This window comes from Streptomyces sp. NPDC000594, assembly GCF_040299965.1.
Classification (GTDB): Bacteria; Actinomycetota; Actinomycetes; order Streptomycetales; family Streptomycetaceae; genus Streptomyces.
Map to the genome: position 1 here is coordinate 1 of NZ_JBEPCY010000034.1, position 88,334 is coordinate 88,334.

The following is an 88,334-nucleotide window of genomic DNA, read 5'->3' on the forward strand; positions in this document are numbered from 1 at the left end:
GACGGTCTTCCACGGCCCGAAACGTTCGGGCAGGTCACGCCACTGCACCCCGGTCCGCACCCGGTGCAGAATCCCGTCGATCACCTGCCGGTGATTCCGCCACCTGCCACAACGCCCGTTACTGACCGGCAGGAACGGCCGCAGTCGTTCCCACTCGGCATCGCTCAGATCGCCCCGCCCCATGTCCACAGGAACGACTCGGGCACGGAGTAGTCACATGATTGGCCGGACAAGTCCTAGTTGATACGGCGGCCCCCGGGGTTCATCCCCTGGGGGCCGCGGCATAGATCACCGACCACCCCGGGCAGCACCTCACCTGTGCTGCGCCCGTATCGCCGAGCGCCACCGCGAGTACGTCCTCGGTAACGCGGTCCGTATCCGCCGAGCGCTGGACGAACTCACCGCCCCGTACGAGACGGCGGCCACGGACACCAGAACGACCACCGCGGACACAACGGCCGTCTGAGCAACACCATCTGACTCCCCCGGGCACAGGCCACCGCGGCCGGTGCCCGGTCCGACTCAAGACCCGTTACCACCCCGGCCCATGCGCTCGGGCACCTGTACCCGTCCCGGAGGGAAACCGTGAAAGCCACAGCTGACATCACCCCCACTACCGGTACCGATCTGGATGCGCGCCTGGCGGCGGCGATCCGCACGGTGATCGGGGAGATCAGCCGCACCGACGGGAAGGCCGCCGTCCTCCTGGCCTCCTTCTCGCTTCCTCTTGCGGTGCTCCTGGCCGCTGTTCCGGGGCGCAGCCTCCCGGCCTACGCCACCGTGCTGATCGGCATCGGCACCACGGGTCTGGTCGCGGCCATGCTCGTCGTCCTGTTCGTGGTCCGGCCGAACCTTTCCGGCATCCGGCGCGGGACCTTCCTCTACTGGGCGCGCTGCACGCCCCAGGAAGCCGCCGATGACGTTGGCGCGCTCGGCCCGGACGGCCAGGCCGAAGACCTCGTCCGGGTCTCCCGGATCGCACGCCGCAAGTTCCTCGGTATCCGGTGGGCCGGCGACATCACCGCCGCCTCGCTCACCGCCCTCGCCATCGGCTTACTCACCTCGATGTGACGGAGACCCCGTGACTTCTTCTTCCCTCACCGCAACCCGGGCCGGACTCGCCCGCCTCCGGCTGCCCCACCCGGCTTTGTACGTTCTCATCGGCGCGGCCGGCTCCGGGAAGACGGCCGTCGCCGCCGCCTTCCCGTCTGAGTGGCGGCTGTCCCTGGACGACTGCCGCGCGAGGGTGTCCGACGACGCCGGGGACCAGGGCGCGACGGCCCCCGCCCTGGCGGTCTTCCACGCCATCCTCGCGGGCCGCCTGGCCAATCGAATGCCGACGGTCGTGGACGCGACCAGCACGCACCACGCCCATCGGATCGCTCTGGTGGACCGGGCCCGCGCCCACAAGGTCCCGGCGGTCGCGCTCGTCGTCCGCACCTCGCTCGCACTTTGCCAGGCCCGCCAGCACACGCGGCCACCGGAACGGCAGGTGCCCCTGGACGTGGTCGCCCGCCAGCACCAGGGCGTCCCCTACACCGCGGAGCTGCTGCGGGAGGGCTTCGCCCAAGTCCACGACGTCACCGACCTCGACCTGCTGCGGATACTGCTGGAGCGCACGGCCGCCAGCCACGACCCGGCGGGTCTGCGGGCCGAGTTCCGGGCCGTCTTCGGCGACGACCTGGCCGCCGCTGCCGCTCCCCATCCCGTCCCCGGGCACCTGTTCCTCGCCGTCGCCGGACGCGAACTCCTAATTCGCCGCCAGGACGACGGCGACCCGTTCGACCACGGCTGGGAGGCCCGCCTCCACGAGCCCTGCCCCGACGGCTGCGACGGCGCCCTGTGGACCCCGGTCACCAGCCCGGCCGACCTCCTCTCGGTCCACCTCGGCGGCGATCCCGACGAAGCCCGCTGCGACACCTGCGACTCCCCCGCCCCCGGTCTTCTCCCGTTCCACCGCATGGAGGCATAGGCGTGTTCACCGACTTGGACGTCTCCCGGGAGGCACAGAGCCTCGACCTCACGGACACCACCGCGCAGCAGAAAGCCGCCGCTGCCCGCGTCGTCGCCCGCGCCGCCACCGGCCCCGACGACCTCCGCCACCTCCTCACCATCCTCGGCCTCCCCGCCGACACGACCCCCGCCTCCCCCAACACCTCTGACACCGCTGAAGGAGACACCATGAGCACCCCGGAAACCGAACCCACCGAGCAGCTCCTCGCGTGGGCCGACGACCACCCCGCCGCAACCATCCGCGCGCGGGCCGCCCGGGTCCGGGACGGGATCTCCGCCCTGCGTGAGCGCCGCGCCTCCGACGAGACCCAGCGTGCCGCCGAGGAGCGGGTCGCCAAGGCGCGTGCCGAGCTGAACCAGGCGCAGCGGGAGCTGAAGGCGGTCAGGAACCGGGCCGGCGCTGCGGGCGCCGGCGCGGAGGCGGAGCCTGTGCTGGTTGCGTCCGGGCGCCGGGACCGGGCGGCGATCCGTACCTGGGCCCGTGCGAACGGTCACGAGGTGGCAGATCGGGGCGTCATCCCGCAGCGCGTCGTCGATGCCTACGACGACGCCCACACCGCCCCGGACCGGCAGGCCGGCTGACCGCCGGTGATGGATTTCCGTGCCGCCCCCGCACCCCGAACGGGGTCTGCGGGGGCGGTCGCGGTGGTCCCTCACCACCCGCAGGGCGCCGGGAGCACCCGGCGCCCGCCGTTTCCCAGGAAGGACACCCCGATGGGCGTCACGATCACGAACACGTACGGCACCGCGCACCATGTCAGCGAGACCAACCCGGCCCGCGTCACCAGCTGCGACCGGTATCGGCTCCCCCTCGTCGGCGCCATCGCCCCGGGGAATCCCGGTTACGAGGACATGGTCGAGATGCTGAAGGACGACGGTCACGACACCCGTCCCGAGGGGTACGGGCTGATCTTCCTGGAGTCCGAGGAGTTCTCCGCCACGTACTTCGGGTCGATCGAGCAGATCGAGCAGTACCAGCGCGAGAACACCGACGGCAACGCGATCTTTGACGCCTCGCAGGGCGTCATGTACGCCCAGTGGCCCCACGGCAAGGGCTGGGACGACTTCCTCCCCCGCGTCTTCTGGAACCAGGCCCAGCGCGGCGGGATCGCGGACGGCGTCGGACTCGTCACCGCCTTCGCGCACACCGAGATCCCGGGTGCGGAGGTCATCGTCTTCGAGTTCGAGGGCGCGTGGCGCCCCGGCGGTGAGCCGCAGCAGCTGGTCACCTACCACTGCACCGCCTGCCACCTCGACACCTTCCACGACTGCGGGCACGTCCACGAGAACACCGGCCCCAGCAGCCGCCGCTGGGCCGCCCGCCAGGCCCGCCAGCACATCCTCAGCGCCCACCGGCACGGCGTCGGCGGCACGAACAGCGCCTGCCGTCCCAACAACGGCGAGATGCTGCGCGTCGTGAACCAGGTCGCCCGCGACATGTGGGGCACCACCGGCAACGCCCTCCCGGACACCGACGACGCCTACTGCGCCACCAAGGGCCCCTGCTCACTCATCCGCGAACTGCGCGCCGGAGTCCGCCCGCCCGTCTACCGCGCCTGACCGCCGACGTGCGCAGCCCGACCAACACCCGGTCACCGAACGGCTCCGGCCGCCAACACCCCTCCCCCGCCGCCGCTGTCTGACGGGCTCTCCGTGCCGCCCCGGCCCTCCGCGCCACGCGGGGCCGGGGCGGTCGCGCTGGCCCCTCAAGCACTGGCACGGAGAGGAGATGGGCGTCATGCCGCACACCGAGTTCTACGAGGTCGACGTCCCGATACGCAACACCAACCATCCCGCCCGGCAGGGTGTGCACGTCTTCACCGGCGTCGCCGACTCCCCCACCGCGGCCCTGCGCCGCGCCCACGAGGTCTACGACGCCGCGCTCACCGCACACGCGGCCGGACGGGAGATCCCCGGCAGGCAGCCGGACAGCTGGGGAGCGCGCGGGCTTCGGCCCGGCTGGGAGCTGGAGTGGCCCGCAGCGACGGCCGGCCCCTGGCACGAGACCCCCCGCAGCGACTTCGCGCTGTAGCTCCGCCCCGGGACAGGCACACATCGACGTCCAAACCAGTTCGCCTGTCCCGGGCCCATCCATCCCGCACAAGACGAAACGGAGAACCCCAGTATGTCGTCCCTCCCGCGCATTCAGAGCCGGTTCGGCCCACGCACCCTCCTACTGACCACCGCCGCCCTGCCACTGACCGGCTGGGCCGTCCACGCCCTCACCCTGCACAAGCGCCTCGCCGCCACCCGCCGCGACCCGCTCACCGGCCTGCTGCGCCGCGACGCCTACACCACCCGCGCCCGTCGGCTCCTCGCCCGCCACGGCGACGACACGACCGTGGTCATGGTCGACCAGGACCACTTCAAGGCCGTCAACGACGACTTCGGCCACGCGGTGGGCGACGCCGTCCTCGCCGAGATCGGGGCCCGGCTCACCGTGTGGGCGGGCCCGCGCGCGTCCGTCGGCCGCCTCGGGGGCGATGAGTTCGCCGCCGTCCTCCCGCTGCCTGCCGGCCGCCGCGTCCAGCGCCTGGAGCAGCTGGTGCGGATGCTGCGCACCCCGGTCGTCCTGGACGACGGCCGGACCGTCGACGTCGCCGCGTCGGTCGGCGCCGCGGCCCCGGCCTCGGTCGGCTCCCGCGACCTGACCGTGTTGCAGAGGGCCGCCGACGCCGCCCTGTACGACGGAAAGCACAGGGGCCGCGTCGTCCTCGCGACCGCCGCGCACGCCGCCGTGCCGTCTGTCAACGGCCGCCGCGCCGGGCGGCCGGGCACGGAGGTGTGGGGGCGGGCCGCATGAGCGCCACCGTGCTGCCCGAAGGGGACTGGATCCGGGGCATCAGCATCCGGCAGCCGTACGCGGCCTGCATCCTCACCGGGGCCAAGACGGTGGAGAACCGGCCCGTGAGGTGGCGGACCGGCTGGGTCCTGCTGCATACGAGCCAGACCGTCGACCGGCCCGCCCTGCGTGACCCGCTGATCAGCCGCACGATCCGCGACCGCCAGTTAATCACCGGCGCCGTCGACGGCGTCGCCCGGATCACCGACTGCCACCAGGACCCCGAGGGAACGGCGCCCTACTCCCAGTGGGCGTACCCGGGCGCCTGGCACCTCGTGCTCAGTGACGTCCAGGAGCTCCCCCTGCCCGTCCCCGCACGCGGGCAGGTCGTGCCGTGGAAGCCGACGCCGGACCTGCTGGAGCGCGTCCTTCAGCAGCTGTCCGGCTTCCGGCCGTGACCAGCACCCGTGGCAGGAACAAGAAGGAGCCGCCATTCGAGCCGGGACTGGTCCCGCCTCCCGGTGCGCTCCTCGAATGGCGCGACAGCCAGCACTACGACCGCTGGCAGGACCGCCCCTGCGCGCTGTGCGACAAGCCCACGCCGATGCGCTCCCACGCCTTGGAGCCCGTCCGCAAAGCGTGCGCCGAGAACTGGATCGCCGCGAACCCTGCTGAGGCCCGCCTCGGCCGGTTCGCCTCCGACACCCAGCCCAGGAGCACCCAGCGCGCCATCCACGCCTGAACCCTCCCTACCGGAGGCACCCATGAGCAGCACCGACCGCGCCGTCGACCACGCGCTCGCCTACCCCGAACCGCCCGCCTCGCACCTCTGGCACCGCCACGGCGCGAAGGCCCGGCCCCTCACCCCCGCCGAGCAGAAGCGCAACCGCCAGCTCCTGGTGCTCGCGCAGCACTCCCCCCGACCCCGCACTCCCCGCCCCACCGAGACCCTGGCGGAGGCCAGCTGATGGACACCAGGCACTGCGCCGTCGACGGCTGGGTCGACGCGATCCCCGTCCCCGGCCCGCGCGACACCGTCTCCTTCGACCTGGTCGTCCGGCCCGCCGACATCGACACCCTCGCCGACGACGCACCCGACACGATCGTCACCTGCACCAGCGGCGACCCCCGGATCACCCACGCGCTGCTGACCGGCATACAGCCCGGCGACCTGCTGCGCGTCACCGGCACCCTGGTCCCGCCCCAGGCACCCGGCGAGCCCGCCCGGCTCGCCGCCGACGCCCTGGAGATCCTGGACACCGCGCTCATCCCGACCCTCAGCGACATGGCCCTCGACCGGTACGCCGACTACGTCGTCATCTTCGACGGAGACCACGACCAGGTCCCCGTCTTCACCGCGAGCGGCCGGTGGGTCGGCCTGGCCGACAACCCCGACGCCATCACCACCCTCATCGACACCGACCAGCGCGTGAACGGCGGCGACGCCTGACAGCCACCGACACCACCACCCGCTGAACGACCCGACCGAGGCACACATGAGCGACACCGAGATGCTCCAGACGATCCGCTACACCGCCGACGTGGTGGCCCTGACGCCCGAGGGGAACGTCCTGCTGATCGAGCGCGGCTGGCCGCCGTGCGAGGGCACCTGGGCTCTGCCCGGCGGCCACGTCGACCCCGGCGAGACCAGCCGCGCGGCGGCTGCCCGCGAACTCGCCGAGGAGACTGGCGTCGATGTCACCGCCGACGCCCTGCGCCCGATCGGCGTCTGGGACACGCCCGACCGCGACCCGCGCGGCCGGTACATCACTGCCGCCTACGCGGCCGCCGTCCCCGCCGACACCACGCTCAGCGCCGGAGACGACGCCCGAACCGCCCGCTGGTGGCCCCTGGACGACCTCCCCGAACGACTCTCGTTCGACCACGCCGACATCCTCCGCGCAGCCACCGCCTCCACTCCCTGAGACACCACCACAAGACGCCAGAGCGCCGCCCCGACCTTCCCGGCCGGGGCGGCGCACTCCTGCATCTCCACCCGACTTCGAGCCCAGAGGCTCCATGACGACCGACGTGTTCATCAACTCCTTCGGCGCCCGCTGGCAGGACCCTCCGCCGCCCCGCACCGCCGAAGACGGCCTCGCTCTCCCCCGGACCCACCCCACCCGCGAACAGGAGCCCACCCGATGAAGTGCCTCTTCCGCTGTTGCGGCCACGTCCCCGGAGCCATCGCCCCGAAGGACCAGGCCGCCGTCGACGACTTGCCCGCGATGCTCACCGTCGTACGCTTCCCGGAGCCCTGGACGCCCGGCAGTGGCCGGGACGTCGCCGTGCGGGTCGGCCCGTTCATCGAACGCGCACACACAAGGCCCGGCGATGACCACGGCCTCGACATGATCGCCGTCACCCTGGTCCACCCCGACTCCCCACACGCTGGCGCCTGCCTCCACGGCCGCCAGCTCGGCTACAACTGCGACTGGCTCCGCTGCAAAACCACCTCCATCCTCGGCTTCTGGCAGCCCGGCTACACGATGCTCACCCACGCCGCCTCCGACCTGCCCCTGCCCGACGACATCGGCATGGACCCCGCCCACTACGCCCTCTACACCGAGGCCCGCAAGCGCGACGACACCCTCGACGCCCACACCCTGCTGTGCCTCGGCCCCTACACCCAGGTCCGGCATGCCCAGCAGGACCACGACCGGCTCACCGCCGCGCTGGACGGACGGGAGACCACCCTTGTGCCCGGGTTCCGCGTCTCCGCGAGGTTCGGGCCGTTCGACGTGAGCGACCACCAGCTGTTCACCGACCCGCACGAGGCCGACGCCGTCGCGGTCCTGGACACCGCCGTCGAGGGATGCGCGCACTCCGCAAGCTGACGCCGTACTCAACACCACCAGGCCCGTACGCCTTCTCACGAACCCGGGGGCGTACGGGCCTTTCTGTGATTCCGGGGCCGCACGGCGGATCGCACTTCTGCGGAGGCAGGAGCGAAGCTGCTGTCTCCATGGACCCGAGAAGCCGCAGCGAGTACCGAGAAGAACTGGCCTGCCTGATGCGGGAGCGATTCGGCCCGGTCAGAGAACGGCCGGTGCGGTACAGGGCAGCAGCGACTCTGACCTCGGGCAGCGGACTTTCCAGCGGCTCCAGCAGCCGGCCAAACCAGTTCAGGACGACCAGTGCGTCCGCCCGCACCGCCGGGACGGGATCAGTGGCGTACAACGGCTCGATCTGGCTCACGGCAGTGGTCCGGAACTCGGCCGACAGGAGATCGGCCACGGCCGCGACCACGCGGAGCGCGGCCCGGCGTACCGCGCGTTCGGGGTCCCTGAGGCAGGGCAGCAGCTCCGGGAGCACACGGCAGAGTTCGGCGCAGACAGCGGCCACCGGGCTGGTGGGCCAGTGAGGCGATTCGGCGTCCTCCGGATCGTGGTCGGCGAGGGTGGCGAGCAGCATCAGCAGTTCGACGCGCCTGTCCGGGACGTGGTGGACGGCGTGGGCGACGAAGGGGACGGCGGGTGCCGACGCCCGGTAGACCGTGCCCTGGTGGTGGATGGTGCCGAAAAGCTCGTCGATCGCCTCACCGGTCGCGTCCTCGTCGCCCTGGTAGAGCGCCCTGATCAGCTCGGGTACATCCCCGGCGGGGCCGTAGGCGTGGGTCAGGTCGTCCCACGGGACGCGGTCAAGCTCGGTGGGGGGTCTCATGGTCGTGCTCCTCTGTGTGCAGGAGCACGACCATAACGATCACCGCTGACAACGCCGTGCTGATGGAGAAGGGGCCTCCTCTGTGCCACCTATGTCCGTGTCGGCACCTGCTGCGGGGGCTGTGGGGCGGGCCGGGCGGGCGGGCCGGGGGGCGGGCGGTGAAATCGCGGTGACGCGGCGGGCGGCCGTCTGGGATAAATGCTGGACACGCATCCGACCCGTGAGGCTTCCCGTGACGATCACCTGGCGCAGACTCGACGTCTCCGACTTCCCGCAGCTGAGGGAGTGGCTCCTCCGGCCTCATGTCGCACGCTGGTGGAATCACGAGACCTCGCCCGAGGCGGTCGCGCGCGACTTCGGGCCGGCGGCCCGGGGCGAGGAGCCCTCGGAGGACTTCCTCGTCGCCGTCGACGGAACCCCGGTCGCCCTGGTGCAGCGGTGCTGGATCGCCGACTATCCGCAGTACATCGGCGACCTGGCGGCCCAGGCCGAGGTTCCCGAGAAGGCGATGACCGTCGACTATCTGATCGGTGACCCCGAGCTGACCGGCCGGGGGCTCGGCACCCGCATCATCCGGGCGATCGTCGCGGCCACCTGGACCGACCACCCGGAGGCGCGGAGCATCGTCGTCCCCGTCCACTCCGCCAACCGCGCCTCCTGGCGCGTGCTGGAGAAGGCGGGACTCCACCGCTACGCCGAGGCGTCCCTGGAGCCCGACAACCCCATCGACGACCGTGCGCACTTCGTCTACCGAATCGACCGCCCGGCCGACTGACCCGCCCCTGCTCCCCTCGATCGTGCCCCGGCCCGGTCCGGACGTCCCGGCCCGGTCCGGCCTCCGGATGCCACCGAGCCGGCCCACCGCAGAGCCTCCGTCGCCTGACCTGCGCACCAACGGTCGCGGACGCGGATCCATGGGGCCTAAGTCATGGTCAGGAGGTGGTCCGTGGGGCCGTAGTCGATCTTCCAGTCCGCGTAGACGCCCACCGCGCCGTCCTTCCGGCACCGCAGCCCGATCGTCACCCAGCGGACCGAACCGTCGCGGCCGAGCGAGAACGCGACCGCCGTCTCGAACTCCTCACCCCCGCACGGGCAGCCGGCCACGCCGGGATCCGCTTCCTCCCAGATCTCCTCGCTGTCCGCGAGGAACGCGCATCCGCCGCACCCCGTGCACACCCGCCCGGCTCCGCCCGCGACATCATCGACGAACACGGTGAACACGCGCCCGCCGCAGACGTCACAGACGGAAGGAACGATCTTCACCGGACGGTTCTCGTCAGCGCTCCGCAGAAACTCCGCGAGATCCACGGAGACACCCTCACCCACCTGATCATCAGCATGCACGGGCACATCGTTCCAGACACCCGAACCGGCACCCCGTCCACCGTGACCCGGGAGGTGCGGTGGCGGTGGCGGTGGCATCCCCCGGCACACGACCGGCTCAACGACCCCGCGCCGGGGTTGATCCCCGTACCGGAAAGAATCCGTGTTCGAGGCCCGGCCGGAGGGGACCCGCGGGCACGGCCGGAGAGCCCTGAGTCGTCGGTACGGTCGCCCTCGCCGCGATCCGGCTGTCGCCGCGAGGGTGACCCACCGGCCGGGGCGCGGACGCCGAGGAAGGTGAACGCGCCGGGGATACGGTCCAGGTAGAGGGCGCAGCGCTCGCCGTTGAGCGGGGGGAACGCGACGTGGAGGACGGTGACCGCGTCCCGGCCCTGTGTGCGGCGCGGACGGCGGGCGAGCGTGCGGGCCTCGTGTTCCGGGCAGGCCATGGCGGGGAACGGTTCGGTGGAAACCCACCTGGGCTCCCGCGTACCTCCGTATCACGCTCCTGCGGCCGGCAGCGATAGGACATGCTCACCCTGCTCTCCTGTGCTGCGGCCCGGATGGCGACGCAGGGGGCCGACGGCCCCTTGGGCGTCTGGGCGTCTGGGCAGCAGGCCGGTTCGTACAGTTTTCGGCCAACTCCCCTCTGGTGATCAACTGTTGTCCGGTGTGCGGAGGTCATCACGGGCGACAGTCTCCCCGGGACGCGTCGGGCCGGTCCCGAAGGCCCCTTCCCCTGGTGTGCCGGGGAGCCCGCTGGAGTGAGGAGCATCCGATGACGGAACGAACAGCGACGCGCGGCAGGGCGGGAGCACGGAGGCGGAAAATCCGTATGGCGCTGGTGGCGGCGCTCACGGCCGGTATCGCCGCGAGTGTCCTCACCGTCCCCGCCCAGGCCGGGCCGGGACACGCCCCCGGTCCGAATCCGCGCCACGAAGCGACCCAGCAGGCACTGGACGACCTCGTCCGGCAGGGCGCCCCCGGTGTCATCGCCCAGGTCCGTACCGGGGACCGGGTGTGGAACGGCACCGCGGGTGTCGCCGACCGCACCACCGGCAAGGCGAGGCAGGCGAATGAACGTTTCCGCATCGCCAGCATCACCAAGACCTTCGTGGCCGCCACCCTGCTCGACCAGGAGGCCGACGGGCTGCTCAGCCTCGACGACACCGTGGAGAAGTGGCTCCCCGGAGTCGTCCGGGGCAACGGCAACGACGGCCGGGCGATCACGGTGCGGCAGTTGCTGAACCACAGCAGCGGGCTGCGCGAGTACATGAGCGACCCGGAGTACCGGCGGAAATTCTTCACCAAGGAGTATCTGAAGAGCCGCTACGAGACCTGGCCCCCGCTGCGGACCGTAGGCGTGGGGCTGGGCCACCGGCCCGACTTCGCCCCCGGTGACCGTCACGCCTACTCCAACACCGGCTATGTCCTCGCCGGGATGATCATCGAGAAGGCCGGCGGGAACCCGTACGCCCATGAGATCCGCGAGCGCGTCCTCAAGCCCCTCGGGCTGCGCCGGACCACCATGCCCGGGAACAGCGTGACCATGCCGGGGCCGCACCCCCGGATGTACTCCTTCCTCAGCGCCGACCCCAACGCGACCGAGATCCACGACGTGACCGAGCAGAACGCCTCCCAGGCGTTCGGCGACGGCGACATGATCTCCACGACGGGCGATGTCAGCCGGTTCCTGCGAGGGCTGCTGGCCGGCCGGCTGCTGCCCCCGAAGCAGCTCGACGCGATGAAGCGGATGCTGCCCAACGCCGGTCAGGTCGAGGGGTACGAGGCGTACGGCCTCGGTCTCTACCGGTATCGCACCAGCTGCGGCACCACGGTCTACGGCCACAGCGGCGGAGCCGCGGGCGGTGGCAGCGAGGCCGTCGCCACGGAGGACGGCCACCGGTCCGTCGCGTTCAATGTCAACGCGGACTTCGCCTGGTCCCCGCAGATCGTGGAATCGGTGTTCTGCGGTGGGCCGACCCCCGCAAAGCGTCCGCCGACACCCTAGCCGCCGGGCGGGTGCGGACCGGTTCCGCAGGGCGTGATGGGCCGGAGCGGTACGGACGGCTCGTGGCGGACCCGGTACGCGCGTTTGTGCGGGTGGGCGCTGGACGGTGCCTCCTCCTGGATGCTCCCCCCGAGGGAGCATCCAGGAGCCACACAACCGCGGCCGCGAAATCCGCATCTTCGAGGGGATGACGATCGAGCGAATAACCGAGCGCGCCGCAAGATTTTTCGACAAAAGAGCGAAAAGGTAGCGGAAATTTCTCCCCGCTCAATGTTTGAACGGGGCTCCGGTGAAAATCATGCACACGATTTCATGGATTCATGAAAATTAAATGATGTGATTCAAGTCATTCTCTGGCTGTAGTTGAAGAGGGGCGGGCGGGCTATCGTTGGGACTCCGTGAGTGAACACGTCCAAACGGGGGCTTCGTGCGTTTCAGCATGTTGGGACCGCTGACAGCGGAATACAACGGAGAGGGCGTTCCTCTCGGAGGAATCCGCCAGCGGGCCTCTCTCGCTTTCCTGTTGATCTATCCGAACACTCCAGTGAGCACCCAGCGTCTTGTCGGCGCCCTGTGGGATACGGACGAGCCGACGACGGCCCGGAAGAGCGTCCAGAACTCGATATCAGGGCTGCGTAAGCTACTCCTCGCCCATGGTCGACCGGATGACTCGCCGGTCGAACTGCACAGGGAAAGGCAGGGATATGTGCTAAGGGTTCCGCCCGAGCACATCGACCTCGACCGCCACCGCCTGCTCCTCGACCGCAGCGCCAGGGAACTGGCGGCCCAGTCCTGGGGATCGGCCGCCCGCACGCTGCGCGAGGCCCTGGGCCTGTGGCGCGGCGAGGTCCTCGCCGACCTGGTCGAGGCCGGGATCGAGTGGCCCGAGCTGTCAGCGGTACGCGAGGCCAGATGGAAGGCGTTGGAGGACCGGGTCATCGCCGATCTGATGCTGGGCTGCCACCGCGAGGTGGTCGCCGAGCTGAGTCTGGCGGCGGACGCGGAACCCACCCGGGAGAGGCTGTGCCGGCTGCACATGGTGGCGCTGTACCGGACCGGACGACAGGCCGACGCCCTGGAGGTCTGCCGCCGCACCCGCTCGGTGCTGGCACAGCGGTTCGGGGCCGGTCCCGGCCATCAGCTGCGCGACCTGGAACAGCACATACTGTCCCACGACCCCGAGCTGACGACCCCCACCGCTGTCCTCCGGCTGGCCGCATGAGCACCGTCACGGCCGCGGGAGATCTCCGGTTCCATGTGCTGGGGCCACTGGAGGTGCTCAGGAACGGCACACCGCTCCCTCTCGGAGGCATCAAACAGCGCACGGCCCTGAGCTATCTGCTGCTGCATCCCAACCGGGTCGCCTCCACCAACCAGCTGGTCTCCGCGCTGTGGGACGGCCCCCCGCCCGCCTCGGCCCGCAAAATGGTCCAGAACGCGGTGTGGCGGCTGCGCAAGCTGCTGCACCTCGACGAGGAGCCCGCCGCTCCGGGCGGTATCTGCCTCCAGTCCCGCCCGCCCGGCTATCTGCTGCGGGTGGACCCCCGGGCCATCGACCTCTACCACTTCCATGAGCTGGTCGCGGAGGGACGGGCCCGGATGCGAGCCGGCGGGGCAGCGGAGGCGTCCCCGGTCTGGCGCCAGGCGCTCGCCCTGTGGCGCGGCCCCCTCCTCGCCGACCTGGCCGACGGCGGGGTGATCTGGCCGGAGATCAAGGCGGCCGCGGCCACGCGACTGGACGTCCTGGAGGAGTACTTCGACGCCGAGCTGGCCCTGGGACGGCACCACGCGGTGCTGCCCGAACTCCAGATGATCAGTCAGGCCGAACCCCGCCGCGAGCGGCTGACGGGACAGCTCATGCTGTCACTGCACCGCAGCGGGCGGCAATCCGACGCACTCGGCATCTATCGGGCCCACAGCACCAAGCTCGTCGCCGAGTTCGGCCTGGACCCGGGCCGAGAGCTCCAGGAACTCCACCAGGCCGTCCTCACCGACGACCCGGCCCTCCGATACGTACCGTCGAACGGCACCATCCAGGTGCGCCCGGAGCCCCGGACCCAGCCGCCGACCGCCACCGACGTCGCCGCGCCCGCACCCAACACGGCCGGCACCGTACCCTCCAAGGCCGGGTCCCCACCCCCCACGGCCGGGTCCGCACCCTCCGTGATCGGGTCCGTACCCTCCACGGCAAGGCCCGCGGCCACCGGCCGGCTGGTCCTTGAGCACAAGGAAGTCGGCGTCGCACTCATCAACGCGGTCTCCCCGGCGGCTCCCGACGGCTCCGACATGGAGCACATCGACGCCGAGCTGGAGGCTCTCCATGAGGTCGTCGTGGCCGAGGCAGACCGGTTCGGCGGCGCCGTCTCGGGAAAGCTCGGCTCCTACTGGCTCATCATCTTCGGCGCCCGGCGCAGCCACGACAACGATGCCATGCGGGCGGTGCTGACCGTACTCGCCATCCGGCACCGCCTCCGCTCACAGGGCACGAGCCCGTTCCGTCTCCGCGCGGCGGTCGATGTCGGTCATGCCCTGGTGCGCCACGGCGACGACGAAGCGGATCCACCGACCGTGACCGGCCCGGCACTGGAACGGCCGCTGGCCCTGCTCCCCCTCGTCCCCCTGGACGAGGTATGGGTCAGCGAGGGCACCCGGGAACAGACCACCAACCTGCTCGACTACCAGCGGGCCCGGACCCACTCGGCCATGTGGACGGTGAAGGGGGTCCGGCGCGCCACCGTGCGCGGCCCGCGACTGCCGCTGTTGGGCCGTGACGACTGTCTGCGGACCCTCACGGGCGTGCTCGACACCGGTGCGGCGGGCCAACGGGTCACCCTCGTGGTCGGCGGCAGCGGGATGGGCAAGAGCGCGGTACTGGAGGAGTTCGAGCGGGTGGTCGCCGAGCGCGACCCGGCGGCGCGGCCCCTGGTGGCCCATCTGCTGCCGTGCACGGTCGACGACAGTCCCCTGTGCGTCATCGCCGAGGAGCTGGCGGCCTGTTGCGGCATCGAGACCTGGGACCCCCCAGGGACCGCACGGGCGAAGCTGTGGACGACGATCGAGCGGGTGGCGGCGGACCCGGCCGAGGCGCAGCGGCTCTTCGAGCGGCTGCTGGTCCCTCTGGGGCAGGTGGCACACCACGAGCGGGGGGCCGTTCCCGAGGATGTGGTCGCGGCCTGGTGCACACTGTTGGAGCGGCTGGCCGCGGAACGGACCGTGGTGGTCGTGATCGACGATCTGCACGCGGCGGACGAGTCCGTTCTCCAGCTCATCGACCCTCTGGTGGGCCGGACGGGCTCCGCCCGGCTGAAGGTGGTGGCCGCGGCCCGGCCCGAGGTGTTTCTGCGGCGTCCGCTCTGGAGGACGGCGGGTGGCCCGCTGATGACCGTCGAGCTGCCGCGCCTGCCCGACACCGTCATTGCGGAGCTGGCGCGGACCGTCCTCGAAGCGGGCGGGGCACGGGGGCGGTCGGCCGGGCCGGTGCGCGAACTCGTCGAGACGACGACGGCGCTGGCCGACGGCAACCCGATGTTCGCGGGGGAGCTGGCCGGGATGGCGCTGCGGCGGATCCTGCAGGGCGACATGGCTCGGGAGGAACGCGGGGAGACGGAGGAGCGCGGGGAGACGGAGCGGGGCATGCTGCCGTCAGCGGTCGGACGGGTGCTCGCGGCACAGCTGGACGTCCTGCCCGCCGCCCTGAGGACGCTCGCGCAGGATGCCGCCATGCTGGGCGAGACGGTGCGCCCGGAAGGCGTCGCGGCGCTGCGCAGGCCACGGCGGGAGACCACGGCGGAGGTGGCCCGGGCCCTTGACGAGCTGGTCCACCTCGGCGTACTGACGACCGCCCCGGCAGGCGCCGACGGCACGCCCCGGTTCACCTTCCGGCAGCCGCTGTTGCGCGAAGTGGCCTACACCCGGCTCCCGCGGACCCAGCGAGCCGCCCGGCATGCCGCGATGGCACACAGGGAAGGCCGCTCCCGGGCACCGGGCGGGTCCCTCCGCCCGGTCGCGCCCGATCTGTTACGCCTGGCCTCGGTCATCCGGCGACTGCGCGACCCGGCCCGGGAGGAACCCGCCTCCCGGGCCGTGCCCGCCACGCTGTAGGCGTCCGCTTCACCGCTGCCCGGCGGTGATCACCCGGTTCGGGTCCGGGGTGTCGGCATGGAGCAGGGCCACCTCGGCCGCGCGGCGCTCGACGACGGCGTGCTGGTTGAGGTAGCCCTTGTCCGTGATCTCACCGCTGTCGATGCTCGGCGGTTCGGCGACGAGCACCAGCCGGGCGACGCGTGAGGCGGCACCGGCGCCCTCGTTGAGTGCGGCCAGGGCCGTGCCGAGGTGGCGGCGGAGACCGTCGTGCGCCAGCAGGTCGGCGACATCGGCGACCTGGGTGCCCAGCAGTTCGTTGACCCGGCCGAGCGCCGGCCAGGCGATGGCGGCGACGTCCGGCCGGTCGGCGCCGACGAGGACGGCATCGGAGAGCACCCCGGCGGCCGAGAGCAGCGCGTTGCGCAGCCGGCCAGCGGCGACCCAGGTGCCGGTGGCGAGCTTGAAGTCCTCGGCGATGCGACCGTCGAAGGCCAGTCCCCGGCGGGGGTCACCGTCCGCGTCGAGCAGGCGGGCCGCGTCCCCGGTGCGGTAGTAGCCCTCTTCGTCGAAGGCGTCGGACAGGTCGGCGCCCACATAGGCGGGGGTGACCGAGGGACTTCGTACCCGGAGTTCGGCCCGGCCGTCCACCGGGGCGAGCTTCAGTTCGACACCGGGCAGGGGGATGCCGATGCCGTCGTGCACACCACCCCAGGTGGAGCTGGCCGCGGGCCCGGTCTCGGTGGCGCCCCATGAGGACACCACGGGAATGTCACGGCCTGTCGCGGTACGGGCGACCGCCCGCAGCCGCTCCCGCAGCGCGTCCGGCAGATCGGCCCCGGCGTACAGGACGACCCTCGCGCGGGACAGCACCCGCTCGGCGAGGGCGGGGTCGCTCTCCAGCACCTGGGTGAGTTGGGTGTAGCCGGCCGGTACGTTGACGAGGACGGTGGGTGGCATCCGGCGCAGCGCGTCGATGGTACGGGGGAGCGCCTCGGGAAGGGGTGACCCGTCGTCGATGAACAGGCTGCCTCCGTTGCACAGCACCAGGTTCAGGTTGTGGTTGCCGCCGAAGGTGTGGCTCCAGGGCAGCCAGTCGGTGAGCACCGGCGGCTCGTCCACCAGGTGCGGCCAGATCTGCCGGAGCATCTGCTGGTTGGCGCAGAGCATCCGGTGGGTGTTGAGCACCCCTTTGGGGATGCCCGTGGAACCCGAGGTGAACAGGATCTTCGCCACGGTGTCGGGTCTCAGGCCGTTCCGGGCGCGCTCCACCGCGTCGGTGACGGGCGTGCGGCGCAGCGCTTCGACGGTCGTGTCCCCTTCGCCCGGCCGGCGGGAGACCACCGTCGCGGGCGAGGTGCCCGCGGCGTCGGCGGCGGCGGTCAGGGCCCGGCGGTACCGGTCGCCGTCGTCGGCGTACACCACCCCGGGCCGTACCAGGGTGGCGATGGCGCGCAGCCGTGCCAGGTCGGTGCTCCGTACCGAGTAGGCCACGCTGACGGGTGCGGCCGGCACTCCGGTGAGATAGCAGGCGAGGGTGAGCACCAGGTGGTCCAGGGAGTTGCCGGACAGCAGCAGGACCGGCTTCTCGGGGCCGCATCCCTGGTTCAGATATGCCTGGCCGAGGGCGGTGGCGGCCTCGGCCGCCGCGCCGTAGGTCAGGGTGCGCCACGCGTCTCCGTCCCGCTCGGCCGCGAGCACCCGGTCCGGGTGGGCGGCGGCCCCGTGGAGGAACGCGTCGGCGAGCGTGGACGGGTGGTCCCCCAGTTCTTCGGCGACGCGCAGGATCCGGCTGCCGTCGGGACGTTCCTCGCAGGTGACCTCGGCGTACGGGGCTACGGGTGCGCTCATTCCGCGACCTCGCCCATCTCCACCCGCAGGGTCTCCAGTGTGACGCGGGAGCGCAGCTCTCCGGAGGCGATCAGGAGGGCGACGCGTTCGATGTCGGTGTCCAGTGGCCGGTCGCGGTCGAGGAAGGTGCTGAGGCCGCGCACCGCGTCGTACGCGGCCCTGGTCGGCGGGCTCAGGACGTCCAGGCCGCGCAGGTCGGCCGCCTGGCACAGGGCGATGAGATGGACCGCGGCGACGCGCTGGACGAGTTCGACGACCGAGCGGGCGTCGCGGGCCGCGATGGTGCCCATGCTGACCTTGTCCTGGTTGTGTGCCTCGGTCGAGCGGGAGAACGAGGCGGCCGGCATGGTCCACTTCAGTGCCTCCGCGGCCAGCGCGGAGGCACTGATCTGCATGCCCTTGAAGCCGTGGAAGAGCCCGGCCTCGAACGCGCCGGGGTCCAGTCGCGGAATGAGGTTCGGGGTGAGGCCGTTGTTGAACTTCTCGTCGACGACCAGTTCCAGTTGCCGGTCCAGCAGGTCGCCGACGCTGGCGACGGCGGTCTTCAGCGCGTCCATGGCCTGGGCGACATGCCCGCCGTAGAAGTTGCCGCCGTTGCATACGGTGCCGGTGGCCACGTCGAACAGCGGATTGTCGTTGGCGGAGTTGATCTCGACGGTGATCCACCGCTGTGCCCACTCGGCGGTGTCGTGCAGGACGCCGGTGACATGGGGGGCGCAGCGCACGGAGTAGTGGTCCTGGATCGGGCGTTCCAGCTCCCCGAAGTCGCCGTCGGGGCGGCGGAGCAGCGGGTCGGGGCCGGTGTCGGCGGTGAGCATCGCCCGGATCGCCGCCGCGCTGGCCACCATGCCGTCGTGGGGCTTGGCCTTCTCGAAGAGGAAGGGGGTGAAGTGTGAGGGGTTGCCGAGCAGGACTTGGCTGGTCAGCGCGGTGCAGAGGTCGGCGGCGTAGGCCAGTTCGCGGGCGTCGTGCAGTGCCAGGACGGCGAAGCCGGACATGAAGGAGGTGCCGTTGACCAGGGCGAGGCCTTCCTTGGCCTCCAGGGTTATCGGGGTCAGGCCGCATTCCGCGAGGGCTTGCGCGGCGGGCTTCTCCTCCCCCGCGTGGGTGACCGTGCCGCGTCCGGTGAGGGCGGCGGCGAGGTAGCTCAGGGGTACCAGGTCGCCGCTGGCGCCGACCGAACCGCGCTCCGGGATGCGCGGCAGGATGTCCGCGTTGAGCATGTCGATCAGTGCGGTGACCAGTTCCGGCCGTACCCCGGACACGCCGCGGGCGAGGCAGTTGGCCCGTACGGTCATGGTGGCCCGTACGACGTCGTCCTTGGCCTGTGGTCCGGTGCCCGCGGACAGGAAGCTGATCAGGTTTTCCTGGAGGTGGTCGGTTTTGCGCTGGGATATCTGGCGGGCGCTGCTGTCGCCGAATCCGGAGGTCACTCCGTAGATGGGGGTGCCGCCGTCGATCAGGGTGTGCTTGAGCGCGTTGGAGGTCGCGATGCGCGCGGCGGTGTCGGGGGTCAGGGTGACGGCCCGGGTGCCGGGGTGCCGGGCGAGGGTGACGATGTCCTCGACCGCGAGGCCGTGTCCGTCGAGGGACACCTCGCGCAGGCCGGTTCGCCGTCCGATGGGTGTGAGCATGATCCTGTCATCTCCTACTGCGGGAAACAGCCGGGCGCGCCGGGGAACGGGAGGAAGAGCTGGAGGAGGAGGGGAAGGAGGAGTGGAAGGAGGGGGAGCAGGGGTCACCGGGGGAAGTAGCCGGTACGGGTGAAGAACTCGTCGTACCGGCGGAAGAGCTCGCGGGTGGGCTCGGGGCGGACGATTCCGGTGTCGGCGAGCGCCGCGTCGGTGGCGGAGCTGTCCATGGCGAGGTAGACATCGGTGGCGTCGGGGCCCGAGACGGCCTCGAACGATTCGAGCAGGGGGAGCAGCGCGTTGGCCCGGTCGGCGGTGACCTTGTCGCGCCAGGTGACCCGGTCCAGCTCGGGGAGTTCATGGCCGAACGACCGCAGGTGGGCCACGATGTCGGCGAAGCTGATCGACGACCGGCCGGAGAGGTGGAAGGTACGGCCCGCCGCGTCCGGGCGCCGGGCGAGGGCGAGCACGGCGGCGCTGACGTAGTCCACCGGCACGAGCTGGAAGCTGCCGCCGAGGCCGGCGGGGACGGCACGGGCCTGGATCATGCCCTTGACGCTCAGCCAGACGAAGTCACGTGTCTGACAGGCGCCGCGTCGCTGGTCGCCGGAGACCAGGTCGACCCGGTGGACGGTGACCGGCAGCCCGCGCTCGCGGGCCTGGTCGAGCAGTTGCTCGGCGACCCATTTGCTCTGGGTGTAGCCGGTCCGCAGTTCCTCGGGCGGCCCGATCGGGTCCTCGGGGCGCAGCGGGACGCCGGCCGTGACCGGCTGGGTGAACACACCGGTGGTGGAGATGTGGTGCAGGGGTACGGTGCGGCTGCGGGCGGCCAGCCGCAGCAGTTCGGCGGTGCCGCCGACGTTGGCGTCCTTCAGCGCCGCGTACGGCTGGAGCCAGTTGACGTGGGCGCCCGCGTGGAGGACCAGATCGACCGATCGGGCCAGCTCGTCGAAGTGCTCGTCCGTCAGGCCCAGTCGCGGTCGGGCGAGGTCTCCGACGATGATGTCGAGGCGGTCGGTGTCCACGTCGTCCCACGCCTCGTACCAGCGCATGTTCTCGGTCAGTCGACGCAGCGCGTCCGCGCGGTCGGTGCCCCGGACCAGGCAGCGGACGGTGGCGCGGGTGGTGCGCATCAGGTCGCGCAGCAGGAACGCGCCGATGAAGCCTGTGGCGCCGGTGAGCAGGACTTCGCGGGGGTCGGTGGCGGCCGGGACGGTGGTCGCGGTGGGCAGGATGTCGGCGGGGAGCAGGGTGTCGGCGGCGGGGATGTCCGTCCGCGGCTCGTCGTGGACGCGGTCCTCCGGTGCGGCGGGCCGCAGGTCGCGCAGCAGCCGGTCGGCGACGGACCGCGGGGTCGGGTGGTCGAAGACCAGGCTGGGGGGAAGCCGCTGCCCGGTCGCGGCGTCGAGCCGTTGGCGCAGCTGGACGGAGCCGAGCGAGTCGAACCCCAGCTCGGGGAAGGACGCGTCGGTGGGTACGGTGTCCGGGTCCGTCAGCCCCAGCAGGGCGGCGACGTGTGTCCGTACCAGGCTCAGGACGCGTGCGCCGCGCTCGGTGTCGGAGAGTGCGGCCAGCTCCTCGGCGAGCCCCATCGGGGAGCCGGCCCCGGCCGCCGGGTACCGGGCCCCGCGACGGGCCACTCCGCGCAGCAGGGGCGGGACCGGGGCCTGTGCCCGTACCGTCTCCCAGTCGATGGGGCAGGCCACCACCAGTGGGGCGGCACCGGCGACGGCGGCGTCCAGCAGGGCCGTCCCGTGCTCGGCGGAGAGGGCGGTGAAGCCCTCCCGGGCGACCCGGTGCAGATCGGCCGCCGCCGACATGCCTCCGCCCGTCACCGTCCACGGCCCCCAGGCCACCGAGACGGCGGGCAGCCCGGCTGCCGCTCTGCGGTGGGCCAGGGCGTCGAGTGCGGTGTTGGCGGCGGCGTAATTGGCCTGGCCGGGGCCGCCGAGGATGCCGGAGACGGAGGAGAAGAGCACGAACGCGGCGAGGTCGTGGCCGCGCGTCAGCTCGTCCAGGTGCCGGGCGGCGTCGGCCTTGGGGCGCATGGCTGTCTCCAGGCGCCGCGGGGTGAGCGCGGTGAACGTACCGTCGTCCAGGACTCCGGCCGTGTGGACGACCGCGCGCAGCGGTCGGTCGGCGGGTATCCGCTCCAGCACGGCGGCCAGGGCCGCGCGGTCCGCGACGTCGCAGGTCTCGACGGCGGCTCGGGTGCCCAGTTCGGCCAGCTCCTCGACGAGGGCGGTGGCGCCGGTGGCGCGGAGACCGCTGCGGCTGGTCAGCACCAGATGCCGTACGCCGTGGTGGGCCGCGAGGTGCCGGGCCACCAGGGCGCCCAGCGCGCCGGTGCCACCGGTGATCAGTACGGTTCCGTCGGTGGGCCAGCCCGGTGTCCCGGTGGGTGCGGGTGCGGGGGCGAGACGGGGCACCAGGACCCGGCCGTCGCGCACCGCCACCTGGGGCTCGCCGGAGGCGGCGATGGCGGCCAGGAGCGAGGGCGGGGCATCGGGGGCGTCCACGAGGACGAATCGGCCGGGGTGTTCGGACTGGGCCGAGCGCAGCAGGCCCCAGACGGGTGCCGTCTCCGACGGCGCCTCTCCGTCCACCGCCACCGCGCCCTGGGTGAGAACGACGAGGGGGGTGCCGCCGGACGGCTCCCCGGCGAGGTCCCGCTGGGCGATGTCGAGCACCCGGTGCAGGGGGTCCGTGGCGCTCACCCGTTCACACCGGGGTACGGGGCCCTCGGCCGGGGGCAGGACCACCGGTGTCCAGACGACGCGGTAGAGGCCGTCCGCCGGCAGTACCGGGGGCGGGTCGCCGTAGGTGACCTCGTCCACGGTGGCCAGCACGCGCCCGGCACGGTCGGTGAGCAGCAGTTCCGGGCCGCCGGGCGGAGCTGCCGCAACGTGCGCGGAGTCGGCGCCCGCGGCGTACGCGCGCACTCCCCGCCAGCGGAGTACGGCCCGGTGGCCGGTCGCGGCGGACAGCAGTCCGGGGTGGAGAACGTAGCGCTCGGTCTCCTCGCCGTCCACGGTGCACGCCTCGGCGACGGTCGACGGTGCGACGGCCGGAGGCGGTGGGGACGGTATCGGGCTGAGGGTGCCGTGGGCGTACCGGACCCACGCCGCACCGTCCGAGGGGCGCCCGTGAACGCGGAGGTCGCGGCGGCCGTGGGCATCCGGAGCCTCGACGGTGACCTGGAGCCGGAGCCCGCCGCGCGGTGGGGGAGCGGCGTCGACGGTGAGGGTGTCCACGGTGGTGCAGTCGACCTCGTCGGCGGCGCGCAGGGCGGCTTCGACCCAGACCGTGGCGGGTGTGCCGGCACCGGTCAGCTGCCCGGTCAGCGTGACGCGACCGCCCTCCGGGGCTTCGAGGGCCGAGGTGAGCAGCGGATGCCCGGTGGTGGAACGGTCGGCTCCGCTCCGGGCGGACTGCCAGTAGTGCCGGTGGTCGAAGGCGTAGGTGGGCAGGTCGGTCCGGCGCGCGCCCCTGCCCGCGAAGAAGCCCTCCCACTCCACCGGCACGCCCGCCGTGAACAGCTCGCACAGACCGGCCGCCGCTTCCGCCGCCTCGTCGCCGCCGCCACGGCCCAGTGCCACCGCGACCGGGGCGTCCGCGATCATCCCCGTCAGGACGGCGCCGGGGCCCACCTCGACAAAGATCTCCACGTCCGCTTCCGCCATGGTCGCGACGGCGTCGGCGAACCGCACGGGCTCGCGCACCTGCCGCACCCAGTACTCCGGGTCCGTCACCTCGCCCGGGCCCGCTGTACGGCCCGTCAGCCCGGAGACGAGGGGGATCGACGGTTCGGCGAGGCGCAGGCCCCGTACCACCGATCCGAACGTGTCGAGCATCGGGTCCATCAGCGGTGAGTGGAAGGCGTGCGAGACCCGCAACCGCCGGCTCCAGACCTCTCCCAGCGCCTCCACGACCGCGTCCACCGCCGCCGCCTCCCCGGAGACCACCACCGACTCCGGGCCGTTCACCGCGGCGATCGACACCCCGGCCGTCAGCAACGGACGCACCCGCTCCGACGACGCAGCCACCGCCACCATCACCCCACCGGCCGGCAACTCCCCCATCAACCGCGCACGCGCCCCCACCAGCGCCACCGCATCGTCCAGACCCAGCACACCCGCCACATGCGCCGCCGCGATCTCACCCACCGAATGCCCCGCCACCACCGACGGACGCACACCCCACGACTCCACCAACCGGAACAACGCCACCTGATAGGCGAACAGCGCCGGCTGTGCGAACGCGGTGCGGTCGAGTCCGTCGCCGGTGGCGATGGCCTCGGCCAGCTCCGCCGGGAATCGCCCGCACACATCCGCGAACACCTCGGCGAACAGCGGAAACGCCGCCGAGAGGCCACCGCCCATGCCCGCCCGCTGTGCGCCCTGGCCGGAGAACACCATGCCCACCTTGCGGCGGCGGGGTGTCGGCCCGGGGGCGGAGGTGGCCCCGTCGGCGGCGGCGGTCAGGCCCTGGAGCAGCTGTTCCCTCGTCCGGCCGCACACGACCGTGCGGTACGGGAGGACCGCGCGGGTGGTGGCGAGCGAGTACGCCACATCGGGCAGGGTGTCGTCGGGGGCGGCGGCGACATGGTCGCGGACCCGGTGGAGCTGCCCCCGCAGCGCGCCGGGGGTGGCGGCGGTGACGACGAGCGGCAGGACGGGGGTGCCGGTCCGTTCGGCCGCCGTCCCGGTGGTGGGCTCGGGCGGCTCCTCGATCTCCGTCCCGGGGGTGGGCGGCTCGGGCGGCTCTTCGATGATGACATGGGCGTTGGTGCCGCTGATGCCGAACGACGACACCCCTGCCCGCCGTACCCGTCCGGGAACCCTCGGCCAGGGCCGCTCGTGCACGGCGAGCCGTACGGCACCGGCGGACCAGTCCACGACGGTGGTGGGCTCGTCGGCGTGGAGGGTGGGCGGCACGATCCCGTACCGCAGGGCGAGCAGCGTCTTGATGACACCGCCGACCCCGGCGGCGGCGGAGGTGTGACCGATGTTGGACTTCAGCGACCCCAGCCAGACCGGGTCACCACCACCACGCTCCCGGCCGTACGTCGCCAGCAACGCCCCCGCCTCGATCGGATCACCCAGACGCGTACCCGTCCCATGCCCCTCCACCAGATCCACACCCGCACCCGACACACCCGCATCCACCCACGCCGCCCGGATCACCCGCTCCTGAGCAGAACCCGACGGCGCCGTCAGACCATTCGACGCACCATCCTGATTCAACGCCGAACCACGCACCACACCCACCACCGGATGCCCCAACCGACGCGCATCCGACAACCGCTCCACCAACAACACCCCCACCCCCTCAGCCCACCCCGTACCATCCGCACCCACCCCGAACGACTTGCACCGCCCATCCACCGCAAGCCCCTGCTGACGCGAGAACTCGATCCAGGCACCGGGGGTGGACATCACGGTGACGCCGCCGACGAGCGCGAGCGTGCAGTCACCACGGCGCAGGGCCTGGGCGGCGAGGTGGAGGGCGACCAGCGAGGAGGAACAGGCCGTGTCCACGGTGATCGCAGGACCGTGCAGACCGAGGGCGTAGGCGATACGGCCGGACGCCACACTGGCGGCGGAGCCGGCGAGCAGGTATCCGCGCAGCTCGTCCGGACCGTTGTCCATATCGGTGTAGGTCTGTCCGGCGAAGCCCGCGAACACGCCGGTCGGGGTGGCCCGGAGCGCGGACGGGTCGATGCCGGCGCGCTCCACCGCCTCCCAGGCGACTTCGAGCAGCAGCCGCTGCTGCGGGTCGGTCGCCAGTGCCTCACGGGGGGTCATCCCGAAGAAGGCGGCGTCGAAGTCGCCCGCCCCGTCGAGGAATCCTCCGCGGGTGGTGTCACACCGGTCGGCGAGGTGGTCCAGGTCCCAGCCGCGGTCGTCGGGGAAGGCGCCGATCGCGTCGCCGCCCTCGATGACCAGCCGCCACAGGTCCTCGGGGGTACGGACCCCGCCCGGGTAGCGGCAGGCCATCGAGACCACGGCGATCGGATCGTCGCCGGAGTCCAGCTCGGACTCCAGCTCTGACTTCAGCTGGGACTCCAGCTCTGACTCCAGCTCGGTGACGCGGTCCCGGGTGCGGCGCAGCTCCTCGGTGGCCCGCTTGAGATAGGAGGCGAGCTTCTGCTCGTTGGGGGTGGTCATCGGGGTTGCTCCACTTCCGGGCCGAGTTCGCCGTCCACGAAGGCGAACAGATCATCGAGGGACTGGTCGTCGCCGAAGGACTCGCCGCCGCCGGAGGACTGAGCGTCGGCGGACGGGGCGTCGGCGGACGGGCCGGGCCCGGGGTTCAGCTCGGCGCGCAGATGTTCGGCGAGCGCGGCTGGGGTGGGATGGTCGAAGACGAGCGTGGCCGAGAGCGCCAGGCCGCTGATCCGGCTGAGCCGATTGCGCAGCTCGATGGCGGTGAGCGAGTCGAAACCCAGCTCGTGGAAGGGCCGTTCCGGCACAAGGGTGCCGGCGTCGGCGTGACCGAGCACCGCGGCGGTCTGCTCGCACACCTCCTGGAGGACGGCGGGGCCGTGATCGGGCTCAGGAAGCCCGGCGAGCCGTTCGCGCAGTTCGGCGACGGCGGGCTCGGCGGCCACCGGCTCGGCGGCCGGTGCCACCGCGCCGGCTCCGGGAGGCCTGCCGTCGGCGATCCAGTAGTGCCGGTGGTCGAAGGCGTAGGTGGGCAGGTCGGTCCGGCGCGCACCCCTGCCCGCGAAGAAGCCCTCCCACTCCACCGGCAGGCCCGCCGTGAACAGCCTGGCCAGCGCGGACACCGCACCGGCCGCTTCGCCGGTGTCCCGCCGGACCAGCGGTACCGCCACCGGTGCCTCGGTGAGCAGCCCGGTCAGCGTCCCGTCGGGACCGGCCTCCACGAACACCTCGGCCCCGTCGGCGTACAGCGCCGCCGCGGCGTCGGCGAACCGCACGGGCTCGCGTACATGCCGCACCCAGTACTCCGGGTCCGTCAGCTCGCCGGGTTCCACCAGCCGGCCGAGGAGAGCGGAGACCACCGGTATGCGTGGCTCGTGCAGCCGCACATCCCGGAGCGCGGTGGCGAAGGGGTCGAGCATCGGGTCCATCAGCGGTGAGTGGAAGGCGTGCGAGACCCGCAACCGCCGGCTCCGCACCTCCCCCAGCGCCTCCACGACCGCGTCCACCGCCGACGCCTCCCCGGAGACCACCACGGACTCCGGGCCGTTCACCGCGGCGATCGACACCCCGGCCGTCAGCAACGGACGCACCCGCTCCGGCGACGCAGCCACCGCCACCATCACCCCACCAGCGGGCAACTCCCCCATCAACCGAGCACGCGCCCCCACCAGCGCCACGGCATCGTCCAGACCCAGCACACCCGCCACATGCGCCGCCGCGATCTCACCCACCGAATGCCCCGCCACCACCGACGGACGCACACCCCACGACTCCACCAACCGGAACAACGCCACCTGATAGGCGAACAGCGCCGGCTGTGCCACCTCGGTACGTTCCTGCTCCGCACCGTCCCCCGACCACAATGTCTCGGTCAGCTCCGGTGAGAAACGCCCGCACACATCCGCGAACACCTCGGCGAACAGCGGAAACGCCGCCGACAGCTCCTTGCCCGGCGCCGCTCGGTGGGCCCCCTGGCCGGAGAAGACCAGGGCCACCCGCCGGTCGGCGACGGCGCGCTCCCCGGGGGCGGCGGCCAGGTGCGTGGCGGCATCGGTCGCGGTGGTGGCGGCGACCGCGATCCGGTACGGCAGCGGCGACCGGGAGACGGCGAGGGAGTACGCCACGTCCAGCGGGTCGGTGGCACCCTCGTGGAGCAGTGCGGATACGCGCTCGACCTGACCGCGCAGTGCCGCGGCGGACCCCGCCGACAGGACGAACGGCAGGACGGGAGCGTCGGGTTCAGCGGTTCCGGCCGGCTCCGGGTCGGTCGCTACCGGCTGCGGATCGGCGGCTACCGGCTGCGGATCGGTCGCGGGCGGCCCCGGGTCGGCCGCTGCCTGCTCCAGATCGGTCGCGGGCGGCTCTTCGATGATGACATGGGCGTTGGTGCCGCTGATGCCGAACGACGACACCCCCGCCCGCCGTACCCGTCCGGGAACCCTCGGCCAGGACCGGGCCCCGGTCAGCAGCCGGACGCCGCCCGATTCCCACTCGACCTCCGGGGTCGGTTCCTGGGCGTGCAGGGTACGGGGCATGTGCTCGTACCGCAGGGCCTGAAGGACCTTGATGACTCCCGCGACCCCGGCGGCGGCCTGCGTATGGCCGATGTTGGACTTCAGTGACCCCAGCCAGACCGGGTCCCCACCACCACGCTCCCGGCCATACGTCGCCAGCAACGCCCCCGCCTCGATCGGATCACCCAGACGCGTCCCCGTCCCATGCCCCTCCACCAGATCCACACCCGCACCCGACACACCCCCATCCGCCCACGCCGCACGAATCACCCGCTCCTGAGCAGAACCCGACGGCGCCGTCAGACCATTCGACGCACCATCCTGATTCAACGCCGAACCACGCACCACACCCACCACCGGATGCCCCAACCGACGCGCATCCGACAACCGCTCCACCAACAACACCCCCACCCCCTCAGCCCACCCCGTACCATCCGCACCCACCCCGAACGACTTGCACCGCCCATCCACCGCAAGCCCCTGCTGACGCGAGAACTCGACGAAGGTGGTCGGGGTGGCCATGACGCTGACACCGCCGGCGAGTGCCATGGCACACTCGCCGTTCCGCAACGCGCGGACCGCGAGGTGGAGGGCGACCAGCGAGGAGGAACAGGCCGTGTCCACGGTGATCGCCGGACCGCGCAGACCGAAGGTGTAGGCGATACGGCCGGACGCCACACTGGCGGCGGAGCCGGTCATCAGATAGCCCTCGACCCCGTCCGGGAGCTGTTCGGCACGGGCGGCGTAGTCGTGGTAGGCGACGCCCATGAACACCCCGGTGGGGCTTTCACGGACATCGGCCACCGGGATGCCCGCGCGCTCCCAGGTCTCCCAGGCGACTTCGAGCAGCAGCCGCTGCTGGGGGTCCATGGCCAGGGCCTCGCGGGGGCTGATGCCGAACAGGTCGGCGTCGAACTCTCCCGCGTCGTACAGGAACCCGCCGTGGCGCGTGGCCGAGCGGCCGGAGCCTTCGGGGTCCTCGGCGAAGAGACGGCCGGTGTCCCAGCCGCGGTCGGTGGGGAACTCCCCGATCGCATCCGTCTCGTCGGCGACCAGCCGCCACAGGTCCTCCGGGCCGCGCACTCCGCCGGGGAAGCGCCCGGCCATGGCGACGATGGCGATCGGGTCCTCGTCGTCGGGCGTCGCGGCCCGCACCGTGGCCGCGGCCGCGGTGGCCGGCGCCGGCGCGTCGCCCAGCAGGCGTTCGCGCAGATGGGCGGCGAGCGCGATGGGGGTCGGATGGTCGAAGAGAAGGGTGGCCGGCAGGGGCAGCCCGGTCGCGGCCCGCAGCCGGTTGCGCAGTTCGACCACGGTCAGCGAGTCGAAGCCGGACGCGCGGAACGCACGGTCCACCTGGATGGTGTCCCGGTCGGCGGTGTCCCGGTCGGCGGGGTCATGGCCGAGCGCCGTGGCCGCGTGGTCGCGTACCAGATCCAGCAGATACCGGTCCTGATCGGGCCGGGAGAGACCGGCCAGCCGGCCGGCGAGCCCGCTCTCCTCGGCCGTTTCGGTGGCGACAGCGCGGACGGGTGCCCGGACCAGGCCGCGCAGCAGGGGCGTGAGCGTGTTCTCCCGCGCGCGGTCGCGGAGTGCGGCGAGGTCGAGGCGGGCGGGGAGCAGCAGGGCACGGTCCGTGCCGAGTGCGGCGGCGAAGAGGGTCAGGCCATCGGTCGTGGTCATCGGGGCAAGGCCGGACCTGCGCAGTCGTGCCAGGTCCCGGTCGGTGAGACGGCCCAGGCCGCTGGGTTGCTCCCAGAGGCCCCACGCCAGCGAGATGCCGGGCAGGCCCTGGGCACGGCGCTGGTGGGCGAGGGCGTCGAGGAAGGTGTTGGCGGCGGCGTACGCGCTCTGGGCGGGAAGCCCGAGTACGCCGACGGCGGAGGAGAACAGCGCGAAGACGGTGAGGGGCAGGTCGCGGGTGAGCTCGTCCAGGTGGACCGCCCCGTCCACCTTCGGGCGCAGCACCGCGTCGAGCCGTTCGGGTGTCATGGCGTCCAGCGGGGCGTCGTCGGCCGTGCCCGCCAGGTGGTAAACACCGGTCAGCGGGTGCGCGGCCGGGATGTCGGCGAGGACGGCGGCGAGTGCGGCGCGATCGGTCACGTCGCAGGCGCGGAGGGAGACCTCGGCGCCCAGGGCTTCCAGTTCGGCGGCGAGTTCGGCGGCGCCGGGCGTGTCCGGGCCCCGGCGCCCGGTGAGGACCAGGTGGCGGGCGCCCGTGGCGACGAGGTGCCGGGCCACATCACCGCCGAGGCCGCCGAGGCCGCCGGTGATCAGGTGGGTGCCGGTGGGGTCGGTCACGGTGGGGTCGGCGCCGGCGGTACGGGCCAGCCGGGGCACCAGGATCTCGCCGTCGCGGATGGCGATCTGTCCCTCGCCCGCCGCCACGGCGAGCGCGGCGGCCCGGCGCACAGCGGCCTCGTCGGCGATGGCGGCGGTGTCCGTGTCGGTATCGGTATCGGTGTCCGTGGCCGTGTCCGTGGCCGTGTGCGTGTGCGTGTCCGTATCCGTGTCCACCAGCAGGAACCGGTCGGGGTGCTCGGCCTGGGCGGAGCGCACCAGGCCCCACAGGGCGGCCTGGGCGGGATCGAGGACATCGGCGGAGCCGCGTACCGCGACCGCGCCCTGGGTGAGGACGATCAGCCGTGCGTCCGGCGCGTGTTCACCGGCGAGCCAGGTGTGCAGGGCCTTCAGACCGTGTGCGGCGACGGCGCGGGCAGCCGCCGGCCGCTGCCCGGCCGGTGTCGCGTCGTCCTTCCCCGGCATCACGATCCGCAGGTCGGGCGGGGCTCCCGTGGTGGGGACAGCCGTCAGCGGCTGCCAGTCGAGGGTGTAGAGCGCGCCGCCGCCGGCCGTGACGGCCGTCAGGTTGGAGGCGGCCACCGGCCGCATGAGCAGGGTGTCCACCGCGGCCACGGGCCGGCCGGCGGGGTCGGTGGCGGTGACCCGGACCGCGTCACCCCCCGCCGGAGCGACATGGACGCGCAGGGTGGTGGCCCCGGCGGTCTGGACGCGGACGCCGGACCAGGCGAAGGGCAGCCGCAGCAGACCGGGCCCGGCGGCCGGGGTACGCAGCAGCTCGGCGTGGAGGGCCGCGTCCAGCAGCGCGGGGTGTACGGCGTAGCGGCGGGCGTCCGCGTGGTGGGCCGGGTCGAGGGAGACCTCGGCGTACATCTCGTCGCCCTGGCGCCACGCGGCCCGCAGCCCGCGGAAGGCGGGACCGTACCCATATCCGTCGGCTGCCCGATCGGCATAGAAGGAGGTGATATCTACGGGTTCCGCACCGGGCGGGGGCCAGACGGCGGGCCCGTCGACGCTGTGGGCGGCCCCGCTCAGGGAGCCACCGGCATGCCGGGTCCACGGTTCGTCGTCGCCGGTCGCCGGGCGGGCGTGCACCTCCAGCGGGCGCGCGCCGTGGGCTCCGGGCGCGCCGACGGTGACCCGCAGATGAACCGCCGTCCCCTCCGGCAGCAGGAGCGGCTGCTCGACGGTCAGCTCCTCGATACCGGCGCAGCCCACCTCCTCCCCGGCCCGCAGGGCCAGTTCGACAAAGGCGGTGCCGGGCAGGAGCGCGGTGCCGCCGACCGCGTGGTCGGGGAGCCAGGCGGGGGAACGCGGGGACAACCGGCCGGTCAGGACGGTCCCGCCGTCGGCCACGGCCAGGACGGCTCCGAGCAGCGGGTGATCGGCGGGGGCGAGTCCGGCGGCGGAGACATCGCCGGGGCCGGTCGTCGGCGACAGCCAGTGCCGGCGCCGCTGGAAGGGGTAGGTGGGCAGCTCGGTCCGGCGGGCACCGGTGCCGTCGAGGGCGGCATCCAGGTCCACGGTGATGCCATGGACATGTGCCTCGGCCAGCGAGCGCAGAAAGCGCTCCCGGCCGCCCTCCCCGCGTCGCAGGGTGCCCACGGCCGCGGGCTGGTGTCCCGCCTCCTCGGCGGTGTCCAGCAGGGCCGACAGCAGCAGGGGGTGCGGGCTGCACTCAAGGAACGCACGGTGCCCGTCGCCGAGCAGGGCGACCACCGCGGCCTGGAAGTCCACCGGCTCGCGGACGTTGCGGAACCAGTAGCCGGGGTCGAGGTCCTCGGCGCCGAGCGGCCCGCCGGTCACCGCGGAGTAGAAGGCGACCCGCGGCGGATGGTGGGGAATGCCGTCGAGCAGCTCGCGCAGGGGTTCGCGCAGCGGCTCGACCAGGGCGCAGTGCGAGGCACCGGCGCGGACCACGACACGGGCCCGGATGCCGTCCGCCTTGCAGTCGGCGACGAACCGTTCGACCGTGTCGGGCTCCCCCGCGACGGTGACCGCGACCGGCCCGTTGACGACGGCGAGGTCGAGGGGGGCGTTCCGCTCGGCGATGCGGCGGCGTACATCCGCCGCGGAGAGTTCGACGGCGGCCATCATGCCGCGCCCGGGCAGCTCCTGGGCGAAGAGACGGCTGCGTCGTACGACGATGGTCGCCGCGTCCCGCAGGGTGAGCACACCGGCGACGCAGGCGGCGGCCAGCTCGCCCTGTGAGTGTCCGACGACCGCGGCGGGCCGTACTCCATGGGCCTCCCACAGGGCGGCGAGCGAGACCATGACGGAGAACAGCACCGGCTGTGCCACATCGGTGTGTTCCTGATCGGCGGCGCCGTCGCGGCCGAGCACGGTGTCGAGCAGGGACCATTCGACGAGGGGGTCGATCACGGCGGCGCACTCGCGCAACCGCTCCGCGAAGGCCGGAGCCTGCTCGTACAGGGCGTCGACCATGCCCGGCCACTGGGAGCCGTGGCCGGGGAAGACGAAGGCGACCCGGCCATGGTCGGCGGCGGTGCCGTGTACGACGCCGGCGGCCGGGGTGTCCGTGGCCAGTGCGTGCAGAGCGGTCGCGAAGGCGTCGCGGTCGGCGGCCACGGCAACGGCCCGGTGCGGCAGTTCGGCGCGCCCGTGGACCAGGGAGAACGCCACGTCGGCGGGGTCGGTGTCAGGGTGTGCGGCCAGGTGGTCGCGGAGCAGGGCGGCCTGGTCCCGGAGGGCCGCCGGGGTCCGCGCGGAGAGCGGCCAGGCGACCGGCCCGGCCGGGGCGCGCGGCGGCTCCGGGTCGGCGGGTGGGGCCTCTTCCAGGATCAGATGGGCGTTGGTGCCGCTGATGCCGAACGACGACACGCCCGCCCGGCGCGGCCGTCCTTCCGTACGGGCCCAGGCGATGGGCTCGGTCAGCAGGCGGACGGCACCCGTGCTCCAGTCGATGCCCGGGGACGGCTCGTCGACATGCAGGGTCCGCGGCAGCACACCGTGGTGGAGTGCCATGGTCATCTTGATGACACCGGCCACGCCCGCCGCCGACTGGGTGTGCCCGATGTTCGACTTCAGCGAACCGAGCCACAGCGGACGGGTGTCGGCGCGGTCCTGCCCGTACGTGGCCAGCAGCGCGTTCGCCTCGATGGGGTCGCCGAGGCGGGTGCCGGTGCCGTGCGCCTCGACCGCGTCGACATCGGCGCCGGTCAGTCCGGCGGTGTGCAGGGCCGCACGGATGACCTGGCGCTGTGCGGCGCCGTTGGGCGCGGTCAGCCCGTTGGACGCGCCGTCGGAGTTGATCGCGGAGCCACGGATGACGGCCAGGACGGGGTGGCCGTGACGGCGGGCGTCCGAGAGCCGCTCCAGGACCAGCATGCCGGCGCCCTCGGCCCAGCCGGTGCCGTCGGCGGCGGCGGAGAACGCCTTCGACCGGCCGTTGGGCGACAGTCCGCCCAGACGGCTCAGCTCGGCGAAGACGCCCGGTGTCGGCATGACGGTCACCCCGCCGGCGAGCGCGAGCCCGCACTCCCCCGCCCGCAGCGCACGGGCCGCGGTGTGCAGGGCCACGAGCGAGGCGGAGCAGGCGGTGTCCACGGTGACGGCGGGGCCGCGCAGGCCGAGGACGTACGCGATCCGCCCGGAGGCGACGCTGGGGGTGGTGCCGGTGTAGAGGTAGCCATCGGAGCCGTCGCTGGGCTCGCCCAGGCGCGGCCCGTACTCCTGGAAGGTGGTGCCGACGAAGACGCCGGTGTCACTGTCGCGCAGCGAGTCCGGATCGATGCCCGAGCGTTCCAGGCTCTCCCAGGAGGTCTCCAGCAACAGCCGCTGCTGTGGGTCGAGTGCGGCGGCCTCGCGCGGGCCGATGCCGAAGAACGCGGCGTCGAAGCCGGGGACGTCGGTCAGGAAACCGCCCTCGCGGACATAGGAGGAGCCGCGGCTCTGCGGATCGGGGTCGTACAGCCGGTCGATGTCCCAGTCGCGGTCCTCGGGAAACGGTCCGATGGCGTCGACCCCTTCGGACACGATCCGCCACAGGTCCTGCGGGGACCGGGCGCCGCCGGGGAAGCGGCAGGCCATGCCCACGATGACGACGGGGTCGTCGGGCGCGCTCCCGGTCGTGGCCCGTGGGTTCCTGTCGGCGGTTTCGGTACCGGCCGACAGATGGCGGGCGAGTCGGCCGGGCGTCGGGTGCTCGAACACTAGGGTCTCGGGGAGGGTGCGACCGGTGGCGGCGGCCAGCCGGTCGCTCAGCTCCACGGCGGTGATCGAGGTGATACCGAGGTCTCGGAAGGCGACGTCGGCGGGGATCTCGCCGGGGGTGTCGGAGCCGAGGACGGCGGCGGTGTGACGCCGGACGAGGTCCAGCGGGTCCTCGTCCGGCCGCTCCACCGGCGCAGCCGCAGCCGCAGCCGCGGCCACGGCCGGGAGGGCGGACGCGGGCGCGGCAAGGGCCGTATCAGGTACGGGGACGGCCGGGTCAGGTATGGGAAGGGCCGGGGGCGCGGTCGGCAACCAGTGCCGGCGGCGGCGGAACGCGTAGGTCGGCAGGTCGACCCGGCCGCCCCGCCCCGTCAGCGCCGGCAGATCCACATCGGCGCCGATCGTGTGCAACCCCGCCAGGGCCTCCATCAAGGTCTCGGGCTCGGGACGGCCACCGCGCAGGGCGCCGAGGAAACGGCGGCCTTCCGGGACGGTGGAGCGGGCGGCGGCGGTGAGGACCGTGTCGGGGCCCAGCTCCAGGTAGGTGGTGACCCCGGCCGCGTCCAGGCAGCGCACCCCGTCGGCGAACCGGACGCACTCGCGGACATGTCGCACCCAGTACTCGGGGTCACACAGATCGGCCGCGGTGGCCCTGTCACCGGTGAGGTTGGACACGACGGGCAGCTGCGGCGGTGCGTAGGACAGGGACCGGGCGACCTCACGGAAGGCGTCCAGCATCCCGTCCATGCGCGGTGAGTGGAACGCGTGGCTGACCTTCAGCCGGCGGGTCCTGCGTCCCTTGGCGCGCCACTGTTCGGCGAGTTCGGCGACGACGTCGGCGTCACCGGAGATCACCACGGCGCCCGGCCCATTGATCGCGGCAAGGGCCACCCGGTCCGTCAGGCCGTCGAGCGCGGCCCGTGCCTCGTCCTCACCGGCCTCCACCGCGACCATCGCGCCGCCGCCGGGCAGCGCCTGCATGAGCCGACCACGGGCGGTGACCAGGGCGCAGGCGTCCGGCAGCGTCAGAACCCCGGCGACATGGGCCGCCGTCAGCTCGCCGACGGAGTGCCCGAGCAGAAGGGCGGGCCGTACGCCGAGGCCGGTGACGAAGCGGTGGAGCGCGACCTCGACGGCGAACAGACCGGGCTGGGTGTACTCGGTACGGTGGACCAGCTCGGCGTCGGGAGATCCGGGCCGGGCCCACAGCACCTCGCGCAGCGGCCGGTCCAGCAGCGCGTCGAAGTGCGCGCAGACCTCGTCGAAGGCGGCGGCGAAGGCGGGATGGGCGTCGTACAGCTCACGGCCCATGCCGAGCCGCTGCGCGCCCTGGCCGCTGAACAGCACCGCGACATCACCGCTCGTGGCCTCGCCCACCACCGTGCCGGCCCCCTCGCTGCCCCGGGCCAGCGCATCGAGCCGGGTACGCAGCGTGTCGTGGTCGGAGGCGAGCACGACCGCCCGCGCGGAGTGGGCGGTACGGGTGGTGAGGAGCGAGGCGGCGAGGGCGGCCGGGTGCGTGCCGGACCGCTCGCCCACCCAGTCGGCGAGGCGGCGGGCCTGGGCCCGCAGCGCCTCGGTGTCGCGGCCGGAGACGGCGTACGGCAGGGGCAGCGCATGCCCGGCCGGGGCGGTGACGGCCTGCTCCACGGACGGGTCCGCCCCCAGGACCAGCCGGCGGGCCCGGTCCGGGGCGGCCTCCAGGACCAGGTGGCAGTTGGTTCCGCCCATGCCGAACGAGCTGACCCCGGCGATCAGGGGCGCGTCCGGGGCGGGCCACGGGCCCAGCCCGTCGTGCACCCGCAGCCGCCACTCGTCCATCGGGATCCGCGGGTTCGGGGTGCGGTAGTTACGGCTGGCGGGCAGTTCCCCGGCGTGCAGGGCGAGGGCCACCTTGAGCAGGCCGGTGATGCCGGCGGCGGCCTCCAGGTGGCCCACGTTGGTCTTGACCGAGCCGACGTGCAGCGGTTGTCCGGCGGGACGGAGGACCCCGAGCGCCGCGCCGAGCGCCTGGGCCTCGACCGGGTCACCGGCGCGGGTGCCGGTGCCGTGGAGTTCCACGTACTGGACGGCGGTGGGCTCGACGCCCGCCCGGCGGTACGCCTCCGCCAGGACCTCGCGCTGCGCGTCGGGGTCGGGCTGGGTCAGGTTGGGGCCGCCGCCGTCATTGTTGACCGCCCCGCCACGGATGACACACCAGATCTCGTCGCCGTCGGCCAGGGCGCGGCGCAGCGGCTTGAGCACCACCACCGCGCCGCCCTCGCCGCGGACGTACCCATTGGCGCGGGCGTCGAAGGTGTAGCACTCGCCGTCCGGGGAGAGGGCGCCGAATCGTTCGACATCCACCGTCGAGGCGCCGCTGAGGTTGAGCTGCACGCCGCCCGCCAGGGCGAGGTCGGAGCGGCCGGAGCGCAGGCTCTCGCAGGCGAGGTGGACGGCGACCAGGGACGAGGACTGACCGGTGTCGACGGTCATGCTGGCGCCACGGGCACCCAGCAGGTACGACAGCCGATTGGCGATCAGGCTGCGGCCGAGGCCCGCCAGGGTGTGGGGGGAGACGGCGTCGGGGCCGGCGCCCGCGGTGAGCCGGGCGTAGTCGTCGGCGACCGCGCCGAAGAAGACTCCGACCCGGGTGCCACGCAGGCGCGACGGCAGGATGCGGGCGCTCTCCAGGGATTCCCAGCCGAGTTCGAGCGCGAGACGCTGCTGCGGGTCCATGGCGGCGGCCTCGCGCGGTGTGACACCGAAGAAGCCGGCGTCGAAGTCCTCGACCCGGTCCAGGAAGCCGCCCCTGCGCAGCCGCACAGGGGCGTCGCGCCAGCGGTCGGCGGGGGCTTCGGCGACGGCGCCGCGCCCATCGCGCAGCAACCGCCAGAACGCGCCCGGGTCGGGGGCGCCGGGCAGCCGGCAGGCGATTCCGACGATCGCCACGGGCTCCGGGGGGCAGGGTTCGTCATACGCGTCTATGGCCACGAAATCGACGGTACGTGCGGGGTTCCACCGCCCGGACACCGGCGAGAATCCGGGTCCCACGGGGCGCGTAGAACGGGCGATTACCCCGGCGGGACTAAGTTCCACAGCCACTGGACTATGTCAGGGAGCTGTTGTGAACCCCTTCCTGGAAGCGATCCTCGACGACCGGCCGGCCAAGGTGTTCGAGGATCTGGACCTTCCCGACGAGTACACCGCCGCGCATCTGCGCGCCGAGGACACCGGGATGTTCGGCGATGTCGCCGACAAGGACGTCAGGAGATCGCTGCGGGTCGGCCCGGTGCGGATGCCGGAGCTGGCCCCCGACGAGGTCGTGGTGGCGGTGATGGCCAGTTCGATCAACTACAACACGGTGTGGTCGGCGACGTTCGAGCCGCTGCCGACCTTCGACTTCCTGCGTCGGTTCGCGGCGCGGGGAGGGTGGGCGGCGCGTCACGACCGCCCGTTCCAGGTGGTCGGCTCGGACGCGGCGGGCGTGGTCGTCCGGGTCGGTGCCAAGGTCAGCAGGTGGCGGCCCGGCGACCATGTCGTGGTGCATCCGGTCCATGTGGACGAAGAGGAGCCGGTGACCCACGCCGACGCCATGCTCGGCACCGAGATGCGCGCCTGGGGCTATGAGACGAACTACGGCGGCATGGGCGAGTTCGCCATCGCCCGTGCGAGCATGCTGGTGCCCAAGCCACCCCATTTGACCTGGGAGGAGGCTGCTGTCGTCCCCATGTGCGGCAGCACCGCCTACCGGATGCTCGTCGGGGCGAACGGGGCTCGGATGACGCAGGGCGATGTGGTCCTGGTGTGGGGCGCCGCCGGTGGCCTGGGCGCCTACGCGGTGCAGTTGGTCAAGAACGGCGGTGGTATCCCCGTCGCGGTGGTGGGCTCGGAGCGCAAGGCCGAAGCGGTCCGCCGGCTGGGCTGCGAGGTGGTGGTCAACCGAGCCGAGATCGGGCTGAGCGACGACCCCGATCCCTCTCCGGAGGACACCATCGCCGCGGGCAAGCGGCTGGGGCGCATCATCCGCGCGGAGACCGGCAGCGATCCGCAGATCGTCTTCGAGCATGTCGGGCGCGCCACCTTCGGTATCTCGGTCTTCGTCGCCGGGCGCGGCGGCACGGTGGTCACCTGCGGTTCCAGCACGGGCTACCACCACGAGTTCGACAATCGCTATCTGTGGATGCGGCTCAAGAAGGTGGTCGGCAGCCACGGCGCCAACCTGGACGAGGCCGCGCGGACCACGCGCCTGGTGTCGCAGGGCGGGATCATGCCCACCCTGTCCGCGCTGTACCCGCTCGACCGGGCCGGTGAGGCGACCCGGCTGGTGCAGAGGAACCAGCATGTCGGAAAGGTCGGCGTGCTGTGCCTGGCCCCGGAGCCCGGTCTGGGCGTCACCGCGCCGGACGTACGCAGGCGTATCGGTCCGGAGCGGCTCAACCCGCTGCGGGAGTTCGCGCCCTCGTCATCACTGTGAAAGGAGCACCCCCGATGGAAGAGCTGACGGAAGAACCGACGGAAGAACCGATGGAAGAGCTGGCGGAACGTCATCTGGGAAACGCCCTGTCCGCGTGGGGCCTGGACGTGGAGTACGTCCGGGCGCAGGGCGACACGGTCCATCTGGCGGAGCCCGACGGTGGGCAGCGGCCGGTCACCGACTTCGTCGGCGGCTTCGGCTCGCTGTTCTTCGGGCACAACCACCCGGAGCTGGTGGCCCACGCCAAGGCCCTGCTGGACGGGGGGACGCCCAGCCACGCCCAGCTGTCCCGGCGCACCGAGGCCCAGCGGGTCGCGGCGGCGCTGAACACGATCGCACGGCGGGAGCTGGACGCCGGGGAGCCGTATGAGGTGGTGTTCGCCAACACCGGCGCCGAGGCCGTCGAAGCGGCGATGAAACACGCCGAACTGGCGCGGGTGTTCCGCCTGGGCGCGCTCGCCGAGGAGGTTGCGGGCCATGTCCGGGACGTACGGGAGCGGTCGCGGTCCGGTGAGACCCGGCTGTCGGCCGCCGCCGCGGAGCTGGCCGGTCCCGGCGGGGACATCGCGACGCTGGTGGCGGAGGTGGAACGGCACAACACGAAGGCCATGGGCCGGGAGCCGGTGTTCTTCGCCCTGTCCGGCGGGTTCCACGGCAAGCTGGTGGGGTCCCTTCAGCTCACGCACAACCCGACGTTCCGGCTGCCGTTCCAGGCGCTGGGGGCACGTGCCCGCTTCGTTTCCGCCGACCACCCCGAGGAAGCCCTGACCTACGTCGAGGCGGAGCGGCCGTACCTGCTCGACCTCGTCACCGAGGACGGCTCGGTGGACGTGGTACGGCGGCCGGTGCCATTCGTCGCCGCCTTCCTCGTCGAGCCCATCCAGGGCGAGGGGGGCATCCGGGAACTCACCGCCGAGCAGGCCGAGCGGATCGCCGACGTGTGCCGGGCACTCCGGTGTCCGGTGGTGGTCGACGAGATCCAGACCGGTGCCGGGCGCACCGGGGCCTTCTTCGCCAGCGCGGAGATCGGTCTGACAGGTGACTACTACACCCTGGCGAAGAGCGTCGGCGGTGGCCTGGCGAAGACGTCGATGCTCCTGGTCAGGCGATCGGCGTATGTCAAGGAGTTCGAGCTGCTGCACAGTTCGACCTTCGCCAAGGACAGCTTCTCCTGTGGGATCACCGAGAAGGTCCTGGAGATGCTGGAGCGGGACGGCGGCGCCGCGTACCGCCGGGCCGCCGAGCGCGGGGCACGCCTGCGTACCGCACTGGAGAGGGTCGCCGCCGAGTTCGGGGACGTGGTGCACGGCGTGCGCGGGCGGGGGTTGCTGCTCGGATTCGAGTTCGCCGACCAGTCGGCGTCCGGCTCGGCGGTGATCCGCAACTACGCGCGCTCCGGGTTCTTCGGTTTCGCCGTCTCCGGCTTCCTCCTGCGCACGTACGGTGTGCGGCTCATGCCGACGGGCAGCTCCCCGTACACCCTGCGGCTTCAGCCGTCGTACAACATCGACGACGCCGCGATCGACCAGCTGGCGGCGGGCCTGCGCGGGGTGTGCAGGATACTGCGGCACCAGGACGCACTGCACCTGGTGCACCCGCTGACCGGTGGGGACAGTCCGGTACCGCGCACCGGGATCCGGGACTTCCGCCCCTCGGCACCGGCCGCCGAGGGGGGTGAGCCAACGGCCACCCGGGTGGCCGTCGAGGGGGGCGGGGCGACGGCCGTCCGGGTCGCCTACGTGGCCGATCTGGGCACGCCCGAGGCGCTGCGGCAGTTCGACCCCTCACTCGCGGAGCTGGACGACATCACCCTGCGGGCCTTCGTGGCACGGTCGGCGGCCGTGCGTGCCATGGCTCCGTGCCCGCCGGTGCGCCACCGCGCGGCCGACGGTGGCACGGTCGAGGTGACGGTCTTCCCCCTGTTGGTCGAGAGCGGCGCGGGGGCCGTGCCGGGAACCCTCACCGCCGATGTCGCGGGGCAGGTCGCCGCGGCACGGTCCGCCGGGCACACGGCCGTGGTGGTGAGCCCCGTACTGCGGCGGCTGACCGGAACCGGGGATCCGGCGGGGGCGGTGCCCGCGCCCAGGGGGTTCGCGCTGCCACCGGGGTTCGGCGTCGACGGCGACCCGGGTCTGCTGCCGGCGGAGCTGGCCGAGGTGCTGACGGTCTGACCACCTCTCCACCACGGCGAACGGCCCTGCGGACGCGTCTCCGCGCCCGCAGGGCCGTTCATCGCCCGTACGCATCGCCCGTACGTTTCGCCCGTACGTTTCGCGGCGTCAGAACAGCAGGGACACCGGGGCCCCCGTCCCGAGCAGTGATCGGGCATAGTCCTCGAAGATCATCGGCCGGTTGAGGGCGGTGTGGCGGCTGCCGATCTCCAGGTCCCGCCAGTATCGCTGCACCGGGTGGGACTGCGCGAACCCGCTGGTCCCCGCCAGGTCCAGCAGACGCTGCATCGCCTCGCGGCAGCGCTCCAACGAGCTGACCATGTGCATACGCAGACGGGCCCGCTCCTCCGGGGTGGCGTCCTCGCCCTCGGGCACGGCGTCGAACCCGTCGGCCACCGCGAGCATGTGGAGCATGCCGGTGTCGATCAAGTGGGTGGCCTCGGCGAATTCCTGTTGCACCGACAGGGAGTCGATCGCGCGGGAGTACGTGGAGAAGGCGAGGGGTTTGTGCTCCTCCAGCTTGGCCCGGACCACGTCCAGCGCCCCACGGGCCGCCCCCACCAAGGAGGAGAGGGAGTGCAGATTGCCCTTGATCAGGACGGTCGCCGGGACCAGGGGCTCGGGTGCGCTGTCCTCCTTGAGCGGAGCGAACCCCATGAAGCGGTCCGGTACGAAGACATCCTCCATCACCATCGCATGGGTACCGGTGCCCAGCAGCCCGGCTACCTTCCAGGTGTGCTCGATCCGCGAACCGCTCGGGGGAGTCAGCAGGTTGGCCACGCCCGTCTGCTCGCCGTCCTCGTAGATCGGCACCCAGGCGAGAAAGGCCCAGTCGGAGATCTCACAGCCGGAGGCATAGGGGAAACGGCCGCTGACCCTCACTCCGCCGTCCACCTTCTCGCCCCGCAGCTGGGGGTCGAGGGTGGCGGCCGAGAGCATCAGGGCATCCGGGTGGGTGCCGTATATCTCCCGCAGGCCCAGCTCGGGCATGAGCATGACGAGGTCCACGGAGGCCGCGTGGTTGGCGGCGATCCACCCGGTGGAAGGACAGCCCCGGCCCAGCTCCGAGAGGATCTCCACCTGCTGACGCATCGACAGCTCCCAGCCACCCCACTCACGCGGTGTGCTCAGCCGGAGCAGCCCCGCCTCGCGGATGGCGGCCACGCTCTCGTCCGGGACCCTCGACTCCTTCTCGGTCTGCTCGGCGTTGCGCCTCAGCAGGGGGATCAACGCCTGTGCCCGCTCGATCAGATCCGCATGGGTGGGGACCTTCTCGACGGTCGATTGAGACATGATGGCTACTCCTTGTGGGCCGTTCGCGGGTGTTTTCCTCCCCTGTTCCCGGGAGGCGGGCGAAACGACCGGCGGACGCGCGGCAGAGCTGCACGCCGTGCCGCAACGTGCCCGTGACGGCACACGCTAGCTGGCGTTTCCGCGCATCCGTCCACGGCGCTGTAATCGCCCGTCTTCCGGCCGCGCCACCTGCGAGAGAACGGCCGATGGAAGCCGCTGCATAGGGTTGACGTGTGGATGAAGGAGCAACGGTGTATGAGGTACCGCGTCCCATCAGCATCGTGGGCATCGGAGGTTCGACCAGGCCGGGTTCGACCGCCGAGCTGGCCCTGCGTGCGACGCTGGCAGCCGCGGCGCGTCTCGGCGCGCGGACCACGGTCATCGGCGGCGCCGAGCTGATCATGCCCCTGTACGACCCGGGTGAACGCCCACGGGACCGGTGCCGGCCGGCCCGGCGGCTGCTGGACGCCGTGGCCGAGGCCGACGGAGTGGTGATCGCCAGCCCCGCCTACCACGGCAGCACATCGGGGCTCATCAAGAACGCCCTGGACCACATCGAGGAGCTGCGCACCGACCGACGCCCCTACCTCACCGGCCGTGCCGTCGGCTGTCTGGCGGTGTCCCAGGGCTGGCAGAGCGGCGTGGCCACACTGGGAACACTACGGACGATCACCCACGCGCTGCGCGGCTGGCCGACACCGCTCGGTGTGGTGGTGAACACCTCGGCGGTCGGTTTCACCGAGGACGGCTCCTGCACGGATCCTCATGTGCGGGAGCAGATGGAGACCATGGCCCGGCAGGTGGTGGAGTTCGCCAGGACGCCCGTCCACTGAGCCCGCGCTCGACCCGCCCGGACGGGAATGCGGCCCTCATACGGAGGAGTTGTCCGGGAGGAGGCCGAACATCCGCACCGCCTCGGCACGGGAATGAGGGGGAAGATGCGCATCGGGGAACTCGCGGAGCGCGTCGGGGCGAGCACGCGCTCGCTGCGCCACTACGAGCGGCAGGGGCTGCTGGCGCCCCTCCGCGACAGCAACGGGTACCGGGAGTACGACGAGGCCGCCCTGGTGCGGGCGCGCAACATCAAGGAGCTGCTCGCGACCGGGCTGACCACCGAGGACGTGCTCCACTACCTGGAGCACGGCTGTCTGGACCGGCCGCTGACGGAGGCGCCGGCGTGCACCGGTGAGCTGGACACCGTACGGCAGCGGCTGGAGTCGCTGGAGAGCCGGCTCGCCCGGCTCCAGGAGCAGCGGGACCGGCTCGCCCGGCACGGTGCGGAGCTGGAGGCGTCCCTGGGGCACGGGCCTGCGGCGGAGGCCGCCCGGGGGCGGGGATAGCGGACAGGGGGCGGGGGTGGCGAACGGGGGCATCGGGCCCGGCGGTTGACGTTGACACCGGTGGCAAGCTCCTACCGTCCGGGCATGGCTACTGAAGTGAAGGACGCGGCCCGGCCGCGCGGTTCCGGGTGGCTCGTCTGCCTGCTGTTGACAACATTCGTGATCGGAACGGATGACTTCGTGATCGCGGGGGTGCTGCCCGAGATCGGATCCGATCTCGATGTCAGCACGGCCGCCGCCGGACAGCTCGTCACCGTGTTCTCTGTGACCTATGCCGTGGCCGCGCCCCCGCTCGCCGTGGCCACCGCCCGGCTGCCCCGTAAACCCCTGATCGTGGGCGGGCTGACCCTCTTCGCCGCCGCCAATATCGTCACCGCCCTCGCCCCCGGCTACGCGACCCTGACCGCCCTCCGTGTCCTCACCGCGCTGATCGCCGCCGCGATCACCCCCGCGGTCTTCGCCATGGCCGGCCGCGCCGCCGCGCCGGAGCGGGTGGGGCGGGCGATGGGTACGGTGGCCATGGGGCTGACGGCCTCCCTCTTCGTCGGGGTCCCCATCGGCACCCTGCTCTCCGCCTCCTTCGGCTGGCGCTCCACCTTTGTCGCCGTCGCCCTCCTCACCCTCACCGTCGCCCTCGCCTCCTGGCGGCTGCTGCCCGAGCTGCCCGGAGCACCCGGGACGGGGGTACGCCGGCAGCTGCGCGTCCTCTCCCGCCCGGCGGTCCTGCTCTGCGTCGCCGGTACGGTGCTGGGCGCCTCCAGCGGGCTGATGACCTACACCTATATCGCCCCGCTCACCCACGACCTCACCGGAAGCAAGGGCCCGGTACTGGCCCTGTTCATCGCCGTCATCGGGGTCTTCGGCGCCCTCGGCACCTTCGTCTGCGGACGGCTCACCGACCGCTGGGGCGCCGACCGCGCCCTGTCGGCCACCTTCGCCGGGCTGGTCGCGTCGACCGCCGCCCTCGCGGTGACCGGTCTGCTCACCGACGACGCCCCGATCTGGCTGGTGGTCCCGACCCTGGCCGCCTGGGGCTTCGCCGGCTGGGGCTTCAACCCGCCGATGAACGCCCGTGCCCTGATGCTCGCCCAGGACGCGGAAGCCGAGGCGGTGGCCCTCAACACCAGCGGCCTGTACGCCGGTATCGCGGTCGCGGGCGCCGTCGGCGGCTGGGCGGTCTCCGCCCACGGCGGCACCGGGGTCGCGCTCACCGCCACCGCCATCGGAATCGCCGCCGCGCTGGTGATCGCGGGATCCATCCGCCGGTACCCCAGCCGCCCCGTGGCACAACAAAAGGTCCCGGTCTCCGCAGCGGAGACCGGGACCTGAGTTGAGCGCTGGGCAGGCCTTGCACCTGCATCCCCCCACGGGAAGTGGGGTGTCTTTCCTTGGACCACCAACGCGCGGCCCGCCACCGGCCCATCACCGGCGCGAACACAAGATCCACTATAGCGCACGGGCGCACGGGGTCCGGATACACACGGTCCGGGCCGCAGCGACTACGACGGGTCCCAGCTGTCGCGGGAGGCCGAACTCCGGGGCAGGTGACGGTTGACGAGAACTGAACTCGAAGACATGGTCCCTCACTGGGCTGGTGTCGCAAGGCTGAGCGGGCGGTGTCGCTCACAGCGCGCAGCCCGGAGCGGCGGTGAGGCCGCTGTGGGCGGCCGGGCATCTCATCAAATCCATTGGATGGGCGAACCGACCATACGCCGACCCTTCCGGATCGTGTCAAGTGAAATAGATGACAGACGGGCATTGCCGACCCTCATCTAGCCAACTAGATTCCCTCCGGGTAGTGAACTGCCGTCCCCGGCCAGGGAGTTTCTTCCGGATCAGGCTGGATCAGGGAGCGGGGTCTGGTGCTGTGCATCGCAAGGCGGAGGATTGAGCCACTGCGGAGCATTGGTGATTGACGACAACGCGGCGAGGTGCGGTGCCAGGGCACGCGAGCCCAGCAAGATCCGGAAGAGACGACCTAGGAGTAGTGATTCAACGAGATGGGTGAAGCGCCCACCGGTCGCGGGACGATCGCCGACCGGCTGACGTGGCTGATCAGAACTCGGCACCCGAACGGCACCGGCCCCTCGACCTATGACGACATCGCTCAGCGCAGCAGGGAACTCGCGGTCGGCGCCGAGAAGGGGATCAGCCACCAGACGGTACTGAACATCGCGTCCGGCGCCGTCACCAATCCCGGTATCAACTCGGTGAAAGCCCTGGCCAGGGTCTTCCAGGTATCGGTCGGCTATCTCCTGGGCGAAACCGACAGTCTGTCGGCGGAGCCCTCCCCGGGCGCCGTCGGCCGACCGGCCCCGGAGACCGTCCCGGCGAACCCGGCTGACCCGACCGTACCGGCGGACCCGGCCGTGCCGGTGGAGCGTCTGGCCCGGCGGCTCGACCGCCTCTTCACCTCCGTCGTCCCCGCGGGGCGGGCCCCGTACAGCGAGGAAGAGGTCGCCGGCGCCCTGGCGCGCGAGGGGCACCGGATCACCGCGGACGAGATCGCGGCACTGCGGAACGGCGAGGCCACGACGGCTCCGTCGGGTGACCTCCTGGCGGCGCTCGCCGGGTTCTTCATGATGCCCGTGGCCTACTTCGAGGACGCCGCCGCCGGCCGGGTCTCGGAAGAGGATCTCAAGGTGCTCGAAGCACTCAGGAGCGTCGGCGCCCGCGAGATCGCGATGCGTGCGATGGCCGATCTCGACGAAGAGGCGTGCCAGGCGCTCGTCCCGATGATCGAGCATCTGAGCCAGGCCGGACGCCGCCGGCGGATGTGATGCCCAGCGGTGAGTCATGGCCTTGATCGAGCAACGGCCTTGAGCAATGGCCTTGAAGCAATGGTCCTGAGCACTGGCCTTGAGCTGCCGGCCTTTCCCGGCCATGGCACATGAAGGGTTCTTCCCCGGGCTGCCGACACGGTGGCCGCACGGGCCATGCGTCCGGTGAGCAACGGGAACACACATGGAATTTGTTCGCTGGCAATGGCCGGCCACGCATCCAGGGGGAACAAGGATGGACGACAAGTCACTGCTACGTCACTGTGCCGAGGTGATCGAACAAATCGAGATCACCGCGCCGTACGACGCGAACGCGGTCTGCGACGCCCTCGAACGCATCCGGCAGCGCGAGATCTCGCTGGTGCCGATGGCCATGCCCACCAGGCCCGGCAGCCCGTGCGGACTGTGGGTCGCCACCGATGAGGTCGACTACATCCTGTATCAGAGCAACACCAGCAAGGCCCACCGTGCCCATATCGTCCGCCATGAAGCCGGACATATGCTGCTCGGACATACCTCGACCCAGGCCAACAGGGACGAAGTGGCACAACTCCTGATGCCCACGCTCAGTCCCGACCTCGTGCGGACCGTCCTGGGGCGCACCATCTACACCAGCGCGGAGGAGCGGGCGGCCGAAATGGTGGCCTCGCTGTTACCCCTGCACGCCCGTAAGACAGCCGAACAGGCACGGCGCAACCGGGCGCTCTCCCCTGCGGAGGAGAATCTCGTGAGGCACCTGGAACGCTCCCTGGAGCGCAACTCCGGAGGAATGTAGGTGCTCCACAACACCGTCTACGGCATCCTCGCGGTCATTTCGTGGAGCGCTTTCTTCTACAAGGCCAAGGATCTCCGCAAGGACCCGCGCAATCCCGAGTTACGGTTGCTGTGCCTGGCCATCGCCACCTTCGCCGCCCCCTTCGTCCTGGCCGCGCCCTGGCTCTATGTCCGGCTCGACGCCCTGTTCGGCTATCCGAATCTGATGACGCTCCCGGTCTATGTCTCGGTCGCGACCTGCCTCACCTCATGGCTGGCGCTGCTCGTCCGCTGGTCCTCCGCCAAGTCGAAGGTGCGCCTGCGGTACCGGATCATCGTCGGCTACGCGGTCCTCTCCGTCGTCGCGATGGTCATCCTGTTCTTCCTGGGGGATGTCAGCGACGGCGAGCACCCCATCGACTTCGACGCCCACTACGCCCACACTCCGTACATCACCCAGTTCCTCTTCGTGTACGCGCTGCTCTACACGGTCAGCATGACCGGGCTGCTGGTTCTGTGCCGGGAGTACGCCAGGACGGTGGACAGGCCCTGGCTCCGCCGTGGTCTGCGGGTCGTCGCGCTCGGTGCGGCCTTCGGTCTCGGCTATGCGCTACCGAAGATCATCTCGCTGCTCTGGGACTCCGCCTTCACCGACGCCCTCAACAGCTATGCCGCCCCGATGTCGGCCAGCACCAGTGCGGCACTCTTCGCCGTGGGGATCACCATGCCGGCCTGGGGCGTCGGTCTGGACCGCGCACGCGAGTTCCGGCGGGACGCCAGGGCCTACCGCACCCTCCATCCGCTGTGGAGTGCCGTGACCGAGGCATTCCCCCATGTGGTGCTGATCAAGTCCCCGCCCCCACGCTCCGCCCCTGGATACCCCCGCGACCCGCGTCGCCTCCTCGGCCGCTGGGTCATCGAGGTACGCGACGGTCGCCTCGTACCACGCCCCCATGACGATCCGGAGGTGCACCACACCTCCAGTGAGCTGAAGCTGCTGGTCAGTCGGCAGATCACCGAGATCCGGGACGGTCAGCTCCTGCTTCTCTCCTACTATCGGAAGCCGATCGCGGAGCAGGCCCGCGCTCGTGCGCGGAGGGATCGCCTCACCGCCGATCGCGCGTCGGCGGTCGTGGAGGCCTCACAGATCGCCGCCGCGCTCCGGGACCTGGCCGCCGGCCGGCCGCTGCCGGAATCGACCCCCGAGACACCCCACGATCCGGCGGACGGGGACATCGAGGAGGAGCAGGCCTGGCTCATGCGGGTCGCGTCGGCCTACCACTCCTCCCCCATCGTGGCGGACTTCCGGACCGCCCTCCAGGACCCTTCCCCGGAGCCCACCGCGCGATGACCGACTCCGGTGTGTTCGGCCCCGCCCTGCTGGCCGACCCGCACGACGGCTTCCGCCGGCTCCGGGCCGCCGGCGCGGTCCACCGAGGTCTCACCCCGGACGGCGAACCCGTCTGGGTGATCGTCCGCTATCGGGAGGCCCGCAGCGCCCTCGCGGACCCACGGCTCTCGCTGAACAAGGCCAACGCCCGCACCGGGGAGGAGTACCGGTCCTCCATGCCCCCCGAGCTGGACGCCCACCTCCTCAATATGGACGCCCCCGATCACACCCGGGTCCGGCGACTGGTCGCCGCGGCGTTCACCCCCCGTCGGATCGAGGGTCTGCGGACCCGGATCCAGCAGCACGCCGACGAGTTGCTCGACGCCGGCCGGCACCGCCGGTTCGACCTCATGCCGGCACTGGCCGAGCCGCTGCCCATGACGGTGATCTGCGACCTTCTCGGCATCCCCCTGGAGGACCGGCGGGACTTCCGCTCCTGGACCGGCTCCCTCATGTCCCCACGGCCCGGAACAGCCACGGAGTCCCGGACCGCCATGAGGAACATGCACCGGTTCCTCCTCGATGTCCTGGCGCGGAAGCGGCGCGATCCCGGCGACGATCTGCTCTCCGATCTGCTGTCCTCCCACGACGAACACGACCGGCTCGACGAGGGCGAACTCGTCGCGCTGAGCTTCCTGCTCCTCTTCGCCGGCTATGACAACGCCGTACATCTCATCGGCAACGCCACGCTGGGCCTGCTGCTGGGACCGGCGGGCTTCGGGCCACTCGCCCGCGGGGAGGTCTCGCCACGGCAGGTCATCGAGGAGACCCTGCGCTGGAACCCGCCCTTCCCGATGGCCGTGCGGCGCTTCGCGACGCGGGATCTCACCATCGGCGGGACCGCCATTCCCGCCGGGGGACGTATCTGGGTGGCCCTGCTCTCCGCCCATCGCGACGAGGCGCACTTCGACGCGCCGGATCTCTTCGACCCGGGCCGGGCCCCGGCACATCTCGGCTTCGGCCACGGCGCCCACTACTGTCTCGGCGCCGCTCTGGCACGCCTTGAGGCAGAGGTCGCCCTCACCACCCTCGCCCGCGTACGACCCACGCTGGAACTCGCCGTACGACCGGAGAGGCTGAAGTGGTGGCCGTCCTTCCACAAACGCGGGTTGGAGGCCCTCCCGGTCCGCTGGTAGACCCGGATCGGCGCCGCGCCTCCGCAGGTATGCGTCAGTCTGTGGGCCGGAACATCTCACCCGTCAGAGCGCGGAAGATCTCCTCGGGGTCCCGCCCGTCCAGCGGGCCGTCGAGGTTGTGGGAGAGCAGCAGCGTCGCGAAGCCGTGCGCCATCGACCAGGCGGCCATGAAGCCGATGGCCGGATCGTCGCTGTACCCCTGGACGGCCGTACGGAGCCGATCGCGCGTCCGTTCGCGTGCGGCGAGGAGTTCCGGGTCGTCCGGGCGGAGGAGTTCCGGGCGGAACATGGTCTGGAAGTGTGCCGGGTGCGCGGTGGCGAAGCGCACGTAACGGACGCCCAGGTCGCGGAGGTCGTTCAGGTCGGGGAGGTCGCGGAGGTCGTCCGCCCCGCCGAGCGCGGCGGACAGCAGGCCGTGGCCTTCGACGGCGATGGCGGTGAGGAGGCCCGCGCGGTCCTTGAAGTGGTGTGCGGGTGCGGCATGGGAGACGCCCGCACGGCGGGCCAGGTCGCGCAGGGACAGGGCCGCCGGCCCCTCGGTGGCGATGACATCGAGGGCCGCGGTGAGCAGGGCCCGTCGCAGATCCCCGTGGTGATAGGCGCGTTCGGTGGTCATGGGGGCAGGCTAACGCAATCTAGTCATTGACAAGACTGCCGGTCGGCGGCAATCTAGTCGATGTCAAGATATACGGGTGGCGAGGCGGAGGAGCCGGTATGGGCAACGACGACGGGCGCACACGGCAGATGTGGCACCTCCTGGAGCCCCTGCACGCCGTCCTCTACTACGCGCCAGAGGTCTTCGAGGAGATGAAGGCGCTGGGCTATGACGCCGACGATCGCTGGCCCAGCTACTTCCCCTTGCGGGCGGCGCCGCTCGGGGCGGCCGGGCCCCGCCGGGTGGCCTCCGCGTTCTACAACTTCAGCCCGCACATGGTCGCCGAGCACATCCCCGCCGCCTGGGACATCGCCCCACCGGACGCGGTGCTCGCGGCCCGGACGCGCGGCATCGACCGGGCGTACCGCGCCCTCTTCGGCGCAGCGACGGAGAGCCCCGATCTCGCCGAGGCCGCCGCGCTCGCCCGCCGGGCGGCCGAGGCCGCACCCACCGAGGGCCGCCCGCTGGCCGCCGCGAACGCCGAACTCCCCTGGCCCCGGCAGCCGCACCTCGTGCTGTGGCACGCCGCGACGATCCTGCGCGAGCACCGCGGCGACGGCCATCTCGCCGCGCTCCTGACCGCGGGCCTCGACCCCGTGGAGGCGCTGGTGTCCTTCGCCGCGATCGGCGCGGCGCCGACCGAGGTCTTCGCGAGCCGCGGCTGGAGCGAGCCCGCCTGGGCGGCCGCCCGTGAACGCCTCTCCGCACGAGGGCTGCTCAACCCCGACGGCACCGCGACCGACACCGGCCGCGCCCTGCGCGCCGAGGTCGAGCGCCACACCGACGAACTGGCCACCGCCCCCTGGCAGACACTCGGCCCCGAGTCCACCGCCCGCCTCGCCGACCTCCTCGACCCCCTCTGGCTCACGACTCTCGGCTCGGGGCTGCTGCCCCGCGAGAACACGCTCGGCATCGGGAAGATCTGACATCCCGTCGCCGTACGGCGCCCACGGCGCGGACCGCGCAGGTCGAAGGGCACGAGGGGTGGGCACGAGTCCTTCTGTTGGGGCGCGGAGCCGTGCCGACAGGAGACCTCAGTCTCCGCTCCCCGCCGTCTCCTCCAGCAGGGAGAGCAGCCGGTCCGCCGGGAAGTCGACGTCCTCCGGCCACCCGGCGACCATGGCCTCCAACATCGGGCGATGGGCCGTCGAATCGTGTTGTGCCAGCGCCAGCCCCGCCACGGCCTGAAGGGTGATGCTCGGCAGCTCCAGAGCCTGGAGGAGGTACTCCTGGGCGAGGAGGGGCGGCCCCTCAGCGACGGCGTTCAGGGCGAGCCAGCGCACGGCTTCGGACCGGTTCGCGTCGAAGGCCGGCCGGGCGACCGCTGCGGTCAGGGACTTCGCCTGTGTGCTGTCCGATCCTCCCGCCTCCAGGATGGTGTCCGCCGCTCTGACGGCGGCGATCAGGGCCTCTTCGGTCCCGGCCGACTCCAGCGCCGCGCGGATCAGCTCCGTGTCCTGCGGCCCCGCGAGGAAGCCGAGGACGGAGAGGGCCACCACAGAGTGCTCCTCCTCGGCCGTCGCGGACGCCAGGATGCCCCGCGCGCGTTCGAGGACTTCGTCCTTGTGAACCGTCAGGGAGTTCTCCCCGCCGTGCCGCGTCATGACCTCACAGTGCCGATAGAAGTCGAACGCCACGCACACGGCAGACGTGTCACCGCTCCGGAGCAGTCCGAGGAAGCTCTCGGTCGTCCGTTCCCTGCCCTTGGGGAAGAGCAATGCCACCCGCAGGCTCTCCAGTTCCGGGTCTGCCAGTTCCTGCTCTTCCCATGCAATCACCGCGTTCCACCCCGATTCACTATCTGTCCTCATGCGGCAGGACGCGCAGGACTTCGCCGCCCTTCCCCTCGTACCAGGCCCGTTCCGCCATGATTTCCTTCTCGGTGAGCCACTCTATCGCCTCCGGGGGAATGGCTCCGAAGACGAGCACTTCCTGTGTGCGGACTACGTCCTCGACGGTCTTCTTCGTGTTGATCTGCCACTTCTTCTGACCCTCGGCACCGGTGAGGTCGCGCAGATTCTTGGGACTGATGTACGACAGGTCGATCTTGATACGATCCTTCTTCGCTCCGAACAACTCCCCTTGCGGGTTTCTAATGTCCCCCGAGGTGACTTTGGTGGCGGAGACCCAGGGACTCTTACCCGACCGCCCGTCGACATGTGTGAACTCGGTGATAACCTTATTCGTTTTGGCGGGAATCCCACGACTCGGACGCGCATCGATGTTTTCCCGATCCCAGGAGGTCACATTTCTCACGACCATCCTGGGGACGAAGTTCCCGGCTGCGTCGATCACATAGTGCTCCTCCTTGTTCTCCAGCTTGGAGTTGGAGATGTTCGCATCGACAAAGATGGTTTGATCGCCCATCGTATTCACAGCCACATAGTCCCTGGCCCGGCGGAGTTGCCCGATAGCACTGTTCCGGGCCTTTTCGTCATCCCTGCCGAGGAAGAGCACCCACGCGTCCCGGGTCATGGGATCCCAGATCAGCCGGTACCCGTTCGCCACTGCCTCCTTGACCCCGGGGAGGGCACTGACAACGTTTCTGACCTCCTTGATCTGGACCGGTGCGTGCTCACGCTTCGGAAGCTGCGACAGAGCCTGGCCTATCTCCACCCGCAGGGGTTCCAACTGGTCGGGAATGGAGAACGCCTTGAAGTAGGCCTCCGGGTTCAGACGGGCTCGGATGTTCCAGACGAACGATCTGCCCAGCCTGGTCGCCTTGAGTTCGGCCAGACCGTACTTGCGTCTGATCAGCGCGAGGCGCACATGGAGGAGCAGGCTCAACCGCCGGCCGCTGTCGGTGAAACGCCGGGCCTCGGCCACCGCCTTGCGGAGGCGGTCCTCCTGCTCTGCCGCCGTCTCCCGCCGGTCCTTCCTGCGGTCACTTCCAGGGCGGCGGGGGTCGCGGCGTCCGCCCGGTGGGCCGAGGGCAGGCCGCCCGCGCCCGCGATCGGGTCGACGGCCGGGACGCACGGGCGGTCGGGTTCCGTCCCGCCCGTTCCCGGGGCGGGTCCGCGCGGGCCGGTGGCGTCGGATGAGTGTGGCGATGCGGTCGATGGCTTGGTCGATGAGGCGGTTGACGGGTCGGGACATGGTCTGGACGATCTGGCGTACTCGTGCGGTGATGCCTCCGATGCCGATGAGGGCGGCGAGGAAGGCGAGGAGGACGGGGATGGCGCGGGCGAGGGCGCGTTCGATGAGGGCGGGGACGGCTCCTGTGGCGCCGCGGGCGATGGCGATGACGGAGTCGAGGACGGCGTTGACGAAGTCGATGATCTGGCGGGCCCGGGTGACGACGAAGGTGACGACGTCGATGATGAGTTTCATCGCGCGGACGAACGCGGAGGCGGGGTTGAGGAGGGAGAGGATCCACATGATCCCCGCAGTGACGATGGTGGGGGTGGCGTAGGCGATGACCTTGTCGAGGAGGGTCTTGCGCAGGTCCCCGACCTTGTTGCGGACGTCGTCCCAGAGCGCGGCGACACCCCGCCGTCGCACGTCCGCCACGACGGGGAGCGCGGTCTCGGCCGCCGCGACGGCCTCCTCGGGGACGCGGCGGGTGAGGCGGGCGCGGATGTTGGCCCAGGAGAGTCCGAGGAGGGAGGCCAGCATCGTGAACACGCCACGGGTGTCGAAGCGGGCGGGGAGCTGAAGCCCGGCCGATGCGGTCTGGCCCAGCAGCCAGCCCATGATGCCCTGCTGGAGATGGGTCTTGATGTTCTTGAGGAAGAGTTTCAGGCCGGCGCCGACCCCGGTGACCAGATTCCTGAGGAAGCCGATGGGGTCCTTGAGGATGAGCATGATCGCGGTGCCGGCCTTCGCCAGCACCCCCATCAGGAGTTTACGGAGTTCGTTGATGGTGTTGATGGCGCCGGTGATCGCGTCCTTCGCCTTGTCGACCAGGCCCTTGTTCTTCTCCTTCTCCGCCGCGATCTCACTGTCCACGGCCTTCAAAGCGTCGGTGTACCGGGCGGCGAGGGTGTCGACGAGTTCGGTGCCCTTGTCGTCCACCGACCGGGCCAGGTCCTCGAACCGGCCCTGGAAATCGGCGGCCGCCTGCCGGCCGATCGCCCGCAACCCCACCGGCAGCCGCTTCACCTCCGCCTGAAGCTCGGAACGCCCCTCCCTGATCCGCTTCTTCGCCCGCCCCAGCTCGGCGGCGATCAGATCCGCGATCCCGGCGATGACCTCCTTCATCCGCCGGATGTAGTTCCGGCGGGCGGTGTCGAAGATCCTGTCCGCCTCCGGCGGCAAACCCTTGAACAGATCCCTGCCCCAGCGGGCGAAACCCGCGGGGTTCGGGGGGTAGCGGCGGCGCTTGTAGGCGGCCATCTCCCGCTTGTGCTCGACGGTGAGCGCCTCCCGCGCAGCCTTCTCCTCCCGCGTGAACCGCTCGTCCACCTTCGTATCGAGACCGGTGAGGATGGCCTCGACGTCCTTCTTCATGCCGTCGAACACCGTCTGGAGCCTGGCGGTGACCTGCGCGCGCTGCTCCTCGTCCCGGGTCTGCGCCCCGGTCTTGCCCGCACCCACCTGCTGACCGGTCGCCACCCGGGCCCCGGCCATCCCCGCCATCGCCGTCGACCCGGTGCTCTTCGCCTCGCCGGTCGCGGCCGTCAGCTCCCCGGCCTCATGCCTGCGCATCCGCCCCGGGGCAGCCGCCGAGTGCTGCTCGGCCTTCTTCTTGTGGCCGAGCGCGCTGGTGAACGCGGGCTCGTTGCCTTTGCGGAGCTGCGTCTCGGTGACCTGCGCCGCTGCCATGTCACGCTTGACCCCTGCCGGGCCGGCGGAGAGGTCGGTCGCGGACGGCGGGAGACGGTCGGGGACAGCATGGGCGGCGTTCGGCGCGGCCGGGGCACCCGGGGGGCGGTCCGCCGCCAGAGGGGTGACCTCCTTCACCACCGCCGCCGACGTGTCCGGCGGCGCGGCCGTCGTATCGGTGATCTCCCCGGCGGAGGCTTCCTTCCCCTCGCCGACCTTGCCCTGGACCTCGGCCTTCACCTCCTCGGCCTTGCCCGAGTCCGCGAACTTGTCCGCCTGGTCGAGATTCTCCGGCGCGCGGTCCGTGATCGCCTTCTCCACCGCCGCGACGAACGCCGCCTTGTCGAACGTCCCGGGCTCGGCCTCGTTCATCCGCTCCGCGTTGACGGTCTTGCCCTGGGCCTCGGCATCGTCCTTCGGCGGCACCGCGGCCGCCTGCGCCGCGCCTGCCTCCACCCGCGCCGGCGGATGCGACGACGCCACCGCCCGCTTCTTCCGCCCCACATCCCCCTTCAGGACGACGAATTTCGGGTCCGCATGCGGACCCGAACGCCGCACCGACCCGGCACCACCCGAGGAGGAACCGGACGGCGCACGATCAGCCCCCGACCTCCCCGCCCCCGGATCCCGGCCCAGCGCCTCCGCGACCGCCCCGTTCCCCACCCGGCCCTGCGCCCCACGCGGCGGACGCCCCACCGGACGAACGGAACGACCACCCCCCGGACGACCCGACAGAGACGCCGCCACCACGGCATTCGACACCGGCGCCCCCGCCCCGCGCGCCGGGCGGCCCGATAACTCCCCCCGACCCCGGTCAACAGCCGCAGCCGGCCCCGCGCGCTGCGGCCGAGGCACCGGCGACCTGGGGGCTGTCATCTGCACCGGCCTCCCTCACACCCCCCGTCCCCAGGGGGCGCCACGGTGGAACCGAACACCCGGACACTCCTCACCCGAGAGTGACAGCGCGAGCGTGACCACAACGTCACCACCCCAACACCGAAACATGGCGGGGGTGCGGGAGCGTCCGGGGCGGAGAGGGCTTCGGCTCGCTCCGGGTCAGCATCGAGTGGCCCAGTGACCGGCGTGTGTCAGCCGTGCTCCGTCAGCCCGTGTGATGACGAGGGCTGTGGCCTCGAAGCCGATCCGGTCACCCGCGAACAGCACGAGCGGCTCCACCAGCTCGAAGACATATCCGGCGTCCATCTCCAGGTGATCGACGAGCACCGACTTCGGGACCGGGGTCGTGCCATCAACCAGCAGGCGCATACCGAGATGCTCCCACCCTGGACTCGACCACCCCGGACCGCCTCCGCACAAGCCGAGCCTCCCCATGACCGGGCGGCCGATCCGCGGGCGGTCCGGCCGGGGGAGGAAGACACCCCCTGCTTCACCGCAGCAGGACGTCGACTCCACGGTCGGCGAAGATCTCCAGAAGCACCTCGAAGAAGGCCCTGGTGTCCCTGTCCCTCGGGCGGTCGCTCAGCAGCAGGGCAGTCGCCGCGCCCGAGTCCCGCCACTCCAGAGTGAACGGAGGTCCGGCACCGAAGCCGCCCCGAAGGCAGTCGTCCACGGCGGAGAGATTCCGCCCGAAGTACCCGCCGGGCCCGTTGATGGCCTCACCCAGCGCGCAGCAGAAGCTGTCCGCGTCGACGACCTGCCGGCCGTCCAGGGTGAACACCCCTCCCGGTGCCGCGTCCTCGGGGTGTGCGCGGCGCTGATACCTCCGTGTCCACAGGGCCACGGACAACCAGGCCCGGCGCCCTTCCGCGTCGAGGGAGTGCCACAGGCCCTTCCGGTTCAGCTGCCCCGTTCGCAGCGCTTCCCACACCCACGCGGAACCGGGGAGAAGCTCCTCGCACCACAGACGCACCGTCACATCGAGCAGGCCCTCGCCGTGCCTCGACCGCTCGGCGGCGGTGGCGATGACATCGCTCACGAAGTACGAACCCATCTCGACTCCCTCGGCGTCGAGGAAGGCGAGGTGGGCGCTCCCGGCGGACGCGCGGCGACCGCCCAGATGCGCGAGGCAGGTCAGGAGGGTTCCCTGGGGCGAGCACCCCAGGAGTTCGACCTGGCGAAGACCGTCCTCGCCGCCGAGGAACAGACCTCTGGCCTCCCGCGCGAAACCCCAGAAGTCGCCCCCGTCCGCGTCGCCCGTCAAGGCGTACCCGCGCTCTTCCCCCGCGCTGTCCACCGCGTCCACCACACCCCCTGGGCCGAAAAGCCTACAGCCGGGGCGGAGATCGGCCCCTGTCGTCCGACGCGGGCGCGGTCGCGGGCCGTCGAAGCAGGAGGGCTCCCGGCGGAGGGGCGGCCGGGTGCGGACGAGGCCGTGCCCGGGTCATGCGCCCAGGTCCTCCGTCACGGGCAGGCACTCGGCGAGCAGGTCCACGATGTCGCGCCAGGCCCGCCGTGCGTGCCGGGGGTGGTAGCCGACGCCGGGGACCACGGGGTGGTCGACCGTCGGGTGGTGGAAGCCGTGCAGGGCGCCGCCGTAGACCGTGAGGCGCCAGTCGACACCCGCGGCCTGCATCTCGGCGGTGAACGCGTCCCGTTGCGCGGGCGGCATGATCGGGTCCTCCGACCCGACACCGGCCCATACCGGGCAGCGAATGCGCGCGGCCTCGCCCGGTCGGCCCGTGGTCAGGGCGTTGACCGTCCCGATCGCGCGCAGGCCGACGCCGTCGCGCCCGAGTTCCAGCGCGACGGCGCCCCCGGTCCCGTAACCGATGGCGGCGATCCGGTCGGGGTCGGTCCGGGGTTCGGCGCGCAGCACGTCGAGCGCGGCGTGGCCGATGCCCCGCATCCGGTCGGGGTCGGCGAGCAGGGGCAGGCAACGGGCCAGCATCTCATCGGGGTCACTCAAGTAGCGCCCGCCGTGCAGGTCGAAGGCGAGCGTTACGTATCCCAGCTCGGCGAGAGCGTCGGCCCGGCGGCGCTCGACGTCGCTGAGCCCCATGCCCTCCGGTCCGAGCAGCACGGCGGGCCGGCGGTCGGCGCCGGCGGGGAGCGCGAGGTGTCCGGTCATCGTCAAACCGTCGGCCGGGTACGCGACCGTACGCGTCGAAATCGTCGTCATGTCGCTGGACTGTAGTGATCGTCGGGCCCGTTCCGGCCCGTGTTCCGCCGCCGGCGGAACAGCGCCCATCGACGGGGAGCGCGGGCCGTAGCGGGCCGAGGTCGTAGCAGGCGAGGGGCGTCCGTCCTGAGTACGGGAACTCATGTGCGCCAGGGCGTCGGCTGACACGATCTGCGGCATGACGAGCGGCAAAGGGGCAGCTGCGGCCCTCCATCTCCTCCTGGTCTGGGCCGTGATGACGGGTACGGTGCCCATCCTTGGCTTTGTGCTGGTGGCGGCGGCCTGGGTCGGCGGGGGCACGGCGATCGTGCTGGTCCTGGCGTTGGGGGTACCACTGATGGTGGGCCTGCTGGCCATCACGGGCCTGCCGGCGCGGGCCGTGGTGCCGATGTGCGATGCCACGTCCGGGCGGATCGGCTGGGCCGTCATGGTCTTCTTCCTCGGCACCCTCGGCGTCCTGGCGGGTCTGGCCGCCTACAGCGAGGGCATCTCGCTGGGGAACGCCGAGGCCAGGATCGCGCTGACCGGGGTTCCGTACACCGTCGTCGCGGCGTTCTGCGTACCGAACCGGTGGGTACGGCTGGGTGCGCTGGCCGTGCTGGCGGCCGGTGTGGCCTACGGAGGCTTCGTCCCCCGGGGAACATGACCCGACGGCCACCGTGAGGTCGTCCCCGCCCGCCGCCGGCGGAACACCACCGTCTCGGGTCGCCGGCCGGATCCTCACCGGCCGCGGGGCGCGGTACGGGTCAGGTGGCCCGTACCGCGCCCACCGGATCAGCGGCGGGCCGTCAGCAGCAGCTGAGGACCTGTGAGCCGGCCCTGGCCCTTGGGGTGGGAACCGAGGACATCGAGGGTGTCCCCATGGGCGACGACCTTGTGCACGCTCACCCTCTTGCCCCCTTGGGTGGCGGGGATGCCGAGGGACTTCCAGGTCTTCCCCGTACGGATCAGGCCCGGGAAGTGCTCGTCGTCCGTGCGGGCGAGGAGCACCGGGTCACCCTTGCTCAGCGCCACGGAGCTGAGCGCGGGGGTGTCCTTGGGCAGTGCGGGCCTCGTCCACTTCTTCCCGTCGTACCGCAGGACGAGCCCCGCTTCGCCGCCGGTCCTGGAGCGGGTCTCCCCGACGGCCCAGATCGCGCCGTCCGCCCCGGTGGTGACCGCGAGCAGCCGGGCCTGGACCCGGCCGAGGGAGGGCAGGGCGGCCTTCGTCCAGCGGGTGCCGTCGAAGCGCAGTACCAGCGGCTTCGTCTGCCCGCCGGTGGAGAGGCCGCCGACCGCCACGACATTCTTCCCGTTCTGCGCCGACACGCCCCGCAGCTCGAAGCCCCCGTCCGGGCCCGCGCCCAGGTCCGGCAGGTCCACCGGCTTCCAGCGCTTGCCGTTCCAGTGCTGGAACTGGGCCTCGACGCCGTTCCCGGTCTGGGTCCAGCCGGTGGCCCAGGCGTTCTTGGCGTCCAGCTGCTCGACGGTCAGGAAGCCTGCGGTGCGGGTGCCCGCCGGGACGGGTGCGAGTACGGTCCGCCACCGCTTTCCGTTCCAGTGCTGGGTGACGATCCCGTCGCCGTCATCGGTGTGGTCGCCGACGACGAGGGCCTGCCGCGCCGACACGGCGTCGATGCCGTTGAACCGGATGTCGGCGGTGACCGAGGTCGGGTCGGTGGAGAGCTTCTTCCAGCCCGTTCCCGTCCGCTCGTCCCGCTCCCAGATCGTCGGGGTGAAGCCGATGTGCGCGCCGCTCGCGTCCCGGTCGACGGCCATGCCCGCCACCCAGGTGGTCCCCGCGTCCGGGCGGACGGCGCCGGTGCCGACGGTGTCGCCCGTGGCGATCGTCGCGGTCTTCCACTTGAGGGCCGCCGCCGGTGCGGGGGGTGCGGGGGCGGCGAGCACCGATGTGGTGGTCGCGGTCATCGCCAGGGTGACGGCCGCGACGAGCGCGGCACGGCTGGTACGGGTGGTACGACTGCTACGGGTGGTACGACTGCCATGGCCAGCCCGGCTGTTACGGGTGGTACTGCTGGTACGGGTGGTACGACGTGCGGTTCCGCTGTTGTTCACCATGCGCCTTTCGGATGGGTCGATTCCGCCGGTGGAGACCGGTGGGGCCGGTGGCCCGGCGGAGAAGGCGGCCCGGGCGGGGTCCCGAGTGGGGGTGGCGTCCCGGATGGGGTGGCCGGTCGGCACCACTCCCGGCCCGGACGCGCCTTCACCCGTTCGTTGTCCGCAGCCGATCACGGGTTCCGGCGATGTGACCTACCTCACGCGCCACGAGGCCGGTGCCGTACGGGGCCATGAACCGGCCCATCGCGACGGGCACATGAACCGGCCGCCCCCGACGGCGGGTTGCGCCGACCGTGTCCGCGTATCCGCACACCTGTGTCACAGGCTCTCGACAGGGTCAACCGAACAGGTGGATCACCCGCTCCTGATGAGCGGGCCGACAGACCGGCCCACTTCCGCACCGGCCCAGGAGAGAACCGCCATGACCCAGACCACCACGTCCGCCGCCCGCCGTATCCGGGGCCGGGCCGCGGCACTCGTCGTGGCCGGTACCGCCCTCGCCCTCCTCGCCCCGGCCTCGGTGACCGCGACCGCGACGGCGGCCACGACGGACTCCGCCCGTGCCGCGACGGCGGCCGACCCGGTCTCCGTCCTGAAGTTCACCGCCAAGGAGCGCAAGGAGGCCCTCGCGTACTGGACCCCCGCCCGTATCAAGGCCGTCGGGAAGTCCGTGGACCTCGGCCCGACCGGACCGAGGACCAAGACCTGGCGGGGCACCCCCCTGAGCACCGTGGGACGCCTCTTCTTCATCACCGCCAAGGGCCCCAGCTGGTGCTCGGCCACCGCCGTCAAGAGCGCCAACAAGTCCGCCGTGATGACCGCCGCGCACTGTGTCCGTCTGGGATCCGCCCCCGACATGACCAACATCGACATGGTGTTCGTCCCCGGGTACCACAAGGGCAAGCAGCCGCACGGCGCGTTCGCGGTACGAGCCGTCGCCACCCCGCGCAGCTGGCAGAAGGAATCCGTCAACGACATGGCCGCCCTCACCGTCGACACCGACAAGAAGGGCCGCAAGCTGACCGATGTCGTGGGCGGCCAGTCCATCGCCTTCAACCGCGCCGTCGGCGGCACCATCCACTCCTTCGGCTACCCCGCCACCAGCCCGCAGCTCGGCGAGGAGCTGCTGTACGTCAGCGGCAAGGCGAAGAAGGAGAACGGCCGGCAGTTCATTCCCAGTGACATGACCGGCGGCTCCAGCGGGGGCCCCTGGCTCGCCGACTTCAACACCACCAGCGGCAAGGGCACCCTCGTCTCCGTCAACTCCTCCCTGGACTCCTTCACCCCCACCAAGATGTACGGAGAGGTCTTCGGAGCCACGGCCAAGAAGGTCTACGACCGCGCCCAGAAGGCCTGACCTGCGGGCCTGCGGACGCGCGGAGGCCCGCGCGAACGGACACCCGGGCGAACGGGGCCGGGCCGTGGATGCGTCCGGTGCCCGCCCCGGATGAGGACCGCGTACAACCATCCGCTGAGGGAAGGAGTCGTACCAGCCAGGAGAGCGCTTTCACCGCTTTCGCCGAACCGACCGGCCATCTCTGGAGTTGACCCGCGTGTCCTTTCTCTCCCACCGTCGTCGTCTCGCCACGGCGACCGGTATCGCCCTGGTCGCCGGGCTCATGGCGGCTCCCGCGGTGAGCGCCGTACCGCAGGCGCCCGCCGCGCCGAGTGCCAAGGGGCTGCACGACGATTTCAACGGGGACGGCTACGCCGATGTCGCCGTCGGGGCGCCGCGAGCCGCCGCCGGCGGGTCCTCCCGGGCGGGTGCGGTCAGCGTTCTGTACGGCGGCCCCGGTGGGCTGACCAAGGACCGCAAGCAGGTCCTGACCTGGCCCGAGCGCCGAGGGCTCACCATCCCCTGGTCGGCGGAGTACGGTACGGGGCTGCGCGGCGCGGATCTGGACGGCGACGGGTACGCCGATCTGATCAGCCGTCTCCAGTCGGCGGTCTCCGGCGACAGCGGCCGGGCCACCGCCGTCAACTGGGGTGGCCCGTCGGGGCTGTCGAAGAACGCGACGGTGCTGAAGCCCGTACCGGGTGACCAGGACGAGGACTCCGGTGATCTGGCCGTCGGCGATGTCAACGGCGACAAGGTCCCCGATATCGTCCTGGGCGATGTGCGCAAGGGCGGTCATGTGCTGTACGGGCCGGTCAAGCGTTCCGGCGCCTGGAGCCGGGTCGGCGAGTTCGGTGTCGACGCACCCGGGGTGACCCATACCGGTGCGGTCGCCGTCGGGGATGTGACCGGCGACGGGACCGGCGATCTGGTGGTCCTCTCCTTCCGTGAGGACCCATGGCTCCAGAGCACCTTCGTCCTGCCGGGCGGCCGTGACGGCTTCGGCGCCCCGGTGGAGATCAAGAACGCACAGGACAAGCCGGTCGGCGGCACCAGTGTGGGCGTGGCCGACCTGGACCGGGACGGCTTCGGTGACGTCGTCATCGGCAAGGCCGACGACTACACCCAGGCGGACACCCCCGATATGAAGGGCGGTTCGGTCTTCGTCTCCTACGGCGGACCGGGCGGGCGGTCCACCAGCCGTGAGCCGGTGCGGATCAACCAGGACACCGAGGGCGTGCCCGGCACGGCGGAGTACCACGACTGGATGGGCTTCAACCTGTCCTTCGGGGACACCGACGGTGACGGCTACACCGATGTGGCGACCGGAGTCCCCCTGGAGAAGGTCACCGGCACCACGGCGGCCGGACGGGTGATCGTCCTGAAGGGCGGCCCCGACGGGGTGAGCGGCGCGGGCGCCAAGGAGTTCGGCCAGTTCACCGCCGGGGTACCGGGCAAGGTCGAGCAGCACGACCGGTTCGGCGAGGCCACCTCGCTGGCCGACCACAACGCCGACGGAAAGGCCCAGCTGGTGGTGGGCGGCCCTGCGGAGAACCGGCGCCACGGCGCGCTGTGGGTCTTCCGCTCGAACGCCTCGGGCGTGATCGCGAACGGCTCGTTCTCCTTCGGCGCGGCCACGATCGGCGCACCCAAGGGTGCCTCGCACTTCAGCGAGTTCCTCACGGACTGACAACCCGTCCCGCGTCCCCGTCCGGCCCTGTTCGGATGGGGACACAGCAGGCTCGTGGCCCGGTGTGCACGGACAGCCCGGGGCTGATGGCGCCCACCGGCACCGGTGGGCGCCATCAGCCCTTTCGGCGCGCCCGGACGGGTGCGGGCCCGCCCTTTCCCTCGGTGGGCTTGGCGACCATGCCGGTCAGGGTGCGGCATGAGCAGAATTGAGCGCAAGGTGGCATGGGTGCTTCTTTTTTGTGGGTACGGGGGGCGTCGAGGATGGCAGCAGTGCGCCGGAAGCGAGGGGACGCCCGAGCGCCGTATCCCGTATCCACGACCGAGGGGACACCTCTGTGTTCAACCGTCCGAGCAGCAACCGAACCACCGCCTCCGGCGTCCTCCCCTGGCGCGGCGCCCTCACCCGTACCGGCGCGGCGACTCGTACCGCCGCCGTGGCCTGTCTCGCGGCGGCGGTCTGCGCCACGACGCTGACGGGGACCGCCGGTGCGGTCATCAATGGCGAGGACTCGACCCGGCGCCACTCCTTCATGGTCTCCCTGCCCTACAGCGACGGGACCCAGTGCGGTGGCTCGCTGATCTCGCCCCGGTGGGTCGTCACCGCCGCGCACTGTGTCCACCCCACAACCTCCGTACCGATCACGGAGGTCCGCGTCGGCACCGAGTCGCGCACCTCCGGGGGGAGCCTGCGCGGTGTCGAGAGGACCGTGGTCCACCCGGACTTCCGGTTCGAGCAGGGCGGCATCGTCCTGGAGAACGACATCGCCCTGATCCGTCTGGACCGGCCGGTCGGGCAGCGGCCGGTACGGATCGCGGACCGGATCGCCCCCGTGGGCACCACCACCCGCGCGATGGGCTGGGGTACCACCGTCGACGGGGAGTACCGCCTCCCCGAGCGCCTCCAGCAGCTCGATCTGAAGCTGGCCGCGCCCGGCGTCTGTACGCTCCGGACCGCCAGGGAGATCTGCGCGATCAGCCCCGACCCGGCCGCCAACGTATGCGGCGGTGACTCGGGCGGACCGCTCCTCCAGCGCTCCGCGAACGGCAAGCGCTGGGAGCTGATCGGCGCCGTCAACCGCGACGGCAACGGAGATGTCGACGAGCGCTGCCTCGGGGGCCCGGCCACCTGGGCGGACATCCCCGCCCACCGGCCGTGGATCGACGCGGTCATCGAGCGCGACGGGGGCCGGACATGACAGGCCCGTGTCAGCGGTCCGTCACCGGGTCGGAGTCCGAGGGCGGGGCGGAAGCCGAGGCAGCAGGGGCCGGGGCGGAGGCCGAAGGTGGGGTCGGGTGGGGGCGCGGTTCCGGGCGCATCGGCATGCGCTCCGGGTGCAGGATCTGTTCGGGGGCGGGTCGCACTCGGAAGCCCGGGAGCGGACGGAAGCGCCAGCGGGCCGCGATCGACGCCAGGGCCAGGACCGCCTCCGTGATCGCGAAGTCGTCGCCGATGCACTTGCGGGCGCCCGCCCCGAACGGCACACACGCCCCCGGCGGCAGGCCGTCTCCCGGGCCGCCGGTCTCCCATCGGCCCGGGTCGAAGCGCTCCGGGTCCGGGAAGAGATCCGGGCGGTGGTGGAGGACATAGGGGCTGAACAGGATGATCGTCCCCGGTTCGACCCGGGTGCCCGCCAGCTCCACCGGCCGTACCGTCACCCTGGTGAGCAGCCAGCCCGGCGGGTAGAGCCGTAGCGTCTCGGTGATGATCCTGCCCGCCAGGGGCAGCCGGGGCAGATCCTCCCAGCGGGCCGCGCGGCCCCCGGTCAGCACGGAGTCGACCTCGGCGTGCAGACGGCGTTCGGTCTCCGGGTGCGCACCCAGCAGATGGAACGCCCATGCCAGCACGGCGGCGTTGCTCTCACCGCCCGCCGTGAGCAGGGTGACCACCTGGTCGTGGACGAGGCGCGGAGTCACGGCGCCGTCCGCGCGCCCGGCGGTCAGCAGGGTCGTCAGCAGATCGTCCGCCGCCCCGGCCGGCGGCAGGTCCCGTCCCCGCTCGGCGACCATGTCCGCGGCGATCCCGTGCAGCTGCCGCAGGGCCGCCCGATAGCGGCGGGTGGCCGGGAGCGGGATCCTCTCCCGGAATCCGAAGGGCGCGATCATATTCCGGTAGAAGCCCCGGACGAATACCTTCAGGGATCCTCTCATCTCGGTGACGGTCTCCGGCGGTATCGCCTGCCGGAATAGGCCGCGGGCGACGACCTGGATGGTGATCTGATGCATGTCGTCGTGGATGTCGGTCACCCGGCCCTCCCGCCACCGGGCCATTTGCTCCTCGATCACCTCCGCCATCACCGCACCGTATTCCGGCATACGGGAGCGCTGGAAGGCGTACTGCATCAGCCGCCGCTGCTCCCGGTGTTCATCGCGGGGCGAGGTGCCCAGGCCGTCCCCGCCGAGCGGGCGCAGTTTCTCGTAGAAAGGGCCCCCTTTCTCGAAGGAACGCCCGTCGACGAGCACCTGCTGGGCGAGGTGGGGATGGCAGAGCACCAGCGCCTTGCGGCGGCCCAGCCGGATGGCCACGAGATCTCCGTGGGCGGGCAGGGAGGTCAGGAACTCCAGGGGCCTGGTGCGGAAATGGAGCAGATGGCCGAGGACCGGGAGGGCGCCGCCCGCGCTCCCGGTCCGCAGGGTGGGCCCGGCGGGGGCCGGGTGGGACTTTGCCATGATCGGTCCTCGATTCATCGCGCGGGCGGGGCTCCGGAGCGTGCGGTACGTATGCGGTACGTATGCGGTACGAGTGGGGCTCCGGACCGTGCGGTACGGGCGGTGCGGGCGGTATGGGCGGTACGGGCAGTGCGGGCGGTGCGTCGGGCGGGCTCCGGGGCATCCGGGCACGGGGTGCGTGCCTCCGGCGTCGGCGGCGTCGCCCCCGGGGTGAGCATCGGCAGCCGGCCCTCATTCGGCAAGAGCCGGGCAATGAATTCGGCCGACCTGGGCGCGGATTCGATCAGCCATATGATCGATCGCATATGCCGTCCGATGTTTCTGGATTGACGGGAAGTGGCGACTCCCAAAGATTCTTCACGCCGTTCGCGTCAACCTTGAACCCGGCGGCAAAAAAATCCGTGAAGGATCCTCCACCTTCCTCTCCGGCCCTTCTTACGGCCCTTCCTCCGCCGCTTCATTGACTCGTTCCCATGCCTTGACGGAAACCCCAGGAAGCCTTCTCATGGGTGACGGCATCCCTATGCGTATGCCGCTCTATTCGTCCACCAGGCGTTCTCCACAGGATGAGAGGACAAAGACATGCGTGACGACATGGAAACGAGAGAAAGCGAGTCCCCCGAGGACCCGTCCCTCACCGCACAGGCCGAGCAGGCCGAGGACCTGATGTACGAGGACGCCCGCTGGTAGGTCCTCCCTTCCCACCCGGCCGCCGCGCCCGCGATGTCCGTCGGCGCCGGAACACCTGCGCACCAAGCCGTGACGGCCGGGAGGTCGTCACGGCCACGGGCCGGGACACCGCCCGCCACCCGCTACCCGCCACCCGCCGACCCCCGGACAGGTCCGAACGGCCCGAACGGCCCGGACGGAGCAGCAGATGACCGCCACACCAGCGCAGGCGCCGTCCGGCGACGCCGGGACGTTCGACCTCACCGACCCGGCCGTCTGGGCGGACCCGTATCCCGTCTACGACCGCTTCCGCGCCGCCGATCCCGTCCACGGCCTGCGCCCCGCCTCCGGCGGCCCCGGCGTCTGGTACGTCTTCCGGCACCACGATGTCCTCACCGTCCGCCGCGACCGCAGGCTCAGCCGCGCCGCACGTCACCGCAGGCTCAGCGCCCTGCCCGCGCCGCCGCCCAGCCTGCTGCGCTACTCCGAGCGGCTCAGCCACTGGATGGTCGAGCACGACGCCCCCGACCACGGCCGACTGCGGGCCGTCGTCGCCGACCTCTTCCGGCCCGCCGCGGTGCGTACCCTCGCCGTCCGGACCCGCGCCCTCGCCGGCGAACTCCTCGACACCATCGCCCCGTACGGCCGCGCCGACCTCATGTCGTCCTTCGCCTTCCCGCTGCCGCTGCTGGTGATCAGCGAGGTCATCGGCCTGCCCCGTACCGACCGGCCCCTGCTGCTGCGCTGGTCCCGTACCTTCTCCGAACTGGAGAACCTCCGCCCCACCCGGGCGCGCTACGAGGAGGCCGCCGCCGCGATCGACGCCTTCGACGCCCACCTCCGCGCACTGCTCCACCGCCGGCTGCGCACCCCCCGCGACGACGACGCCGCAGGCCGGGTCGCCGCCGCGCACCAGAGCGGCGTCCTCACCGAGGACGAGGCCGTCGGCACCCTCATGCTGCTCGTCTTCGCCGGTCATGAGACCACCGCCAACCTCATCGGCAACGGGGTGCACACCCTGTTCCGCAACCCGGACCAACTCGCCCTGCTGCGGGCGCGGCCCGAGCTGCTGGCGTCCGCCGTCGAGGAGATGCTGCGGTACGAGAGCCCTGTCCAGACCGTCAGCGTCGGCCATGTCACCGAACCGATCGCCCTCGGCGGCCGGACCCTGCTCCCCGGCGACCGCGTCATGCCCGTCCTCGGCTCCGCCAACCGCGACCCGTCCGTCTTCCGCGATCCCGAACGGTTCGACATCACCCGCGACGATCTGCGGCATGTCGCCTTCGGTACCGGTCTCCACACCTGCCTCGGCTCGGTGCTCGCCCGCGCCGAGGGCCATGCGGCCCTCTCCGTCCTGCTCGGACGGCTGCCCGGACTGCGCCCCGGACCGGACCCCGCGTACTGGCGCGAAGGGCTGCTCACCCGGGAACTCGCCACGCTGCCGGTGGAGTTCTGACCACGCCGCGCCCGGCCGTTCCGCTCGCCCCGGCCCGGCCCGGTGCCCCGTACCCGCCCCCGGACGGAGGAACCCATGACCGCGCGCTCCGAACGCCGGGCCGTACCACCCCCGGTCCCCGCCACCCCTGACCCCGGCGTGCCCCGTACACCCGGCACACTCCCTGCGGCCGACCCGCCCCGGGCCGGTGAACTGCCCCAGGCCGGCGGACTACCCCGGGCCGATGAAATACCCGAGGCCGGTGGACTGCCCTGGATCGGTCCCCTGCCCGCCCTCCTCCACGACGGCTTCGGCTATCTGCTCCGCGCCCAGCGCCGCTACGGGGACATCTACCGGATCAGCGTCGGCGGACTCCGGACCGTCGTCCTCAACCACCCCCGCCAGCTGCGGCATGTGTACGTCGACCGCGCCGGGGTCTACGAGAAGCGCGGCCCCCTCTTCGACCAGATGCGCCGTGTCACCGGCAACGGTCTCGCCGTCAGCCGGGGCGACATCTGGACGGCGCAGCGCCGCCGTATCCAACCCCTCTTCCACCATGAACGGCTGGCCGCCGTCGCCCGGCTGCTGGAGACCGTCGCCGCCGAACAGATGCCCCTCTTCGAACGGGCCGCCGCCCGTCGTGGCGGCGGCCCCGTCGACCTCGGCCCGCTGCTCGCCCACACCACGATGAAGATGACCGTCCGCGCCGTCTTCGGCTCCGGCATCCCGGACAGCACCGTCCGGCGCATCGGCCCGGACATGACCTACATCGTCCGCCATCTCGTCCTCGCCACCCTGATGAGCCCCCTGCCGCGCTGGGCGCCCCGCCCCGGCGACCGGCGGTTCGAGGCGGCGATCCGGCGGCTCGACCGGCTGCTCCACCAGGTCGTCGCCGACCGCAGGCGGGCCGAACACCGACGTGCCGAGCACCGGCGTGGCGAACACCGAGGTGACGGACGGCAGGACTCCGGCGACGACCTCATCTCGCTGCTGACGGCGAGTGAGGACGAGACCGGCGCGCGGATGACCCCCCGCCAGGTCCGTGACGAGACGATGACCCTCTTCCTCGCCGGGTACGAGACCACGGCCCTGGCCCTGACCTGGGCGGCGCACCGGCTCGCCACCCATCCCGCGAGCATGGCCCGGGTCGGCGCGGAGGCGGACCGGCTCCCCGCGCCCGGCGAGGGCTGGTCCCTCGAACCGGAACTGCTCCCGTACACCGGGGCGGTATGGGACGAGACCCTGCGGCTGACTCCGCCCATCTGGTGGAACCCCCGCTGGGCGACCGAGGACGACGCGATCGACGGCCATCCGATCCCGGCGGGCACCTCGGTCGCGCCGCTCGCCTTCGTCGCCCAGCGCCATCCCGATGTGTGGGAGCGACCGCACGACTTCGACCCCACCCGCTTCCTCGACGCCCCCGGCGCCCGCCGCCGACCCCGGGGCGAGTGGGCACCCTTCGGCCTGGGGCGCGAGCACTGCATCGGCCGTGAACTCGCCAACCTGGAGGCGCGGATCGTGCTCTCGGCGCTCGCCCGCCGCTTCCACCTGGTGGCTCCGCGCGGGCGGCGGGTCCGCCCGGTCCCCCTGGGCACACTGCGCCCCAGCCCGGGGGTCCGGGTCCATCTGGAGCCCCGCTCATGAACGCGCCGCCGCCGCCCGGAAGCTCCGGCCCGGCAACCCGGGCCACCACCCGGGGGGACGGCCGCCCTCCGCCCCTCGGGCCGGAACACGCCGGGGGAACGCACGCCGTGGGCGTGCCGGACACCCCTGCGGGACGGTCGCCTTCGCGGGCCCCGGTGCCGGGTCGCCGCACGGCACGGACGTGGGGGGACGGGGACGGCCCACCGTTCCCCGGCACCGCTGGGAACCCCTCCCGGGGACCCGCACCGGGCGCCGGGCCCGCCACCGACACGGGAGTACGGGGGGCTCGCGATGCCCCTGCGGCTGCGTCCGATCCGTCCGGTGCATCCGGCACGGTCGGTACACCCGATGCATCCGGTACGGTCCCCTCGGCCGGTGGCGGAGACGTGGACCGCACCTCCGGTACGAGCGACTACGCGGCGCCCCCGCCAGGACCCGCCGCCCCGGCGGAAGGGAGCCCCGGCACACCGGACGCCCCTGCCTACCGCGCCTCCGGGACGGACCGCCATGCGGTGCCGCCGTCGATCCCCGCCACCCCGGCGGAACGGGGCCCCGCACCAGGCGCCCGTACATCCCGTCCATACCGCGCGGACCACATCTCCGGGACGACCGACCGCGCGAAGCCCGCGCCGGAACCCACCTCCCGGGCCGAAGGCACGGCCGCCCACGCCCGAGGCCTGGACCGCGCTTCCGCTGGTACGAGTGGCCGCACGGCGCCCCTACCGGAACCCGCCACCCGGGGCGAAGGGTGCGCCGACAAGCCGAGTGGTGGACACCGCACGCTGGCCGGGGCGTTGGCGGGCGTCCTCCCGTACCTGCCCGAGGTGCTGTTCTCCCGGTCGGCGCGGCGGTCCGCGCTTCGGGTCGCGCGGCTGATGGACGGGGCGACCAGCCGCTTCTTCGGGCTGGAGTGCGCACTCGGCGGCGACCCGGCGGGGCGCCTCGGCTTCCTCGCCTGTGTCGCGCGTACGGAGAGCGCGGCCCTGGCGCGGGTCCCCACCCCGGCGGGGGCGGACCCCGGGGCGGTCCGGACCTGGGCGGCGCTCCGGCGGTTCGCCGGTGAGTGGGACGGCCCGACCGGCCGGTCCCTCGCCGCCGAGCTGGTCAACCTCTGGCTGGAGTTCGACCTCCATGCCGCCACCGCCACTCGTCCCCCCAGCGTCTTCCTCGGCCCCCGGGAGCTGCTCGGCGCGGACCGGGGACCTGCCGTCGAGCTGCTCGTCACCCGGCTGGCCGGGCTCACCGGCACCGTTCCCGCCCCCGGCGCCCACCGCTCCCTCGCCCGGTGTCTCGCCCGGCTGCCCCCCGGCGCCGGGGTCTTCCAGGCCGGGCTGATGCGGTCCCGCACCCCGTCGCCGCTGCGGCTCTGCGTCACCGGGCTGCGCCCCGGGCACGCCGTCCCCTACGCCGTCGCGGCGGGCTGGCCGGGCGACGCGGGCCGGGCGGCCGGGCTGCTCGCCCGGGTGGGCTCCCAGGTCGACCGGGTCGATGTCGCCCTCGACCTCGCCGACCGGGTGGGCCCCACCCTCGGCCTGGAGCTGTCCTTCGTCCCCAAGCGGCGCCCGGCCCGCGAGCCGAGATGGGCGCTCCTCGTCGACGAACTGGTCCGTACGGGCCTCTGCGAGCGGCCGGTGGGCGACGCGCTCCTCGCCTACGCCGGGCACGCCCCCGCCCCCGCCCCCTCGTCCGGCGGCCCGCCCGCCGTCCTCCTGCGTGGACTGAACCATGTCAAGCTCACCCTCCGCGCGGACGGCACCCTCAGCGCCAAGGCGTATCTCTCCGTCCGAGTCCTGCCCCCTGTCCTCCCCCTCCCCCGGCCCACCGGACCGGTGGTGACCCGGTGACGGCTCCACCGGCACCCGGCGCGACCGCGCTCCCCACCTCCCGGGTCCTGGACGTCATCGTGGTCGGCGCGGGCCTCGCGGGCCTGCGGGCGGCCCATGACCTGGCCGCCGGTCCGGGGGGCCGAGCCGGTGACATGGACAGTGGCATGGGTGGTGGCCTGGATGTCCTGGTCCTGGAACGGGACGGCCGCGCGGGCGGACGGGTCAGGACCGAGCACCACGGCGGCTTCGTCCTCGACCTCGGCGCCGTCCTGCCGTACCGGGCCGGGGACGCGCCGCCCGGCTCCGTACCGGGTCCGGTCCTGCCGGGACCCTCCCGGCTGGCGCTGGTGATCGGGGACCGCGTCCACATCGGCGCGGACCCCGAGGACTGTCTGCGCGCCTGCGGCCTGCCGGAGCCCCCGCCCGCCGTCCTCGAAGCGCTCTTCCAGCGGATCCATGTGGGGCCGCCCGCCGCCTATCTGCCCGGCCGGGTACGGGACGCCTTCGCCCCGTACTCCACCGCGTACCGGCGCGCGGGCAACGGCGAACTGGTCCACGCCCTGCTGACCGGTACCGGGCCGGGCCTGCGGGTCGCGTACGGGGTGTCCGCCGAGGCGGTGGACCGGTCCGGCGGCCTCGTCCGCGTCCGCTGCCGGGACCGGGACGGCACCGCCGTGACCCTGAGCGCCCGGGCCGCCGTCGTCGCCACCCCCGGCCCGGCGACCCTCGCCCTGCTCGACGGGGCGGCCGGTACCGCCGCGCGCTCCCGTGCCTTCCTGGCATCGCTGCGGTACGGGCCGGCGACCGTCTGCGCGCTCGCGTTCCGCGCACGGCCCCGGCTGCCCTGGGCGTACGCCGTCACACCGGATCTGAGCGCCACCATGGTCCTCGCGCGCGACATGGGCCCCGGCGTGGGCACCGTCCTCCAGGCGTACTTCATGGCCCACAAGGCCGGGCCGGCCGCCGCCCTGTCCGACGCGGAGCTGTGCGACCGCACCCAAGGGCTGCTGCGCCGCCTGGCTCTCGGCGACCGGGACAGAGCAAGGAACGACGGCCGGGACGGTGGAAAGGGCCTCGGGCCGGTCGTCGCCCACGCCGTCGCACGCTGGCCCGCCGCCGGGACGATCGTCTCGCCGGCGAGCTACGGGACATCCGGGACCTGGCACCCCGCCGTCCGCCGCCCGCTGCCGGGGGTCTTCCTGGCCGGTGACTACGCGGGTGTACGGGGCGACTGCCCGCTGCCGTACGGGATGGCCGCCGCGCTGGCGTCGGGACGGGAAGCGGCGGCCGGGGTACGCGCGTACCTGGCCGGACCGCTGCCACCGCCCGACCCCCCGACCGGCCCCCCACCCGGCCCCGAGCCCGGTCCCGCACCCGATCACGAGAGGAGCCCCGGTGCCCGACACGCCCCCCGTCCCTGACACCTGCCCCCGGGCCACGCCCGCGCCCGCGCCCGTCCCCGTACCGGCATACCTGCCCGTACCCGCAGACGTTCCCGTACCCGCGTCCGGCGAGGCAGAGCCGCTCACCGATGTGAGCGTCTACGAGATCGGCGGCGACCGGCCCCGTCCCATCGGCGTACGGCCGGAGGGCACGGTGGCCTTCTACGGGCTGGTCCTCCAGGCCCGGCCCCGGAACGAACGCGCGCTCGTGCCCTATCTGCTGGACCGGGCGGTCGACGGGCTGTGGGAGTACCACCGGGGCTACGGTGTGACCCCCGAGGACAGCTGTCTCGTCCTGGACGGGCTGCTCGCCGCCGGGGTGCCGGCGGATCGGCTGCGGAAGAGCGCCGACCGGCTGGTGGAGCTGTTCTTCGACCCGGGCGCGGGGGCGTTCCACAGCCTCTCGCCGCTGCGGAAGGGCCGCCCCGAACTGGCCCAGGGGCGGGCCGCGTACTGGGCGGGGCCCGGTCTCGACGCCACCGCGCAGTCGGGCTGGGCGCTCCACCGCATCGCGCCGGACGCCCATGCGGAGCGAATCGCCGACTGCCGCAGAACGGTCGCACTCCGGCAGCAGGCGGACGGGGGCTGGTGCAGCCGCTGGTATCCGTCGCGGTATGTCCCCGCGTACTACTGCCTGCGGCTGCTGACCACGGCGGAACGGGGACACACGCGGGAGACGGCGCGCGCGGCCCACTGGCTGGCGGAGAGTCAGCGGACGGACGGCTCCTGGGACGGGACCGTGATCTCCACGGCGGCGGCGGTCCTCTCGCTGGCGCTGCTGGACCGCGAACCGGCCCGCCGCACGGCGGCGCTCGCCTGGCTGCGGGACCGGGCCGAACCGCACGGCGAGGCCCCCCGGGACGGTGAGGAGCAGGACAGCGAGGGGCGCTGGCGGGGCGAGCCCGTGCTCTCCTTCTGGTTCGACTTCCGCGACGGGCGCAGGCTCTTCCACCACTGTCAGGACCGTGGCCGGATCACCACCGCCTGGGCACGGCTGGCCCTGGCCGCGCACAGCGCCGGGCATCCGGCACCCGGGCATAGGGCGGACCCCGGCGGCGATGAACGCCACCGTTGAGTGAATGTTTACGTGTACGCGACACACTCCGCAGCATGATCTTCCGACGAACACAACGAACACCCATACGGCTGGCCTCGCGGATACGGGGCACCGCCACCCTCGCCCTCGCCACCGCCACCCTCTCGACCCTCGTCGCCGCCGGGGGAACGGCGCAGGCGGACACGGCCCGCCCGGACGCGGCCCCCCGTACCCCCGCGTCCTCGGCATCGGCCTCCGGCGCCGACCCGAAACCCCGGGTCATCGAGGACAAACGCCTGCCCCTGCTGTCGGGGAAGGCCCGCACCCCGGGTATCCCGGGCACCCCGGGTGCCTCGATGGGGATCACCTCGGTCCCCCGCTGCGACGGGGACGGCACCAGCGGCCCCCGGATCCAGCTGATGTACGTTCGCGGCGACCGGCAGCCCGACCGGATGGAACAGCTCCGCGCCGAGTTCCAGTCCCGTGCCGTCAACCTCAACACCAAGTTCGTCGAGGCCTCCGAGCGGATGGGGGAGCGCCGCGAGGTCCGCTTCGTCCATGACGCGAACTGCCGCCCGACCATCACCCGGGTCGTCGTCCCCCAGTCCGCCATCGACGGCGGCGGCGAGTCCACCCAGCGCGCGGTGGTGGCCCAGGGCCACGCCAGCAATGACCGCAAGTATCTGATCTGGGCCGAGAACGATGTCTGCGGTCTCGGCTTCGGTTACTACGTCGACCAGCGTCCCGGGCAGGAGAACGCCAACAACACCAATGCCGGCTGGCCGATGGTCGGCATGGGGCGTCTCGGATGCTTCAACACCGGCCCCAACGTCGATGTGCACGAACTCCTGCACACCATGGGGGCGGTCCAGCCGAACGCGCCCAGGTCCACCGGGAACGGCGCCCACTGTTACGTACTGGGCGATCTGATGTGCTACGACGACAAGCAGATCCCCAACCCGCCGGGCCGGCTGATCCCCTGCAACCACCCGGAGCGGGATGTCATCGACTGCAACCGCGATATGTACTTCAACCCGAGACCGCAGCCCGGCAGCTATCTCGACCGTAACTGGAACATCGCGAACAGCCGCTTCCTGATCCGGGGCGGCGGCTCCCCGTCGCCGGTGCCGGCCCGGGCACAGCTGCGGAGCGCGGTCGGCGGCTGGGCCGCCGATGTCGACATGGCGAACACCGCCGACGGCACCAAGGTCAAGGCCGAGGCGGTCAGCGGTCATCCGGCCCAGCGCTGGAACCTGGACCGGCTCGCCGACGGCCGCTACCGGATCACCTCGGCCCTCGACGCGGGCAAGGCCCTGGACTCCAACACCGACCGCTCCCGAGTGGTGGACGGTACGAGCCACTTCGCCCAGATCTGGGGCCGTGGCGAAGGCGAGAACCAGAGGTGGACCCTGCGCCGGATCGCCGACGGGCGGTACGAGATCGTCGGCCATGACGGGGGCTGTCTGACCGCCTCCCGGCACGGCGCCGCGCTCGGCGTCTGGACCTGCCACACCACCGACAGCCAGCGGTGGACGTTCGCGCCCTGAGGCCGAGCCGACCGATAGGGCGCGGGCGGTGGGGGTGTCAGCGGTCGTCGTCGACCAGCTGGGGCCGCACCGTCCGCGCCATCACATCCATGCCCGCGTCGCTCGGGTGTATCCGGTCACCGGAGTCATAGGCGGGCAGCAGCCGGTCCGGGTCGGCGGGGTCGCGCAGGGCACGGTCGAGGTCGGCGACCGCGTCGTAGGCCCCGCTGGTGCGGATCCAGTGGTTGACCTCCTTGCGGAGCTTCTGCTTGGCCTCGGTGTCATAGCCGTACGGAGCGCCCTTGAAGGGGGTGAGGGTCGCGCCGACGATCCGGACCCCGCGCTCCTTCGCCATGCGGATCAGGCGCTTGTGGCCGTCGACGACGGACCGGGCGGTGACCTCGGGGGCGGTGCCGCAGCCGAAGTCCGGCTGGCCGCCCCCGCCGATGTCATTGATGCCGATCAGCACGACGGCGGTACGGACACCCGGCCGGTCCAGCACATCGTGGCGGAAGCGCGCGATGCCCTTCTCGCCGAAGCAGGACGAGTCCGACAGCAGCAGGTTCCCGCTGATCCCGCTGTTGACCACGGAGAGCCGTGACCGGGCGGCCGTCAGCCGCTCCGCCAGCTGGTCCGGATAGCGGTTGTCGGCGTCCGGGGTGGATCCGGCGCCGTCGGTGATCGAGTCCCCGAAGGTGACGACCGTACCGTCCGTCCGGGATCCGGCGACCTCCACGCCGGAGAGCGCGTAGTAGGCGTAACTCGTCCCACCGGCGAAGGGCCGCCCGGAGGTGTCCCGGGTCCGGTCGCCCACGGCCCGGTAGCTCGTCGTCAGCCCATCGGCGTGGTACGAGACGGGGCCGGTGCCGCCGGGTGCGAAGTGCAGCGTGACCGTGAGCCGTTCCAGCGGCCGTACGGGCAGGGCCAGCGCGTCCGAGACGGCGTCCTTCCCCGTCGGTACGGTGAGCCCCCGGCCGCCCTGGAACCTCAGGGTCCGGACGGTGCCGGGCCGGAGCGCGGCCCCCTCGCCGGTCCGCCCGACCGTGGCTCCGGTGATCACCAGCGGCTTGGTGCCGTAGCGGTTCGAGAGGCGCACCCGCACCTGGGAACCGGCCGAGGAGACCCGGAGGGTCTGCCGGACGCTCTCATCGGCGAAGCCGTCCGACGACCAGTTGGGCGGCCACCCCTCGGGCGTGCCGGGATACTGGTGCGCGACCCCCCAGGCAGCGGTCCATCCGCCGCCGCTGCCGCCGTGCGGAGCCGGCGCGGCTGTCGCGGCCGTCGCCGGAGTGGAGGTCAGGGCGAGCGCGGTGGTGGTGACCGCCGCGACGGACGCGAGGGAGATATGCCGGAGCGCCAGGCGCATGATGCCGTACCGCCTTCCTGTGGACTCAACAGACCCGATGGCCCCGGGAGTTCTCACAGAACTCCCGGGAGTTCTCACAGAACATCCAAAGTCGCACGGCTGTTCCCCACCGCGCGTCTTCGACTTCTCGTCAACAGGGAGCGGAGAAGGGAGCGGTGAAGGGACCGGAGCGGCTCACCCCAGAATGCCGCGGTCGTACCCCACGGCCACCGCGGCGGCCCGGTCCCGCACCCCCAGCTTTCCGTACACATGCGTCAGATGGGTCTTGACCGTCGCCTCGCTGATGAACAGCTCCCGGGCGATCTCGCGGTTCGAGGTGCCCTTGGCGACCAGTTCGAGCACCTCGCGCTCCCGGGCCGAGAGCACATCGGCAGCGGGGCCGACGGGGTTTCTGACGGCGTGGACGAGGCGGGACGCGACGGCGGGCGACAGGACGGTGCGCCCGTCGGCCGCCGCGCGGACCGCCGTGAACAGCTCGTCGCGGGGTGCGTCCTTGAGCAGATAGCCGGTGGCGCCCGCCTCGATCGCGGGGATGGTGTCGGAGTCCGTGTCGTACGTGGTGAGGACGAGGACCTTGGCACGGGCGCCGCGCCGGGTGAGTTCGGCGATGGCCTGGACCCCGCCGCCGGCGGGCATGCGCAGATCCATGAGGACGACATCCGGGTCCAGGCTCCGGGCGAGTTCCACCCCCTCGACGCCGCCCGCGGCCTCGCCGAGGACCTCGAAGCCGGGATCGGAGGCGAACATGCCGCGCAGACCGTCCCTGACCACGGGGTGGTCGTCGACGATCAGCAGGGTGATGGTCCGGTCAGCCATGGCGCACCAACGGTACATGCGCGCTGATCGCGGTGCCCTGACCGGGTTCCGACTCGACGGCGAGGGCACCGGCGACGCGTTCGGCGCGGGCGCGCATCCCGTCGAGACCGAAGCCGCCGCTGCCGGTACGCGGCACCGCGGCGAGCGGGTCGAAGCCCCGGCCGTCATCGCGTATGTCCAGGGTGACCTCGTCGCCCATATAGGAGAGGGTGACGCCGGCGCGGGTGGCGCGGGCGTGCCGGGCGGTGTTGGCGAGGGCCTCCTGGGCGATCCGCAGAAGGGTGGCGGCGACCTCGTCGTGCAGCGGCTCCTCGGTGCCGGTGACGGTGAGCCGGGCGGTGACCCCGGTACGCCCGGACCATTCCGCGACGGTCTTCCTCAGCGCCTCCGAGAGCGTGTCGTGCTCCAGGGCGACCGGGGAGAGGTCCCGTACGGAGCGCCGGGCCTCGCCCAGGGAGCGGCGGGCCAGCGCCTGGGCGCGGTCCAGATGTTCGCGGGCCACGTGCTGGTCGTCGGTGGCGGCGATCACCTGGAGCTGGGTGATGATGCCGGCCAGGCCCTGGGCGATGGTGTCGTGGATCTCGGCGGCGAGCCGGCGGCGCTCGTCGGCGACACCGGCCTCCCGCGCCTGGAGGACGAGCTGGGCATGGAGGGCGGCGTTCTCGGCGAGGGCCTTCTCCAGGGCGACGATGGTCCCGGCCCGTTCCTCGGCGGCCCTGGCCTCCTTGGCGCCGAGGTGGTCGAGGCCGATGGCGAGCGTCGCGTTGAAGACGGTCAGCAGGCCGAGGGCGACCCATTGCACCGGCGAGTCCGGCGGCAGACCGCCGGACTGGGCACCCGCCAGGGCGACGGCGGTCACCAGCAGCCCGACCCGGGCGGCGCGCGGCGGCAGCAGGTACGCGGCGTCGAAGCAGCCGAGGCAGGCGTAGAGCGCGAAGAAGGGATTGAGCCAGGTCAGGGCGAAGGCGAGGGCGGTGCGCAGCACAAAGTGGACACGACCGGCGGTGGTCCCCTCGGGGAGCACGGGGGTGGTGTCGGCCGCGCTCCCGGTGCCGGCTTTCCGTTCGGTGCCGGCCGCGTGCTCAGCGGGGGCCGCCGCCGACAGCCGCGCCATGGTCCGGGACCACCACAGCTGCAACGCCAGCACGGCGAGGAGCAGAGCCCCCGCGGCGTACATCTCCCGCCGGGTCATCAGCAGGGGCGCGGCCACGGATCCGAGGAGCGTGGCGAAGCCCAGCAGGGCGTACGGCCCGTACCGGAAGAACTGGGCCCAGCGCTCCTCGACCGTCGTCGTCATCGATGTGTCACTCCCATGTGAACCAGCGCCGGGCCGCGGCGATCAGCAGTACCGCCCAGAGCGCCGTGACCCCCAGATGCGTCCAGCTCGGCCATTGTCCCGCGGCGGCCTCGTCGAGGGCCTGCGCGGCGGCGCCCAGCGGGGTGAGGGTCACCACGCGTTGCAGGACATCGGGCATGGACGCCACCGGGAGCCAGACACCCGCGGTGAACATCCCCGGGAAGAACAGCGCCGAGCCCACCGCCTGGGTGGTCCTGATGGTGCGGCAGACGGCGGAGACGGTGGCGCCCAGTGCCAGGGTGGCCAGGGTGACGAGGGCGAGCACCACCAGGAACCCGACGGGCCGGCGGGGCAGGTCCACGTCGAACACGATCCGCCCCGCGGCGAGGGCGAGCAGCGCGGAGACCACGACGGTGGCTCCGTGCAGGGCGATCTGCGTGCCGATCAGGGAGCCCGGCCGGATGGGGGTGGTGGACATACGGCGGAGGATGCCGCGTTCCCGGTAGCCGGTGAGTACGGGCGGCATGGCGTGCAGCCCGGCCGTGAGCGCGGCGAGCAGGATGGCGACGGGGACATACAGATCCACGACGCGCAGTCCGCCGAGGTCGGCCGAGTGCTCCCGGTTGGACGGGATGGCGCCCACGATGCAGAGCAGGGCCGTGGGGAAGACCAGGACCCAGAAGAGGGAGCCGGGCTCGCGCAGGACCAGCCGTGCCTCGGCCTTGAGGACGGCGATGGCGCTGCCCTTGACGCCTGTCGTACGGGTGCGGGTGCGGGTGGAGGTGGAGGTAGGGGTGGTCATGCGTCCGGTCCCGTCAGGTCGAGGTAGGCGTCGTCCAAGGTGGCCTCGGTGACGCGGAGCTGATGGGCGGAGATGCCCAGCCCGGCGAGGAGCGAGAGCACGGCGTGCACGGTCCCGTCCGTGCCGTTGACCACGATCCGGCCGTCCCGGTGGGTGGCGGACGCGGCCGAGGGCAGCTCCGCCAGCAGCCGTATCTCCAGCGGGGCCGAGGGGACGAAGGAGATCGCCGTACTGCTCGCGGTCCGTCCGATCAGCCCGGACGGGGTGTCCAGTGCGGTGATCCGGCCCTTGTCGATCAGGGCGATCCGGTCGCACAGGCGCTGTGCCTCCTCCATGAAGTGGGTGACCAGCAGCACGGTGGCCCCGCCGGCGCGGATCTCCTGGATGAGCCGCCAGGTGTCGCGGCGGGCGCGCGGGTCGAGGCCGGTGGTCAGCTCGTCCAGGACGACGACCTCGGGCCTGCCGACCAGGGCGAGCGCGATGGAGAGGCGCTGCTTCTGGCCGCCGGAGAGCTTCGCGAAGCGGGTGCGGAGCTTGTCGGTGAGTCCCAGGCGCTCGGCGAGGGCGCGCCAGTCGGCGGGGGCCGGGTAGCAGGCGGCGTACAGTTCGAGCGCCTCACGGACGGTGATCCTGGGCTGGAGTTCGCTCTCCTGGAGCTGTGCGCCCAGGATGCGGGTGACGGGGCCGCGGTCGGCGACGGGGTCGTACCCGGCGACGCGGACACTGCCGCCGTCGGGGCGCCGCAGCCCCTCCACGCACTCGACGGTGGTGGTCTTGCCGGCCCCGTTGGGGCCGAGGATCCCGAAGATCTCTCCCGCCTCGACATCGAAAGATATGCCGTCGACGGCCTTCTTGTGCCCGTACACCTTGCGCAGGTCGCGGACTTCGACGATTGCCATGTCCATCAGGGTGCTGTGACAGGACGGGGGCGCACATCGGCCTTCACGCTCGAAGGGGCATCAGCCGATCGGTTGATGGCCGGGTACGACCTCGTGCTCGTCCCGGCCACCCGGCCGCCCCGGTCGGCTCAGCCGCTGCGGTCCGCTCGGCTGTCCTTGTTCCCCTGCATGTTGCGCAGGATCGACGCGATGTGGGAATCGGTCGGCCGTGCCGTGTTGTTGTCCGCCCGGCTGGGCAGGATCACCATCTGGTCGCTGAAGCGGTCGCCGAACTCCCGGTCCAGGCCGACACCGACAAAGCCGCACCGGACATCCGTGTCGGTCTCTCCGTCGACGGGCCGGCGGGGCAGCGAAACCAGCGCCGCCTGTGAACTGAGGGCACTGCCGTGGACGCGCTGCCAGCGTTCGGCGACCAGTCGCCTGCATTCCTCGGTGCTCATCTGGCTCAGCAGCGTATTGGCACGCATCGAGGCACTGGACAGACTTCCCGCCAGATCGAAGAAGTTGTTGATGGTGTACCTGCTGCGGCGCCACATATAGGCGCGATAGGGAACGGTCCTCGGGAGATACCCGGGAGTCACATTGAGCCATAGCTCATCGAAACTCCGGTTCTCCTCGTTCCGGTACTCGTTTTCGAGTTCCTCCAGCCAGATACCGGAGGTCCACCCATAGGTCTCCCCCTCCATGATCAGGATACGGGTGAACTTCTCGTCCATATCCTGGGTGGCGTAGTCGAAAAGGGCCCCGATCGCGCCGAGGGTGAGTGCGTGCCTGCTGCGCATGTAACGCAGCAGAAGATTGGCGTACTCCAGCAGTTCGTTCTGCTCCGACCCCGGGAACTGCTCGATGTATTTGCGCTGGCGGGCGATTCCGACGATCTCCTCGGGGGTGATGCCCGGGGGAACCTCACTGGCGAAGTCGATCCCGGTCGCCGTGGGCCGCAGCAGCAGGCTCCAGGGGTTGGGAAAGGTCTTGAAGTACTTCAGCAGCTCAGGGGCGGTCTCGGTGAAGTGACCGGTGCACGCGGTACAGAAGCAGGTCGCCTCGACCCGGCCCAGCTCCCCGCTCATGCCCCAGAGGTCGGTGACATCCAGGGCGATGCCCTTGAGTCCGCATCCCGGCCGCCGGGAGGCGACCTCCTGGACGATGTCGATCCCCGTTCCGAGAATCGCCCCCAGCACCTCGGTGGAGCGCGGGTTCGCGATGCAGGGCTGGGGTGTGGTGACTCCGCTGATGTCGCAGATCTGGAGCCCTTCGCCCGGTATGTACCCCATGGTGGGGCAGAAGGAGAGAATAATGTCCTTCTTCGCCTTGAGGAACTCCTCGACCACGTCCTCGAACCCCTTGAGGACCTGGGAGGGCTGGGCATGGCTGGAAAGCGGCACCCCCTGGAGGCCGTCGATCTCGTACAGCAGACCGTCGGACTCCGCGACGGGCAGTGCGACGGCCCTGGCGTCCACTCCCCAGGTGTCCTTGAATTCCTTGAGCAGCACGGCGGGACTCTTGTACCGCAGGACGGAGAGGCTCGGGATGTCGAGGACGCCCTCGCCCGCCGAGCGTGACACATTGGAAATGCTGAAGGTCCGGCGCTTATGACTCATCTGTGCCTCTCCATCGAGCCAGGGCCTGTAGCCCATCTTGCGTGACTTCCAGTCGGCCACCGGGGCTCCTGCGCACATACCCCCGGCCGATGAGCGAACGAAGAATCTCTCCGGTCACTGCTTGGGTGAGCTTCGGAACCACCTCGGCGGCGGCCGATACGACCGCCCTCTGCGTCAGGCGGCCGTCGGCGCTCCGGGCGCCCTGGCTCCGCATGACGCGCAGCAGGTCGTGCTCCTGCTTCGGGAAGGCCCAGTCGAGGGAGTCCGGGAACAGCGACGACAGGTCGCCCGGCGGCTCCTCCCGCCTGGGCGCTGCCGGAGGTCCCGGCGGTCCCGGACGCGGTGTCACGGGATCCAGCAGGGCGAGCAGGGTCACCATGGCCGCCGCCGCACTGCCCGCGGCGGCCTTCTGGGATCCGGCCGCGTCCGCAGCGGCCTTCCCGTCGTTCGCCTTGTCGCTGATGCCCCGTACGACCAGGGCGTCCAGCCCGCCCGCCAGATGGGCGGCCTCGACCAGGCCGACGGCCTCCATGTCCAGGGCGAGGGCGTCGTTGTAATGCTCCCGCAGATGGACCGCGATGTCCGACGACTCGTCGGCCAGGACCACATCGCCGGAGGCGATGGCGCCGACATGGACATCCTGCCGTCCGCGCATCGCGGCACGGACCGCCTGGTCCAGCCGGTGGGAGACAGGCCATGCCGCCGGACGCACCAGGAATCCCTCTGGACCGCTTTTGCCTCCGTGAATCCCATAAACCTTGTTCGCGATGACGACGTCGCCGATCTTGATATCGTCCTTGAGCCCGCCCGCGACGCCCACGAAGATCACCATCCGGACGGTGAGCCACTCGATCAGCCGTTCCGTGAGAATGGCTGTTGTACCGGCACCCATACCCGCCTCGACCAGGCCGATGTGCCACTGCGTACCGGGCAGTCGAGCGCGCTCGACCCGGGTGCCATAGGGGTGGACCAGTTCTTCCTCTACCGTGATGTGCTCTCGTACCGACATGTACTCGACGGGCAACGCCGTCACCACCACAGCCAGCGGTTCTGCTGCCTCGGACATGCGGCCCAGTGTAGAGCGAACTTCGCTGTGGAATAACTGAGTTGAAGCATAAACATGGGGGGTATCGGTGGGCTCGGAGCTACCGGAGAATGCGAACTGTGGTTCGAAGTTGACGGAACTCCTGGTGACGGAATACCAGGTGATCAAGGAGGAGCAGAAGGCGAGGATCGGATTCCGCGACAACCTGTTGTACGTGACGCTGGCCGCGGTCACGGCGGTCATCGCGGCCGCGGCCCAGACCGGGACGGTGGACCTGCTGCTCGCCCTGCCGCCCGTGTGCGTGATCCTCGGATGGACCTATCTCGTCAACGACGAGAAGATCTCCGCGATCGGACGGTACATCCGCACCGATCTGGGTCCGCGCCTGGCCGGGACGCTCGGCACGGAGCCCACGGCCGCGCCCCGGGAGCTGTTCGGCTGGGAGAGCGTCCACCGGGCGGACGCGCGCCGGGGCTCCCGCAAGCTGATCCAGTGCCTGGTCGACCTGAGCGCCTTCTGTCTGGTCCCGCTGGGGGGACTCGTCCTCTTCTGGCTGGACGGCTCCGGCGGAGCCGCACTGCTGACCGCGTCCGCCGTCGAGGCCCTGGCCATATCCGTACTGGCCTGGCAGATCCTGCTGTACGCGGTGCCGTTCCGCCCCCGGGCCCCCGGCCCGTGACCCTGCCGCCCCTGCCTCCCTGTTCTCGGAAGGGGGGGTAGCCCCCCTGCGAACATGGCGCCTACGCCCCGCGCGCCACCAGGGAATCGCGGGCGAGGATCTCCTCACGTCACCGGAATCAGACCGAACCGGGATCAGACTGAAGGAGTCCACCGCCATGACCAGGCAGCATCACCATCAGCGCATCGGCCGCAGGCCCCTGCTCGCCACGGCGGTGATCGCGACGGCAGCGGCCCTCACCCCCGCGGTGGCGCAGGCGGCCCCGGCCGCCCGGAGGACCCCGGCCCCGGCCGGGACGGCGCGGGACACCCCCCGTACCCAGGACCCGGTCGTCCGCGCACTGGACCGGATCGCCCATCCCCTGCGCTCCACCGAACCCGACGGGGGGACCGCCGATCTGCGGGCCCTCGCGTCGATGATCGGCGGCGCCAAGGTCGTCGGCCTGGGCGAGGCCACCCATGGCTCCCACGAGTTCTTCACCATGAAGGAACGGCTCTTCCGCCATCTCGTCCGGGAGAAGGGGTTCCGCGCCTTCTCCCTGGAGTTCAGCTGGCCCGCCGGAGTGCGGATCGACGACTACCTCCAGACCGGCAGGGGCAACGCCCGGCAGATCGCCAAGGAGACGCTCACCGGCTCCCCCTGGGACCGGGAGGAGTTCGTCCACCTCATCGAGTGGATGCGCGACCACAACCGCCGCAACCCCACCCGTACCGTCCACTTCGTCGGCAACGACCTCGGCGGCCCCGCCATCAGCGACGCGTTCTTCGGCCGGATCACCGACTATGTCCACCGGCACCACCCGGCGCTGGCACCCCGTATCGACGAGCTGTACACCGGGCTCCGCCCCCTCGACGATGTCTTCGCCTATCTCCACAAGCCGCTCGCCGAGCGCCGGCGCTTCGCCGACCGGGCCCGGCGCGCCCTCGGCCTGATCAGCGCGGCGGGCGGCCGGGACCGGGAGGCCTACGACTGGGCCGTGCAGAACGCCCGCTCCGTCGCGGACACCACCGAGTTCCTGACCGCGAACGTCGACGACCTCGCCGCCCTGCCCGACTTCCAGCGCTTCCGCGACCGGGTCATGGCCCGGAACATCCTGTGGTGGCAGCGGCGCACCGGCCACCGGATGCTGGTCTCCGCGCACAACGACCACCTCGGCCTCGTCGCCGGGACCGCCGAGATGTACCCGAAGACCCAGGGGTCCTTCCTCCGCGACGCGCTGGGGCGGAACTACCTCCCCATCGGCATGACCTTCGACCGGGGCTCCTTCCTCTCCAAGGACACCGCCATCGGCGGCGACTGGAAGAAGTTCACCGTCGGCGCCGCCGCCCCCGGCACCAATGAGCACACCCTCGACCGGGTCCGCCACCGCGACTTCTATGTCGACCTCCGGGCCGCCGCCCCCGACGCCCGCCGCTGGCTGGACACCGCCCGCCCCACCCGTACCATCGGCACGCAGTTCTCCGAGGGCTACCCCCTCTACGACCTGGCCCTCGGCCGCGCCTTCGATGTCCTGATCCACCTCCATGACGTACGGGAGGCCGACCCGCGCAGGCCGTGACCCCCGGGTCCGGGCCCCCCGGGGTGCCGTGCCCCGGGTCCGGTCCCCTCGGGTCCGGGCCGCTCGGGCGGCCCGGGGAGGGTCAGCGGCGGAAGGCGGACGGGGGGCCGGGCCACCAGGCGTGTTCGCCCAGGGTCCGGACCAGGGCCGGGACCAGCAGGGAGCGCACCACCAGGGTGTCCAGGAGAACGCCGAAGGCCACGATGAAGGCGATCTGGATCAGGAAGGCCAGCGGGATCACCCCCAGCGCCGCGAAGGTCGCCGCCAGGACCACCCCGGCCGAGGTGATGACCCCGCCGGTCGCCACCAGGCCCTCGCGCAGGCCCTCCCGGGTGCCGAGGCGGATGGACTCCTCCCGTACCCGGGACATCAGGAAGATGTTGTAGTCCACCCCGAGCGCCACCAGGAACACAAACCCGTACAGCGGCACCGAGGCGTCGGTGCCGGTGAAGCCCAGCAGCTGGGTGAAGACCAGGGACGCGACCCCGAGCGTGGCGAAGAAGTTCAGTGCCACCGTGGCGACCAGGAGCAGGGGCATCAGCAGCGAGCGCAGCAGCGCCGTGAGGATGACCAGGATGATCGCCAGGACGACCGGCACGATCAGGGCCCGGTCGGCCGCCGCCGTCCGCTGGGTGTCGATCCGCTGGGCGGTGACCCCGCCCACCAGCGCGTCGGCGTCCGGCACCGCGTGGACGGCCTCGCGCAGCGCGGTGACGGTCCGTTCGGCCGCCTCGCTGTCGGCCGGGTCCGCCAGGGTGACATCGAGCCGTACCCGGCCGTCGGCGATCAGGGGCGGGCCGCCGGGGTCGCCACCGGCCGTCGTCGTGAGGACGGCGGCGACGCCCGGTACCCGCCGGGCGGCGGTGGTGACCGGCTCCAGGGCGGCGGCGCGGGCGACGACCACCGTGGGGCTGCCCGATCCGCCGGGGAAGTGCTCGCCGAGGACGGCCTGCGCGGTCACCGAAGGCGCCTCTCCGACGAGGGTCTCGTCCAGGGGCACCCCCCGTGAGGTCAGGGTCGGTGCGAACGCCGCGCAGACGAGCAGCGCCGCCAGGGTGCCCGCCCAGACCCGGCGCGGTGCCCGGTCCACCAGGTCGGCGACCCGGCGCCAGAGCCGGTGCGACCCGCTCGCCGTCTCCGCGTCCGCCCGGTGGGGGCGCGCGGGCCAGTAGGCCGCGCGGCCGAGGAGGACGAGGACGGCGGGCAGGAAGGTGAGCGCCGCCGCGACCGCGCAGACGATGCCGATGGCTCCGACGGGGCCCAGGGCGCGGTTGTTGGTCAGATCGCTCAGCAGGAGCGCGAGCAGTCCCAGCGCCACGGTGGCCGCGCTGGCCAGCACCGGACCGGCCGAGCGGCGCAGGGCGGCCCGCATCGCCGCCGTGCGGTCGCCCCCATGGGCCAACTCCTCGCGGAATCTTGCCGTGAGCAGCAGCGCGTAGTCCGTGGCCGCCCCGATCACCAGGATCGACAGGATCCCCTGGACCTGGCCGTCGACCCGGACGACCCCCCGTTCGGCGAGTGCGTAGACCACCGCGCAGGCGAGGGCGAGCGCGAGGACGGCGGCCACGATGATCAGCAGGGGCAGCAGCAGGCTGCGGTAGACCAGCAGCAGGATGACGAGGACCGTCGCCAGGGCCACGCCCAGCAGCAGACCGTCGATCCCGGCGAACGCGTTCTTGAGGTCCGCCTGGGCGGCGGCCGGGCCCGCGAGATGGACGGTGGTGGCCGGCACCGTCCGGGCCGTGGCCCCGATCTCGTCCAGCGCGTCCGCCAGCCCGTCGCCGAGATCGGCCCGCAGCGGTACGACCGCCCGCAGCGCGCGGCCGTCGTCCGAGGCGAGCACGGGGGACGCGGCCCCGTCGAGCAGGGGTGAGCCGTCGATCTCCGCCAGGGCCCCGGCGGCGTCGGCGCGTGCCGTCGCCGGCAGCGGCCCGTCGTCCGCGCGGGCGGTCCAGACGATGACGAGCGGCAGGGCATCGCTCTGCCGGAAGTCCTCCTGGACGTCGATGACCTGGGTCGACTCGGCGCTACGGGGCAGGAACGCGGCCTGGTCGTTGGTGGCGACCTCGCCGAGCCTTCCCGCGTACGGGCCGAAGATCCCGCCGATGCCCAGCCAGGTGACGAGGAGGACGAGGGGGATCAGCAGACGGGCGGTACGGGAGGTTCGAGCGGGACGAGAGGGGCGGGCAGGACGGGTGGGGCGGGCAGTGTGAGGCATTGACGGCACATCCGCTGTCTCGACGGGGTGGCTGTGCTGACCGGGCGATTATCTTGATGGAATGAGATATTCGGGATGGTAGGGGACGGGAGGGCGACGGCCGGAACCGGCCCCCTGCACCCGGTGGGCCCGCACGGGACCCGGTGGCCGCGCCCCGGACCCGGTGGGCGGCCTCAGCGCGGCGGTTCCTCCAGGGCCGTCTCCGCGCCGAAGGCGTCCAGCTCCTCACTGAAGGCGTCCAGGAACCGCAGGACAACGGCGAGTTCCGCGTCGTCGAACCGCACCCGCGCACGCTCCCCCGCGACTGCCAGCGGGCGGAAGAACGCCCGCGCGGCCAGCCGTGCCTCGTCCACGTACTCGATACGCACCACACGCCGGTCGGCCTGGTCACGGGTGCGGCGGATATGACCGGCGCGCTCCAGCCGGTCCAGACAGGCGGTCACCGCACCCGAGGTCAGCCCCAGCCGCGCCCGCAGGATCCCCGGTGTGACCGGCCCGTCCGCGTCCAGGACCGTGGCGAGCGCGCTCACATCCGTCGGATGCAGACCCTGGGCCGTCGCGAAGGCGTGCGTCAGGCGGTTGATCTCGCCGTTCACCCGGCGCAGGGAGACCGCCAGGGGCATCAGCCGCTCGAACGCCCCCGCGCCGCCGCCGCTGCCGTGGTCCCCGCCGCCGCTGCCGTTCCCGCCGTCCACACCGCTCTCCCCGTCCACGCGTGGAAGCGTACCGGCGGCTTCCGGATCGCGGCCCGTACGGGCGTCGGGGCGCCGAGCGGGGGATCCCGGTCGGCGCCCCGATCCCTCGCTAGGTCGTGTCTTCAAAGTCCCGTCTGCCGGCCGTGCCCTGGCACGCACACTCGCGATGTTGTCGTCGGTCGCCGATGCTCCGCATGGACTCC

General features: G+C 72.2%; 64 protein-coding genes. 39 read left to right on the top strand and 25 right to left on the bottom strand.

Annotated elements, in window-relative coordinates; translation table 11 throughout:
* Positions 1-183: transposase (locus ABT354_RS30820; RefSeq protein WP_351499850.1), on the bottom strand; the 183-nt coding region annotated here is incomplete at its 3' end.
* Positions 184-585: 402 nt separating this feature from the next.
* Here ABT354_RS30820 and ABT354_RS30825 point away from each other — a divergent pair.
* From ABT354_RS30825 to ABT354_RS30885, 13 genes are all read left to right on the top strand, one after another.
* Positions 586-1,071, top strand: coding sequence for a Pycsar system effector family protein (locus ABT354_RS30825; protein WP_351499852.1), 486 nt, complete (start codon positions 586-588; stop codon positions 1,069-1,071).
* Positions 1,072-1,081: 10 nt separating this feature from the next.
* Positions 1,082-1,972, top strand: coding sequence for an AAA family ATPase (locus ABT354_RS30830; RefSeq protein ID WP_351499854.1), 891 nt, complete (start codon positions 1,082-1,084; stop codon positions 1,970-1,972).
* Positions 1,973-1,974: 2 nt separating this feature from the next.
* Complete coding sequence (locus ABT354_RS30835; protein WP_351499856.1) at positions 1,975-2,595, top strand: Lsr2 family DNA-binding protein; 621 nt, start codon at positions 1,975-1,977, stop codon at positions 2,593-2,595.
* A gap of 132 nt (positions 2,596-2,727) precedes the next feature.
* Complete coding sequence (locus tag ABT354_RS30840) at positions 2,728-3,573, top strand: hypothetical protein (protein WP_351499858.1); 846 nt, start codon at positions 2,728-2,730, stop codon at positions 3,571-3,573.
* Between the two features lie 178 nt (positions 3,574-3,751).
* Positions 3,752-4,045, top strand: coding sequence for a hypothetical protein (locus tag ABT354_RS30845; RefSeq protein WP_351499860.1), 294 nt, complete (start codon positions 3,752-3,754; stop codon positions 4,043-4,045).
* 93 nt (positions 4,046-4,138) lie between these two features.
* Positions 4,139-4,816, top strand: coding sequence for a GGDEF domain-containing protein (locus ABT354_RS30850; protein WP_351499862.1), 678 nt, complete (start codon positions 4,139-4,141; stop codon positions 4,814-4,816).
* Complete coding sequence (locus ABT354_RS30855; RefSeq protein WP_351499864.1) at positions 4,813-5,253, top strand: ASCH domain-containing protein; 441 nt, start codon at positions 4,813-4,815, stop codon at positions 5,251-5,253. Before ABT354_RS30850 ends, ABT354_RS30855 begins: the two co-directional genes overlap by 4 nt.
* Positions 5,250-5,537 (top strand): hypothetical protein, encoded by a 288-nt coding sequence (locus tag ABT354_RS30860; protein WP_351499866.1) that lies wholly within the window; start codon positions 5,250-5,252, stop codon positions 5,535-5,537. Before ABT354_RS30855 ends, ABT354_RS30860 begins: the two co-directional genes overlap by 4 nt.
* A gap of 22 nt (positions 5,538-5,559) precedes the next feature.
* Entirely contained in the window at positions 5,560-5,763 is a 204-nt protein-coding gene (locus ABT354_RS30865; RefSeq protein ID WP_351499868.1) for a hypothetical protein, read from the top strand.
* Complete coding sequence (locus tag ABT354_RS30870) at positions 5,763-6,245, top strand: hypothetical protein (protein WP_351499870.1); 483 nt, start codon at positions 5,763-5,765, stop codon at positions 6,243-6,245. Before ABT354_RS30865 ends, ABT354_RS30870 begins: the two co-directional genes overlap by 1 nt.
* Before the next feature lie 46 nt (positions 6,246-6,291).
* Positions 6,292-6,720: an NUDIX domain-containing protein gene (locus ABT354_RS30875; protein ID WP_351499872.1), complete on the top strand. Its 429-nt coding sequence runs from the start codon at positions 6,292-6,294 to the stop codon at positions 6,718-6,720.
* Between the two features lie 94 nt (positions 6,721-6,814).
* Positions 6,815-6,943: a hypothetical protein gene (locus ABT354_RS30880; RefSeq protein ID WP_351499874.1), complete on the top strand. Its 129-nt coding sequence runs from the start codon at positions 6,815-6,817 to the stop codon at positions 6,941-6,943.
* Complete coding sequence (locus tag ABT354_RS30885) at positions 6,940-7,632, top strand: hypothetical protein (RefSeq protein WP_351499875.1); 693 nt, start codon at positions 6,940-6,942, stop codon at positions 7,630-7,632. Before ABT354_RS30880 ends, ABT354_RS30885 begins: the two co-directional genes overlap by 4 nt.
* On the opposite strand, the gene ABT354_RS30890 is transcribed toward ABT354_RS30885, so the two are convergent.
* On the bottom strand, positions 7,556-8,458 hold the full coding sequence (locus ABT354_RS30890) for a hypothetical protein (RefSeq protein ID WP_351499877.1): 903 nt from the start codon (positions 8,456-8,458) through the stop codon (positions 7,556-7,558). The two genes, ABT354_RS30885 and ABT354_RS30890, sit on opposite strands and share 77 nt — an antisense overlap.
* Positions 8,459-8,690: 232 nt before the next feature.
* Here ABT354_RS30890 and ABT354_RS30895 point away from each other — a divergent pair, with 232 nt between their 5' ends.
* Positions 8,691-9,233 (top strand): GNAT family N-acetyltransferase, encoded by a 543-nt coding sequence (locus ABT354_RS30895; protein ID WP_351499879.1) that lies wholly within the window; start codon positions 8,691-8,693, stop codon positions 9,231-9,233.
* 146 nt (positions 9,234-9,379) lie between these two features.
* Here ABT354_RS30895 and ABT354_RS30900 read toward each other — a convergent pair whose 3' ends face one another.
* Positions 9,380-9,802, bottom strand: coding sequence for a hypothetical protein (locus ABT354_RS30900; protein WP_351499881.1), 423 nt, complete (start codon positions 9,800-9,802; stop codon positions 9,380-9,382).
* A gap of 757 nt (positions 9,803-10,559) precedes the next feature.
* Between ABT354_RS30900 and ABT354_RS30905 the strand changes: the two genes are divergently transcribed.
* The 3 genes from ABT354_RS30905 to ABT354_RS30915 all read left to right on the top strand — a co-directional run bounded on the left by ABT354_RS30905 (position 10,560) and on the right by ABT354_RS30915 (position 15,893).
* The gene (locus tag ABT354_RS30905) at positions 10,560-11,792 is read left to right on the top strand and encodes a serine hydrolase domain-containing protein (RefSeq protein ID WP_351499883.1); all 1,233 of its coding nucleotides are present in this window, start codon (positions 10,560-10,562) and stop codon (positions 11,790-11,792) included.
* 544 nt (positions 11,793-12,336) lie between these two features.
* The gene (locus ABT354_RS30910) at positions 12,337-13,014 is read left to right on the top strand and encodes an AfsR/SARP family transcriptional regulator (RefSeq protein ID WP_351499885.1); all 678 of its coding nucleotides are present in this window, start codon (positions 12,337-12,339) and stop codon (positions 13,012-13,014) included.
* Positions 13,011-15,893, top strand: coding sequence for an ATP-binding protein (locus tag ABT354_RS30915; protein WP_351499887.1), 2,883 nt, complete (start codon positions 13,011-13,013; stop codon positions 15,891-15,893). Before ABT354_RS30910 ends, ABT354_RS30915 begins: the two co-directional genes overlap by 4 nt.
* A gap of 9 nt (positions 15,894-15,902) precedes the next feature.
* On the opposite strand, the gene ABT354_RS30920 is transcribed toward ABT354_RS30915, so the two are convergent.
* The 4 genes from ABT354_RS30920 to ABT354_RS30935 form a co-directional block, all read right to left on the bottom strand.
* On the bottom strand, positions 15,903-17,723 hold the full coding sequence (locus tag ABT354_RS30920; RefSeq protein WP_351499889.1) for an AMP-binding protein: 1,821 nt from the start codon (positions 17,721-17,723) through the stop codon (positions 15,903-15,905).
* Positions 17,720-19,357 (bottom strand): HAL/PAL/TAL family ammonia-lyase, encoded by a 1,638-nt coding sequence (locus ABT354_RS30925; protein WP_351499891.1) that lies wholly within the window; start codon positions 19,355-19,357, stop codon positions 17,720-17,722. The genes ABT354_RS30920 and ABT354_RS30925 overlap by 4 nt, the downstream gene beginning before the upstream one ends.
* Before the next feature lie 104 nt (positions 19,358-19,461).
* Positions 19,462-25,524, bottom strand: coding sequence for a thioester reductase domain-containing protein (locus ABT354_RS30930; protein ID WP_351499893.1), 6,063 nt, complete (start codon positions 25,522-25,524; stop codon positions 19,462-19,464).
* Entirely contained in the window at positions 25,521-36,980 is an 11,460-nt protein-coding gene (locus ABT354_RS30935) for an SDR family NAD(P)-dependent oxidoreductase (protein WP_351499895.1), read from the bottom strand. Before ABT354_RS30935 ends, ABT354_RS30930 begins: the two co-directional genes overlap by 4 nt.
* A gap of 133 nt (positions 36,981-37,113) precedes the next feature.
* On the opposite strand from ABT354_RS30935, the gene ccrA reads away from it, so the two are divergent.
* Together ccrA and ABT354_RS30945 are read left to right on the top strand one after the other, a co-directional pair.
* Complete coding sequence (ccrA, locus tag ABT354_RS30940; RefSeq protein ID WP_502983531.1) at positions 37,114-38,463, top strand: crotonyl-CoA carboxylase/reductase; 1,350 nt, start codon at positions 37,114-37,116, stop codon at positions 38,461-38,463.
* A 14-nt stretch (positions 38,464-38,477) separates the two neighbouring features.
* Entirely contained in the window at positions 38,478-40,634 is a 2,157-nt protein-coding gene (locus ABT354_RS30945) for an aspartate aminotransferase family protein (RefSeq protein WP_351499897.1), read from the top strand.
* A gap of 108 nt (positions 40,635-40,742) precedes the next feature.
* Here ABT354_RS30945 and ABT354_RS30950 read toward each other — a convergent pair whose 3' ends face one another.
* Positions 40,743-41,927 carry an acyl-CoA dehydrogenase family protein gene (locus ABT354_RS30950; RefSeq protein WP_351499899.1) on the bottom strand — a complete coding sequence of 395 codons (1,185 nt, stop codon included), beginning with the start codon at positions 41,925-41,927 and terminating at the stop codon, positions 40,743-40,745.
* A 251-nt stretch (positions 41,928-42,178) separates the two neighbouring features.
* Between ABT354_RS30950 and ABT354_RS30955 the strand changes: the two genes are divergently transcribed.
* The 7 genes from ABT354_RS30955 (at position 42,179) to ABT354_RS30985 (ending at position 49,326) form a co-directional block, all read left to right on the top strand.
* Positions 42,179-42,760 (top strand): NADPH-dependent FMN reductase, encoded by a 582-nt coding sequence (locus ABT354_RS30955; RefSeq protein ID WP_351499901.1) that lies wholly within the window; start codon positions 42,179-42,181, stop codon positions 42,758-42,760.
* Positions 42,761-42,865: 105 nt separating this feature from the next.
* Complete coding sequence (locus tag ABT354_RS30960; RefSeq protein WP_351499903.1) at positions 42,866-43,267, top strand: MerR family transcriptional regulator; 402 nt, start codon at positions 42,866-42,868, stop codon at positions 43,265-43,267.
* An 84-nt stretch (positions 43,268-43,351) separates the two neighbouring features.
* Positions 43,352-44,596 (top strand): MFS transporter, encoded by a 1,245-nt coding sequence (locus ABT354_RS30965; RefSeq protein ID WP_351499905.1) that lies wholly within the window; start codon positions 43,352-43,354, stop codon positions 44,594-44,596.
* Between the two features lie 671 nt (positions 44,597-45,267).
* Positions 45,268-46,047 carry a helix-turn-helix domain-containing protein gene (locus ABT354_RS30970; RefSeq protein ID WP_351499907.1) on the top strand — a complete coding sequence of 260 codons (780 nt, stop codon included), beginning with the start codon at positions 45,268-45,270 and terminating at the stop codon, positions 46,045-46,047.
* Positions 46,048-46,282: 235 nt separating this feature from the next.
* Positions 46,283-46,822, top strand: coding sequence for a ParH-like protein (locus ABT354_RS30975; RefSeq protein WP_351499909.1), 540 nt, complete (start codon positions 46,283-46,285; stop codon positions 46,820-46,822).
* Positions 46,823-48,151 carry an MAB_1171c family putative transporter gene (locus tag ABT354_RS30980; RefSeq protein WP_351499911.1) on the top strand — a complete coding sequence of 443 codons (1,329 nt, stop codon included), beginning with the start codon at positions 46,823-46,825 and terminating at the stop codon, positions 48,149-48,151. It abuts the gene before it with no gap.
* Complete coding sequence (locus ABT354_RS30985) at positions 48,148-49,326, top strand: cytochrome P450 family protein (RefSeq protein ID WP_351499913.1); 1,179 nt, start codon at positions 48,148-48,150, stop codon at positions 49,324-49,326. Before ABT354_RS30980 ends, ABT354_RS30985 begins: the two co-directional genes overlap by 4 nt.
* 34 nt (positions 49,327-49,360) lie before the next feature.
* Here ABT354_RS30985 and ABT354_RS30990 read toward each other — a convergent pair whose 3' ends face one another.
* Entirely contained in the window at positions 49,361-49,942 is a 582-nt protein-coding gene (locus tag ABT354_RS30990) for a TetR/AcrR family transcriptional regulator (RefSeq protein ID WP_351499915.1), read from the bottom strand.
* Between the two features lie 98 nt (positions 49,943-50,040).
* Here ABT354_RS30990 and ABT354_RS30995 point away from each other — a divergent pair, with 98 nt between their 5' ends.
* Positions 50,041-50,907 (top strand): SCO6745 family protein, encoded by an 867-nt coding sequence (locus tag ABT354_RS30995; protein ID WP_351499917.1) that lies wholly within the window; start codon positions 50,041-50,043, stop codon positions 50,905-50,907.
* 108 nt (positions 50,908-51,015) lie between these two features.
* Here ABT354_RS30995 and ABT354_RS31000 read toward each other — a convergent pair whose 3' ends face one another.
* The 5 genes from ABT354_RS31000 to ABT354_RS31020 all read right to left on the bottom strand — a co-directional run bounded on the left by ABT354_RS31000 (position 51,016) and on the right by ABT354_RS31020 (position 57,824).
* A complete protein-coding gene (locus ABT354_RS31000; protein ID WP_351499919.1) occupies positions 51,016-51,759 on the bottom strand; it encodes a hypothetical protein in 744 nt (247 codons plus the stop codon).
* A 19-nt stretch (positions 51,760-51,778) separates the two neighbouring features.
* Positions 51,779-55,228 carry a phage tail protein gene (locus ABT354_RS31005; RefSeq protein WP_351499921.1) on the bottom strand — a complete coding sequence of 1,150 codons (3,450 nt, stop codon included), beginning with the start codon at positions 55,226-55,228 and terminating at the stop codon, positions 51,779-51,781.
* A gap of 573 nt (positions 55,229-55,801) precedes the next feature.
* Positions 55,802-56,011 carry a hypothetical protein gene (locus tag ABT354_RS31010; protein ID WP_351499923.1) on the bottom strand — a complete coding sequence of 70 codons (210 nt, stop codon included), beginning with the start codon at positions 56,009-56,011 and terminating at the stop codon, positions 55,802-55,804.
* 121 nt (positions 56,012-56,132) lie between these two features.
* Positions 56,133-56,948 carry a barstar family protein gene (locus ABT354_RS31015; protein ID WP_351499925.1) on the bottom strand — a complete coding sequence of 272 codons (816 nt, stop codon included), beginning with the start codon at positions 56,946-56,948 and terminating at the stop codon, positions 56,133-56,135.
* A gap of 138 nt (positions 56,949-57,086) precedes the next feature.
* Positions 57,087-57,824, bottom strand: a complete 738-nt coding sequence (locus ABT354_RS31020; RefSeq protein ID WP_351499927.1) for a dienelactone hydrolase family protein — start codon at positions 57,822-57,824, stop codon at positions 57,087-57,089.
* 178 nt (positions 57,825-58,002) lie between these two features.
* Here ABT354_RS31020 and ABT354_RS31025 point away from each other — a divergent pair, with 178 nt between their 5' ends.
* Positions 58,003-58,470 (top strand): hypothetical protein, encoded by a 468-nt coding sequence (locus ABT354_RS31025; RefSeq protein WP_351499929.1) that lies wholly within the window; start codon positions 58,003-58,005, stop codon positions 58,468-58,470.
* Between the two features lie 128 nt (positions 58,471-58,598).
* On the opposite strand, the gene ABT354_RS31030 is transcribed toward ABT354_RS31025, so the two are convergent.
* Positions 58,599-59,882: a hypothetical protein gene (locus ABT354_RS31030; protein WP_351499931.1), complete on the bottom strand. Its 1,284-nt coding sequence runs from the start codon at positions 59,880-59,882 to the stop codon at positions 58,599-58,601.
* Positions 59,883-60,303: 421 nt separating this feature from the next.
* On the opposite strand from ABT354_RS31030, the gene ABT354_RS31035 reads away from it, so the two are divergent.
* From ABT354_RS31035 to ABT354_RS31045, 3 genes are all read left to right on the top strand, one after another.
* Entirely contained in the window at positions 60,304-61,239 is a 936-nt protein-coding gene (locus ABT354_RS31035) for a trypsin-like serine peptidase (RefSeq protein ID WP_351499933.1), read from the top strand.
* Between the two features lie 196 nt (positions 61,240-61,435).
* Positions 61,436-62,908, top strand: a complete 1,473-nt coding sequence (locus ABT354_RS31040) for an FG-GAP-like repeat-containing protein (RefSeq protein WP_351499935.1) — start codon at positions 61,436-61,438, stop codon at positions 62,906-62,908.
* Positions 62,909-63,245: 337 nt separating this feature from the next.
* Positions 63,246-64,106: a S1 family peptidase gene (locus ABT354_RS31045; protein ID WP_351499937.1), complete on the top strand. Its 861-nt coding sequence runs from the start codon at positions 63,246-63,248 to the stop codon at positions 64,104-64,106.
* Positions 64,107-64,116: 10 nt separating this feature from the next.
* On the opposite strand, the gene ABT354_RS31050 is transcribed toward ABT354_RS31045, so the two are convergent.
* Positions 64,117-65,577, bottom strand: a complete 1,461-nt coding sequence (locus ABT354_RS31050) for a cytochrome P450 (protein ID WP_351499939.1) — start codon at positions 65,575-65,577, stop codon at positions 64,117-64,119.
* Positions 65,578-66,454: 877 nt separating this feature from the next.
* Between ABT354_RS31050 and ABT354_RS31055 the strand changes: the two genes are divergently transcribed.
* The 6 genes from ABT354_RS31055 to ABT354_RS31080 all read left to right on the top strand — a co-directional run bounded on the left by ABT354_RS31055 (position 66,455) and on the right by ABT354_RS31080 (position 75,176).
* Entirely contained in the window at positions 66,455-67,702 is a 1,248-nt protein-coding gene (locus ABT354_RS31055) for a cytochrome P450 (protein WP_351499941.1), read from the top strand.
* A gap of 75 nt (positions 67,703-67,777) precedes the next feature.
* Complete coding sequence (locus ABT354_RS31060; RefSeq protein ID WP_351499943.1) at positions 67,778-69,325, top strand: cytochrome P450; 1,548 nt, start codon at positions 67,778-67,780, stop codon at positions 69,323-69,325.
* 794 nt (positions 69,326-70,119) lie between these two features.
* Entirely contained in the window at positions 70,120-71,169 is a 1,050-nt protein-coding gene (locus ABT354_RS31065) for a hypothetical protein (RefSeq protein ID WP_351499945.1), read from the top strand.
* A complete protein-coding gene (locus tag ABT354_RS31070; RefSeq protein ID WP_351499947.1) occupies positions 71,166-72,572 on the top strand; it encodes an FAD-dependent oxidoreductase in 1,407 nt (468 codons plus the stop codon). Before ABT354_RS31065 ends, ABT354_RS31070 begins: the two co-directional genes overlap by 4 nt.
* Entirely contained in the window at positions 72,547-73,668 is a 1,122-nt protein-coding gene (locus ABT354_RS31075; RefSeq protein WP_351499949.1) for a hypothetical protein, read from the top strand. The genes ABT354_RS31070 and ABT354_RS31075 overlap by 26 nt, the downstream gene beginning before the upstream one ends.
* 35 nt (positions 73,669-73,703) lie before the next feature.
* Positions 73,704-75,176, top strand: coding sequence for an RICIN domain-containing protein (locus ABT354_RS31080; RefSeq protein ID WP_351499951.1), 1,473 nt, complete (start codon positions 73,704-73,706; stop codon positions 75,174-75,176).
* Between the two features lie 37 nt (positions 75,177-75,213).
* Here the strand turns inward: ABT354_RS31080 and ABT354_RS31085 are convergent, their stop codons facing one another.
* The 7 genes from ABT354_RS31085 to ABT354_RS31115 form a co-directional block, all read right to left on the bottom strand.
* Entirely contained in the window at positions 75,214-76,521 is a 1,308-nt protein-coding gene (locus tag ABT354_RS31085) for an SGNH/GDSL hydrolase family protein (RefSeq protein WP_351499953.1), read from the bottom strand.
* Between the two features lie 174 nt (positions 76,522-76,695).
* On the bottom strand, positions 76,696-77,337 hold the full coding sequence (locus tag ABT354_RS31090) for a response regulator (RefSeq protein WP_351499955.1): 642 nt from the start codon (positions 77,335-77,337) through the stop codon (positions 76,696-76,698).
* Positions 77,330-78,634 carry a sensor histidine kinase gene (locus tag ABT354_RS31095; RefSeq protein ID WP_351499957.1) on the bottom strand — a complete coding sequence of 435 codons (1,305 nt, stop codon included), beginning with the start codon at positions 78,632-78,634 and terminating at the stop codon, positions 77,330-77,332. Before ABT354_RS31095 ends, ABT354_RS31090 begins: the two co-directional genes overlap by 8 nt.
* Positions 78,635-78,641: 7 nt before the next feature.
* The gene (locus tag ABT354_RS31100) at positions 78,642-79,436 is read right to left on the bottom strand and encodes an ABC transporter permease (RefSeq protein WP_351499959.1); all 795 of its coding nucleotides are present in this window, start codon (positions 79,434-79,436) and stop codon (positions 78,642-78,644) included.
* Positions 79,433-80,335: an ABC transporter ATP-binding protein gene (locus ABT354_RS31105; RefSeq protein ID WP_351499960.1), complete on the bottom strand. Its 903-nt coding sequence runs from the start codon at positions 80,333-80,335 to the stop codon at positions 79,433-79,435. The genes ABT354_RS31100 and ABT354_RS31105 overlap by 4 nt, the downstream gene beginning before the upstream one ends.
* Before the next feature lie 128 nt (positions 80,336-80,463).
* Complete coding sequence (locus tag ABT354_RS31110) at positions 80,464-81,936, bottom strand: hypothetical protein (protein WP_351499962.1); 1,473 nt, start codon at positions 81,934-81,936, stop codon at positions 80,464-80,466.
* Positions 81,926-83,002 carry a 5'-methylthioadenosine/S-adenosylhomocysteine nucleosidase family protein gene (locus tag ABT354_RS31115; RefSeq protein ID WP_351499964.1) on the bottom strand — a complete coding sequence of 359 codons (1,077 nt, stop codon included), beginning with the start codon at positions 83,000-83,002 and terminating at the stop codon, positions 81,926-81,928. The genes ABT354_RS31110 and ABT354_RS31115 overlap by 11 nt, the downstream gene beginning before the upstream one ends.
* Before the next feature lie 124 nt (positions 83,003-83,126).
* Here ABT354_RS31115 and ABT354_RS31120 point away from each other — a divergent pair, with 124 nt between their 5' ends.
* Both ABT354_RS31120 and ABT354_RS31125 read left to right on the top strand, forming a co-directional pair.
* On the top strand, positions 83,127-83,660 hold the full coding sequence (locus ABT354_RS31120) for a hypothetical protein (RefSeq protein ID WP_351499966.1): 534 nt from the start codon (positions 83,127-83,129) through the stop codon (positions 83,658-83,660).
* Positions 83,661-83,817: 157 nt separating this feature from the next.
* Complete coding sequence (locus tag ABT354_RS31125) at positions 83,818-85,218, top strand: erythromycin esterase family protein (RefSeq protein WP_351499968.1); 1,401 nt, start codon at positions 83,818-83,820, stop codon at positions 85,216-85,218.
* 82 nt (positions 85,219-85,300) lie between these two features.
* On the opposite strand, the gene ABT354_RS31130 is transcribed toward ABT354_RS31125, so the two are convergent.
* A complete protein-coding gene (locus tag ABT354_RS31130) occupies positions 85,301-87,436 on the bottom strand; it encodes an MMPL family transporter (protein ID WP_351499969.1) in 2,136 nt (711 codons plus the stop codon).
* A 173-nt stretch (positions 87,437-87,609) separates the two neighbouring features.
* Positions 87,610-88,059 carry a MarR family winged helix-turn-helix transcriptional regulator gene (locus ABT354_RS31135; RefSeq protein ID WP_351499972.1) on the bottom strand — a complete coding sequence of 150 codons (450 nt, stop codon included), beginning with the start codon at positions 88,057-88,059 and terminating at the stop codon, positions 87,610-87,612.
* Positions 88,060-88,334: the final 275 nt, after the last annotated feature.

Excerpts from the sequence above, each read along its gene's own strand:
- ABT354_RS30840 (WP_351499858.1), top strand. The coding sequence starts at position 2,728 with ATGGGCGTCACGATCACGAACACGTACGGCACCGCGCACCATGTCAGC.
- ABT354_RS30845 (WP_351499860.1), top strand. The coding sequence starts at position 3,752 with ATGCCGCACACCGAGTTCTACGAGGTCGACGTCCCGATACGCAACACC.
- ABT354_RS30850 (WP_351499862.1), top strand. The coding sequence starts at position 4,139 with ATGTCGTCCCTCCCGCGCATTCAGAGCCGGTTCGGCCCACGCACCCTC.
- ABT354_RS30855 (WP_351499864.1), top strand. The coding sequence starts at position 4,813 with ATGAGCGCCACCGTGCTGCCCGAAGGGGACTGGATCCGGGGCATCAGC.
- ABT354_RS30865 (WP_351499868.1), top strand. The coding sequence starts at position 5,560 with ATGAGCAGCACCGACCGCGCCGTCGACCACGCGCTCGCCTACCCCGAA.
- ABT354_RS30870 (WP_351499870.1), top strand. The coding sequence starts at position 5,763 with ATGGACACCAGGCACTGCGCCGTCGACGGCTGGGTCGACGCGATCCCC.
- ABT354_RS30875 (WP_351499872.1), top strand. The coding sequence starts at position 6,292 with ATGAGCGACACCGAGATGCTCCAGACGATCCGCTACACCGCCGACGTG.
- ABT354_RS30880 (WP_351499874.1), top strand. The coding sequence starts at position 6,815 with ATGACGACCGACGTGTTCATCAACTCCTTCGGCGCCCGCTGGCAGGAC.
- ABT354_RS30885 (WP_351499875.1), top strand. The coding sequence starts at position 6,940 with ATGAAGTGCCTCTTCCGCTGTTGCGGCCACGTCCCCGGAGCCATCGCC.
- ABT354_RS30890 (WP_351499877.1), bottom strand. The coding sequence starts at position 8,458 with ATGAGACCCCCCACCGAGCTTGACCGCGTCCCGTGGGACGACCTGACC.
- ABT354_RS30905 (WP_351499883.1), top strand. The coding sequence starts at position 10,560 with ATGACGGAACGAACAGCGACGCGCGGCAGGGCGGGAGCACGGAGGCGG.
- ABT354_RS30915 (WP_351499887.1), top strand. The coding sequence starts at position 13,011 with ATGAGCACCGTCACGGCCGCGGGAGATCTCCGGTTCCATGTGCTGGGG.
- ABT354_RS30920 (WP_351499889.1), bottom strand. The coding sequence starts at position 17,723 with ATGAGCGCACCCGTAGCCCCGTACGCCGAGGTCACCTGCGAGGAACGT.
- ABT354_RS30925 (WP_351499891.1), bottom strand. The coding sequence starts at position 19,357 with ATGCTCACACCCATCGGACGGCGAACCGGCCTGCGCGAGGTGTCCCTC.
- ABT354_RS30930 (WP_351499893.1), bottom strand. The coding sequence starts at position 25,524 with ATGACCACCCCCAACGAGCAGAAGCTCGCCTCCTATCTCAAGCGGGCC.
- ABT354_RS30945 (WP_351499897.1), top strand. The coding sequence starts at position 38,478 with ATGGAAGAGCTGACGGAAGAACCGACGGAAGAACCGATGGAAGAGCTG.
- ABT354_RS30950 (WP_351499899.1), bottom strand. The coding sequence starts at position 41,927 with ATGTCTCAATCGACCGTCGAGAAGGTCCCCACCCATGCGGATCTGATC.
- ABT354_RS30960 (WP_351499903.1), top strand. The coding sequence starts at position 42,866 with ATGCGCATCGGGGAACTCGCGGAGCGCGTCGGGGCGAGCACGCGCTCG.
- ABT354_RS30965 (WP_351499905.1), top strand. The coding sequence starts at position 43,352 with ATGGCTACTGAAGTGAAGGACGCGGCCCGGCCGCGCGGTTCCGGGTGG.
- ABT354_RS30970 (WP_351499907.1), top strand. The coding sequence starts at position 45,268 with ATGGGTGAAGCGCCCACCGGTCGCGGGACGATCGCCGACCGGCTGACG.
- ABT354_RS30975 (WP_351499909.1), top strand. The coding sequence starts at position 46,283 with ATGGACGACAAGTCACTGCTACGTCACTGTGCCGAGGTGATCGAACAA.
- ABT354_RS30985 (WP_351499913.1), top strand. The coding sequence starts at position 48,148 with ATGACCGACTCCGGTGTGTTCGGCCCCGCCCTGCTGGCCGACCCGCAC.
- ABT354_RS30990 (WP_351499915.1), bottom strand. The coding sequence starts at position 49,942 with ATGACCACCGAACGCGCCTATCACCACGGGGATCTGCGACGGGCCCTG.
- ABT354_RS30995 (WP_351499917.1), top strand. The coding sequence starts at position 50,041 with ATGGGCAACGACGACGGGCGCACACGGCAGATGTGGCACCTCCTGGAG.
- ABT354_RS31010 (WP_351499923.1), bottom strand. The coding sequence starts at position 56,011 with ATGCGCCTGCTGGTTGATGGCACGACCCCGGTCCCGAAGTCGGTGCTC.
- ABT354_RS31020 (WP_351499927.1), bottom strand. The coding sequence starts at position 57,824 with ATGACGACGATTTCGACGCGTACGGTCGCGTACCCGGCCGACGGTTTG.
- ABT354_RS31025 (WP_351499929.1), top strand. The coding sequence starts at position 58,003 with ATGACGAGCGGCAAAGGGGCAGCTGCGGCCCTCCATCTCCTCCTGGTC.
- ABT354_RS31030 (WP_351499931.1), bottom strand. The coding sequence starts at position 59,882 with ATGGTGAACAACAGCGGAACCGCACGTCGTACCACCCGTACCAGCAGT.
- ABT354_RS31035 (WP_351499933.1), top strand. The coding sequence starts at position 60,304 with ATGACCCAGACCACCACGTCCGCCGCCCGCCGTATCCGGGGCCGGGCC.
- ABT354_RS31050 (WP_351499939.1), bottom strand. The coding sequence starts at position 65,577 with ATGGCAAAGTCCCACCCGGCCCCCGCCGGGCCCACCCTGCGGACCGGG.
- ABT354_RS31055 (WP_351499941.1), top strand. The coding sequence starts at position 66,455 with ATGACCGCCACACCAGCGCAGGCGCCGTCCGGCGACGCCGGGACGTTC.
- ABT354_RS31060 (WP_351499943.1), top strand. The coding sequence starts at position 67,778 with ATGACCGCGCGCTCCGAACGCCGGGCCGTACCACCCCCGGTCCCCGCC.
- ABT354_RS31080 (WP_351499951.1), top strand. The coding sequence starts at position 73,704 with ATGATCTTCCGACGAACACAACGAACACCCATACGGCTGGCCTCGCGG.
- ABT354_RS31085 (WP_351499953.1), bottom strand. The coding sequence starts at position 76,521 with ATGCGCCTGGCGCTCCGGCATATCTCCCTCGCGTCCGTCGCGGCGGTC.
- ABT354_RS31090 (WP_351499955.1), bottom strand. The coding sequence starts at position 77,337 with ATGGCTGACCGGACCATCACCCTGCTGATCGTCGACGACCACCCCGTG.
- ABT354_RS31095 (WP_351499957.1), bottom strand. The coding sequence starts at position 78,634 with ATGACGACGACGGTCGAGGAGCGCTGGGCCCAGTTCTTCCGGTACGGG.
- ABT354_RS31100 (WP_351499959.1), bottom strand. The coding sequence starts at position 79,436 with ATGACCACCCCTACCTCCACCTCCACCCGCACCCGCACCCGTACGACA.
- ABT354_RS31105 (WP_351499960.1), bottom strand. The coding sequence starts at position 80,335 with ATGGCAATCGTCGAAGTCCGCGACCTGCGCAAGGTGTACGGGCACAAG.
- ABT354_RS31110 (WP_351499962.1), bottom strand. The coding sequence starts at position 81,936 with ATGAGTCATAAGCGCCGGACCTTCAGCATTTCCAATGTGTCACGCTCG.
- ABT354_RS31115 (WP_351499964.1), bottom strand. The coding sequence starts at position 83,002 with ATGTCCGAGGCAGCAGAACCGCTGGCTGTGGTGGTGACGGCGTTGCCC.
- ABT354_RS31125 (WP_351499968.1), top strand. The coding sequence starts at position 83,818 with ATGACCAGGCAGCATCACCATCAGCGCATCGGCCGCAGGCCCCTGCTC.
- ABT354_RS31130 (WP_351499969.1), bottom strand. The coding sequence starts at position 87,436 with ATGCCTCACACTGCCCGCCCCACCCGTCCTGCCCGCCCCTCTCGTCCC.
- ABT354_RS31135 (WP_351499972.1), bottom strand. The coding sequence starts at position 88,059 with ATGCCCCTGGCGGTCTCCCTGCGCCGGGTGAACGGCGAGATCAACCGC.